Genomic DNA, 90466 nt, shown 5'->3' on the forward strand with positions numbered 1-90466 from the left:
CGGGGGCGGGGCTGTACCTGTAGGGCCTGCGCCCCGCCGGCTCAGCTGTCGTAGGCGGCGCGCAGCGCCTCGCTCAGCGCCGCCTCCGCCGCCTCGCGGCTGAGGCCGAGACGGCGGGCCTCCTCGGCGAACTGGGCGGCGGCCGTGGCGGCCCGGCGGGTCGCCGCGTCCCCGGCGGCCGCGACGAAGGTGCCGTGACGCCCGCGCGTCTCGATCACCCCGTCCGCCTCCAGTGCCTTGTACGCCTTGGCGACCGTGTTCGCTGCGAGGCCCAGCTGCTCCGCGAGCCCTCGTACCGTCGGCAGCTTGTATCCGACCGGCAGTCTGCCCGACCGGGCCCGCTCCGAGATCTGGGCACGCAGCTGTTCGTACGGAGCGGTGGTGGATTCGTGGTCCACGGCGATGGTGAGTGTCACCCCGCCGATTCTGCCCTCACCCCGCCGGAAAATGGGAGGCGGCGGCGCACCCCCGACCCGTAGCGTGCGACCACATGACTGTGATCGTCCGTGATGTGACGGCCGGGGACGCCGACGGCTTCGCCCGGGTCCGCCGTGCCGCCCTTCCGTTCATGCTCGCGACCGCCGAGCAGTTCGCGTTCGACTGGGCGCACGCCCATCCGGCGGGCCACGAGCGTCCGCTCGTCGCGGTGACCGAGGACGGCGGGGTCATCGGGACCGCCCAGGTGCGGATCGCCCACGACGCCCCGGAGCCCGGCATCGGCTCCGTCAACGTGTACACGGACCCCGCCCACCTGGGCCGGGGCGCCGGAGCGCTGCTGCTGCGCGCCGCCGAGGAGCACCTCGCCGAGCACGGCGCGCGGACCCTGTACAGCTGGGTCCTCGACACGCCCGAGAACCTCGCCTGGGCCGGGCGCCGGGGGTACTCCCCCCGCCGCTCCGCCTACTTCCTCCGGCTCGACCTCGCCACCGCCGAACTGCCGCCTCTCCAGGCGCCGCCGGCCGGGGTCGAGCTGCTCACGGCCGAGGACTTCGCGGCCGATCCGCGGCCGCTCTTCGCGCTGGACGCGCTGACGACGGCCGACGAGCCGGGCGACGTGGGCACGGAGCTCGACGACTACGCGCACTGGCGGACGACCACCTGGGAACACCCCCTCCTCGACCGGGCGCTGACGACGGTCGTGGTGGTGGACGGCGTTCCGGCCGCGTTCAGCGCGGCGCACACGGACGGTCTGGGCCGGTACAGCTCGGCGATGACGGGCACCTCGCCCGCCTTCCGGGGCCGCGGGCTCGCCACACTCGCCAAGAACGCCTCGCTGCACCTGGCCCGCGCCGCGGGCTGCACGGAGGCGTTCACCGGGAACGACGCCGGCAACGAGCCGATGCTGGCGATCAACAAGCGGTTCGGCTACGAGATCGCGGTACGGGAGGTACGGCATGTCCGGACGATCGGTTGAGGTCACCCTGACGAAGGCGGGCCGGACGAAGATCCGCTACCCGGCCGAGGTCCTCACGGAGGACGGCGCCCGGCTCTCGGTCCGCGCCCCGTGGGCCGCCGAGGGCGTACGGGACTTCGGCTTCGTGCGGTTCGAGCCCGGCGACGTCTTCGTGGAGCACTACTGGAGCGACCGCTGGTTCACGGTCAAGGAGGTGTGGTCCGCCGACGGCGCCCTCAAGGGCTGGTACTGCGACATCACCCGCCCGGCCCTGATCGACGGCTGCGCGGTGGTCGTCGAGGACCTGGACCTGGACCTGTGGGTGTCGGCGGACGGCAGCGAGGTGCTGCGGCTCGACGAGGACGAGTTCGCCGCGAGCGGCCTCACCGCCTCCGACCCGGAGGCGGCGGCCCGCGCGGTCGTGGCCCTCGACGAGCTCGAAGTCCTCGGCCGCGAGGGCCTGATGGACCTGCTGCGCTGACCCGGCGCCCGTACGGCGGGTCCCGTACGACAGCTCCCGTACGGCGGGTCCCGTACGACAGCTCCCGTACGGGACCCGCGCCGGTGCTCGTACGGATCAGCTCTCGTGCAGCTCGACGTCCGACGCCCGCGTGGCGAGGAAGCCGGGGGTGGGCAGTCCCATCTCGCCGGTGGTGAGCTGCATGAGGGTGGCCTCGACCCGGGCGGCGCCGGGCCGGTACGCGAGGTCCTTCACGACGGCGGTGTTGACCCACGGGTGGACGCGGCCGTCGCAGATCGCCTGCGTGCCGCCGATCCCCGCGGAGTGGTCGCCCTGAACGAGGGTGGAGCTGACGAAGACGGGGCCGGCGCTGTCGTCGACGCAGAGGTACGTGCCGGACAGGGACACCGCACTGTCGGCGCCGACCGTGCCCCGTGCGTCGACGGAGAGGCCGTCGGCCCCTTCCGCGTGGGCGAGCGGGGCGACGGCGGCGGTGAGCAGGGCGGCTGCGGCAAGGGCGATGCGGACGCGCATGAGGGGGGTCCCTTCGGGATGTGGGGGATGATGCTGCCCGCCAGGGATACCGGATCAAGCCGCCCGCTGTCCGAAACTCACCCCATCGGGGGCGAGTTGGACAGCGGGCACGCATACCGTCGTACGGTCAGTGCGGGGCCCGCCGGCCGACCGCCTTCCGCAGCAGGGGCCAGGCCAGCAGGATCACGACGACCGTGTACACGGTGATCGAGAACGGCGTGTTCACCAGACCCGTCAGCGATCCGTCGCTGATCTGGAGCGCGCGGCGCAGCTGCTGTTCCGCGGCCGGGCCGAGGATCACCCCGATGACCGCGGGCAGCACCGGCAGGCCGTAACGCCGCATTCCGAGGCCGAGCAGGCCGATGACGAGCAGGATCACCAGATCCAGGGCCTCGCCTCCCACCGCGTACGCTCCGACGGCGGCGAAGAAGAGGATGCCGGCGTAGAGGTACGGGCGCGGGATGCGCAGCAGCTTGGCCCAGACGGGCGCGAGCGGCAGGTTGAGCGCGAGCAGCAGCACCATGCCGACGAACAGCGAGGCGATCAGGCCCCACACCAGCTCCGGTTCCCGCTCGAAGAGCAGCGGGCCCGGCTGGATGCCGTACTGCTGGAACGCGGCCAGCATCACGGCGGCGACGGCCGTCGTGGGCAGGCCCAGGGTCAGCATGGAGACGAGCGTGCCGGCCGCGGACGCCGAAGCCGCCGACTCGGGTCCGGCGACGCCCTCGATGGCGCCCTTGCCGAACTGGTCCTTGTGCTTCGAGAGCCGCTTCTCCGTGACGTACGACAGGAAGGTCGGGATCTCCGCGCCGCCGGCCGGGATCGCGCCGAACGGGAAGCCGATCAGGGGCCCGCGCAGCCACGACTTCCACGTCCGTCGCACATCGTCCCCGCCCAGCCAGGGACGGCCGACGGGAATGGCCTCCCCCGACGAGCGGCGCAGGTGCGCGGCGACCCACAGGGCCTCGCCGATGGCGAAGAGGCCGACCGCGACGATCACGACGTCGACGCCGTCGGCGAGCTGGAGCGAACCGAAGGTGAGGCGCTGCTGCCCGGTCATCTGGTCGAGGCCGACCAGGCCGATCGTCAGACCGACGAGGAGGGACGCGAGGCCCCGGATGCGCGACGAGCCGAGGACCGAGGTCACCGCGATGAACGCGAGGACCATGAGCGCCAGATAGTCGGGGGCACCGATGTCGACGGCCAGCGCCGCGACGGTCGGGGCGAGGACGACGAGCAGGATCGTGCCGATCATGCCGCCGGCGAAGTGGCCGACGGCGGCCGCCGCGAGCGCCTGCGCGCCCCGCCCCGCCTTCGCCATCGGATTGCCCTCGATGGCCGCGACGACGGCGGCGCTCTCGCCCGGGGTGTTGAGCAGGATCGACGTGGTGGAGCCGCCGAACATGGCGCCGTAGTAGATGCCGGCGAACATGATGAACGCGCCGGTCGGATCCAGTCCGTACGTCACCGGCAGGAGCAGCGCGACGGCCATCGCGGGGCCGATGCCGGGCAGGACGCCGATGGCGGTGCCGAGGAGCACGCCGATCGCGGCCCACAGCAGGTTCATCGGGGTGAGGGCGGTCCCGAAGCCGTCGATGAGGGAGTTCAGGGAATCCACGGGTCAGATCACTCCCATCAGCGGGCCGCCGGGCAGCGGGACGCCGAGCAGCTTGTCGAAGACGGCGTAGGTCAGGAGCGAGAGGCCGGCCGCGATCAGCGGGTCGCGGTGGAGACGGCGGCTGCCGAGGGCGTACGCCGCACCCCAGAAGAGGAGGGCGCCGGCGACGGGGAAGCCGACGGGGCCGATGAGGACCGCGAAGGCCAGGAAGACGCCGGCGAGGAGGACGACCGTGCGCCAGTCCGCGGGCTCGGTCAGGTCGACGTCCTCGCCGGCCTCGGACTCGCCGCGGCCGCCGCGCAGGACGTCGACGGTGAGGAGGACGGCGACGACGAGCAGGCCGCAGCCGACCACGACCGGGACGGTGGCGGGGCCGACGGGGCCGCGGCCGGTGACGTCCGCGTCGAGGGTGAGGGCGTCGGTGAGGACCAGGACGCCGAGGAGGAAGAGCAGGGCGCCGACGCCGAGCTCGGAACGCCCGCGCAGCAGGCCCTTGAGCGTGGTGATCACAGGCCGAGCTCCTTCAGGACGGAGCCGACCCGCCGGTCCTGCTCGGTGAGGAAGGTGCCGAACTCCTCGCCGGGCAGGAAGGCGTCGTTCCAGCCGTGGGTCTTCAGCGACTCGCGCCACTGCGGGGAGTCGTGCAGCTTCGTCACCAGACCGACGAGCTTGTCGCGCTCGGCGTCGGACAGGCCGGGCGGTGCGACGATGCCCCGCCAGTTGGTGAACTCGGTGTCGAGGCCCGCCTCGCGGAGCGTAGGGGCGTCGAGGCCGGGGACCCGCTGCGGGCCGGTGACGGCGAGGAGGCGCAGCTCCCCCGCCTTGATCTGGTCCAGGTACTCGCCGACGCCGGAGACGCCGAAGCCGACCTTGTTGCCGAGGATGGAGGCGAGGAGCTCGCCGCCGCCGTCGAAGGGCACGTAGTTGACGTCCTTCGGCGCGATCCCGGCCGCCTGCGCCATCAGCATCGGGGCGAGGTGGTCCGGCCCGCCGGGCGAGGAACCGCCCCCGACGGGCAGCTTGCCGGGATCCTTCCTCCAGGCCGCGAGCAGCTCCTGGATCGTCCGGTACGGGGAGTCCTTGCCGACCACGACGATGTCCTGCTCCTCGGTGAGCCGGGCGATCGGGGTGGTGTCGGCGAGGGTCCTGGGCGTCTCGTTGGTGTGGACGGCGCCGACGACACCGAGGCCCATGGACATGGCGAGGCGGCCGTTGCCGCGCTCGCCGACGAGCCGGGTGAGACCGACGGTGCCGCCCGCGCCGGGCAGGTTGAAGACCTCGATGTCGCCGGTGAGGCCCGCCTCCTCGGCGTTCTTCGCCGCGGTGCGGGCGGTGATGTCGTATCCGCCGCCGGGCGTGTTGGGGACCATGAAACGCAGGCCGGGTATCTGCGTACCGGTGTCGGAGCCGCTGCCCTGGCCGAGCAGCGGGGGACCCACCAGCACGAGCAACGCCGCCCCGAGGAGGGCGAAGGGGGTGCGCAACCGCACGGGAGCCGCCTCTCAGGTAGAGGGATGAGGGGTGTGAGGTGGCCCACATGTTGCCGGTACGTGAAGAAGCTGTCTCTCTTCCGCAATCAACGGACGTTGTGGTCCTTGTGGTCGCGACCTAGCGTGTCCGCGTGACGAATGTGCTGGTCGTGGACGACGACTTCATGGTCGCCAAACTGCACTGCCGCTACGTCTCGGCCGTGCCCGGCTTCCGCGTGTCCGGCGTCGCCCACACCGGCGCCCAGGCCCTCCGCGCCGCCGACGACCTCCGCCCCGACCTCGTCCTCCTCGACGTCTTCCTCCCCGACATGGACGGCATCCAGGTCCTGCGCGAACTGCGCGCCGCCGGCCACGCCGTCGACGCCCTCTTCATCACCGCGGCCCGCGACGCCGGCACCATCCGCTCGGCCCTCCGCGCCGGAGCCCTCCACTACCTGATCAAGCCCTTCAGCCAGACCGCCCTCCACGAACAGCTCCGCCACGTCGCCTCCCTCCGCACCCGCCTCGACGACCTCGACGAAGCCCGCCAAGAAGACGTCGACCACATCTTCGGCACCCGCCCCCGCGCCTCCCGCGAACTCCCCAAAGGCCTCGCCGCCCACACCGCCGACCTCGTCGACTCCGTCCTCCGCGCCCACCCCCAAGGCCTCTCCGCCACCGAGTGCGCCGCAGCCGGCTCCCTCTCCCGCGTCAGCGCCCGCCGCTACCTCGAGTACTTCGCCCAAACCGGCCGCGCCGAAATCACCCTCCGCTACGGCGGCACCGGCCGCCCAGAACGCCGCTACCGCCGCCTGGGCTGACGCCCGGCCCGGTGCGCGTCCCGCCTCCCCGCCGGCGGTTCGGTCCCTGTTCCTCAGCCGCTTCTTACCCCGGCCTTAACGGGGTCCTAAGGATCGCCGTCTCCCGCTCCCCGAGGGCTTTTTCGCTGCTTCGGGCGGCTAGCTTCCATGGCAACCCCCCACACCACCCTCGTGAAGGAGTTGTCCCCATGACCTCTCGCCGTACGACCGCCGCTCTGACCACCTCCGCGGTGCTGGCCCTGTCCGGGCTGGGGTCGGGAGCCGCGTTCGCGCACGGGTCGATGACGGATCCGGTGAGTCGGGTGGCGGCGTGTTATGCGGAGGGGCCGGAGGCGCCGAGGTCGGGGGCTTGTGGGGCGGCGGTGGGGGTGGGGGGGACGCAGGCGTTCTATGACTGGAACGGGGTGAACATCGCGAACGCGGCGGGGAAGCACCGGGAGTTGGTTCCGGACGGGAAGTTGTGCAGTGCGGGGAACGAGAAGTACCGGGGGCTGGATCTGGCGCGGGCGGACTGGCCGGCGAGCAGGATGACGGGCGGGGCGCACACGTTCCGTTACAAGGGGACGGCGCCGCACAAGGGGTCGTTCGCGTTGTACGTGACGAAGGACGGGTACGACCCGTCGAAGCCGTTGAAGTGGTCGGACCTGGAGGAGGAGCCGTTCGTGACGGTGACCGATCCGGGGACGGAGAACGGCGACTACGTGTTCCGGGGGACGGTGCCGGAGAAGGTCGGACGGCACCTGATCTATTCGGTGTGGCAGCGGTCGGACTCGCCCGAGGCGTTCTACACGTGCTCGGACGTGGTGTTCGGGAAGGACGGCGGTGGTACGGCTCCGGCGCCGACGGCGTCCGCGCCGAGCGAGGAGCAGATCGAGGAGGGGCGGGACGAGTCGTCGGTCGAGCACGGCGGGCACGGGGACGGTGACGCGGCGACGGGAGCGGGAGAGACCGCCGCCGTGCCGGCTCCCTCGGGTGAGGCGACCACGGAGGCCGCCACCGCCGCCCCCAACGTGCCCGCGCCCGCGGCCGGTTCGGGCTCCGGGGTGGAGTTGGCCGAGACCGGTGGGGACGGCGCCACGCCGTATCTGGCGGTGGGTGGCGCCGTCGGGCTCGCGCTGGGGGCGGTGGTGCTGTTCGGGGCGGGGCGGCGGCGCCGGGCGGAGCGGTAGGGGTCAGCCGAGGACCGAGAGGCAGGTCGTCGGGGTGGCGTGGGCGGGGTCGAGGGCGTTGGCGACTTCGTGGAAGGTGACGCGGTCGACCGTGCCGATGGCGACGTGCTCGGAGAGGTCGAGGGCGCACTTGTCCTGGATGAGGACGTTGGTGACGTTCGGGCCGCTCAGGAACTGCGAGCGCCACGGGGTGACGACTTCGTCGTACTGGCTCGCGATGACGTGGTAGCGGACGCCGGGGACGGTGTCGCCGCCTTCGTTGAGCTTGGTGATGAAGGCGGAGCCGGCGATCTGGTCGGCGAGGCCGGGGGTCGTGGAGCTGATGAGGTCCTCGGCGCCGGGGAAGTACGGCAGGAGCTTGGTGAGGCCGAGGAGGGTGGTGCCGTGGTTGTCGGGGGCGATGCCGACGAGCGCGTTCACCTTCTCGGCCCCGCCGAGGAACTTGAGGTACCAGCGGGGCATCATGCCGCCCTGCGAGTGGCCGACGAGGTCGGCTTCGGGGGCGCCGGTGGCGGCGAGGACCTGGTCGACGTAGGTGTCGAGCTGGCCGGCGGAGGCGGCGATGGGGCCGAGGCCGTTGAAGAACGGCACGCCGGGCAGCTGGCCGTAGTCGAGTGAGAAGACGCAGTAGCCGCGGTTGACCAGGTAGGGCGCGAGGCCGAGCCAGTTGTCGACGGAGTTGCCGAAGGTGCCGTGGACGAGGACGACCGGGCGCGGGTGGGCGGCGGAGGGCTTGCAGGAGAAGTCGTTCCAGCCACGGCTGGGGGCGGTGGTCTCCGTCTGGGCCGAGGCGGACGCGGTGGGGGCGAGCATGGCGGCGGCGGTCAGCAGGAGGACGGACAGTGCTCTGACGGCGTACTTCCAGGACTTCCGGGGCGTTCGCGCTGTACGAACGGTTCGCGCCGTGTTCGCTGTTCGCGCCGTAGGTGCTGTTCGTGCCGTTCTGGACGTTCTGGACGTTCGGGGCAGCATCGGGCGATCTCCTTGCGGCTCAAGGGGATGGTGGGGGTGCTGTGCCCTGCGGTCCGGACCACAAGTGGGGATGCGCGGTGGGGATGCGCTTCAGCCAAGCTACGCACGGGTAGCCTCGACTGGGAAGTTACGCGTCGGTAAAAAGTGGGGGTGTCGCCGTCAGGCGGCCTGACGGCCCGCCAGCGAGCCCGGCAGCACCGCCCGTCGGCCGAACTTCGCCCGTGCCCGGTCCGCCGCCGCCTCGATGCGGCGGGCCTTCTCGTCCGCCGGGTCCAGGGACAGCTGGTGGGCGGCCCCTTCGGCGTCCGTCAGGCCTTCGGCGCGGAGCGCGATGCCCCGGACCCTGGCCCGCTGGAGGCCGAGGGAGTCGTGGACGGCGTACGCGAGGGCGGTGAGCGCGGCGGAGTGGGCGGTGGGTTCGGGCAGGGTGCGGGTCCGGGTGGTCGTGGTGCGGTCGGCGTACCGCACGGTGACCGCGAGCGAGCGGCACACCTGCCCCTCCGTGCGGAGCCGGGCGCCGAGCTCGGTGGCGAGCGAGAGGAGGGCCCGGCGCTGCGCCGGGCGGTCGGTCTCGTCGTGCGGGAAGGAGCGTTCGGCGGCCGTCGACCGGGAGACGGCGTTCGGGACGACGGGGGTGCGGTCGATGCCCTGGGCGCGTTCCCACAGTTCGCGGCCGGTCTTCGCGCCGACGAGTCGCTGGAGCACGGCGAGCGGGGCGTCCGCGACGCGGCCGGCGGAGTCGAGTCCGTAGCCGCAGAGGGTACGGGCGGTGGTGCGGCCGACGCCGTCGAGCGCGACGACCGGCCGGTCCCGCAGGAAGGCCGCCGGGTCGTCGACGACGAGGGTGACGCCGGGCCGGGCGTCGCGGGCCGCCATCCGGGCCAGCATCGGGTTGGGGCCGGCGCCGATGACGCAGTCGACGCCGTACAGCGCGAGCGCCCTGACGCGGATCACCGAGGCGAGTTCGGCCGGGCCGCGGCCGAAGTAGCGCAGCGCGCCGCTCACGTCGGCGAGCGCCTCGCAGGGCGGGGCCGCCTCGACGAGGGGGGTGAACTCGCCGAGCAGGTCGATCAGCCGGGGCAGTGCCGTCTCGGTCCCTCCGCCTTCGGAGGAGGCCGGTTCGAGGCGGAACCGTACGCAGAGGATCATCCGGCGCTCCCGGGGCTGCTGTGCCAGAGCTTTCGCGCCGGTGTGGCGGCGCCCTCCCCGGCGGGCCGGAGGTCGGCCCAGGGGTTCATCTCGTAGCCGGTGGGCATCGTGATGCGGCGGCCGTTGTCGGTGCTCTCCGCGGCGGGCGCCGTCTCGGCGAGCCGCTCCCCCACCGCGTGCAGGCCGCCGGCGGCGCGGAGTTCGGCGAGTTCGGCGAGGTTCCAGGCGGCGGAGCCGACGACGCTGAGGCTGCGCGGGCCGCGCCGCTGCACCACGCCCCGGACCAGGAGCAGCCAGGAGTGGAAGACGGTGTGGGCGCAGCGTTCGTGGGCGTCGTCGAAGAAGGCGAGGTCGACCAGGCCGGTGCCGTCGTCGAGGGTGCTGAAGATGACGCGTTTGCCGGAGCGGATGGGCGGGGTCTGGGTGGCGGCCTTGGCGCCGGCGACCAGGACGGTCCGGCCATGGGGGGTGTCGCGCAGCCGTTGGGCGGTGACGACGCCGAGTTCGCGGAGGAAGGCGTGGTGGTCGTCCATGAGGTGGCGGGAGGCGTCCATGCCGAGGATGCCGAGTTCGGCGCTGAGGCGTTCGGTGTCGTCGAGGTCGGGCAGGCCGATGGGGGCGGTCTTCCCGCCCTGGGCGAAGGGGAGTTGGCCGCCGTGGGAGGCGGCTCCGCGCTGGATGCGCCGGAGTTCGGTGAGGTGGAGCAGGAGGTCGCGGCGGTTGGCGCCGAAGGCGTCGAGGGCGCCGACCTGGGCGAGGCGTTCGGCGACGGGGGTGCGGGGGCGGGCCCGTTCCCAGAAGTCGAGCAGGGAGGCGTAGGGCTGTCCGGCCTCGATCCGGCCGCTCTCGGCCTCGCTGATGCCGTGGACGTCGGTCAGGCCGAGCCGGAGGCCCCACCGCGCCGGGCCATCGGACACCAGTTCGATACGGTGGGCGACCGCCGACCGGTTCACGTCGAGGGGCAGCACCGGCACCCCGCGCCGGCGCGCGTCCGCGAGCAGTAGCCGCTTGGGGTACATGCCGGGGTCGTGGGTGAGCAGCCCGGCGTAGAAGGCGGCCGGGTGGTGCGCCTTGAGCCAGGCCGACTGGTAGGTCGGCACGGCGAAGGCCACCGCGTGCGCCTTGCAGAAGCCGTACGAGCCGAAGGCCGCCACGATCTCCCAGGTGCGGGCGACGACGTCGGGGTCGTATCCGCGCTCCGCGGCCCGCCGGGCGAACCACGTCCGGATCCGGCCCTGCGATTCCGGGTCCGAGAGCCCGCGCCGCACCTGGTCGGCCTCGGCCCGGTCGCAGCCGGTCATGATCCGGACGATCTCGATGATCTGCTCGTGGAAGACGACCACGCCGTACGTCTCCTTCAGCGTCTCCTCCAGGTCGGGGTGCGGGTAGCGGACGGGGGCGCGGCCGTGCCGGGCCTCGATGAAGGGGCGGACCATGTCGGCGGCGACCGGTCCGGGCCGGAAGAGCGAGATGTCGACGACGAGGTCGTGGAAGGTCGCGGGCTGGAGCCGGCCGACCAGGTCGCGCTGGCCCGGCGACTCGATCTGGAAGCAGCCGAGGGTCTCGGTGGAGCGGATGAGCCGGTACGTCTCGGGGTCGCCGTCGGGGATCGCGGCGAGGTCCGGCCGTGTGCCGGTGGCGCGCTCGACCTCGGCGACGGCGTGGGCCATCGCGGACTGCATCCGGACGCCGAGGACGTCGAGTTTGAGCAGTCCGAGGTCCTCGACGTCCTCCTTGTCGAACTGGGACATGGGGAACCCCTCGCCGCTGGTGGGCACCACGGGGGTACGGGAGAGCAGCGAGGCGTCCGAGAGCAGCACCCCGCAGGGGTGCATGGCGGTGCCGCGGGGCAGCGCGTCGAGGGCCTCGACCAGCTCCCAGAGCTTCCCGTACTTGCCCTTCTCGCCCGCGAGTTCGCGCAGTTCGGGCAGTTCGTCGAGGGCGGCGAGGGCGTCCCGGGCGCGGATGTGCGGGAAGGCCTTGGCGATCCGGTCGATCTCGGCCGGGTCCATGGAGAGGGCGGCGCCGACGTCCCGTACCGCGTGGCGGACCCGGTAGGTCTCGGGCATGGAGACGGTGGCGACCCGTTCGGTGCCGAAGCGGTCGATGATCGCCCGGTAGACCTCCAGGCGGCGGGCGGACTCCACGTCGATGTCGATGTCGGGCAGGGCGGTGCGGCGCTTGGAGAGGAAGCGTTCCATCAGCAGGCCGTGCTCGACCGGGTCGGCGTGGGCGATGCCGAGGAGGTGGTTGACGAGGGAGCCGGCGCCGGAGCCGCGGGCGGCGACCCGGATCCCCATGTCCCGTACGTCGTCGACGACCTGGGCGACCGTCAGGAAGTAGGTGGCGAAGCCGTGGTGGGCGATGACGTCCAGCTCGCGGTGCATCCGGTCCCAGTAGGCGCGCCGCTTCTCGTACCCCTTCAGGACCATGCCGGCGGCGGCCCGGGAGGCGAGGACGCGCTGGGCGGTGCGGTGCTGCGCGCCGACGAGGTACGGCTCCGGGAAGTGCGCGGAGCCGATGCCGAGGTCGTCCTCGGGGTCGACCAGGCAGGCGGCGGCGACGGCCGCGGTCCGGTCGAGCAGCCGGTGGGCGGCGTCCCGGCGGAAGCCGGCGGCCTCGACGATCCGTTCGGCGGCCGCCAGCATGCCGTCGGCGCCCTCGGACCCCTTGGACCCCTTCGCCCCTTGGGTGCCTTCGAGTCCTTTGAGCCAGGCCTCGCCGCTGTCGAGCCCCTTGCGGGGGTCGACGGGGACGAGTCGGCGGGCGGAGTCGAGGACGTCGGCGACCGGGCCCTGGCCGGGGTCGGCGTAGCGGACGGCGTTGGTGAGGACGGGGCGGACGCCCTGCTCGGCGGCGAAGCCGACGGTGCGGGCGGCGAGCCGCAGGGAGCCGGGCCCGGTGCCGGGGCGCCCGTGGTCGACGGCCGCCAGGCGCAGTGCGTCGCCGTACCGCTCGCGCCAGGGGGCGAGCAGTCGGACGGCCCGGTCGGGGCGGCCGGCGGCGAGGGCGCGGCCGACGTCGGAGTCGGGGCCGAGCAGGACGGTCAGGCCCTCGTCGCCCAGGTCGGGCCAGGCGGCCAGGGGGCTGCCGCCGTCGGCGCGGGTGCCGGCGCGGTGGGCGGCAGTGATCATCGCGCAGAGCGAGGCCCAGCCGGCGCGGGAGCGGGCGAGGAAGAGGGCGCGGGGCGCGGACTCGTCGACGAAGGCCCCTCCGCGCACGGGTACCCGCCGGGTGGAGCCCTGGTCGGGGGCGGGCGTCGACCATCCGGCGGCCTCGCCGGTTCCGGGCCGCCCGCGGCCCTGGCCCGTAGTACCGCCGTGGCCGGCCGGGGGGCGGCCGGACCCGGCCGGGGCTCCGCCCGGCGCGGCCGCCTCGTACGCGAGGTCCACGCCGAAGAGGGGGCGGATGCCTTCCTTCGCGCACGCCTTCGCGAAGCGGACGGCGCCGGCGAGGGTGTCGCGGTCGGTCAGGGCGAGGGCGTCCATGCCCCGTTCGGCGGCGCGTGCGGCCAGTCGTTCGGGGTGCGAGGCGCCGAAGCGCGGGGAGAAGCCCGACGCGGTGTGCAGGTGCGTGAATCCCGGCATGACTGGCGCACCTCCCGCACTCCGCATCGAATTCGTACGTACGTTCCCACCCCCCGAACCCAGCGTAGCCTACTTTCGAACATCCGTACGATAACTCGTTCGGACCCTTCCCACCTGCGGAAACACCGCACTCCCCCGAGCCTGGGGGGCATGAGCTTCGTCGATGAACTGAAAAGCGCCGTCACCCCACGAGCCGCCCTGCTCGTCGTCGGCGTCTTCGCCCTCCAGCTCCTGTTCATCACCTCGTACGTCGGGGCCCTGCACAATCCGAAGCCCGTGGACGTCCCCTTCGGCGTGGTCGCCCCTCAGCAGCAGATCGCCGCCACCCTGAACGACCGGCTGGAGAAGCTGCCCGGCGACCCCCTCGACCCGCACGTGGTCGCGGACGAGGCAGAGGCGCGCGACCAGATCATGAACCGGGAGATCGACGGGGCCCTGATCGTCGACCCCCGGGGCCGCACCGACACCCTGCTCGTCGCCTCCGGCGGCGGCAAGGTGCTCTCCGCGACCCTGGAGGCGATGATCACGAAGCTGGAGGCGGCCAACCAGCGCCTCGTCCGGACCGTCGACGTGGCCCCGTCCTCCTCCCAGGACTTCAACGGACTCTCCGCCTTCTACCTGGTCATCGGCTGGTGCGTCGGCGGCTACATCTGCGCCGCGATCCTGGCGATCAGCGCGGGCTCGCGGCCCGCGAACCGGGAGCGGGCGATCATCCGGCTCGGGGTGCTCGCGCTCTACGCGGCGCTCGGCGGTCTCGGCGGCGCGATCATCGTCGGCCCGATCCTCGGCGCCCTGCCCGGCAGCGTCGCGGCCCTGTGGGGCCTGGGCACCCTGGTGGTCTTCGCCGTGGGCGCCGCCACCCTCGCCCTCCAGTCCGTCTTCGGGATCGTCGGCATCGGCCTGGCGATCCTGCTCATCGTGATCGCCGGCAACCCCAGCGCGGGCGGCGCCTTCCCGCTGCCGATGCTGCCGCCGTTCTGGCGGGCGATCGGCCCGTACCTGCCACCGGGCGCGGGTACCTGGTCGGCCCGCTCGATCGCGTACTTCAAGGGCAACGACATGACCGCCTCGATGGTGATCCTGTCGGTCTGGGCGATCGTGGGCGCGGCCGTCACCCTGGTGCTGTCCTCGGTGAAGCGGCATCCGAAGGCGGAGCCGATCGCCGACGAGGTGGGCGAGGTCCGCCCGTAGGGCGACACGGAAGGCCCACCCGGACACGGGCAGGAAGGCCCCCGCCGCGCGGCGGGGGCCTTCACCGTGCCGGGGCTCTACGCGCCGTAGTACGCCCGGGTCATCAGTTCCTTCATCTCGTCGATCATCGGCATCCGCGGGTTGGCGGGCGCGCACTGGTCGGCGTAGGCGTTCATCGCCTGCTGCGGCAGGGCCGCCAGGAAGGCCGCCTCGTCCACGCCCTCCTCCTGGAAGGAAGCCGGGATGCCGCACCGGGTACGGAGCTCCTCGACCGCCCTGGCGTAGGACTCCACGCCCTCCTCGGGGGTCGCGGCCGGCAGGCCGAGCATCCGCGCGATCTCCTGGAAGCGCTCAGGGGCCCGGTAGACCTCGGCCTTCGGCCACGGCACGGCCTTGTGGGTGACGGTGCCGTTGTGCCGGATGACGTGCGGGAGCAGCAGCGCGTTGGTGCGGCCGTGGGCGACGTGGAAGGTGTTGCCGAGGGTGTGGGCCATGGCGTGGACCAGGCCGGCCGGAGTCGGCGGTGACCGTGGCCGGGAGGTTCAGCGGCAGCACCGGGGCGACGATGGCGACGTCCGGGGTGAGCGTGTAGTCGGCGAGCGACCGCGAAGGGAGTGACCTCGCTGCCGGTGCCCGACGTGGTCGGGATCGCGACCAGCTTCGCCTTCTCCCCGAGCTTCGGGAAGCGGTAGGCGCGCTTGCGGATGTCGAAGAACTTCTCCTTGCTGTCCGCGAACTCGACCTCGGGCCGCTCGTACATCAGCCACATGATCTTCGCCGCGTCCATCGGGGAGCCGCCGCCCGTGCTCGCAGGCGAAGAGGTTCTTGACGGCCTTGTCCTCGAAGAGGCCGCGCCCGGTCTCCTCGACGGCGAGCTTCGCCAGGTCCCCGTGCGCGCTCAGCGCGGCGAGCGAGGCCTTCTCGACGATGTGGTCGACCTGCTCCTGGTCGAGGGTCTCGAACCGGGCGAGCGCCCCGAGGGCGTCCCGCACCAGTCCGTCCACCCTCTCCTTGGCCTCCATGGCAGGCACTCCTTCTTCGGGTCCCTATGTCTCTGATGTCTTGATTCGACACCCGGTGACCTGCGAGAAGGGGCGGAGAAAGGCCCGGAGAGAGGGGCCGGAAGTCCCATTGCGAACACATCCACCAAGGGACTTCCGGGCCCGGTGCCGCCTAGTACACGCTCACGCCGTAGGCGCTCAGCGCCTCCGTCACGGGCTGGAAGAACGTCGTGCCGCCCGAGGAGCAGTTGCCGCTGCCGCCCGAGGTCAGGCCGATCGCCCGGCTGCCCGAGTAGAGCGGGCCGCCGGAGTCGCCGGGCTCGGCGCAGACGTTGGTCTGGATCATGCCGTAGACGATGTCGCCGCCGCCGTAGTTCACGGTGGCGTTCAGACCGGTCACGGTGCCGCTGTGGATACCGGTCGTCGAACCGCGGCGGGTGACGGACATCCCGACGGTGGCGTTGGCGGCGCTGGTGATGTCGACGCTGCCGACCGTGCCGGACTTGGTCACCGAGGTGTTGGTGTAGCGCACGATGCCGTAGTCGTTGGTCGGGAAGCTCGATCCGGCCGTGGAGCCGAGCACGGTCGTACGGGACGAGTTGGAGTACCAGGTGCCCGCGCCGTCGGTGCAGTGGCCGGCGGTGAGGAAGTAGTAGTTCCCCGCGCTGTCCTTGACGTTGAAGCCCAGCGAGCAGCGCCAGCTGCTCGCGTAGATGGCGTCGCCGCCGGAGATCAGCTTGTTGAACCTGCCGGGGGTGCGCTCGACGCGCAGCGCGCCGGCGTTGGCCCCCGCCTGCCGCTTGATCTTCGCGATCTCGGCCGGGGAGACGGTGGAGTCGACGGTGACGACCACCGTGCCGCTCGCCGGGTCGACGCGCCAGGCGGTGCCGGCCACGTCGGCGGCGAGGACGGCGTCGCCCGCGGCGGTGAGCTGGGCGGCGCCGAAGGTTCCGGCGGAGTCGGCGCTGGCGGCGGGGACGGCGAACGCCGCGGCGGCGGCGAGCCCGGTCGCGACGGCGAGCATCCGGATGTTACGCGTGGGGGTGGTGCGCATGGTCCTCACTTCTCGTTCCTCCAGAGGGGAATGGGGGGCCCGCAGTGGGGTGTCGGACCCGTGAGGCGCGGCCAGGGGCCGGCGCTGTGGGGGGAGTCTCGGGCCGTACGACTTCACGCCGCAAGGGCGTCTTTCAGCCGTACGGCCTTCAACTGGCAAGCTACGTACAGGAGTTGCTCAACGAGTAGGGGTCGCTCAGTACAGGCTCACGTTGTACTTGGCGAGCGCCTCGGGCACCGGCTGGTAGAACGTGGTGCCGCCGGTCGAGCAGTTGCCGCTGCCGCCGGAGGTGATGCCGAGCGCCTTGGTGCCGTCGTAGAGCGCGCCGCCGGAGTCGCCGGGCTCGGCGCAGACGTTGGTCTGGATCATGCCGCGCACGGTGCCGCCGCCGGAGTAGCGGACGGTGGCGTTCAGCCCGGTGACGGTGCCGCTCCGGGTGCCGGTGGTGGAGCCGGAGCGCTTGACGGCCTCGCCCACGTAGGCGTCGGCCGCGGTGAAGCCGCCGGTGTGGGCGAGCGAGGTGTTGTCGTAGCGGACCAGGGCGTAGTCGTTGCCCGGGAAGCTGGACCCGCTGGTGGCGCCGATCAGCGTGGACTGGGCCGAGTTGGCGTACCAGGTGCTCACCACGTTGCCGCAGTGCCCGGCGGTGAGGAAGTAGTACGTGCTGCCGCTGCGGACGTTGAAGCCGAGCGAGCAGCGGTAGCCGTTGCCGTAGATGGCGTCCCCGGCCGCGAGCAGGGGCTTGAAGACGCCGGGGGCGCGCTGGACGCTCAGCGCCCCGGCGTCGGCGCCGACCGCCCCGCGGATCCTGGCGATGCCCTCGTCGGTGACGGTGGAGTCGACGGTGACGACGACCCGGCCGGCGGCTCTGTCCACGTACCAGGCGGTGCCGCCGACACCGGCGGCGTCGACGGCGGCGTCGGCGCGGGCGAGCAGGGCCGCGGCCGCGGGGCCGGGGGCGGGGGCGGCCTGGGCGGCGGGGAGGCCGAGGGCCGTGACGGCGGCGAGGCCGGCGGCGACGGCGAGCAGGCGGGTGCGGGTGTTCCTCACTGTGCTCCTCACTGTTCTCCTTCTGGAAGAAAACGGAGGGGCCCGTGGGTGGCGGGCCCGTGAGGCGCCATCAGGTGTCGTGTCCCTGACATGCACCACGAGTGATAGTGGCCCTCTCGGCGAGAACGCACAAGACCGCCGCGCGGGCGGGCGCCCCCGGCCGTCCTGGCCGGGGGCGCCCGTCATCCGTACACCCGCGGGAAAGCCCACGTCAGGCTCGGTTCGGCCGCCGCTCCCCGGCCGCCACGGCGGTGTCGAGCGTGTTCCCGGGCGGCGGGAAGGGGCAGAGGAAGTGGTCGGCGAAGGCACACGGCGGCAGCAGCGCCCGGTTGAAGTCCACCGTCACCGAGCCGTCCGCCGCCGGGGCCTCCGGCCGCAGGAAACGGAAGCGGTAGCTGTCCCGGCCGCTGGTCGCGTCCGCGAAGACCGCCCACAGCGTGCCGTCGTCCTCGACCGCCACCTGGAGGGTGTGCTCCCCGCCGTGCAGCTCGAAGGAGAGCTCACCGGCCAGCCCCAGACCCCGCTCCCGGCCGTCGGCGTTCTCCACCCGCACATGACGCCTCGCCTCGTACGGCCGGTAGGTGCCGGGCACCACCCAGCGCTCGTCGTACGGGGTGGCCTCGATGCCCCGGAAGGCGCGGCGCGCCTCCGCGCCGGGGTCGAAGTCCCGTACCGCCCACAGCCCTTCGCGCCGCAGCAGGACGAGCCGCCGGCCCGCCGCCTCGACCCGGGACTCGTGGATCGGGCCGTGGTCGGCGCCCAGCCGGACCGTGCCGGCGAAGGGCTTGCCGTCGACGGTCAACCCGTCCCCGGCGTCCGCCGTCAGGACCACCTCGTCCCCGTCCTCCCGCCACTCGCCGGGAACGGCCGGAATTCGCCCCTCCGGGACGTCCGAGAGCCAGTGGGTGCCCGCGAGGGAGAGCGGGCCGTACGAGGAGGAGACCGCGGCCTCCCGCTGCTCGTGCCAGTGCTGCCAGTCCTGCCGTGGATCCGTGCTCATGGTGTCCGACCCTTCCATACGGGTGCGGGAAGCCCGAGGTGCGACCGCAACGTGGTGCCGGAGTACTCCGTACGGAAGACCCCGCGTTCCTGGAGCAGCGGGACGACCCGGTCGACGAAGTCGTCGAGGCCGCCGGGGGTGAGATGGGGGACGAGGATGAAGCCGTCGGCCGCGTCCGCGGCGACGAACTCCTCCAGGGCCGCCGCCACCGTCGCCGGGGAGCCCACGAAGGACTGCCGGCCGGACGACTCGATGACCGTCTGCCGGATCGACCACCCCTTCGCCTCCGAGAGCGCCCGCCACTTCCGGGCCACCGCCACGGGATCGGCGACCCGCACCCGGCCCTGGACGAGCGCCGATTCGGGGTCGGGGTCGACGTCCGGGAGCGGCCCGTCGGGGTCGTAGCCGGACAGGTCGCGGCCCCAGACCTGCTCCAGGGCGATGATCGCGTTCTGCGGGGAGACCTGCTGCCGGCGGATCTCGGCGGCCCTCTCCTGTGCGTCGGCGTCGGTGTCGCCGAGGACGTAGGTCACCCCCGGCATGATCTTCAGGTCCCCGGGCGCCCGTCCGTACCGGGCGAGCCGCGCCTTCACGTCGGCGTAGAACTCCCGGCCCGCCTCCAGGGTGGAGTGCCGGGTGAAGATCACGTCGGCCGCCGAGGCCGCGAACTCCCGCCCCTCGGCGGAGTCCCCCGCCTGGATGACGACCGGATGCCCCTGCGGGGAGCGCGGGACGGTGAACCCTCCGCCGATCCGGAACTGCGGCCCGCTGTGGGCGAAGGGCCGCTGGGCGCCGTCCGGTGTCCAGGAGTCCCACAGCTCCCGGGCGGTCGAGACGAACTCGGCGGCCCGCGTGTACCGGTCGCCCCGGTCCAGGTAGCCGCCGCGCCGGAAGTTCTCGCCGGTGAAGGCGTCCGAGGAGGTGACGACGTTCCAGCCGGCCCGGCCCGCGCTGAGGTGGTCGAGCGAGGCGAGGCGCCGGGCCAGTTCGTACGGCTCGTTGAAGGTGGCGTTGACCGTGGCGGCCAGGCCGAGCCGGTCGGTGACGGCGGCCAGCGCGTTCAGGACGGTGATCGACTCCGGTCTGCCGACGACGTCCAGGTCGTGGATGCGCCCCGCGTGCTCGCGCAGCCGCAGCCCCTCGGCCAGGAAGAAGAAGTCGAACAGACCGCGCTCCGCCGTCCTTGCGAGGTGCTCGAACGAGGAGAAGTCGATCTGCGAGCCGGACCGCGGATCCGCCCAGACGGTGGTGGAGTTGACGCCGGGGAAGTGCGCGGCGAGATGGATCCGCCGCCCGCCCCGGCTCATGCGGACGCCGCCGTCGTCGCGTACTGGCTGACGGGACGGGCGAGGCCCAGGTGGTCGCGGAGGGTGGCGCCCTCGTAGGCCGTACGGAACAGGCCGCGGTCCCTGAGCCGGATCGCCGTCCCCGCGGCGAACAGCTCCAGGTCGCGCTCCGGCACGGTCGGCACGAGGTGGAAGCCGTCCACCGCCCCGCCCCCGTGCCAGCCGGCGATCAGTTCGGCGAGCGCCCCCGGCCCGCCCTCGTACGCGTCGAGGTCCACGGTCAGCGAGAGCAGCACCCGCAGCTGCCCGGGGTCCCGGCCGTGGGCGCGGGCCGTCCGGTGCAGCTCGGCGCGGAGGGCGGCGGCCTCCTCGGCCGAGGAGGCCCGGATCAGGACCACGTCGGCGTGGTGGGCGGCGGTGTCCCGGGCGGCCGGGCGGGTGGCGTCGACGACGGTCACCGGGTTGCCCTGCGGGGGCCGGGGGACGATCGAGGGTCCCTTGACCGAGAAGGTCGCGCCCTGGAAGTCCACGTGGTGCAGCTTGCGGCGGTCGACGAAACGGCCGGTCGCCACGTCCCGTATCTCGGCGTCGTCCTCCCAGCTGTCCCACAGCTTGCGCGAGACCTCGGCGACCTCGCCCGCCTCCTGCCAGAGCTCGGCGGTCGGCGGGGCCGGGCGGCGGCCGAAGAGCCGGGCCTCGGCGCCGGTCGGGGAGACCTCGATCCGCCAGCCCGCCCGGCCGCGGCTCACCCAGTCGAGGGTGGCGACGGCGGCCTGGACGTGGAAGGGCTCGGTGTGGGTGGTGGTCACCGTCGGGACGAGGCCGACGAAGCGGGTCTCGGGCGCGACCCGGGCGAGGACGGCGAGGGCGTCCAGGCCGGGCCGGGCGAAGGAGTCGTCGTGGGTGACGAAGTCGAGCGCGGCGGCCTCGGCGAGCCGGGCGAGCGCGACCGTACGGGCGGCGGTGTCCGGGCCCGGGCCGGGCCGGCCGGAGCCCGGGGCGAGCTCGGCGGCGAGGTGGAGGGGTCGTGTGCTGGTCATGCGGTCTCTCTCGGAGCGGGTTCGGAACGGGGTCGGAGTCGGCTCGGAACGGGGTCGGAGTCGGCTCGGAGCGGGTTCGGAGGCGGTTCGGAACGGGTTCGGGGCGGTTCGGAGAACAGGGCGGGGAGGGCTCAGTTCTCGGTGCGGGGCAGGCCGGGCGGGTTGATCTCCGACTTCTGCACGGCCTCGCTGCTCAGACCCCACCGCTTGAGGACCTCGGCGTAGGTGCCGTTCTCGACCAGGTGGTCGATGGCGGCCGCGTAGGCGGCGACGAGGCCGCTGTCCTTCTTCGTGGTGGCCGCGATCTTGCCCTGGAGTCCGGCGCCCGCCCCGGAGAACTTGCCGACGGCCTCGGTCTGTCCGGCGGAGGCCACGTGGTAGGCGACGGTGGGGTTGGGGCCGAGGTAGCCGTCGATGCGGCCGGACTGGAGGGCGAGGTAGTAGTCCGTGGTGTTGTCGTAGTACTTGATGTCGACGCCCTTGCGGCCGGCCTTCTCGTTCTGCCGGGACCAGTCGACGAGGATCTTCTCCTGGTTGGTGCCGGAGCCGACCGCGATCCGCTTGCCCGACACGTCCTCGGGGCCCTTCACCGTCCAGCCGGAGCCCTTCTTCGCCTCGAAGGCGAGGTCGTCGAGGCGGTAGGTGGCGAAGTCGTACTTGTCCTTGCGCTCCTCGGTGACGGTGACGTTGGAGAAGACGGCGTCGTACTTGCCGCTGTCCAGTCCGACGAAGAGGTTCTCCCAGGACACCGGGTCGAACTCGGGCTTCAGGCCGAGGGTGTCGGCGACGAGGGTGGCCAGATCGAGCTCGACGCCGATCAGCGTCTTGTCGTCGGTGGCACGGAAGGCGAGCGGCGGGTTGCTCTTCGCGGAGACGCCGAGGACCAGGGTGCCTCTCTTGCGGACGGCCTCGGGGAGCTTCCCGGCGATGGCGTCGACCTTGGCGGTGTGGACGCGCTTCTGGTCGGGGCCGATGTTGATGCCGGTGCCCTTACCGCCCTCCGGCTTGATCTCGTCGACGGCGCCGTCGCCCGAACCGCAGGCGGTGACGAGCCCGAGGGCGGTGAGCGAGGCGAGGGCGGCGAGGAGGGTGCGACGGGACGTCATGGCGGTGCTCCTTGAGTGCGAGGGAAACGCGGGTGCGTAGGAAACGCGGGTGCGTGGGAAACGGGGGTGCATGGGAAACGCGGGTGCGAGGGAAACGCGGGAGAGAAGTGGTCGAACGCGGGGAGGGGAGAAGCGGTCAGAGGACCTTGGAGAGGAAGGCGCGGGTGCGCTCGTGGCGCGGGCTGTCGAGCACCTCGGCCGGCGGCCCCTGTTCGACGATCCGGCCCTCGTCCATGAAGACCACGGTGTCGGCGACCTCGCGGGCGAAGCCGATCTCGTGAGTGACGACGATCATGGTGGTGCCGGAGGCGGCGAGGTCCTTGATGACGTCGAGCACCTCGCCGACCAGCTCGGGGTCGAGCGCGGAGGTCGGCTCGTCGAAGAGCAGCAGGCCCGGTTCGAGGGCGAGCGCACGGGCGATGGCGACCCGCTGCTGCTGTCCGCCGGAGAGCTGCTTGGGGTAGGCGTCCGCCTTGTCGGCGAGGCCGACACGGTCGAGCAGGCTCCGGGCCGCGGCCGCGGCCTCCTTGCGGGGGCGTTTGAGGGCCGAGACGGGGGCCTCGACGATGTTCTCCAGGACGGTGAGGTGCGGGAAGAGGTGGAAGTTCTGGAAGACGAAGCCGATCCGGGTGCGCTGCTTGAGGATCTCGCGCTCGCGCAGCTCGTACAGCTTGTTGCCGGAGCGGCGGTAGCCGACGAGGACGCCGTCGACGCTGACCGTGCCGCCGTCGACCTTCTCCAGGTGGTTGATGGTCCGCAGGAGGGTGGACTTGCCGGAGCCCGAGGGGCCGAGGACGACGGTGACCTCGCCCGCCCGGACGTCGAGGTCGATGCCGCGCAGGACGTGGAGCGGGCCGAAGTTCTTGTGGACGGCGCGGATCTCGACCTTGGCGGTGGTGGTGTCGGATCCGGCCGCGCTGTCGGCGGTGGTGACGGAGCTCATCGGACGCTCCCCTTCGCGTAGTGGCGTTCGACGTAGTGCTGGACGACGGAGAGCGCGGTGGTGAGCAGGACGTACCAGGCGGTGGCGACCATCAGGAGCGGGACGACCCGGCCGTTGCGGCCGTAGACGACCTGCACCTGGTAGAAGAGTTCGCCGATCGCCATGACGGAGACGATCGAGGTGCCCTTGAAGAGCGAGATGATCTCGTTGGCGGCGTTGGGCAGGATCGAGCGCATCGCCTGCGGCAGCACGATCCTCCGGACCTGGCGGAGCCGGGGGATGCCGAGGGAGGCCGCCGCCTCCAGCTGGCCCTCGTCCACCGCGAGTACGCCGCCCCGGACGATCTCCGCCGCGTACGCCGCCTGGTGCAGGGCGAGCCCGAGGACCGCGGCGCCCATCTCGCCGACCAGGCCCATCGTGTCGAAGGAGAGGAAGCTCGGCCCGAAGGGGATGCCGATGCTCAACTCCTTGTACAGGTAGGCCAGGTTGAACCAGAAGAGCAGCTGGACGATGAGCGGGATGGAGCGGAACGCCCAGATGTAGGCGAAGGCGACCGACCGCAGGAACGGACTGGCCGACAGGCGCATGAAGGCGAGGACGATGCCGATGGCGAAGCCGAGGGCGGTGCCGTGGAAGGTGAGCTGGAGGGTGACCCAGACGGCCTCGAGGATCGTCTCCGTGGTGAAGAAGGCGGCGAAGACGTCCCACTCCCAGCCGGGGTTGGTGACGAGCCCGTGGCCGAACTGCACGACCAGGACGGCGGTGGCGGCGACGGCGACCCAGCGCCAGGGGTGGCGCACCGGGACGACCACGAGCGCGGCGGGCTCCGGCGGGATGCCGGGCGGGTCCTTCGCGACGCTTGCGGTGGCGGGCGGATCACTGGTGAGAGACATGGCGGTTCCTCGGAAGGGCGGGACGGGAGGGAGCGGCGCGGGGTCGGGTGCCGGGGGCTCGTCGGCGCGGGCCGGGGGCTCGTCGGCGCGGGCACGTTCGGCGCGGTGCGGAACACGGCCGCCGGCACGGGATCAGCCGCTCGGCGGTGCGGGGTCAGCCGCTCGGCGGCACGGGGTCAGGCGCTCAGCGGCGCCGGGAGGCGACACTCCTGGTCGCGCAGGAAGGTCAGCGCGGCGCGCGCGGTGACGTCGTTCTGTCCGAAGGCGACGCCTCCGGTACGGGGCCGGGTGAACGCGCCGCCGGCACGGGCGGTGGTGTGCGGCCCGAGCGCGAAGCGGCGCGGGTGCGGGCGTCCGTCGCGCTCCAGGATCCGGCCGTCGACGGGGTCGACGACGAGGAGCCCGCTTTCGGTGGCCCGGGCCCCGTCCTCGTACAGCGCGCGCAGCAGCGGGCTGCCGGTGAGTTCCAGGGTGGGCTCGGGGAGCCGGGCCTCGACCAGGGCGCGGGCCTCGGTCCACTCCCCCGGCACCGCGGCGGACGAGGCCCGGAAGACCCCGCGCTCCTCGTCGGTCTCCACGGTGACCTGGGGGCCGAGGAAGCGCACGATCCCGGCGCGGGACAGGGCGAGGAGCTGCCGCAGCCGGGGCCCGGGCGGGCCGGAGGCGAGGTAGCTGAAGAAACCGTGCCACCAGGAGCCGGGGTCCATCCGCTTCCCGAGCCGCAGGAGCTGGCCGTAGACGGAGAGCAGTGCGGCGAAGACGGCCGCGTCGGGGCTGTGGGCGGGGTCGTGGCGGCGGTTCAGGTCGTCGGTGATGTAGTCGCGCAGTCCGTGCTGGAGCGCCTCGGCGGAGGCGAACCGGATGCCGTCCAGGGGGTGGTCGAGGGCGTCGAGGTCGAGCCGGTCGGCGGGGTCGGGGACGGCCGCGGCGACGACGGCGGCCAGCTCGGCGCCGCGCGGCGGAGCCGCCGCGTACGCCTTCTCGAAGTCGCTCCAGGCGAGCGAGGTCCGCTCGGGGTGGGTGGAGAAGAGCCGGTGGTAGTGGGCCCAGCCGAGCTCCTTGTCGACGAGCGGCCACACGTCGCCGTGGAAGTCGATCGGTCCGGGCCTCCGCAGCAGCGCGTCGGTCTGCTCGGCGCCGAAGAAGCGGGGCAGCGGCGGGCGTTCGCCGTCGAGGGCGTAGCCGATCTTCGAGTGGTACGGGACACCCCGGCGCGATCCGGCGTACAGCACCGGTTCCTCGCCGGAGGGTACGTAGAACAGCGTGTCGCCCTCGCCCTCGTACCGGCCGCCGCGGCCCTCGGTGAGCAGCACCATCAGGTCGACGAAGGCGAGTCCGAGGCCGCGGACGAGGACGGGTTCGCCGGCGGGCAGCGCGGCGAGGTCGGTGTCGGCGGTGAAGTCGGGCGGCAGGTGGGTGAGCCGGTGGCGGGCGGCGAAGGAGGCGAGTTCCCGCTGCTCACGGTCGGGTTCGGCGTCGAGGTGCCCGACGGTGAGGACGACGAGGTCGGCGAGGAGGGGGAGGGCGTCGCCCTCCAGCCAGACCCGCTGGCGTCCCTCGCGGGGGCCGCCGATCCGCAGGACGGTGGTGCGGTGCTCGTGGACGGTGACGCCGGCGGGCAGGGCGTCGCGGGCCCGCTCGTACACCCAGCGCAGATAGGCGCCCTGCTGGGGGCGGGTGGGGAAGGTGCGGCCGTCGATGCCGGCCCATTCGGCGAGGGTGGGGCCGGGCCGGACGGGACCTTCGAGTTCGACGGTCTCGTCGGTGAACATCGTGACGTCCTCGGCCTGGGAGTTCATCCAGAGCAGTGGGGACTGCTCGGTGCGCCAGATGCGGCCGGGGCCGGGTGGGTGCGGGTCGACGAGGTGGACGTCGAGCGGGCCGTCGCCGTACAGCTCGGGCAGGTTGGCGGCGAGCCGTTCGAGGAAGCCGGTCCCCCGCGGCCCGGCCCCCACGACGACGATCGACGGGCGGAGGCTCATCGGGCACCGGCCGTTCCGCGGGCGTAGTGCCGCTCGACGTAGTGCTGGCCGAGGCCGAGGACCGAGGTGACGGCGACGTACCAGAGCGTGGCGACGAGGAGCAGCGGGATGATCTCGTACGTGCGGTGGTAGACGAGCTGCGTCGAGTAGAGCAGGTCCTGGACGGCGATGACGGAGACGATCGAGGTGCCCTTGAGGGTCCCGATCAGCATGTTCCCGGCCGGTGGGACGATGGCGCGCATGGCCTGCGGCAGCACGATCCGGGAGAGCCTGCGCCACCGGCCGAGCCCGAGGGACTGGGCGGCCTCGATCTGGCCGCGGTCGACGGAGAGGATGCCGCCGCGCACGACCTCGGCGGCGTAGGCGGCCTCGTGCAGGGTGAGGCCGATGACGGCGACGGCGACCGGGCCGAGGAGGTTGACGGTGTTCACGCCGAGGATCTGCGGGTAGAGCACGCCGATGTTGAACCAGAAGAGCAGCTGGACCAGGATCGGGGTGGACCTGAAGAACCAGACGTACCCCCAACTCACCGCGCGGAGAACGGGGTTGGCGGACAGCCTGAGGACCGCGAGCAGGGTGCCGAGGACGAAGCCCAGGGCCATGACGAGGGCGGTCAGCCACAGGGTCAGGCCCAGTCCGCGCAGGACGGACGCCGAGGTGAAGTACTCGGCGACGACATCCCACTGGAAGGCCTTGTTGCGGACGACCGAGACGAGACCGAGCGCGAGCAGGACGAGGACGAGGCCGGCGGCGGCCCACTGCCCGGCACGGCGGGCGGGGACGATACGGAGGGGCGGTTCGGTCGGCGGGGCCGTGGAGGGCGTCTTGACGAGGGTCGCGGACATGCGAGGGCTCCGTGGATGCCAGAGAGTGGATCGAACACGGGGGTGCGCCTTCACACGCGGGGTGCGCGGTCCCGGGCCCCTCAGCCCGATCCCGCCCTTCGAGGCTATGCGGTCAACACGGCCCGCTGTCAAGGCTGTCCGCACTGTGAGCCGTACGTCTCATCGCGGTTGACGCGGAAGCGGATGCCTGTTCCACTGAGGCCATGCATCCGCAGCAGCTGGTCAAGCGCTCCCACATCGACTTCGGTCGCGTGTGGTCCTCTTCCTGTTGAGCCGACCCCTGCTGTACCCCGCCCGCGTGCTGTCCTCCGCGGCGCCTTCACACCCAGGCCCCTCGTGAGCGCCTGAGCTCTCCCCCTCCCCTCGCGCCATCCTGCGTTCCCCTGCTTTCCGTGCTTTCCCCCGCCCTGCCTCGCCGTTCCCCGGCGTCTCCTCTGTCCCGCCGGGCCCTTCCCGGCGACTCCCCCGATTCGCCTCGCCGTTCCCCGGCGCCCCTCCCTGTCCTCCTTCGCCCTGAAGGACCCTCATGACCTTCGCGTTGTCCGTGCACCGGACCACGACCACCGACCCCCTGGCGCGCCCGCTCTTCGAGGAGTTGGCGCACGAGTACACGACCCGGTACGGCTCCCCGCACGACCTCACCACCTATCCGGCGGCGGAGTTCACCCCGCCCCACGGCGCCTTCCTGCTCCTCCTGGAGCAGGGCCGGCCCGTGGCGGGCGGCGCCTACCGCCGCTACGACGAGCACACGGCCGAGCTGAAGCGGATCTGGACGCACTCGGCGCACCGCAGGCGCGGGCTCGCCCGCCGCGTCCTCACCGTGCTCGAACGGGAGGCCGCCGCGCGCGGCTACTCCCGTGTCTACCTGACGACCGGCCCGCGCCAGCCGGAGGCCAAGGGCCTCTACCTGGCGAGCGGCTACCGCCCGCTCTTCGACGTGACCGCCGATCCCGAGTCGATCGGCCCGCTGCCGTTCGAGAAATTCCTGGAGAACCCGAAGCCATGAGCACGCGCACGAGTTCCGGCACCGCACGCACCACCGTCGCCTTCGCCCTGATCACCGCCGCCGCGCTCGCTCTCACGGCCTGCACGGGAGGCGATCCGGCGACCTCCCCGGCGGGGGCGTCGGGAGAGCCCGGCGCCGCGAAGGGCGGACTCCCCACCGAGGACGTGGTGTCGGGGGTCCGGAAGAACGACGCCGCGGCGAAGCTGCTCCCCGCCGACGTGCGGCAGCGGGGCAGCCTCGTGCTCGCCGCCTCGGTCGCGACCCCGCCGAGCTCCGCCTACCTGCCCGACGGCACGACCGTGGTGGGCGTGGACGCCGACTTCTCGGCCGCCGTGGCGAAGGCCCTCGGCCTGGAGCTCAAGCGCGAGGTGGTGGGCTTCGAGGCGATCCTGCCGGCGCTCGGCAGCGGCAAGTACGACGTCGGCACCGGGAACTTCGGCGTGACCGAGGAGCGGCGCAAGACCATCGACTTCGTGACGTACGTCAACGACGGCCAGGGCTTCGCCGCCCGGGCCGACAGCGCCCTGAAGGCCGTCACCGACCTCACGCAGCTGTGCGGCCTGAAGGTGGCCGTGAACGCCGGCACCACCTTCGAACGGACCCTGGAGAAGAACAAGGGCCGGTGCGCGGAGGCCGGCAAGGAGCCGTACGAGGTGAACGTCTACAGCGAGACCGGCGCCATCTGGATGTCGCTCCGGCAGGGCCGCAGCGACGTCGTGATGAACACCATCAACGGCGTGCGGTACGCGGTGACCCAGCAGCGGGACGTGAAGTTCCTCAACGAGTACCGCCGGCTCGACGTCGGCTTCGCCTTCAAGAAGGGCACCCCGCTGGCCCCCGCCTTCCAGGCCGCGGTCAACGGCCTGAAGGCGGACGGGACGTACGACCGGATCCTGCGGAAGTGGGGCGTGACGGGGTCGGGCATCGCGCGGTCCGAGATCTCCCCGCCGGAGATCCCGGCGCCCGCGAAGTAGCGGTACGGGAGTTCCGGCGGGTGCGACGACGGCGGGTCAGCAGTCGCAGCCGCAGTCGCAGTCACAGCAGCAGCCGTCGCCCTCGCAGCAGGAGGAGCAGTTGCTGCAGCAGTCACAGCAGTCGCAGCAGCTTCCGGGGTCGCACTGCTGGCAGAGCCCGTCGCGCCGCTGGCGGCTCCAGGGGTCCTCGAAGGTGCCGCAGCACATCTGGCAGGTGCAGGCCAGACCGACCCAGAGGGCGCATCCGGCGATCAGCCCGCGCCGGTTGGGCGGCCCGGGCGGGAACGGTCCGCCGGGGCCACCGGGACCGCCGGGGCCACCGGGACCGCCGGGGCCGGGGGCGTACGGACCGCCGGGGCCGGCGGGGCCACCGGGGCCGGGTGCGTAGGGGTTGCCGGGCCCGGGTCCGCCGGGAGTGGCGTACGGGTTCCCCGGCACGGGGCCGTGGCCGTGCGGGGCGCCCTGTCCCGGCGCCCCGTGGGAGCAGCTCGTCGTGCCGAAGGCGCGGTCGACCGAGGTGCGGAGTTCGTGGGCGAGGAGGACGTGGGCGAGCTTGCCGTCGGCGAACTCGGCGTCCTTCAGGGCGAGGCGTATGCCGTGCAGGGCGTCGTCGGCGAGCCGGCGGGCCTCCTCGCGGGAGGTGCCGGTGGCGGTGAGCGGGTTCCAGGCGCCGTTCTGCGCGTCGGCGGCCTGGTCCTCGACGGCGTCGAGGAGGTGGGCGAGGCGGCCGAAGAGGCGGCCGGCCTCGGCGAGCGGCGCCGCGTTGCCCGGGCGGCCCGCGAGGACGGCGGTGTGCGCGAACGCGGCGGCGGTCGCCGTCTCGGTGGGCTCGGTGACGGCGAGCAGGGGGGTGCCGGGGCCCGCGAGGGTCTCGATCCCGGTCTGGCGGTCGACGGCGTCGACGAGGACGGCGGTGTCGAAGCCGAGCGCGCGGCCGGTCCTGGCCCCGGCCCTGTCCCAGGAGCGGGCGACCCGGCGGGCCGCGGCGGCGACGGGCCGGCGGGCCAACAGGCCGTCCCGGTCGGCGACGTGGTCGCGCACCTTCGCCGATGCGAGGACCAGCGAGACGGCGGCGGCGAGCCGGGCTCCCTCGCCCTGGGCGACGGGTGCGGTCCGCATGCCGCGCAGCGGGCAGGGGCCCGCGGTGCGGCGGCCGCTCGCGACGGCACCGGTCTGAGCCTCCGTCAGGACCGAGACGATGAGCCCGTCGTAGTTGGTGACGACCCGGGCGAACTGTCCGTGGTCCGCGCGGAGCGCCAGGCAGAGGCCGCAGAGGTGGGCCATCCACTCGACCTTCAGACCGTCGGTGAGGCGGTGCGTGCAGGGCCTGACGATTCCGAACAAGAGACTCCCCCGTGGAGTGTGCGACGTGCGGCCGAGCGGCCTCGCGGCATCGTAGCGAGCGGGGTCGTTCACCCGTACGCGCCCATCGTCACCCTTCCGGCCCGACTTTCATATTTTCAGCAACATGGCCCTCCCTCAGGGCCCGCATACCGCAAGTTTCCTGACGAATCGCCAGAAAACGGCCCTCACGTTCTGCACCAGTACCGTCACGAATCCCCTGCGCGGCGCCTATCCACTTGGCGCGCGATCCGCATCATGGACGACGATGGGTATTGCGGAACCACAAGTGACCGCGCTGAAAGGAGGCGTCCATGGGATCGGTGCGCAAGGCGAGTGCCTGGCTGGGACTCGTCGAGGACAACGACGAGCGTTACTACGACGACGAGTACGCCGACGGTGCCGAGAGCGGCGACGCCTGGGTGACGGACCCCCGGGTCCGGGTCGCCACGGACACCGCCGAGGAGCGGGGCCGCCGGATCGCCACCGTCTCCCCGGACGGGTTCCGGGACGCCCGGAGCATCGGCGAGCTCTTCCGGGACGGCGTTCCGGTGATCGTGAACCTGACCGCGATGGAGGGGAACGACGCGAAGCGCGTGGTCGACTTCGCCGCCGGTCTCGCCTTCGGCCTGCGCGGATCGATCGAGCGGGTGGCGACGCGGGTCTTCCTGCTGACCCCCGCCGACACCCAGATCGTCACCGAGTCGGGCCGGCGCCGGCAGGACGGTTTCTTCAACCAGAGCTGACCGGGTCCGCCGGCCCGGCACCGCGCCTCCCGAGCGATCGGGTCAGTGCGCCGGGCGCCCCGAGCCGGCGGGCTCGATCGCTTCCCGGGTCGCGGGCACCCGCGGCTCGGACGACTCCGGACACTCGGACCGCTCCGCCCCGACGGACACCGCGTCCGTCACCCCGGCGAGACCGGGCGTCCCGCGGAGCCCCGTCACGGCGGAGTCCGCGGCCCCGGCGAGCCCCGCGACGAGATCGCCGCGCTCCGCGACCAGGTCCCCGCGCTCCGGGGCCACCACCGCCCTCGCGGGCTCCCGCGCTCCGAGGACGTCGGCGGTGTCCGCGGCCGGTGCGTCCGAGTCCAGCGGGCAGTCCATCACCCGCGGAAGCCGCCGGGCCATGACGGCCCCCACGAGGAGCAGTCCCGCGCTCACGCAGAGCGTGATGTGCAGCCCGTTCACGAAGGAGTGGCGGGCCGCCTGGTGCAGGGCTTCCCCGGCCGTGCCGCCGAGCTGGTCGGCGACCTTGTAGGCCTCGCCGAGCGAGTTCGCCGCGGCCCGGCTCGCCTCCGCGGGGACCCCGGGGACCCCGGTGAGCCCGGGGGCGTAGGCCTTGTTCATCACACTGCCGAGCAGGGCGATGCCCATGCCGGCGCCGAGCTGGTACGAGGTCTCGCCGATCGCGGCCGCGCCGCCCGCGCTCTGCGGCGGGGCCTCGCTGAGCATCGACTCGTACGCCGAGAAGAGCGTGGTCTGCAGGCCGAAGCCGAGCAGCACGAAGCCCACCGTGAGGAGCAGCGGCCGGTCGTCCTGTCCCATGAGGGTCAGCAGCAGCACGGCGGCGGCGGTGAGGACGAAGCCCCAGCCGACCATCCGGCGCGGCCCGATCCTGCGCAGGGTGTACGAGCCGGTGGCGCCGGCGGCCATGGCGGCGAAGGTGAGCGGGAGGAGCCGGAGGCCGGTCTCCAGGGGGCTGAGTCCGAGGACCAGCTGGAGGTACTGGACGGCGATGAGCTCGAGGCCGACCAGGGCCAGCATGCCGATGACGATGCAGCCGACCGAGGTGGTGAAGGCGGCCCTGGAGAAGGGCCGCAGGTCGATCAGCGGGTGCGGGCGCCGCTTCTGCCGCCGTACGAAGAGGACGAGGAGCGCGGCGCCGACGAGCAGCGGTCCCGCGGTGGGGAGGGCGAGCAGCGGGTCGCCCGCCCCCGCGCGCTTGACGCCGAGGACGCAGCCGAGGACGCCGGCCGCGGCCATGAGCGCGCCGAGGACGTCCCAGGGGCCGTCGGACGCGCCCCGGGACTCGGGGAGGAGCCGGCGGCCGAGCGGCAGGATGAGTGCCATCAGCGGGATGTTGATGAGGAAGACGGAACCCCACCAGTAGTGCTCGACGAGGAAGCCGCCGAGGACCGGTCCTGTGGCGGCGCCGATCGCGGCGACCGCGGTCCAGATGCCGATGGCGGTGGCGCGCTCCCGCCGGTCGGGGAAGACCGCCCGGAGGATGGAGAGCGTCGCGGGCATGATCATCGCGCCGCCGACGCCGAGTAGCGCGCGGGCCGCGATGAGGACCGAGGGTTCGGTGGCGAGGGCCGCGACCGCCGAGGCGATGCCGAAGAGGGCGTAGCCGAGGAGGAGCACCCTCCGTCGTCCGACCCGGTCGCCGAGGGTGCCGAAGAGGATCAGCAGCGAGGCGCAGATCAGCGGATAGGCGTCGACGATCCACAGCAGCGCGGTGGAGCTGGGGCGCAGGTCCTCGGTGAGCGAGGGGACGGCGACGTGGAGGATGGTCGCGTCGAGGGCGACCAGCAGGAGGCTGACGCAGAGGACGACGAGGACGACCCAGCGGTTGGCGCCCCTGCCGGTTGTTGCGGCACGGAGTCCTTGGGCCGTTTTCGTCCACGACATGTACGTACCTCCCAGTGCAGCTCTCGCGCTCGGCGGGCCCCGGACCAGGGCGTATGCCCCTGGGGCGGCCCGGCATCGACGGGCGAGTGAGCCGTCAGCGTACGCGAGTTCAAGCCCCGAGCGCGTGGTGCAGCTCTCACCCCGGCGGGGCTCCGGGTGTGGCGTACGCCACTCCGGGCGGTCCGCGCGTCGCATGGAATTCCGCACGGACGCCTGTTTGAGGAAATTCCGTCGCGTTCAAACACTCTTCCGGAATCGACCCCCACGACAATAGGGAGGAAGGTCATCTGATTTACCGACGGACGTCTGGAATAGACCACTCGCTGAGACCTACTCCACATCACATGGTCATCACGAAGGCGCCGGAACGACCGGGTCTGCTTCTCACTCCCTGTAACGTCGATTGGGTGCGTACCGACATCTTTGCCCGGCTGGACCGGGAGCCGGAACCGCCGAAGATAGAGGTCCCGCGGATGACCCGCACGCGTCTCGCCCTCTTCGGCGGGACGTCGGCGTTCTATCTCGCCATGGTCGTGGCCGTGTTGCTGTCGACCTGGCTGGTGGCCCTCGACTGGAAGATCATGCTCTTCCGGCCGTACCAGCAGTGGCCCGAGATCCACGGATTCCTCGACTACTACGTCGTCCTCGGTCAGCGCGGCCCCACGGCCGTCATGGTGGCCGCATGGCTGGGCTGGCGCTCCTGGCGCCAGCACACCCTGCGGCCGCTGCTGTGTCTCGGCGCCGCCCTGCTGCTGCTGAACGTCTCGGTGGGTGCGGTCAAACTCGGACTCGGCCGTCTCGGCCCCCACTACGCGACCCAGGTCGGCTCCGCCGAGCTGTTCGCCGGCGGCGACATATTCCCCTCCGGTCACACCGCCAACGCGGTCGTGACCTGGGGCATCCTCGCCTACCTGGCGACCACCCCGCGGGCCCGGCGCTATCTGTCCGCGCTGTCCGCGGTGGTCGCGCTCGGCGTGGGCCTCACCACCGTCTACCTGGGCACGCACTGGCTGAGCGACGTGCTGCTCGGCTGGGCCGCAGGACTCCTCGTCCTGCTCGCGCTGCCGTGGTGCGAGCCGTTCCTCGCCGTGGTGGAGTCCTGGATCCTCGCCGCACGCGACCGTGCGCGGGAGCGGCTGCGGGACCGCCGCCGTCTCGTGCCGTCGCTGCCCGTGGCCTCCGGAGGCCCGCGCCCGGGGTTCTTCCCGCCGCGCCCGTCCGGGACCGACGAGCCGGCCCGCGAGCCGGTCCGCGAGCCCGTGGGGGTGGCCGGCGGCCGGCGCGCCCCGGCGACCCGCGGCTGACGCCCCACGCCGTACGAGAAGGGCCCCGGCCACAACGGCCGGGGCCCTTCCGTGTGCGGTGGGGCGCCGTCAGCCGAGCCAGCACCGGGTGACGGACCCGTCCTCGACCTCGAAGTTGATGCGCCCGGACAGGTATTCCATGGTGACGATCGAGCCGGGAGGCAGGGACCTGACGACGCTCCAGCCACGTGCCCTGGCGAGCTGCTCGGCGCCTTCCGCGTCGAGGCCCACATAGGACTCGGGAGCGTCGCGGGGCGGTTCGGGAGTGCGTGATGTGGGTGACATGGACCTCACGTTAGTACCTCGGCGGTCACGCTTGTGTCACAAGTTCTCGACATATGTTTGACACGCCGGGCGTCACTCGAAGGGGCCATTTCCGGCCGTTTCTCCAGCAATTCCGAAGACCGTCCGGCAGTTCCCACGAACCCGCCGGAAGCGGCCGATCGGGCATACGCAATTTCCCGTTCCCGCGTTCCCGCGCCGAATTGCGGCGGCGACGCGCACGCGAGCCGCCCACTGTTCCCTTACAGAATGCTTACGCTGACCGAACGCCCGGAGACGCGGAGCCGGGAGGACGGCGAGCCGGAGGCAGCGATGGGCAACGGGACAGTGACCGCGACCGCCGAATCGGCCCGGCAGCGACACGGCCGCATCCTGATCGACTGGGTCACCACGACCGACCACAAGAAAATCGGCCACCTCTATCTGGCCACCGCGTTCCTCTTCTTCCTGCTTGCCGGGCTCATGGCGATGCTGATGCGGGCCGAGCTCGCCCGGCCGGGACTCCAGTTCGTATCGAACCAGGAGTTCAACCAGGCGTTCACCCTGCACGGCACGATCATGCTGCTGCTCTTCGCCACGCCCACGTTCGCCGGCTTCGCCAACGAACTCGTGCCGCTCCAGATCGGGGCGCCCGACGTGGCCTTCCCGCGGCTGAACATGTTCTCGTACTGGCTGTTCCTCTTCGGCGGCCTCATGGTGGTCGGCTCACTGCTCACGCCGACCGGCCCGGCCGCCTTCGGCTGGACCGCGTACGCCCCGCTCAACAGCCTCGAACGCTCCCCCGGCACCGGCGTCGACCTGTGGATCACGGGCCTGGCGCTCTCCGGTTTCGGCACCATCCTGACCTCGGTCAACTTCCTCGCGACCATCGTCGGGATGCGGGCACCGGGCATGACCATGTTCCGGATGCCGATCTTCACCTGGAACGTCCTCTTCACCGCCGTCCTGGTGATCGTCGCGTTCCCCGTGCTCGCGGCGGCCCTGCTCGTCCTGGAGGCCGACCGGCGCCTCGGCTCCGTGGTCTTCCAGCCCGAGAACGGCGGGGCACTGCTGTGGCAGCACCTCTTCTGGTTCTTCGGCCATCCCGAGGTCTACATCATCGCGCTGCCGTTCTTCGGGATCATCAGCGAGATCATCCCCGTCTTCTCCCGCAAGCCGATCTTCGGCTACACGACCCTGGTCGCCGCCACCATGGCGATCACCGGCCTCTCGGTCGTGGTCTGGGCCCACCACATGTTCGCCACCGGCGCGGTGCTGCTGCCGTTCTTCTCCATGCTCTCGTTCCTCATCGCGGTGCCGACCGGCGTGAAGTTCTTCAACTGGACCGGAACGATGCTGCGGGGCTCGCTCTCCTTCGAGACCCCCATGCTGTGGTCCGTCGGCTTCCTGGTCTCGTTCCTCTTCGGCGGCCTGACCGGGGTGATCCTCGCCTCGCCGCCGATGGACTTCGCCGTCACCGACTCGTACTTCGTCGTCGCGCACTTCCACTACACGGTCTTCGGCACGGTGGTCTTCGCGACCTTCGCCGGCTTCTCCTTCTGGTGGCCGAAGTTCACCGGCCGGATGCTCGACGAGCGGCTCGGGAAGATCCACTTCTGGACCCTGTTCACCGGCTTCCACCTGACGTTCCTGGTGCAGCACTGGCTCGGCGCGGAGGGCATGCCCCGGCGGTACGCCGACTACCTCGCCGCGGACGGCTTCACCGCCCTCAACACCCTGTCGACGGTCGGCGCCTTCCTCCTCGGCGCCTCCACCCTGCCGTTCCTCTACAACGTCTGGCGGACCTGGCGGTACGGCGCGAAGGTCGACGTCGACGACCCCTGGGGCTACGGCCGCTCCCTGGAGTGGGCGACCTCGTGCCCGCCGCCGCGGCACAACTTCGACGCCGTGCCGCGGATCCGCTCCGAGGCGCCCGCCTTCGACCTGCACCACCCGGAGTTCGCCGAATACGAGCGGATGCGGCTCACCCCCCCGCCGACCCGCGCTCCGTCCGGTCCAGAGCACGGGCCAACCGGTCCCTGAGCGCGCGGACCCGGTCCGTGAGCTCCGGCGGCTCGACCACCTCGAAGTCGAGGCCCATCATCGACACGTGGACCACCATCACGTCCAGGTTGTGCGCCCCCGTCCGCAGCAGGCAGCTCCCTTCGCCCTCGGCCTCCAGGGTGCCGTCCATCGGGCCGACGACCGAGACGGCCTCGGTGAGCGGCACGAACAGCCGGACCGTGGCCTCCGCCGCGTACGCGGTGCTCGACACGCCCTTCGAGACGTAGGCGGCCAGGTCCTCGGCCGGCGGCTCGCGGGGCGGGAAGCGGGGGCCGTGCGGCGGTGTCGGCTCGATCCGGTCGACCCGGAACGTACGCCAGTCGTCCCGGTCCACGTCCCAGGCGACCAGGTACCAGCGCCGCTCCGTGCACACCAGGCGGTGCGGTTCGACGTTCCTCCGGGTGGCCGAGCCGCCGTGGTCGCGGTAGGCGAAGCGGAGCCGCTCGCTGTCCCGGCAGGCGTTGGCCAGCTCGGTGAGGACCGCCGGGTCGACCCGCTCCCTCGGGGTGCGCATCATCGGCACCGTGAAGGCGTTGAGCGCCGAGATCCGGCGCCGCAGCCGGCCCGGCAGGACCTGCTCCAGCTTGGCCAGGGCTCGTACGGAGCTCTCGCCGATGCCCTCGACGCCCTGCCCCGCGGCGGCGCGCAGACCGACCGCGACCGCCACCGCCTCCTCGTCGTCGAGGAGCAGCGGCGGCAGTTCGGCCCCGGCCCCGAGCTGGTAGCCGCCGCCGGTGCCGGGGCTGGCGTGCACCGGGTAGCCGAGCTCCCGCAGCCGGTCGACGTCCCGCCGGACGGTGCGCGAGGTCACCCCGAGCCGCTCGGCGAGATCGGGTCCCGACCACTCCCGGTGGGCCTGGAGCAACGAGAGCAGACGCAGCAGTCGTGCGGAGGTCTCCAACATGGTGCCGAGTCTGCCAGCCCTCGCGGACAGTTACGGTCCGCGATGCACGGCCCCCGGGGGCGGCCGTCCGCGTCAGCGGAAGCGGCGCACGATCCGCCCCGCCCTCGCCTTCTGCGCGTACACGCCGTCGACGATCCGGCCCACCGCACGATGGACCGCCACCCGCCCCGCGGAGTGGGCGCGCCGGCTCGCGCCCCGGGCGACGAGCTCCGTCCAGAGCGCCTCGTGCCGGGCCGCGATCCGGCCCGGGTCGAAGCGCTCGGAGGCGGCGAGCGCGGCCCGCGCGGTCTTGGCCCGCAGTTCGTCGTCCTCGACGAGACCGCGCAGCGCCCGCGCGAACGCGGCGACGTCGTCGACCGGCACCAGGCGCCCGTCGACCCCGTCCTCGATGATCTCTCGGGGCCCGTGCGGGCAGTCGGTGGAGACCACCGGGAGGCCGCAGCGCATCGCCTCCACGATCGTCATGCCGAAGGACTCCCGCTGCGAGGTCACCGCGGCGATCGAGCCCTTGGCCCACTCCGGTTCCATCGGGGTCACCGACCCCATGAGGAAGGCCTGTCCGCCGAGGCCCCGCTCCTCGATCCGGCGGGCCAGCGGGCCCTTGAGGTCCTGGACGGCGTCGCCGGTGCCGTAGATCCGCAGCTTCCAGTCGGGATGGTCGGCCGCCACCTCGGCGAAGGCGTCGATCAGCAGGTCGTACCGCTTGACGCGGGTCAGCCGGCCGGCCGCGACGACGGTCCTCGCCGCGGGGTCGGCGGGCGGAACCGTGGACACGGGCACGCTGTTGGGCACGGACTCGACGCGTACGCCGGGCAGGCCCAGCTTCCGGTAGGCGCGGGCGTCGGCCTCGGTGACGGTCGTGACGGCGTCGAGGAGCGCGTACTCGTGGGCGATGTCCCGGCGCAGCCGGTAGGTGTGGCCGTCCAGGATCAGGTGCTCCTGCCCGACGAGGACCGGCCCCCGCCGGGCCTGGCGGGCGAGGTGCACGTTGAGCCCCGGCCGGGTGGCGACGAGGACGTCCGCCTCGACCCCGCCCAGGTGCTCCCCGATCCGCGCGTCGGTCAACGCGCTGTACTGCTTCCAGCGCCCGTCGCCGCGCGGGAAGACCACGGCGGGGCGCTGGAAGTCGGGGTGGTCGCCGTCGTATCCGGGGCTGTCCTTGCGCAGGTCGACGAGGTGACGCAACGTCACCCCCGAGGGCAGGCCCAGGAGCGGACGGTCGCGGTGGCGGAACACCGAGACGATCTCCACGTCGTGGCGCGCCGCCAGTTGCTCGGCGAGCGTGAACGTGGTCCGGATCGTGCCGCCGTAGTGATAGCCGTTGTGAAGCAGAAAGGAAATACGCATCGCGCTGCCGGTTCCCCCCGGTCAGTCGTTTCGTTCGGTCGCCCGTGACTGTACTGCCGGTGCGGGAAGGCGGGTTCTCACGGGCGGTAGCCGAGCTGGGGCACGCTCGCGCAGTTCCGCGTCATCTCGCCCTGGCTCACCCAGCCCCGGCCGTCCACCCAACGGGCCACGGACAGGCAGGTGTCGCGGGTGGCCGGCGGCCGCTCCAGGTGCTCGAAGCGGACGGGGAGCAGCAGTCCCCGCGCCGTGTACGGCTCCGGGCGGTTGACGAACTCCTCGACGCACGCGCGCGTGAGGCCGCCTCCGGCGAGGCAGGAGCGGGCCGCGTCGGTGAACCACATGGCCGCCGCCCAGCCCTCCAACTGCCACTGGGAGAGCGGCCGTCGCCCCATGGCCGCACGGAACTCCCGGACGGCGGGGTGGCCGGTGTCCTCGTAGTTGCGGCTGGCGCCCGTCACCCACAGGGCGTTGCGGCAGCCGGGGGCGCGGGCGTAGTCGCGGGGGACGGTCGAGGACCAGTTCTGCACGTTGGTGACCTTGGCGGCGACCCGTACCCCGAGCGTCTCCATCGCCTCGCAGAGCCGCACGTTGCCGTGGGTGTCCATCGCGTCGAAGAGGACGTCGACGCGCCGGTCCCGCAGATCGGCGGCGACCGCGCGGAAGTTGGGCAGGGCGAAGTCCACCTGCTCGTCGACGACCCGGTAGCCCTCGGCGCGCAGCCCGTCCGCGATCAGCCGGGCGTACGCGGTGGACGCGGCCTGGTTGTACGAGACGACGGCGGCGGTCCTGGCGCCCTTCTCCTTCTCGAACCAGCGGTAGACCTCGGTGCCGCCGTACAGCGTCCCGTCCCAGCCCGGTTTCCCGCCGGTGCGCGGGGCGGAGCTGCCGTAGATCCCGTAGAGGTGCGGATACGTGTCGTACGCGGGTGTCAGGGGCTGGCCGCCGATGTCGGGGACGCCGGCCCGGGCGACGAGCGGCGCACCCGCGTAGTCCAGGGCGGTGGTGGCGACGAGGGCGAAGACCCGGCGCTCGTCGAGCAGCCGGTGCACGCACGCGTTGTCGCCGACGCCGCTGCCGCCGTCGTCGCAGGTCTCGACCTCGATCCGGCGCCCGTCGAGGCCGCCGCGCGCGTTCAGGGCGTCGAAGTAGGCGCGGGCTCCGTCGCGCGGGCCGGTGAACGCCTCGCCGCCGACGGGGCTGGTGGCGCTCGTGATGATCCCGACGCGGAGCGGCTCACCGCCGGAGGGGGTGGCGGTGGGCCGCGTCTCGAAGGCGCGCTCAGGGAGCCGGCTGCCGCACCCCGCCAGGAACGCGAGCAGCGCGGCCAGGAGCAGCGCCGCGACCGCCTCAGCAGCCCGGAACGGTGACACCGCTCAGCTCGACCAGGCCGCACAGGGTCTTCACGGAGACCTTCCAGGTGCCGTCCTGGAGGACCGAGGTGCCCTGGGAGCCGGACAGGGCGGGGTTCCCGCCGACCAGCAGGTCGTAGGTGACGTTCGCGTCGGCGGCGGAGGTGAACGCGACGCCGGTGACCTTCGCCGAGGTCATGGCCGCGTTCTTGTCGCCGGCGAAGGCGGCGAGCACCGGCCGCATCTGCTCCCCGTTCTCCAGGAGCCGCACCTTCTCGGCCACGGGGGTCTTCGGGTCGAAGAACGCCGTCCAGTTCCTGGTGACCTCCGCCTTGGCGGCGACCGGATCGTCGGGTCCGACGGCCGCCGAGGACGGCGCGGACGACGTCCCCCCGTCGTACCCGCCGTCCCCGCTGTCGGAGCAGCTCGCGACGGCGGGAGTGAGCACCAGTACGCCGACGGCCGCGAGGGCCGCGAGACGAGGGCGTCCACCGCGTCGCACGAGAACCATCTGGCTCACCACCGGGTGTCGCTCCGCACCGCAGGACTGATGCTTCCAGAGTGGGACGGATCGGGGCATAGTGCAAGGAAAAGGCGGACCACTCGGGGCATGGCGCGAGACGAGGGAGGCCCCCGTGCCGACATCCCGGATCCTGCTGTGGAGCGGCCTCACGGCGGCCGCCGCCGGCGCGGTCCTGTGCGTCCTCGGCTGGTACGGGATCTCCGGCGAACGGTTCGCCGAACGGCAGCTGCCCTACCTGGCCTCGTGCACGGTCCCGGGGGCGGCCCTGATCGTGGCGGGCGCGGTCCTCGCCGCGACGGCGGCGCTGCTCCCCGTACGCCCCGGGGAACCCGTCCCGCCCGACCCGGAGGAACCTCCCCCGCCCTCCTCGGACGGTCCGCCGCTCCGGGTGCCCGGCGGGACCCTCGCGCACCGCCCGGACTGCCCCCTGGTGGCGGGCCGGGCGGAGGCGACGGAGACGGGGGCCGCGGAACTCGCCCCCTGTCCGGTGTGTGAACCGTGGCCTCCCTGACGTACGAGCTGACGCTCGCCGGCCTCGCGGTCGGCAGCGCCGCCGCGCTCACCGGCATCGGCCTCGTCGTCACCCACCGGGCGACGGGGGTGCTCAACCTCGCGCACGGCGCCGTGGCCATGATCTGCGCGTACGTCCTGCGGCAGCTGGTGGTCGAATGGGGCTGGCCGCTGCCCCTCGGAGCGCTGGTCACCCTCCTCGTGATCGCCCCCGGGATCGGACTCGTCCTGGACCGCGGGGTGTTCCGTCCGCTCGCCCTCCTCGGCTCCAACCCGGCCCGGACCCTGGTCGCCGCCATCGGCGTCTTCGTCCTCCTCGTGGGCACGGCGGTGCTGCTGTGGGGCCCCGGCGCCCGCGACGACGCCCCGGTGCTGCTCGGCGACGACCCGTGGGCCCAGCTCGGGGCGGCGGTGGCGCTCGCCTGCCTGGTGGGAGCGGTGACCCGGTGGACCGCCTTCGGCCGTGAGCTGCGGGCGGTCGTCGACAACCGGCCCCTCGCGGTCCTCTCGGGGATCGACGCCGACCGGGTCGCGGCGGCCGGGTGGGCCTTCGGCTCGTTCACGGCCGGACTCACCGGCGTGCTCCTCGCCCCCTACGTACGGCTCGACCCGTACGGGATGCCGCTGCTCGTCATCGAGGTGATCGCGGTCGCGGTGATCGCCCGGATGCGGTCGCTGCCCGTCGCGGTGGCGGCGGCCCTCGCGATCGGCGTCGCCCAGGCCCAGCTGACCCGGCTGCACCCGGAGGGCTGGGCCGGACCGCTCGTGCAGGCCGTCGGCGCGAACCTGTTCGTGGTGGCGCTCCTGGTGGCGGCGCTCGTCCTGCCGGGCATCGGCGGCAAGGGCCGGGACGCGCTGCCGCCCCCGGTGCCCGGGGCGCGCGTGCCGGGCGGCCTGTGGCTCGTGGTGGGCGTCCTGTTCCTCCTCCCCCTCGGCTTCGCCGGCTCCGACCTGCAGACGGCCGTCCAGGTCCCCGCCCTCGCGGTGATCCTGCTGTCCCTCGTCGTGGTGGCCGGCCGGGGCGGCCAGATCGCCCTCGGCCAGGCGGCGTACGCGGGCCTCGGCGCCCTGTTCACGGCCCTGCTCGCGACCGGCGGGGTCCCGGCCCTGGCCGCCCTGGGTCTCGCGGTGCCGATGGTGGCCGTGGTGGGCCTGGTCACCGGCCGGCCGGCGATCCGGCGACACGGCCTCGCCCTGGCGCTCGCGACCCTCGCCGTCGGGGTGGCCGTCAGCCGCTTCGTCCTCACCCAGCCGTACGCGACGGCGGGCCTCTCCCTCGGCCGCCCCGCGGGCCTCTCCGACGACCGCGCCTTCTACGCCGTCGAGCTGGTCGTCCTCGCCTGCTGCCTGGTCCTGGTGGCCGCCCTGCGCCGGGGCCGCACGGGCCGCGCCCTCGCCGCCCTCCGGGACCACGAGCCGGGCGCGGAGGCGGCGGGCGTCCCCGTGCCCGGCCTCAAGCTCCTCGCCTTCGTCCTGGGCTCCGCGCTCGCCGCGCTCGGCGGCGGCCTCCTCGGCATGGGCCTGCGCGCCTTCGACCCGGAGGCGTACGACCCCGTCCGCGGCCTCCTGTGGTTCGCCGCCGTCCTCGCCCTCGGCGCCGACAGCCTCCTCACGCCCCTCGCCGCCGCCGCGCTCCTCGTCACCCTCGACGCCGGCCCCCACGCCGGCGTCGCCGCCGCCTTCATCGGCCTGCTCGCGACCCTGACGGGCCGCATCCCCCCGCTGACGACCCTGCTCCCGTCCGGCCCGGCACCGCGTCACCGACCACGGGCCCCCGCGGCCGGGACTCCGCCGGCCGTGACTGCCCTGGCCGGGACTCCCCGAGCCGGTACTCCCCCGGGCGTGACTCCCCAGGTCGGCACGCGACCAGCCGGCACTCGACCAGCCGGCTCCCCACAGGCCGGCACTCGGCCGCCCCGCACTCGGCCCGCCGCCGCAGGCCCCGCACCCGCGCCGCGACTCCGCGCGCACGGCCTCACCCTGACCTACCCCGGAGGGACCACCGCGCTCTCCCGGGTCAGCCTCGACCTCGCCCCCGGGCGCGTGACCGCGCTGGTCGGCCCCAACGGCGCCGGCAAGAGCACCCTCTTCGACTGCCTCGCCGGGACCCTCCGGCCCCGTGAGGGCCGGATCACCCTCGACGGCACGGACATCACGGCCCGCTCCGCCCACACGAGGACGCGTCTCGGCGTCGCCCGGACGTTCCAGCGGCTGGCCGTCTTCCCGTCGCTGACCGTGGAGGAGAACGTCCGTCTCGGCGAGGAGCGGGGGCATGTGCGCGGGGGCCCGGCGGCGGTGGAGCGGAGCCTGCGGCTGGCCGGGCTCGCCGGGCCCGTACGGCACCGGGCGGCGGCGGACCTGCCCACCGGGACCCTGCGCCGGGTGGAACTGGCCCGCGCGCTCGCGGGGCAGCCGCACACGCTGCTCCTCGACGAACCGGCCGCCGGACTCGACGCCGCCGAGACGGCCGCCCTCGCCCGGATCCTGGCCGCACTCGCCGCGGACGGGCTGACGGTCCTGGTCGTCGAACACGACCCGGACCTCGTCCGGGGCATCGCCCACACGGTGCACACCATGGAAGGGGGCCGGATCCTGTCGTGAGCGTCGAGATCGCGCTGCGCGCCGCCCGCGTCCGCTACGGGCCCCTCGAAGCCCTCCACGGACTGGACCTGCCCGTGCCGGCCGGGACGGTGACCGTGCTCCTGGGGCGCAACGGCGCCGGCCGCACGACCGCGCTGCGCGCCCTCGCCGGCACGGTGCGGCTCTCCGCCGGCCGGGTGCTCTGGCAGGGCGTCGACGTGACACGGCTCTCGGCGCACGAGCGGGCCCGCCGCGGGCTGTGCCTCGTACCGGACCTGCGAGCGGTGTACGAGGGGCTCACGGTCGCCGACAACCTCGCGCTGACCGCACCCGGCCGCTCCGGCTCCCCGGGCCCCGCCCCGTACCCCGAACTCCTTCCCCTGCTGTCCCGCACCGCCGGCACCCTCTCGGGAGGGGAACGCCGGATGCTGGCGCTCTCCCGCGCCCTGCTCGCACCCGCGCGCGTGGTGCTGGTCGACGAGCCGTCCCTCGGCCTGGCCCGGCCGATCGCGGCCCGTACGTACCGGCTGCTCGCGGCGCGCGCCGTACGGGACGGCGCGGCCGTGGTCCTGGCCGAGCAGCGGGTACCGGACGGCCTCCCGCCGGGCACGGTGGTCCACGAGCTGCGGCGCGGCTCCCTGGTGTGGAGCGGGGAGCCGGCCGAGTCGGCCTGACGGCGCCCGGGAGGGTCAGAGCGGTGCGATCCGCAGCATGGTGCCGACGACGATCCGGTTCGGATCCGGCCCGATCAGGCTCCGGTTCGCCGCGTACAGCGCCTGCCAGCCGCCCTTGATCGCGAACCGGCGGGCGATCGTGCCGAGCGTGTCGCCGACCTGCACGGTGTGGACGCGCCCGCTCAGCCCGTACCGCTTGGAGCAGACGGGCCAGGCACCCCACCCCTGGGTGCGGAGCACCTCCTCCGCGACGGCGATCTGATGCGGCCGGGTCGCCAGGTCGGCGCGGCGGGCGTACCGCATCCCGCCGTGTTCCACCCAGGTCGGCTGCCAGAACTGGAGGCCGCCGTAGAAGCCGTTGCCGGTGTTGACGTTCCAGCGCCCGCTGGACTCGCACTCGGCGACGCACCCCCACGGCCACTGGTCCCTGGCGCAGGCGTACGAGGGCAACGACGCGGCACCCCGGAGCGCCTCCGACGCCTTGAGGAGCGCGGCGGACGCCTCCCGGGCCGCCTCGTGCACGTCCCTGGCCGCGTCGGGCACGTCCCGGAGCCCCTCGGGTACGTTCCCGGCGGCGTCGGGCACGTCCCGGAGCACGCCCGGCCCGGCCGCGACCGCGCCGGACCGGCCCCCGACCGCGTCGGCCGCGTCCCGGGCCCGGGCGGGTGCCGGGGCCAGCGTCAGGAGCGCGGCCGCGGACGCCGCCACGAGGGAACCGGCCGTCCAAAATCGGATCTTCGACATCGGGGCAGGCTAGGCAGCCGCCCGGCACCCCCGGCCCGTGCCGCGCGGAACACTGTTCACACCCCACCCGGTCGGAGTCACCGGACCCGCGACGGCCGTCGCGCACGCGCCGGTGGCAAGTTGCCCCGCTTCCGCGCGTGACCCCGGCCGAGCCTGACCCGTTGAACTCGTCATGAGACGCCCGGGAACGGCCCGGCGTCCCCCAGTACCGAGTCCAGGGAGCCCCCCGTGCCGCGCATGCTCGACGTCAGCGAGGACGTACGCGCCGAGATCGGCGACGAAGAAGCGGACCGGCTGCTCGCCGGCGACAACGCCCCGGGCAGCTACGACTGCACCTCCTGCCGCACGCCGGGCGACTCCGAGCAGGAGCGCACCAGCACGGTGCTGTTCGTCGGCGACGAGACCGCGGTCCTCGCGTTCGCCCACGCCAGCTGCATTCCGTCGCAGGTCGTCCGGGTCGCCGAGGAGCAGCTCCAGGGTGCCGTCGCCTCCATCACGGCCTCGGACACCGCCGACGCGCTGACCGCCGCCCACCCCGAGCAGGCCGTGCTCGGCGTCACCAGCGGTCTCGTCCTGATCGACGGAGAGCTGCACCCGGCGCTGGTCGTGGAGCCGACCGCGCCGGTGGCCCGTCCCGGGTCGGACGGCCTCACCGACGAGTTCCTGCCGCTCCTGGCCGACCAGGGCTTCCAGCAGGTCATGGACCTCCACGAGAAGCCCGCGGTGCTGCCGGGCTGGTCGGTCCTGGTCGCCATGGGCCAGCTGCACTCCGTGCTCCAGCCGGGACCCGGCGGCGCCGGGCAGGCGGCCTGGTGGCAGGCCCACCAGCCGCTCCAGGTCACCGACGGCTGGCGGGCGGCCGCCAACAAGTCGCACACGGTCCTGGTCTTCGCCGCCCCCGTCGGCTCGATCGGCCAGCAGCCCCGCGAGGACCTGCTGCGCGACGCCCTGGAGAAGGCGGCCGCGAACGGCCGCCTAGTGGCCGCCGCGATGCCGCTGGCCGGCACCTGATGGAGGACGGCCGGCCGGCCATAGAGCGGGCGCGGGTCCCCGGCACACCGAACGGTCCGGCGGGCGCCGGACCGGCGGGACGCGGGGGCCCGACCGTGCCGCGCCCCCGGCGGGCGCCTCTTTCGGAGAGCCGCCCGCATCCGACGGGCGGCGGGGTCGTTGGCACGTACGTGCACGCATACGACCCCTTCCTCCAGCCGTATCCGAGTCAGATCCCGGCGATGCGCCCCGCGCAGGACGTCACGGCGGGCGGTTCGTCGCCCACGCCGATCTACGACGCCCTGTACTCGGAATTCCGCAGGTCGTTCCGCACGCTGCCGGGCGACCGCAGCGGCGAGGAGGAGCTGGTCTTCCGGGCCTTCGGCACGGGCGGCTACGGGCAGGGTCACCGGCACACGTCGGCGTACCCGGCGGCATGGTCGGCGCAGCATCCGCAGCCGTACTCCCCCGGACCCACGCCGGCGGCCCTGCCGCCCGGACCCCGCAGGGGTCTGTAGGTCTGCGGGTCTGCATCGGGGGCGCGGGACCGGGGGAACGGCGGAGGGCCGGGGCTTGTCGAAGCCCCGGCCCTCCGCCGTATCCCCCCGCGTGGGTGCTACTTCTTGCGTCCGCGCTTCTCGCGCACCCGGACCGAGATGTGGATCGGGGTGCCCTCGAAGCCGAACTCCTCGCGCAGACGGCGCTCGATGAAGCGGCGGTAGCCGGCCTCCAGGAAGCCCGAGGCGAAGAGCACGAAGCGCGGCGGCTTGGTGCCGGCCTGCGTGCCGAAGAGGATGCGGGGCTGCTTGCCGCCGCGGACCGGGTGCGGGTGGGCCGCGACGATCTCGCCGAGGAACGAGTTGAGCCGGCCGGTGGGGACGCGGGTCTCCCAGCCGGCGAGGGCGGTCTCGATGGCCGGGACCAGCTTCTCCATGTGGCGGCCGGTCTTGGCGGAGACGTTGACCCGGGGCGCCCAGGCGACCTGCTGCATCTCGGTCTCGATCTCGCGCTCGAGGTAGTAGCGGCGCTCCTCGTCGAGCTCGTCCCACTTGTTGTAGGCGATGACGATGGCGCGGCCCGACTCGACCGCCGTCGTGATGATGCGCTGGTCCTGGACCGAGATGTTGTCGGTGGTGTCGATGAGGATGACGGCCACCTCCGCCTTCTCGATGGCGGCGGCGGTCCGCAGCGAGGCGTAGTAGTCCGCGCCGGCCTGCAGGTGGACCTTCTTGCGGATGCCCGCCGTGTCGACGAACTTCCACGTCACGCCGCCGAGCTCAATGAGCTCGTCGACCGGGTCGCGGGTGGTGCCGGCCAGCTCGTTGACGACCACGCGGTCCTCGCCGGCCACCTTGTTGAGCAGGGAGGACTTGCCGACGTTCGGGCGGCCGATGAGGGCGATGCGGCGGGGGCCGCCCACCGCGTTGCCGAAGCGCTGCTCGGGGGCCTCGGGCAGCTTCCGCAGGACCTCGTCGAGGAGGTCGCCGGTGCCGCGGCCGTGCAGCGAGGAGACGGGGAACGGCTCGCCGAGACCCAGCGACCACAGCGTCGCGGCGTCGGCCTCGCCGGACTGGCCGTCGACCTTGTTCGCGGCGAGGACGACCGGCTTGCCCGCGCGGCGGAGCAGCTTGACGACGGCCTCGTCGGTGTCGGTGGCGCCGACGGTGGCGTCCACGACGAAGAGGCAGGCGTCGGCCGCCTCGATGGCGTACTCGGCCTGGGCGGCGACGGAGGCGTCGATGCCGAGGACGTCCTGCTCCCAGCCGCCGGTGTCGACGACCTTGAAGCGGCGGCCTGCCCACTCGGCCTCGTAGGTGACGCGGTCGCGGGTGACGCCCGGCTTGTCCTCGACGACGGCCTCGCGGCGGCCGATGATGCGGTTCACCAGGGTCGACTTGCCGACGTTCGGGCGGCCGACGACGGCGAGGACGGGGAGCGGGCCGTGCCCGGCCTCCTCGATCGCGCCCTCGACCTCGTCGACGTCGAAGCCTTCTTCCGCGGCGAGCTCCATGAACTCCGCGTACTCGGCGTCGCCAAGTGCCCCGTGGTCGTGCTGGTCGTTCATGAAGTCCGTTCCTTGATCATTCGTGGTCGGTGGGTCCCCGGGCCGCGGGGCCCACTACTGAAAGTCTCGCTCAGCGCCCGGTGAGGCGCCTGGCGTTCTCCAGGTGGGCGGTGAGCCTGTCCTGGATGCGTACGGTGGCCTCGTCGAGCGCCTTGCGGGTGCGGCGGCCTGAACCGTCGCCCGCCTCGAAGGCGTCGCCGAAGACGACGTCGACGCGGCCGCGCAGCGGAGGCAGTGCCTTGACCAACCGTCCCCGGCGCTCGGTGCTTCCCAGGACGGCGACCGGGACGATCGGCGCACCGCTGCGGACGGCGAAGTAGGCGAGGCCGGCGCGCAGCGAGGCGAAGTCGCCGTCACCGCGGGTGCCCTCGGGGAAGATCCCGAGGACTCCGCCCTGCTCCAGGACGCCCAGCGCGTTGCCTATCGCCTTGCGGTCGGTGCCGTCCCGGTCGACCTTGAGCTGCCCGATGCCCTCCAGGAAGCCGCCTAGCGGGCCGACGAACGCCTCCTTCTTGATCAGGAAGTGCACGGGCCGCGGGGCGGTGCCCATGAGCATGGGGCCGTCGATGTTGTGCGCGTGGTTGACGGCGAGGATGGCGGGGCCGGAGGCCGGCACCCGCCAGGCGCCGAGGACGCGCGGCTTCCAGAAGCCGTACATCAGCCCGATGCCGATGCGACGGCCGACGGCGGCGCCCTTCTCGGAGGGCAGGGTCACTTGGCGGCCGCCCGCTTCTCGTCCACGAGCGTCACGACGCACTCGATGACCTGGTCCAGCGTGAGGTCGGTGGTGTCGACCTCCACGGCGTCGTCCGCCTTCGCCAGCGGGGACGTCTTACGGCTGGAGTCCGCCGCGTCCCGCTTGATCAGCGCTTCCTTCGTCGCGTGCACGTCGACGCCCTTGAGCTCGCCGGACCGGCGCGCGGCACGGGCCTCCGGCGACGCCGTGAGGAAGATCTTCAGGTCGGCGTCGGGCAGCACCGTGGTGCCGATGTCCCGGCCCTCCACGACGATGCCCGGCTCCGCGCCCTTGGCGATGCTCCGCTGGAGCTCCGTGATCAGCGCCCGCACCTCGGGGACGGCGCTCACCGCGCTCACCTTCGACGTGACCTCTTCGGTACGGATCGGGCCGGCCGCGTCCACGCCGTCCACGGTGATCGTCGGCCGCGCCGGGTCCGTGCCGGACACGATGACCGGCTTCCCCGCCGCGTTCGCCACGGCCTCCGCGTCGTGGACGTCCACCCCGTTGCTGATCATCCACCACGTGATCGCCCGGTACTGCGCACCGGTGTCCAGGTAGCTCAGCCCCAGCTTGGCGGCGACCGCCTTCGAAGTGCTCGACTTGCCCGTGCCGGAGGGCCCGTCGATGGCGACGATCACGGATTCCACGGTGGGAACACCTTCCTGGGGTGTGCGGTCGGGTCCCGGCGGTCTTGCCATGGCCCCCCACCAGGTTACCGACTCCGCAACCCCCCTCCAGCCCCGCCCACCCACCCCACTGCCCCACCCACCCACCTCGATGGCCCGCCCCCGCCCCCGCGTGAGCCCGCGGCACCTCCCCACGCGGGCCCCGCCCGCGTGCCAGCCGCCCGTCTACGGGCCCGCACCCACACCCCACGCAGCCCGCGCCCACCCGCCGACCACCCGCGTTTGGCCCGCGCCCGCGCCCCGTGTGGGCTGCGCCCGCGCCCCGTGTGGCTCGCGCCCCCACCGCCGTGCGGCCTGCGTCCGCGCCCCGTGAGGGCCGCACCATCCGCCGCCCGCCCCACCCCCGTGTGGGCAATCGTCCCGCTGGGGCGGGACGGGTGGGCACACGGGACGGCGCCCTCGGCGGCGCCTCGCCCCCTTGTGCCTACCCGCACCCATACGGCGCCGTACCAGTGGTGCGGGATCAGGCGCGGAAGCCTAGGCCCGGCAAGGGGCGCCGTTCCGTTGTGCCCACCCGTTCCGCCCCAGCGGAACGATTGCCCACAACGGGGGTGGGCCGAGGAGGGTGGGCCCCCGGCGGACGCGTGCCCACAACGGGGGTGGGCCGGGGAGGGTGGGCACCGCCCCGGCGGACGCGCGCCCCTACGGGGGTGGGCCGGGGAGAGTGGGCACCGCCCCCGGCGGACGAGTGCCCACCACGAGGGTGGGCCGGGGAGGGTGGGCACCGCCCCCGGCGGACGGGGGCCCACACCGCGATGGGCCGGGCTGAGCCGTTCGCTGGCCTGGAACGGGGGTGGGCGGAGTGGGGGCCGTCCGTTGCGCCCACAACGGCGTGGGCGAGGCGCGGCGGGGCCGGCCCCGGGGGTCAGGTGGTGCGGAGGGACCAGCCGCGTTCGAGGAGGGCGGCACCGAGGACCGCGGCGGCGGACGGCTCGACCATGAGTTGGACGAGCCCCGCCTGCTGCCCGGTCGCGTGCTCGATGCGGACGTCCTCGATGTTGACCCCCGCACGCCCGGCGTCGGCGAAGATGCGGGCGAGCTCGCCGGGCTGGTCGCTGATGAGGACGGCGACGGTCTCGTAGACGGCGGGGGCGGCGCCGTGCTTGCCGGGGACGCGGGCGCGCCCGGCGTTGCCGCGCCGGAGGACGTCCTCGACGCCCGCGGCACCGTCGCGGCGCTTGTCCTCGTCGGCGGACTGGAGGGAGCGGAGGGCGCGGACGGTCTCGTCGAGGTCGGAGGCGACGCCGGAGAGGACGTCGGCGACGGGGCCGGGGTTGGCGGAGAGGATGTCGATCCACATGCGCGGGTCGGAGGCGGCGATCCGGGTGACGTCGCGGATGCCCTGGCCGCAGAGGCGTACGGCGGACTCGTCGGCCTCTTCGAGGCGCGCGGCGACCATGGAGGACACCAGCTGCGGGGTGTGGGAGACGAGGGCGACGGCGCGGTCGTGGGCGTCGGCGTCCATGACGACGGGGACGGCCCGGCAGAGGGCGACGAGTTCGAGGGCGAGGTTGAGGACCTCGGTGTCGGTGTCGCGGGTGGGGGTGAGGACCCAGGGCCGTCCCTCGAAGAGGTCGGGGGTGGCGGCGAGCGGGCCGGACCGCTCCTTGCCGGACATGGGGTGCGTACCGATGTACGAGGTGAGGTCGAGGCCCAGCGCCTCCAGCTCGCGCTTCGGTCCGCCCTTGACGCTGGCCACGTCGAGGTATCCGCGGGCGAGCCCGGCGGTCATGGCCTCGGCGAGGGTGGCGGCGACGTGGGCCGGGGGTACGGCGACGATGGCGAGGTCGACGGGGCCTTCGGGCGCCTCGTCGGTGCCGGCGCCGAGCGCGGCGGCGGTGCTGGCGCGCGCGGGGTCGTGGTCGCGGAGGTGGACGGTGACGCCGCGGCCCGCGAGGGCGATGGCGGCGGAGGTGCCGATCAGTCCGGTGCCGATGACGAGGGCTGTTCTCACTGTGCGATGTCCTTGCGCAGGGCGGCCGCAGCGCCGAGGTAGACGTGCGCGATCGCGGACTTGGGCAGGTCGGTCTCGACGTGGGCGAGGAGCCGGACGACCCTCGGCATCGCCCCGTCGATGTCGAGCTCCTGTGCGCAGATCAGGGGGACGTCGACGATCCCGACGCGGCGGGCCGCGGCGGCGGGGAAGTCGCTGTGGAGATCGGGCGTGGCCGTGAACCAGATGCTGATGAGGTCGTCGTGGGTGAGCCCGTTGCGGGTGAGGACGGCGGTGAGCAGCTCTTCGACCTGCTCGCGCATGTGTCCGGCCTCGTCCTGTTCGAGCTGGACGGCTCCTCGGACCGCTCGTACCGCCACGTCGTGCTCCTTCGCCTGCGTCAAGTGCTCCGTTCAGCCTAGTCAGCGGTGGGGTCGGCGCGTCGCGGCGCCCGCCCTCCGAGACGTGCCGAGTGGAGGGCGGGGCCGGGGCGGGGCGGGTGCCGCCCGCCGGCCGGGTCAGAGCTGCTGCCGGCGGATGATGTCCTCCAGGGAGCCGCCCTGGGGCAGCGAACCGTTCGGGGTCAGTTTGTCGACGGCCTGCGGCAGGGTCCTGGCGATCTCGTCGGCGGCCTCCTCCGGGCTGACGCCGGCTTCCGCCGCCGCCTTGCGGAGGGTGTCGTCGGGGAGGGCTTCGGCGATCTGGGCGCCGCTGACGGGCTGGTTGTCGCCGGTGCCGACCCAGGACTGGGCCTGGTCGGCGAGGCCGGACTTGGTCAGCATGTCGAGGAGGCCGCCGAGCGGGTTCGAGCCGTTCGCGCCTCCGGCGCCGCTCCCGCCGCCGGCGAGGGCCCCGAGCAGGGAGCCGAGGAGGCCGCCGGCGCCACCGGCACCGCCCTGTCCGCCGCCTCCGAGGAGGCCGCCGAGGAGACCGCCGAGGTCGTTTCCCGCCATGGTTCTTGCCTTTCGTCCGGTACGGAACACGCCCAATGTCACCTGTACCGGCACGTTCCGCCACTCGGTGCACACGCCGGGCGCCGCACCGGCCGGGGAGGGCGGCGGGGTAGAACTGTCGGATGCTGCTGCACGTCGTACCGCTGGCCGACTGGTCCGCCGCCCCCGAGGCGCCCGATGCCCCCTACGCCCCGCCGTCGCTCGCCGCCGAGGGCTTCGTCCACTGCTCCGCGGACGAGGGTTCGGCGCTGGCGGTCGCGGACGCGCACTACCGGGCCGTGCCCGGCCCGCTCCTGGTGCTCGTGATCGACGAGGGGCGGCTCGGCGGGGAGGTCCGCTGGGAGGGCTCGGGGGGCGTGCTCTTCCCGCATGTCTACGGACCGGTCGAGCGGACGGCGGTGACGGCGGTCCTCGAGGTGCGGCGGGACGCGGACGGCCGTGCGAGGGAGCTGTTCCCCCGCGCGTAGGCGTGTTGCGGGCCCGGGAAGCGGGCCGGCGCCAAGCTGGCCCGTATGACTTCACGCGCCACGAAACGCCGTACCGTCCTCTTCGCCGCCGCGGCCCTGACGACGGCCTGCGGCTCGGACGGCGACGGCGGTACGGACGCGGGCACCAGCGCCCCGGCGACGCCGTCCGGTCCGGCCGCCACCACCTCCGCGGAGTCCGCGCCGGCCGCGACGAGCACGACGGGCAAGCCCGCCCCCGCGCTGGCGAAGACGTCGGACATCCCGGTCGGCGGGGGCACGGTCTTCACCGAGGAGAAGGTCGTCGTCACCCAGCCCGAAGCCGGTGAGTTCAAGGCGTTCTCGGCGGTCTGCACGCATCAGGGCTGCCTGGTGAACAAGGTCGCGGACGGCACCATCGACTGTCCCTGCCACGGCTCCAAGTACCGCATCGCCGATGGTTCGGTGGCGGCGGGACCGGCTCCCCGCCCCCTGCCCGCCGAGCAGATCACCGTCTCGGGGGACACGATCACCCTCGCGTAACCTGCCCGGCATGACTCCGGACGAGCTGGTGCGCGAGCACACGATCTACTCCTGCGTGATGGGCTCGCGCGCCTTCGGTCTCGCGACCGAGGGCAGCGACACCGACGTCCGGGGCGTCTATCTCGCCCCGACGCCGTTGTTCTGGCACTTCGAGAAGCCGCCCGCCCATGTGGAGGGGCCGGCCGAGGAGCAGTTCAGCTGGGAGCTGGAGCGCTTCTGCGAGCTCGCCCTGCGCAACAACCCGAACGTCCTGGAGTGCCTCCACTCCCCCGTCGTCGAGTACGTCGACGACCTCGGCCGCGAACTCCTTTCCCTGCGCACGGCCTTCCTCTCCCGCCGGGCCCACCAGACGTTCGTCCGCTACGCCGGAGGCCAGCGCCGCAAGCTCGACGCGGACGTCCGCCAGTACGGCCGGCCCCGCTGGAAGCACGCCATGCACCTGCTCCGGCTCCTGACCAGCTGCCGCGACCTCCTGCGCACCGGCGAACTCCGCATCGGCGTCGGCGAGGAACGCGACCGCCTCCTCGCCGTCAAGCGCGGCGAGGTGCCGTGGTCCGAGGTCGAGTCCTGGATGAACCGCCTCCAGGACGAGGCCGACCGCGCCCACGACTCGACCCCGCTCCCGGACGCCCCCGACCACGCGCGCGTGCAGGACTTCCTGATCCGCGCCCGCCGGACCTCGGCCCTCGCCGAGCTCTAGGCCCTAGGGGGCGCCCTGTCCGGAAGGTCTTACCCGGCCCCGTCTCCCGGTCAGGACGCCCCCACCCCCTGGCGGGCCCCCAGCCGCGCCCGTACGACGAGGTCGTGCAGCGCGTCCTGGACGTGCGCGGACTCCGGAAGCACCGAGGCCGCCTGGGCTTCGTCCAGGAACCCGTGCAGGGCCTCCGTCTCGGCCCGTACGTGCGCGACGGCCACCTCCGCGCTCCCGTGCTCGGCCTCGGTCTTCGCCGCGACGAGGTCGGGCAGCCGGGCGGGCGCCTCCGCCACCTCGCCGGCCAGGGTCGGCAGATGGGCCTGCACCTCGCCCGAACGCATCAGGTGGATGCCGGTGAGCAGCGCCCGGTAGGTGTAGAGCAGCGGCTTGAGTTCCCCGCTGCTCTCGAAGAGCCGCCACTGCGTCCCGGCGAAGCCCCGGTAGTGGTGCGCGTGGTGACGGGTGAGCACCCGGGGCACGAGGGAGACCAGCTCCGCGTGGGTGTCCGTGGTGTGGGCCACGAGCGGCGAGGTCAGCTGCTCCAGGACGTAGCCGTTGCGGCGCAGCATCAGCCGGGCGAACTTCCGCAGGTCGTGGGTGACGAGGTCCATCTCGACGCCGTCCCGGTCCCACATCCGGCTGCGGGTCTCCTCCGGCTCGCGGAGGCCTATGAGGGCGTCCACGGGCAGCAGGTGCGCGCCGCGCAGGTCCACGTCCGAGTCCCGGGACGGGAAGCCGTACAGGTGCGCGCCGGAGACGGTCGCGAAGAGCAGTGGGTCGGGCTGTTCGGCGACGACGGCCGAGAGGTCCAGGTCCAGGGTGAGCGTCATGGGTCAAGCGTCCCAGAGCGCGCCGAAGGTCAGCAGGTCGCTGCGGTACTCGACGTTCTCCGCCCATTCCTGCGGCCAGGCGTCCGCGCCGAGGTGGGCGCCGGCGAAGGCGCCCGCGAGGGCGGCGATCGAGTCGGAGTCGCCGCGGGTGCAGGCGGCGCGGCGCAGAGCGGTGAGGGGTTCCTCGGGGAAGAGCAGGAAGCAGAGCAGCCCGGTCGCGAGGGCCTCCTCGGCGATCCAGCCGTCACCGGTGTACTCGCAGGGGTCGAGCTCCGGGTCGGCCGTGCGCTGGACGGCGTCGAGGCGCTCCAGGACGGCCAGGCACTCGTCCCAGCCGCGCTGGACGAAGTGGAGGGCGGACGGGTCCTGGGAGCGGGTCCACAGGTCGCCGAGCCAGTTCTCGTGGTAGCGGGAGCGGTTCTCGTAGGCGTACGAGCGGAGCTGGCCGACGAGCCCCGCCGGGTCGACACCCTGCGCGAGCAGGTACACGGCGCGGGCGGTGAGGTCGGAGGCGGCGAGCGCCGTGGGGTGACCGTGGGTCAGGGCCGCCTGGAGCTGCGCGGCGCCCGCCCGCTGCTCCTCGCTCAGACCGGGGACGAGCCCGATGGGGGTGACCCGCATGTTGGCGCCGCAGCCCTTGGAACCGATCTGGCTCGCGTCCTGCCAGAGCCGGTCGCCGTCGAGGAGTTCGCAGGCGGTCAGGCAGGTGTTGCCGGGGGCCCGGTTGTTCTCCGGGGAGTGGTACCAGTCGACGAACTCGGCGCGGACGGGCCCGGCGAGCGCCTGCGGGGAGAGCACCTCCAGGTCCATGGCCGTACGGATGCCGCGGGCGAAGGCGAGGGCCATCTGGGTGTCGTCGGTGACGTACGCCTTGCCGTTCGCGAGGGGCAGGGCCATCGCCCTCCAGGGTCCGACCTTGGCGAGGATCGACGGCACGTCGTTGAACTCGGTCGGGAATCCCAGCGCGTCGCCGAGCGCCAGCCCGATCAGGGATCCCGTCGCGGCCTGCTTGGTGGCGTGTCGTTCGAGGTTCATGCGGGGCGTCCTTCCGGTCGTAGGAGGGGCGGGTGGAGGGTGGTGGCGTCGCCCGCCCGGTAGAGGGCGGCCGGTTTCCCCCGTCCGCCGGTGAGGCGCGGAGGTCCTTCCACAGCCTGGACGAAGCCGGGCGTGGCGAGGACCTTTCGCCGGAAGTTGGGGCGGTCGAGTTCGACGCCCCAGACCGTCTCGTAGACCTGCCGCAGCTCCCCGAGGGTGAACTCGGGCGGGCAGAAGGCGGTGGCGAGGCAGGTGTACTCCAGCTTGGCGCCGACGCGTTCGTGGGCGTCGGCGAGGATCCGGTCGTGGTCGAAGGCGAGGGGGCCGTGGGTGCCCCACGGCACCCACCGCGCCTGTGCCGCGTCGCCGCCGCCGCGCGGTTCCGGGGGGTCCGGTACGAGGGCGGTGAAGGCGACCGAGACGACCCGCATCCTCGGGTCGCGGTCCGGGTCGCTGTAGGTGCGGAGCTGTTCGAGGTGGAGGCCGGCGGCGGTGGCGCCGGAGAGTCCGGTCTCCTCGGCGAGTTCGCGGCGGGCGGCGAGTTCGGCGGACTCGCGGGGCAGTACGAAGCCGCCGGGCAGGGCCCAGGATCCGGCGTACGGCGACGTGCCGCGCTCGACGAGGAGGACGTGGAGGCGCTCCTCGCGGACGGTGAGGACGGCGAGGTCGACGGTGACGGCGAACGGCTCGAAGGCGTGGGGGTCGTACCCCTCGGGTGCCCGGGGCCCGGTCATCGGCGCTCCGGCAGCGGGTCCGCGAGTCGCGGGCCCTCGGCGAGGAGGGCGTCGACGGCGGCGACGGCGGCCGCGAGCCGCTCCTCGTGGGGGCCGGTGAGGACGGCCGTGCGGCGGCCGGTGTGGGAGAGCTGGGTGAGGAACCGGGCGGTCATCCAGGGCCGCAGGTGCTCCCCGTCGCGCAGTCCGTCGTCCTCGAAGTCGACGCCCCGGTGGTCGGTGAGCAGCCAGAGGTGCTGCCGGCCGCGGGCGGCGATCTCGCCGGTGTCGGGGCTGGTGGTGCCCATGTACCGCTCGTGCCAGATGGTGGTGGCGAAGGCGTCGGTGTCGCAGAAGAGGACGGGCGAGCCGTCGCGGGCGGCCTCCTCCTCCAGTTCGGCCTGGCGCTGGGCGATGACGGGGAAGTCGGAGGAGCGGAAGGTGACGTCGGACCAGGTGGCGCCGGGCCGTTCGGCGCGGAGTTCGGCGAGTTTGAGTTCGCTGTACTCGCGCCCGTACTCCGGCACGTACCGGGTGCGGGCCCAGACGCCGCCGCGCCGCCGGTAGTGGTCGGTGAGCGCGAGGGCCAGGGTGGTGGTGCCGGTGGACTCGGCGCCGAGGACGACGATCCGCCGGGTGAGGGCGGCCCGAACGGGCGGCTCGAGGAAGTCCCAGCAGCCGGCGGGGTCCGCGCGGACGGCGGTGCCGGAGACCGGGAAGCGGGTGCGCTCCGGGTCGACGAGGACGGACTCGGCGCCGAAGCGGCGGCCGAGCTCCTCCCCGTACGTCTCGGAGGTGAAGACGGCGTCGACGCGTTCGGGCACGGCGGCCCGGAAGACGGCCATGTGGGCGGCCCACACGTCGGGGTCGTGGAGGTCGACGGGGACGTCGTCGACGGCGCCGACGACGAGGACGTCGGGGTGGATCTCGCGCATCCAGGCGACCCGGTCCTCCAGCGGAAGGCTCTCCACGGAGGAGGCGCAGACGAGAACGGTGAGGCGCTCGCAGCGGTCGTGCGCGGTGCGGACGAGGTGGTGGTGGCCGGCGTGCGGCGGATAGAACTTGCCGAGGACGAGGCCATGGCCGTAGCGCTTCACGCCGTCGCTCCCACGGGTCGTCCGGCACCGGCGAGGTCCCGGGTCCAGCCGCGCAGGCCGATGACGCAGAGCGTCATGAAGCCGACGTACAGCAGGGAGGTCAGGTAGAGCTCCTTGTAGGCGTAGAGCGGTACGTAGACGATGTCGGCCGCGATCCACAGCCACCAGGACTCCACCAGCTTGCGGCACTGGCCGTAGGTCGCCGCCAGGGAGAGCACGGTCGTGACGGCGTCCCAGAAGGGGACGGTCGAGTCGGTGACGCGGTCGAGCAGGAGGGTGAGGGCGAGGGTCCCCACCACCCCCGCCGCGAGCAGCCACGTCCACTCGGCGCGCGTGGTGCGGCGCACCGGGAGGGCGTCGGAGCCTGGTCCACCCCCGTGGGTCCAGGTCCACCAGCCGTACACGGCGAGGGTGATGAAGACGATCTGGAGGCCGGCGTCGGCGTAGAGGCCGGCCTGGGCGAAGAGCAGGACGAAGAAGAGGTTGTTGGCGATGCCGATGGGCCAGTTGGCCACGTGCTGGCGGGCGACGAGCCAGACGCACAGCGCGCCGCTGCCGAATCCCAGGACCTCGGTCCAGTTGACCGGGGTGTCGAGGACGGTGAAGAGCGGCTGCTGCAGGGGTTCGAGGATGTTCGCGAGGCTCACGCCCGCCTCCTTAAGAGTCATATTGACTATAAAGGCGGACGGGCCGCGGCCACAAGGCCCCGCGCACGACGAAGCCCGCGACCGCCAGGCGGCCACGGGCTTCGTCGGGTACGGCGGGGAGCCTTACATGCCGACTTCCTTCATCAGCATGCCGACCTCGGTGTTGGTGAGGCGGCGCAGCCAGCCCGACTTCTGGTCGCCCAGGGAGATCGGGCCGAAGGCGGTGCGGACCAGCTTCTCGACCGGGAAGCCGGCCTCGGCCAGCATGCGGCGCACGATGTGCTTGCGGCCCTCGTGCAGGGTGACCTCGACCAGGTAGTTCTTGCCGGTCTGCTCGACCACGCGGAAGTGGTCGGCCTTGGCGTAGCCGTCCTCCAGCTGGATGCCGTCCTTGAGCCGCTTGCCGACCTCGCGGGGCAGCGGGCCGGTGATGGCGGCCAGGTAGGTCTTCTTCACGCCGTACTTCGGGTGCGTGAGGCGGTGGGCCAGCTCACCGTGGTTGGTGAGCAGGATGATGCCCTCGGTCTCCGTGTCGAGCCGGCCGACGTGGAACAGCCGGGTCTCACGGTTGTTGACGTAGTCGCCGAGGCACTGGCGGCCGTCCGGGTCCTCCATGGTGGAGACGACGCCGGCCGGCTTGTTCAGCGCGAAGAACAGGTGGGACTGGGTGGCGACGGTCAGGCCGTCCACCTTGATCTCGTCCTTCTCCGGGTCGACGCGCTTGCCCTGCTCCAGGACGATCTCGCCGTTGACCTCGACGCGGGCCTGCTCGATGAGCTCCTCGCAGGCGCGGCGCGAGCCCATGCCGGCGCGGGCGAGGACCTTCTGCAGACGCTCGCCCTCCTGCTCGGCGCCCGGGAAGGTCTTGGGGGTCTTGATCTGGGGGCGGTTCTCGTACCGCTCCCGGTTGCGCTGCTCGATCTTGGCGTCGAGCTCGCGCGAGCGGGCCGGGGCCTGCCGCTGCCCGTGCGGGCCACGACGGGGCGGGGTGCCGCCCTGCGGGGCCTTGGGGCCGCCCTTGGCGCCACCGCGGGCCGCGGCGCCGCGGCCCTTCTTCGGGGCCTCGGAGGGGGCGCCTACGTCGTAGGAGCGCTCCTCGGGGCGCGGCCGACGCGGGTTGCTCGGGCGCCGGTCGTCGCGGCCACCGCCGCCACCGCCCTGGTAGCCGCCACCGGAGCCACCCTGGTAACCGCCGCCGGAGCCGCTGCCACCGGAGCCGGAGCCGCCGCGGTAGCCACCGCCACCACCGGAGCCGCTGCCACCGGAGCCACCGCGGTAGCCACCGCCACCGCCGGAGCCGCTGCCACCGGAGCCACCGCGGTAGCCACCGCCACCGCCGGAGCCGCTGCCACCGCGGCCGCCACCGCCGCTGCTGCCGCCGCGGCCGCCGCTGTTGCCACCACGGCTCCCGCCGTTGTTTCCGCTGCTGTTCCTGCCGCTGCTGCTTCGCATCAAACTTCCGTCTTGTCGTCGTCCTCACGATCCGGTGCATCCGGATCGAACGAAGGAACCCCTTCCAGCGAGTCCGGCTCGACCGCCTCCGCCTCGGGGAGGAAGGGCGCGAGTTCGGGGAGTTCGTCCAGGCCTCGCAGGCCCATCCGCTCCAGGAAGTAGTTCGTCGTCCTGTACAGGATCGCACCTGTTTCGGGTTCCGTGCCCGCCTCCTCCACCAGACCGCGCTGGAGGAGGGTCCGCATCACGCCGTCGCAGTTGACTCCGCGGACCGCGGAGACCCGGGAACGGCTGACCGGCTGGCGGTACGCGACGACCGCGAGGGTCTCCAGGGCCGCCTGGGTGAGCCGGGCCTGCTGCCCGTCCAGCACGAAGGCCTCGACCGCCGCGGCGTGGGCGGGGCGGGAGTAGTACCGCCAGCCGCCGGCCACCCTGCGCAGCTCGAAGCCGCGGCCCTGGACGGTGTACTCGTCGGCCAGCTCGTGCAGGGCGTCGGCCACCTCGCGCGGGGTGCGCTCCAGGACCTTGGCCAGGTGGGCCTCGGTGGCGGGCTCGTCGACGACCATGAGGACGGCTTCGAGGGCGGGCTTGAGGTCGCTCACGCGGTGGCCTCCTGGTCGAATTCGTCGGTCACGGCTCCGGACGGGTCCGTCTCCCCGCCGGTCCAGGAGACCGTGAGGTCCCCCAGGGCGGTCTCCTGGTCCAGGGCGACCGCCTTCTCCCGGTAGAGCTCCAGGAGGGCGAGGAAGCGGGCGACGACCGTGAGGGTGTCGCCGGCGTCCTCGATCAGCTCGCGGAAGGCCGCCGTACCCCGCTCCCGCAGCAGCGCCACGACCACGGCGGCCTGCTCCCGGACGCTGACCAGCGGGGCGTGGATGTGGTCGACGTACACCTGCGGCTCGGGCTTGGGCCGCATGGCCTTCACCGCCAGCTTCGCGAAGCCCTCGGCGCCGATCGAGATGACCACCTCGGGCAGCAGCTCGGCGTGGTGCGGTTCCAGTCCGACGGTACGGGGATGGCGGCGGCCCTCGGTCTCCCACCGCTCCTCGAAGATCGCCGCGATGCGCTTGTACGCGCGGTACTGGAGGAGCCGGGCGAACAGCAGGTCGCGGGCTTCGAGGAGCGCGAGGTCCGCCTCGTCCTCCACCTCGGCGGCGGGCAGCAGCCGGGCCGCCTTCAGGTCGAGCAGCGTGGCGGCGACCACGAGGAACTCCGTCGTCTGGTCGAGGTCGCCCTCGGGCCCCAGGGCGCGCAGGTGCGCCATGAACTCGTCGGTCACCTGCGAGAGCGCCACCTCGGTGACGTCGAGCTTGTGCTTCGTGATCAGCTGGAGGAGCAGGTCGAACGGCCCCTCGAAGTTCGCCAGCCGCACGGTGAACCGCCCACCCCCGGCCTCGGTGGGCTCGGTGGGCTCGTGGGTCTCGGTGGGCTCGTGGGCCTCGGTGGCCTCGTGGGGTTCGGCGGCCCCCTCCTCGACCGCCGCCGACCGCACGACGGGATCGGGCTCGGGAGCCACGACGGGATCGAGAACCGCGCTCGGCTCGGGCTCGGGCTCGTGCTCCACGACCGGGTCCGGCGCCACGACGGGCTCGGGCTCGGCGATCGGCTCGGGCTCGGGCTCCACGGCCGGTACGGGGTCCGGCGCGCCCGGGCCGCGGCCCAGGAGGCGGCGGCGCGGCGGGCGGGACGTTTCGTCAGGGGCGTGGTGCATGGGATCCAGGGAGAACGGGGAGGCGCGGCAGCCCGCAGGCTACCGTCAGCGGCCGCGCAGGCGGCGCACGAGGATGCTCGCGTCGCCGCGGGACTCCAGGTCCGCCAGGACGACCGCGACGGCCTCTCGGACGATCCTGCCCCGGTCGACGGCGAGACCGTGCTCGCCGCGGAGCACCAGCCGGGCGTGCTCCAGGTCCATCAGCTCCTCAGCGGAGACGTAGACCGTGATCTTCTCGTCGTGGCGCTCGCGGCCGCTGGGCCGCCGGTTCGGGGTACGGCCGCCGCGCCGCCTGGCGGCTGCCGGGGCGGGGACCGCCGCGGCGGACGCGGTCTTCGGAGCGGAGCTCTCGGGCTCCGCTGTCCGGGCGCGCGGTTCGGCCGCCTCCGCGTCGGCCGCCGCGTGCTCCGCGGAGCCCTCGGCCGCCGCCGTGTCGCTCTCGCCCGCCGGGGCCGGGACGGCCCGGCGGGGTGAGGACGACTGGAGCGCCGTCCCCCCGGTCGTACGGAAGAGTTCGTCGGCGCCGGGCAGACTCACTCGGCGTGACACCGGGCGAGCACCTCCCTGGCGAGCTGGCGGTAGGCGGCGGCGCCCACGGAGTTGGACGCGTAGGTGGTGATGGGCTCGCCGGCGACCGTGGTCTCCGGGAAGCGCACGGTCCGTCCGATGACCGTGTGGTACACGTGGTCGTCGAAGGCCTCGACGACGCGCGCGAGGACCTCGCGGCTGTGCACGGTCCGGGAGTCGTACATCGTGGCGAGGATGCCGTCGAGCTCCAGGTCGGGGTTGAGCCGCTCCTGGACCTTCTCGATGGTCTCGGTGAGCAGCGCCACTCCGCGCAGGGCGAAGAACTCGCATTCCAGCGGCACGATGACCTTGTGAGCCGCCGTCAGGGCGTTCACGGTCAGCAGGCCGAGCGAGGGCTGACAGTCGATCACGATGTAGTCGTAGTCGTTCATCAGCGGCTTCAGGGCGCGCTGGAGCGTGGACTCGCGCGCGACCTCGCTCACCAGCTGGACTTCGGCGGCCGAGAGGTCGATGTTGCTCGGCAGCAGGTCCATGTTGGGTACGGCGGTCTTGAGGAGGACCTCGTCCGCCGACATGCCCCGCTCCATGAGCAGGTTGTAGACGGTGAGGTCGAGCTCCATCGGGTTCACGCCGAGGCCGACCGACAGGGCTCCCTGCGGGTCGAAGTCGACGAGCAGCACCCGTCGTCCGTACTCCGCGAGCGCGGCACCCAGGTTGATGGTCGACGTGGTCTTGCCGACGCCGCCCTTCTGGTTGCACATCGCGATGATCTTCGCGGGTCCGTGGTCGGTCAGGGGACCCGGGATCGGGAAGTACGGCAGGGGCCGTCCGGTGGGGCCGATCCGCTCGCGGCGCTGGCGGGCAGCGTCGGGTGCGAGGGTGGCCGCGTACTCCGGGTCGGGCTCGTACTCGGCGTCGGGGTCGTAGAAGTGCCCCTCGGGCACCTCGTCATAGGCGGCGAAGTGGGTGGACTCTCGGCCCATCTCGTTGCCGGCCGTGGCGTTCACGTGTAGGCCGTCCATCGTCTTCATCGTGTGGGCTGTCGTCATGGGCTGGTGCGTCGCGAAGGTCCGCACCGCGACGGAGCCGATCGGAGCACCTGGCGCACCGCTCCCGGGAGTAATTGTCGACTCATTCACAAGTCGTCTTACCTCCTTGGATGTCACCAGGAACATTTATCGATAGGTCAGCGTGGCACCATGCCGACGGTTGGCGACTCTATGGCGTGTCACCGCTCCGCAGCAACACAATCCGCCGGACCCGGCCCGATGTGTCGGCAACCGAACACGTCTCTGTCAAGGGTGCGCAGGCACGCATCCACACGTTTCAGGGGTGTGCGAAACGGTTAAAGGGTTACGTTCGAGGCGAGTTGCCCGAACGTTTCGGCGTGGCCGGAGACACAGCCGGCCGGACCTTGTCGAACAAGGTCCGGCCGGGGGTGCGGCATTGACGGCACGCGTTGACGGCGGTGCCGCGAGGGTCAGCCCAGGAGGGTGCTCAGCTCGACGTGCTCGAGGCCGTGCGCCTCCGCGACCTCCTTGTAAACCACCTTGCCATCATGGGTGTTGAGGCCCAGACCGAGGGCGGCGTCGCGGCGCAGCGCCTCGGCCCAGCCGTTGTTCGCCAGCGACACGATGTAGGGCAGCGTGGCGTTGGTGAGGGCGTAGGTGGAGGTGTTCGGGACCGCGCCCGGCATGTTGGCGACGCAGTAGAAGACCGAGTTGTGGACCTGGAAGGTCGGCTCGGCGTGGGTGGTCGGGTGCGAGTCCTCGAAGCAGCCGCCCTGGTCGATCGCAATGTCGACAAGGACACTTCCGGGCTTCATCTTGGCGACGAGCTCGTTGGTGACCAGCTTCGGGGCCTTGGCGCCCGGGATGAGGACGGCGCCGATGACGAGGTCGGCCTCGACGACGGCCTTCTCCAGCTCGAAGGCGTTGGAGACGATCGTCTTCACCTTGGTGCCGAAGATCTTGTCGGCCTCGCGGAGCTTGTTGATGTCACGGTCGAGCAGGGTCACGTGGAAGCCCATGCCGACGGCGATCTGGGTGGCGTTCCAGCCGGAGACGCCGCCGCCGATGACGACGCACTCGCCGGCGTGGGTGCCGGGGACGCCGCCGGGGAGGACGCCGCGGCCGCCGACGGAGCGCATCAGGTGGTACGCGCCGACCTGCGGGGCCAGGCGGCCCGCGACCTCGGACATCGGGGCGAGCAGCGGGAGCGCGCGGTTGGCGGTCTCCACGGTCTCGTACGCGATGGCGGTGGTGCCGGACTCGAGCAGCGCGTCCGTGCACTCGCGGGAGGCGGCGAGGTGCAGGTAGGTGAAGAGCGTCTGGTCCTTGCGGAGGCGGTGGTACTCCTCCGCGATCGGCTCCTTGACCTTGAGCAGCAGGTCGGCGGTGGCCCACACCTCGTCGGCGGTGGGGAGGATCTCGGCGCCGGCGGCGACGTACTCCTCGTCCGTGATCGAGGAGCCGACACCGGCGTTCTGCTCGACGAAGACCTGGTGGCCGTGGCGGACGAGCTCGTGGACACCGGCGGGGGTGATGGCCACGCGGAACTCGTTGTTCTTGACCTCGCGGGGGATGCCGACCTTCATCGTCGATCACGGTCCTTGAATCAGGGTGGATACATGGGGCACTGCGATACATACCCGGATGCACTGCGGCGCACCGGGGCAGACCACGTTCGAACGCGGCGCACCCAGTCTAATGAAGGAGTTCCCGGTGTCTAGCCTTTCAAAGTACTAATCTTTCTCGGAGCCACTGCGGATTTCGTAGGCCACGGGTTCCGATTCCAGCAATCTCTCCGCCGTGGCCCGGTGCAGCCCGGCGGCAGCCGGGTCGCCGAGGCGGTCGAGAGTGTCGGCCAGCCGCAACTGCAGCGCCGCCTGGAGCCGGGTGTCCTTCGCGCGGCGGGCCCACTCCACCGCCTCCTCGCAGGTCCGCAGCGACTCCTCGGGCCGTCCGGCGTACTCCTGCACCCGCGCCGCCTCGCTCAACGCCCGTGCGTGGCCCGGGAGATCCGCGAGCCGCCGATAGCCCGCGGCGGCGGCCCGCCAGTTCCGCAGCGCCTCGCCGTACCGCCCCGCATAGGTCTGCACGGCTCCCAGGCGGGCGTACAGCCGGGCCTGGTCGGCGCGCTCGTCCCGGGCGAGACGCTGCGCCAGCGCCCGGCCGTACCAGTCGCCGGCCCGCTGCCAGTCCCCCAGCTCCTGATAGGCCCCACCTACGGATTCCATTGCGCGACCGGTCGCGTACGGGTCATTTGCTTTGCGTCCGGCATCCAAAGCCGACCGATATCGCAGCAGAGCGTCCTTCGTCCTGCCCGTCCGGGCGTCGAGATCGGCCAGGTTCAGCAGGGCCGCGGCCCGCTCCCGGTGCAGCCCGCGCCGCTCGGCCACGTCCAGGACCAGCCGGTGCAGGCCGTACAGCTCGGGCGCCGCGGCCTCGGCGCCCCGGTGCGCGGCCAGCGCCCTGACCAGCGAGGCCACCAGCCGGCGGGCCAGCGTGTCCAGCTCGCCGTCGGCGACGGCCATCCGCGCCGAGGCCAGCAGGACCGGCCGGCGCGAGTTCAGCCAGGCCGCCCCGGCGGCCGCGCTCGGGAAGCGCAGGGCACGCGGAAGCCCCGCCAGCTTCCGGCGGGCCGGCGAATCCTCGGGTTCGGTGACCGCACGGCACGACTGGAGAAGCCGTACGGTCCGCTCCAGCATCCGGGCCCGCGCGAGCTGCACCTCGGCGGGCCGGTCGCGCTCCTCCAGCTGAGCACGGAGCAGGGGTACGAGGTGCCCCCGCACCTCGTACTGTCCGTCCTCACCGACGGAGACGAGCCCCAGGGCGGCGAAGTCGGCGAGGGTGGTGTCCGCCGCGGAGACCGAGCAGCCGGCCAGCGCGGAAGCCGTGTGCGCGTCGGCCCGCCCGAGCGGGGCGAGCGACAGGTATCGCAGTATCCGCGCGGCGGGCTTGTCCAGCCCCTCGTGGGCCAGCTGGAAGGCACGGGTCAGCGGGTCCCCGCTCAGCGCGCGCAACCGCTTGGCCAGGTCGGCCACGGACGCCTTCGGCCGGGCCGACAGCCATCCCCCCGCCAGCACCACCGCGCCGGGCAGCCCTCCGCACTCCTCCACCAGCGACTCCGCCGCCTGCGGGTCGACGGTCACCCGCACCGACCCCGTGTAAGCGGTCAGCAACTCGATCGCCGACTTCGGATCGAGCCCGCCGAGCGTGCACGGCCGCACGTCCGGAATCCCGGTGAGCGGCCCCCGGGACACCCCCACCACCAGCGTGTCCGGGTTGTCGGGGATCAGCGGATCGGCCTGCTCCGCGTCGACGGCGTCATCCAGCACCAGCACCGCCCGGCGCTTGCCCAGCGCCCCCCGCACCAACTCGGTCAGCTCGTCCTCGCCGGCCCCCGGCGGTTCCGCGACCCCCAGCACCGCCAGGAGTTCCTGCGCCACCCGCCCGGCGGGGACGGGATCCCCTCCGGGCTCCGTCAACCGCGCCCTGAACACCCCGTCGGGATAACGGTCCGCGAGCCCCGCCGCCAACTCCTCCGCCAGCGCCGTACGCCCCGACCCCGGCTTCCCCGCGATCAGCAGCACCCTCGCCCTCGGCGCCTTACGCCCCGTCAGCGTGTCCAACCCGGTCCGTTCGATGTCAGCGCGCAGAGCCTTCAACTCCCGCTGCCGGCCGAAGAACTGCCGGCTGCCCGCCGCCGCCACCGCCTGATCCGTCACGGGCCACGCTCCCGTCCACCTGCACACGAGCCGATCCCGCGGGGGTCTCCTCACGGGCATCCCGAGCGTAGTTCAGCCCCCGCCACCACCCCCCGCGAGCACGACCAACACGTCCCCCAATCGGATCAACCGATCGTCACACCACCCACCCTCGTCGTCGTCACAACGCACGCCACCCACCTCCGTTGCGGGCACAACGGACGGCGCACCCACGGCCTACCCCCGTTGTGGGCACAACGGACGACGCCCACCCCGGCCCCCTTCGTTGTGGGCACAACGGACGGTGCCCACCCCGGCCACCCCCGTTGTGGGCAATCGTTCCGCTGGGGCGGAACGGGTGGGCACAACGGAACGGCGCCCCCTGCCGGGCCTAGGCTTCCGCGCCCGGACCCGCACCGGTTGCGCGGCGAACTATGGGTGCGGGCAGGTGCAGGGGGCGAGGCGCCGCCGAGGGCGCCGTCCCGTGTGCCCACCCGTCCCGCCCCAGCGGGACGATTGCCCACACGGCGGTGGGCGGGGGCGACCGGCAGGCGCCGGGGCGGCGCGGGCCCGCCCCGCAGACCCGCATCCCAGCCCGCCCCGCAGACCCGCACCGCCAACCCGCACCCGGCCGCCGGCGCCGCAAGCGGCCGTTAGGCGGCGAAGGGCCTAGCGGGCCAAGGCGCGTCGGGGGCGCGCAGCGCGGAGAGCCCGGACCCCGCCCGCGCGGCGGCGAGCGCGAGTACACCGGTGACGAGGCAGGTGTTGTGGAGGCGGCCCGCGAGGACGCCGGAGACGAGGTCGGCGAGCGGCACCCGCGCGTGCTCCATGTCGGCCTCCTCGTCGGAGACCTCGTAGCGCGCGCCCTCCGCCTCCGCGAGGTCGCGGGCGAGGAAGATGCGGACGGCCTCGTCGGTGCCGCCGGGCGAGGTGTAGACGTCGGCGAGGACGCGCCAGTCGCCGGCCTTGACGTGGGCCTCTTCGTACAGCTCGCGCTGGGCGGCGTGGAGCGGGTTCTCGCCGGGGACGTCGAGGAGGCCCGCGGGGATCTCCCACAGCTTCTGCCGGACGGGGTGGCGGTACTGCTTGATCAGCAGGACGCGGTCCTGCTCGTCGAGGGCGAGGACGGCCACCGAGCCGGGGTGGACCTGGTAGTCGCGGCGGGCGACCGTGCCGTCCGGCATGACCACGTCGTCCGTGCGGACACTGGTCTTCTTTCCCTGGAAGGGGGTCGTGGTCTCCGTGACCCGCCATTCCTCCGGGGTGTCCTGCAACTGCATCTGGGTCCTCCCACATAAGAACCGCATACGGACCGCGTACGAGACGCGTACGAGCCGCATGCGAACCGCGTGACCGCATACGAAAGCCGGGGTACGGGTCCGTGAGGACCCGTACCCCGGCAACGTTAACGCCGACGGCCGACAGCGCCGGCTACTTCGCGGGCTTGCCCGTCTTGCGCTCGACGGCCGCCTTCACCAGGCCCGCGAAGAGCGGGTGCGGGCGGGTCGGGCGGGAGCGGAGCTCCGGGTGCGCCTGGGTGGCGACCAGGTAGGGGTGGACCTCGCGCGGGTACTCGACGTACTCGACGAGCTTGTTGTCCGGGGAGGTGCCGGAGAAGACCAGGCCGGCCTTCTTCTCCAGCTCGGCGCGGTAGGAGTTGTTCACCTCGTAGCGGTGACGGTGGCGCTCGTCGACGTACGGCTGGTCGTCGTAGACCTCGCGCACGATCGAGCCCTCGGCGAGCTTCGCCGGGTACAGGCCCAGGCGCATCGTTCCGCCCAGGTCGCCGGCGCCCTCGACGTACGCGAGCTGCTCCTCCATCGTGGAGACGACGGGGTGGGCGGTGGCCGGGTCGAACTCGGTGGAGTTGGCGTCCGGGATGTCCGCGAGGTTCCGCGCGGCCTCGATGACGATGCACTGCAGGCCGAGGCAGATGCCGAGCAGCGGCACCTTGTTCTCGCGGGCGTACTGGATGGCGCCGATCTTGCCGTTCACGCCGCGGTCGCCGAAGCCGCCGGGGATCAGGATCGCGTCGACGTCGCCGAGCTGCTTCTGCGCACCCGCCGAGGTCTTGCAGTCGTCGGAGGTCACCCACTTGACCTTGACGCGGGCCTTGTTGGCGAAGCCGCCGGCACGCATGGCCTCGGTGATGGAGAGGTACGCGTCGGGCAGGTCGATGTACTTGCCGACGAGCGCGACGGTGACCTCGTGCTCGGGGTTGTGGACGCGGTCGAGCAGGTCGTCCCAGGTGGACCAGTCCACGTCGCGGAACGGCAGGTCGAGCTTGCGGACGACGTAGGCGTCCAGGCCCTCGGTGTGCAGCACCTTCGGGATGTCGTAGATCGACTTGGCGTCGATGGCGGCGACCACCGCGGCCTCGTCGACGTCGCACATCAGCGAGATCTTGCGCTTGATGGCGGTCGGGACCTCGCGGTCGGCGCGCAGCACGATCGCGTCGGGCTGGATGCCGATGTTGCGCAGGGCGGCGACCGAGTGCTGGGTCGGCTTGGTCTTCAGCTCGCCGGAGGGGCCGATGTAGGGCAGCAGCGAGATGTGCACGACGAAGACGTTGTCGCGGCCGACCTCGTGGCGGACCTGGCGGACGGTCTCCAGGAACGGCAGCGACTCGATGTCGCCGACCGTGCCGCCGACCTCGGTGATGACGACGTCCACGTCGTCGGTCGCCATGCGGCGGATCCGGGACTTGATCTCGTTGGTGATGTGCGGGATGACCTGCACGGTGTCGCCCAGGTACTCGCCGCGCCGCTCCTTGGCGATGACCTGCGAGTAGACCTGGCCGGTGGTGACGTTGGCCGAGCCGTCGAGGTCGACATCGAGGAAGCGCTCGTAGTGGCCGATGTCCAGGTCGGTCTCGGCGCCGTCGTTGGTGACGAACACCTCGCCGTGCTGGAAGGGGTTCATCGTGCCGGGGTCGACGTTCAGGTAGGGGTCGAGCTTCTGCATCGTGACCCGCAGGCCGCGGGCCTTGAGGAGCGCACCCAGGCTGGAGGCGGTCAGGCCCTTGCCGAGGGAGGAGGCGACACCCCCGGTGACGAAGATGTGCTTGGTCGTCGTGGTGTTGGGCGGCATCGCCAAGAGGGGGCTCCCGTGGTCGCGTTCTGGAGGTGCGTACCGGCGTCCCCTCCGGAAGAATCGGGGGGTGCCGTCGCTGCGGTTGCGGGGTCTTCGGCTTTCGCCGTTTCCCACCGGTCCACGGGGTACCAGGGTATCAGCGACATCGGGAGACCGCTTCCGGCCACACGCGGCAGTCGGGTGTTCACGCACGGCGACGCGGAGGGCCGGGCGGCGGGCGGTACGGCCGTGCGGCGACCCGCCCACCAGGGAAAAGAGGTGCCGGAATATACGGCCCAGGAGGAAACGGGGGTCGTTCACCTGATCGGAGCAACGTCGTTACCGACGTGATCACCGGGTCACTAGGGTGCGACGTATCCTGCTCGGACATTGCCCGCCGAGCCGGCCGGCCAGTGGCGCCACCCCGCCCTACATCCGGCCCGAGAGCTCGTCGACGACCCCTTGACCGCTGACACAAACGGATCGGGCCGAGAACCGGCCCGATCCGAGCAAGCGCCCCGCGGGGCGGACATGGCCGTTCGACTGGAGTGAAGCACGTGGCCGGGCGCATCGAGGATTACGCACTCATCGGAGACATGCAGACCGCAGCCCTGGTCTGCCGGGACGGCAGCGTCGACTGGCTGTGTCTCCCACGCTTCGACTCGCACGCGGTCTTCGCCGGACTGCTCGGCACCGAGGAACACGGGTTCTGGCGGGTGGGTCCGGCGGGTCCGGCGGACGCCGAGCCCGCACCCGCGGACCGGCGCCGCTACGTGGGCGACTCGCTGATCCTGGAGTCCGAGTGGGACACGCCGCGCGGCACGGTCCGGGTGACCGACTTCATGCCGCCGCGCGACGGCGCACCGCAGCTGATCCGGATCGTCGAGGGCGTCTCCGGGCGGGTGCGAATGCGCTCGGCGCTGCGGATGCGGTTCAGCTACGGCCGGATCGTGCCCTGGGTCCACAAGGTCGGGGAGCGGACGGTCGCCGTCGCCGGGCCGGACTCGGTGTGGCTGGACTCGGACGCCGAGACCCACGGCGAGAACCTGACCACGTACTCGGACTTCACCGTCACCCCCGGCGACCGGATCACCTTCACGCTGTCCTGGCAGCCCTCCCACCGGGAGCCGCCCGCGCTGCCGGACCCCGACGGCTCCCTGGAGGCCACCGCCGACTTCTGGCGCGAGTGGGTCGAGCACTGCACGTACCACGGCCCGTACCGGGAGGCCGTGGTCCGCTCGCTGATCACCCTGAAGGCGCTGACGTACGCGCCGACCGGCGGGATCGTGGCCGCGCCGACCACCTCGCTGCCCGAGGAGATCGGCGGCGTCCGGAACTGGGACTACCGCTACACCTGGCTCCGTGACGCGGCGATCACCCTCTCCTCGATGCTGCGCACCGGCTACCGCGAGGAGGCCCGCGCGTGGCGTGACTGGCTGCTCAGGGCGGTCGCGGGCGACCCGGAGAACCTGCAGATCATGTACGGCATCGCCGGCGAGCGCGAGCTCGGCGAGGCGGAGCTCGACTGGCTGCCGGGGTACGAGAACTCGGGCCCGGTCCGGGTCGGCAACGGCGCGGCCAACCAGCTCCAGCTCGACGTGTACGGCGAGGTCACCGAGGCCCTCCACCTGGCGCACATGACGGGCCTGTCCCGCAACGACTACGCCTCCCTCCTCCAGATCAAACTGATCAACTACCTGGAGAAGCACTGGGACCAGCCCGACGAGGGCATCTGGGAGGTCCGCGGTCCGCGCCGGCACTTCGTCCACTCCAAGGTGATGGCCTGGGTGGCGGTCGACCGCACGATCAAGCTCATCGAGTCCGGGGACGCCGACGGCCCGCTGGAGCGCTGGCAGGAACTGCGCGACGAGATCCACCGGGACGTCTGCGAGAAGGGCTACGACAAGGAGCGGAACACGTTCACGCAGTCGTACGGCTCCAAGGAGCTGGACGCCTCGCTGCTGCTGATCCCGCAGATGGGCTTCCTGCCGCCGGACGACAAGCGGGTGATCGGCACGATCGAGGCGATCCAGCGCGAGCTGTCCACGGAGGACGGCTTCGTCCTGCGCTACCCCACGGCCGGCGAGGAGGCCGGCGTCGACGGCCTGGAGGGCGACGAGGGCGCGTTCCTCGCCTGCTCGTTCTGGCTGGCCGACGACCTGGCGATGATCGGCCGCGTCGACGAGGCCCGCACGCTCTTCGAGAAGCTCCTGGGCCTCCGCAACGACCTCGGGCTGCTCGCCGAGGAGTGGGACCCGCGGCTCCAGCGCCAGGTGGGCAACTTCCCGCAGGCCTTCAGCCACGTGCCGCTGATCGACACCGCGCTGCGGCTGACGGCGAGCGGGGCGTACGGCGGCTAGCAAGTCCCGCGCGGGGGACGGCGCCCGGACCTACGATGAGAGGGTCCCGTCCCCCCGTATGAAAGGGGGGCTCCCATGGCTCCCCATGTCTCCGAAAGCGCCCTGGCCGGACTGGTCGAGGACCTGGCCGGCGAGGTGATCACCCCCGGCGATCCGGGCTACGACGAGGCGCGTGCCCTGCACAACGGCATGCTCGACCGGCGCCCGTCGGTGATCGCCCAGTGCGCCACCCAGGCCGACGTCTCGAACGCGGTCCTGTTCGGGCGCGCCACCGGGCTGCCGATCGCGGTCCGCGGCGGAGGGCACAGCGTCGCCGGGACCTCCGTGATCGACGGTGCGCTGGTCGTCGACCTGCGCCGGATGCACCACGTCGTCGTGGACCCGGAGGGCATGACGGTACGGGTCGAGGGCGGGGCGACGATGGCCCACCTGGACCACGCGTGCCAGCCGTTCCACGTGGCGACCACCGGCGGACGGGTGTCCACCACCGGCGTCGGCGGCTTCGTCCTGGGCGGCGGCTCGGGCTGGCTGGAGCGGAAGTTCGGTCTCGCCAGCGACAACCTGCTGGGCGCCGACCTGATCACCGCGGAGGGCAAGCACGTCCACGCGGACGCGGAGGAGAACCCCGAGCTGTTCTGGGCACTGCACGGGGGCGGCGGCAACTTCGGGGTGGCGACCTCGCTGACGATGCGGCTGCACCCGCTGCCGCGGATGAGCGTCGCCATGCTGTTCTTCCTGCCGGACAACGCGCCCGAGGTGGTGCGCACGTTCCGCGATCTGGGCGTGCGCGCGCCCGACGAGTTCGGCGGCGGCGCCATCTACCTGCCCGCGCCCCCGGAGCCGTTCATCCCGGAGGACCTGGTCGGCAAGCTGGTCTGCGGGGCGCTGTTCACGTACACCGGCCCGGTCGCCGAACTCCGTGACTTCGCGGCGCCGTTGTTCGCGCTGAACCCCGTGGTCGAGATCGTCACGGACATCCCGTACGTGGATCTGCAGACGATGCTCGACGACCCGCCGGGGCTGCGGAACTACTGGTCGGCCGAGTACCTGCGGGAGTTCCCCGACGAGGCCGTGGACGTGTTCTGCGACCGCGGCGCGCGGATCCCGGCGCGGACGGCCACCCAGCACGTGCTGTTCCTGATGGGCGGGGCGGTGGCCGCCGGGGCCTCCCGGTATCCGCAGCCGTGGCGCACCGCGCCGTGGGCGGTGCACCCGTTCGCGACCTGGGAGGACCCGGCGTACGACGAGCAGGCGAGGCAGTGGGTGCACGACGTGCGGGCCGACGCGCGGCCGTGGGCGCTCGAGTCGACGTATCTGAACTTCGTCGGCGCCGAGGGCGAGCAGCGGATCGTCTCCTCCTTCGGGGAGGAGAACTACCGCCGGCTCGCCGCCGTGAAGGCCGCGTTCGACCCCGACAACGTGTTCCGGTACAACCAGAACATCGCGCCGGCCGGCTGATCACCTCAGGGCGGTGATCACCTCCTTGGCGGCCCGCTCGCCTTCGGTGGCGCCGCCCTCCATGAAGCCCTGGAAGTCGTACGAGCAGTGCTCGCCGCCGATGTGGACGTTGCCCTGCGCGGTCCCCTCGTACTTGGCGTACCGGTGGAGGTAGCCGACGGGCCAGCAGGAGTACGCGCCGAGCGAGTACGGGTTCTTGTGCCAGGCGGAGAGCTGGGCGCGGCCCGTGTACGCCCGGGAGGTGCCGGGGAAGAAGGCGTCGATGCCGGCCAGGTAGCGGGTGACCAGGTTCCGGACGTACGGGTCGGATTCGGTGGAGAACGGGGCGGCCGGGTTCAGGTTCCGGGCGAGGCTCCCGCCGCCGTACTGGAGGAGGATGCCGCCGGTCCCGCCCTGGATCTTGGTGGTGTCCCAGGTCTGCTGGACCTCGGAGTCGGTGAAGCAGTCCCCCGCGGAGACGCCGGGCCAGGGGCCGGTGCCGCGCCAGGGGCGGGTGCCGAACTGCATGTTGAGCTTGGTGCAGTAGCCCATCCTGGCGTCCCGCAGCAGGTTGCGCATGAGCGGGTCGAAGCCGGCCTGGGAGACGTCCAGTTGCTGGAGGATCGGCAGCGGGACGCACAGGATGGTGTGGTCCGCGGTGACGGTCCGGGTGGCGCCGGCCTCGGTGAAGGTCAGCGTCTGGGTGCCGTCGGCGTTGGCGCGTACGGCGGTCAGGGACCAGCCCATGCGCAGGGTGCCGGGGGCGAGTGCTCCCGCGACGGCGTTCGGGAGCCGGTCGTTGCCGCCGACGATGTGGTAGCGCTCGTTGGACAGGCCCCAGACGTTGAAGTTGCCCGGATTGGTCTGGTAGCCCATGAGCAGGACGAGGGCGAGCGAGGACTGCTGGGTGGTGTCGGCGCCGTACTCGACGTTGTAGGCGACGTCGATGAACCGGCCGAGCGGCGAGGAGTGCCCGCCGGGGACCCGGCTCTCGATCCACTCGTACACCGACATGTTGTCGAGGGCGGTGCCGGTGGGGGTCGTCTGGTTCCAGGTGACCTCCCCCGACTCGGAGAGGTCGCGGCGCAGCGCCTGGTAGACGGCGTTGAAGTCCTCGTCGGCCTGGGCGCGCGGGTAGTAGGCGCCGCCGAACCAGAGGACCTCCTCGGCTCCGTTGGGTCCGCCGCCGAGGAAGTCCTCGGCGGCGAGGTCGAAGCGGCGGCAGAGTTCGAGGATCTTCTTGTGGCTGGTGTCGATCAGCTCGCCGCCGATCTCGGAGGTCTGCCCGTACGCCCAGTGGGCCCGCTGGGTCCACATGCGGCCGCCGACCCTGGACGGGTTCGCCTCGTAGAGCACCGGGCTGAGGCCGGCGTCCTGGAGGGTGAGGGCAGCGGTGAGGCCGGAGATCCCGGCGCCGACGACGGCGATGCGGGCGGTGCTCGGGACGGGCGGGGTCGTGGTGGCGGCCGCGGCGGGCACGACGGTGGCCGCCGTGCCCGCGCCGACCGCGATGCCGGCGGCGGCCGCGTACTTGAGCAGGGACCGGCGCCCGACGGCGTCGGCTCTCATGCCGCGGAGCTCGTCGACGGGCAGGCCGAGGCGTCGGGCGTCGGCGTGCTCGGCGGCGAGGTGCTTCAGGAGGTGCATCGGGTTGGTGCGTGCCATGGGGCGCTCCTGGAGGAAGGGGGGACGTTGCTACCCGGGAAGGGAAGGGTCAGCTCTGGGGCACGGGGGCGGGCGCGGGCGCCTCGTCGGAGGGGCGCTCGGCGGCGTCCTCCAGGACGATCCGGCCGATGATCTCGTAGCGCTCGGGCCGCTTGGCCTTGAGGTAGAAGCCGAGGCCGAGGCCGCCGAAGAAGACCGCGCCGACGATCCACGGGATCGCCTTGAAAAAGAGGGAGTCGGCGGCGAGCCCGGCCGCCGTCTCCATGTTCATGATCAGCAGCACGACGACGGCGATCATGCCGACGCCGCCGAGCAGCGGGGCCGTGAGGGTCTTGAACCAGTGCCGGTCCTCGGGGTGGTTCTTGCGGAAGTAGCCGATGACGGCGAAGGAGCAGAGGGTCTGGACGATGAGGATCGCCATGGTCCCGAGGATGGCGAGCAGGGTGTACAGGTGGATGTACGGGTCCTGGCCGGTCAGCCAGAAGGCGACGACGAGGGCCACGGCGATCGCGCTCTGCACGTACGACGCGATGTACGGCGAGCCGTGCCGCGCGTGGGTGCGGCCGAGCGCCGGGTGGAGGAAGCCCTCACGGCCGATGGCGTAGAGGTAGCGCGAGGCGCACTGGTGGAAGGCCATGCCGCAGGCGAAGGAGCCGGTGAGCAGCAGCCACTGGAAGGCGTCGACGGCCCAGGCGCCGATGAAGCTCTGGGTGGGCGCGAAGAACAGGTCGAGCGGCGAGGAGGAGGCGGACAGCTTCACGGACTCCGCCAGTCCGTTCCCGGCGATCGTCATCCACGACACGTAGATGTAGAAGAGGCCGACGCCGATCACGGAGATCAGGGTGGCGCGCGGGATGACCTTCTTGGGGTTGCGGGACTCCTCCCCGTACATCGCGGTCGACTCGAAGCCGACCCAGGACCAGAAGGCGAAGAAGAGGCCGAGGCCGGCGGAGGTGCCGGTGAAGGCGTTCTTCGGGTTGATCGGCTCGACCGGGATGCCGTCGGGGCCGCCGCCGGCGATCAGGACGGCGGTGGCGACCGCGAAGAGGACCGCGATCTCGGCCACGAGCATCACGCCGAGTGCCTTGGCGGTCAGGTTGATGTCGAAGTACGAGAGGACGGCGGTGACGGCCAGCATGACCGCCGCGTACAGGATCCAGGGAAGGTCGACGCCGAGCTGGTCGGCGACGGTCGTCTTGGTGAAGTACGCGAAGACGCCGACGATCGAGGCCTCGAAGACGATGTACGCGAGGACCGCGAGCATGCCGGACGCCATGCCGGCGATCCGGCCGAGGCCGTGCGAGATGTAGCCGTAGAAGGCGCCGGCGGCCGTGATCCGCTTGGCCATGGCGACGTAGCCGACCGAGAAGACGGTCAGGACGAGCGTCGCGAAGAGATATCCGGCGGGTGCGCCGACGCCGTTGCCGAAGCCGACGGCGATGGGGAGGTTTCCGGTCATCGCGGTGATCGGGGCCGCGGTGGCCACGGCCATGAAGACGACGCCGACGAGACCGACGGAATTCGCCTTCAGCCGGTGGACCTCTGGGGTGGAGTTCTTTGCCATGGCGCGAGAGCATCCTCGCGTGTGACACAGGCCACAATCGACATGCGGTCATACAATTCCCGCCACGACACGACGAGTTGTCGCCCCGGTGTACGAACTGTCCGGTCCCGTGACCGTGGGGTGATGTCGTCGAAACGCGGACGCGGGTAGCGTCCGGGCCCATGGACAATCAGGGCGGGATCACCGTGCAGCGGGCACTCGAACTTCCGGGCCTCCGCGGCGGGCTCCCGGAGGTCGTCGCCGGCGCCGACCGGCTGCACCGCACCGTGCGCTGGGTGCACGCGGGCGAGGTGCCGAACATCGCCTCGCTGCTCAAGGGCGGCGAACTGCTGCTCACGACGGGACTCGGCCTCGGCACCCGCCCGGCCGAACAGCGGGCCTTCGTCCGCCGGCTCGCCGACCGGGGCATCGCGGCGCTCGTGGTGGAGCTGGGCCCGCGCTTCGCCCGGCTCCCCGCGACGATAGTGGAGACCGCCCGGGCGGCCGGCCTGCCCCTCGTCCAACTCCACCGCGAGGTCCCCTTCGTCGCCGTCACGGAGGAGATCCACACCGAGATCGTCAACGGCCACTACGCGCTCCTGCGCCAGGCCGAAGAGGTCCACCGGCAGTGCACCGAGGCCCTGCTCGGCGGCGGCGGGGTCCCCCAGGTCCTCCGCATCCTCTCCGAGTTCGCCGCCAACCCGGTCTTCCTGGAGACCGCCGACGGCCAGCTGCTGTACGCGGCGGGCGCCGACTCCACACCCGCCGACCCGCTCCAGGTCTGGGACGGGCTGCGCGGCCAGCGGGCCGCCCGCGAATCCGGCCCGCCCACCGGCACGGTCCTCGTCGACGTGCCCGGCGGCGGCCCCGGTACGTCGTCGGTGCGGGCCCGCCTCGTCCTCCTGGCGGTCTCCGGCGCCCTCTCCCCCGTCCACCGGATGGCCGCCGAGCGGGCCGCCGGTCTCCTCGCCGTCGTCCTCATGCAGGCCCGCCAGGAGGAGGAGCTGGCCGCCCGCGGCCGCGGCGACTTCCTCACGGACCTCGCGGAGGGCCGGATCACGGCCGAGGCCGCCCCCGCCCAGGCCCGCGTCCTCGGCTTCAAACCGGGAGACGGCCCGCTCCTTCCGGTCGTCATGCGCCTGGCCTCGGAACTCTCCCCCTCCGGCAACTGGGCCCTGCTGGCCCGAGCGGTCCTGGAGGAACTGTCCTCCGTCGGCGTCCCCGTCCTCCTCGGCGTCCGCCCCGTGGAGGGCCGGGTGCCCCTGCTGCTCGGCCTGCGCTCCGAATCCGAGCGCACGGCGGTCGCCGACCGGGTCGCGGTGGCACTGCGCGCGGGCGTGGAACGGGCCGGCCTCGAACGCGCCGGCGTACACCCCCCGATCGTCGTCGTCGGCGTCGCCGGCAGCTGGGCGGCGGCCTCGGCGGGCCTACGCCACGCGGCCGAGACCGCGACGGCCGCCCAGGGCCTCTCGGACCTCCCCTGGTACGACGCCCGGCGCCTCGACATCGACCTGCTCCTCTGGCGCCTCCACTACCACGGGGACACCGTCCTCCCCGCCTTCGTCGACCGCGCCATCGGGCCCCTCCGCGACCACGACCGCACCTCCCGCCCTCCTCTCCTCCCCACCCTCGAGACCTACCTCGCCCACGCCGGCCGCAAAGCCGAGACCGCCCGCGAGCTCCACCTCAACCGCCAGACCCTCTACAACCGCCTCGCCCGCATCTCCGAACTCCTCGGCACCGACCTCGACGACCCCCAAACCGTCCTCGCCCTCTCCCTGGCCCTCCGAGCCCGCCGCCACACCCCCTAGCCCCCGTCACCCCACCCCGCTGGCGCGCGCCCACCCCCGTTGTGGGCAATCGTCCGCCAGGGGCGGAACGGGTGGGCACAACGGCCGGCGCCCCCTGCCGGGCCCAGGCTTCCGTCCGTTGTGGGCAATCGTCCGCCAGAGGCGGAACGGGTGGGCACAACGGCCGGCGCCCTATGCCGGGCCCAGGCTTCCGCGCCCTCACCCGCACCGGTCGCGCGGCGAACTACGGGTGCGGGCCGGCACAAGGGGCGGACGCGCCACCAAGGGCGCCGCCCCGTGGACAGGCCCAAGCCACCACACGCCACGCCCCCTCAAGGCGCCAGGCCCCGCAAGGGCCCAACCCCCACCCCCCAGCCCCTACCGCCCCACCAACTCGTCGTACACGCTCAGCACATGCGCCACCGTCTCGTCCTCCGTAGGCCACGTCCCCGCCTGCACCCGCCCCGCCGCCCCCAGATCCATCCGCCGCTCGACGTCCTCCAGCAGCCCCCGCACGGCCCCGGCGAGCGCGCCGGCGTCGCCGTAGGGAACGAGCTCCGCCGCGTCGCCGACGAGTTCGGGCACGCCGCCGACGGCGGTGGCGACGAGGGGCACGCCGAGGCGGAGGGCTTCCTGTGCGAGGAGGGAGCGGGCTTCCCAGCGGGAGGGGAGGACGGCGACGTCCGCCGCGGCGAGGAGTTCGGCGACGTCCTCGCGGCGTCCGATGAGCCGCACCGCGAGGCGCTCCTCGGTGATCCGCCGTTGGAGGAGGGCCCGTTCGCGTCCCTCTCCGGCGATCACGAGGAGCGGCTGCGGGTCGAGGTCCCGCCATTCCCGGGCCGCGTCGAGGAGCGTCCGGTACCCGCGGCCCCGTTCGAGCGCGCCGACCGCCATGATCAACGGCCGGTCGACGGCGCCGAGTTCGGCGCGGGCCTTGCCGTCGTGGAGGCAGACGGGTCCGCGCGCTGCGGGGACGGTGACGGGCGCGAGCCGGGCGTCCCTGGCTCCGCGCCGCCGGGCCCGGTCGACGAGTTCGGACGAGGTGGCGAGGACGACGGTGGCGGCGCGCACGGTCCGGCGTTCCAGGAGCCGCTGGAGCCCGCCTTGGGCGCCGTCGAGGTGGCTCCGGCTGTGCCAGGTGGTCACGAGGGGCGCCCGGACGTCGCCGGTGAGGGCGAGGGCGGCCCGCACGGACGCCTGCAGCCCGTGTGCGTGGACGACGTCCGCGCCGATGGCGGCGTTGCGGAGCGCGCTGACGCCGGCGGGGTCGCCGAGCCGGGGCAGCGGCACGAAGTGCGCGCCGGCGCCGAGGTAGTCGTAGGCCTGGTCGAGTCCGGCCGGGGCGCACACGGTCACGCGCACGCCCCTCGCCACCAGCCCCGAGGCAAGTGATCGGACGTGAGCGCTGCTGCCCGCGCTGCCGCCGCCCAGCACTTGAACCGTACGGAGCTGTGTCACGCGCCCAAGGATGCCAGTAGCCGCCCCTGACCGTACGCACGTTCCGACACCGAAGTGGCGTCGTTCCCTTGTGCGGAACGCGTCCGGCGTACGCACTCACCCGGCGGGTTCACCCACACGGGTGAGCGCGCGCCGGATCAGCCCGCGCGCCTCACGCGTCCGCCCTGGCCGCCGCCAGGAGCTCCTCGGCGTGTGCCCTGGCGGTCTCGGAGTCCTCCTGGCCGGCGAGCATCCGGGACAGCTCGCGTACCCGGTCCTCGCCCTCGAGGACGGTGACGCCGGACCGGGTGACGGAGCCGTCGTTGGTCTTCTCGACGAGCAACTGCCGGTCGGCGAAGGCCGCGACCTGCGGGAGGTGGGTGACGACCACGACCTGTGCGGTCCTGGCCAGCTTGGCGAGCCGGCGGCCGATCTCGACGGCCGCCTTGCCGCCGACGCCCGCGTCGACCTCGTCGAAGAGGTACGTGGGCACCGGGTCGACCCCGGCGAAGACGACCTCGACGGCGAGCATCACCCGGGACAGCTCACCACCGGACGCGCCCTTGGCGATCGGGCGCGGCGGGGCACCGGGGTGCGGGGCGAGCAGCAGCTCGACCTCGTCGGCACCGGACGGGCCGTAGGCGACGCGGCGGCCGCCGACCTCGACGCCCTCCGGGTCCTCGGTCTGGCTGAGGGCGAACGACACGCGCGCGTGCGGCATGGCGAGCGAGGCGAGTTCGGTGGTGACGGCGTCGGCGAACCGGTCGGCGGCCTCCGTACGGGCGTCGGTGAGCCGCTGGGCGAGGACGGACAGGTCGTCCCGCAGCCGGTCCCGCTCGGCGGTCAGCTCCTCGATGCGGTCGTCGTCGCCGTCGAGCTCTCCGAGCCTGCCGGCGCTCTCCTCCGCCCAGGCCAGCACGGCGGCCGTGCCTTCGCCGTCCCGGCCGTACTTCCGGATGAGCTGTGTGAGGGCCGCGCGGCGTTCCTCGACGGCGGCGAGCCGCAGCGGGTCGGCGTCCAGGTCGTCGGCGTATCCGGCGAGCTCGGTGGCCACGTCGCCGAGGAGGATGGAGATCTCCCCCATCCGGTCGGCGAGCGCCGCGAGCGCCGGATCGTGCGACCGTACGGCTTCCAGGGCCCGGCCGGCACCCGCGACCAGGGTGGTCGCGTCGACGGACTCGGGGTCCTCGGGGTTGCCGGTCAGCGCGCCGTGCGCGAGCGCCGCGGCGGAGGCGAGGGCCTCGGCGTGCCCGAGTCGCTCGGCCTCGGCGGCGAGCTCGGCGTCCTCGCCGGGAAGCGGGGCGACGGCCTCGACCTCGCCGAGCCCGAACCGCAGCAGATCGGCCTCCTGGGCGCGTTCCCGGGCCCGGGTGGTGATCTCCTCCAGCTCGCCGGTGACGGCCCTCAGCCGCTTGTACGCGTCCGCGTAGGCGCCGAGCGGCACGGAGACGGCCTCGCCCGCGTACCGGTCGAGCGCACCGCGCTGCCGGGCCGGCTTGAGCAGGCCCTGCTGGTCGGTCTGGCCGTGGACGGCGACGAGCTCGTCGGCGAGTTCGGCGAGCAGCCCGACGGGCACGGAGCGCCCGCCGAGGTGGGCGCGTGAGCGTCCCTCGGCGGAGACGGTACGGCTGACGAGCAGCACGCCCTCGTCGAGCTCGGCCCCGGCCTCCTCGGCGCGTACGGCGGCGGGCGCGCCCGCGGGCACGCTGATCCGCCCTTCGACGACGGCCGACGCCGCGCCGATCCGCACCAGGGCCGGGTCCGCCCGGCCGCCGAGCAGCAGCCCCAGGCTGGTCACGACCATGGTCTTGCCCGCACCGGTCTCACCGGTCACCGCGGTGAAGCCGGGCGACAGCTCGACCACCGCGTCGTCGATGACCCCGAGCGACCGTATCCGCATCTCCTCCAGCACGCCCCAGACCATACGAGGTTTCCCGGGTCCGATGCGACATCGCCCCCGCGCGTAACCCTCCGGCGCGCCGATCGTTCGTGCCCCCGGGGGCCGGGACGTCAGTGCGGGGCGCCCCGCCACCCCGACACCGGCAGGGCGAACTTGGCGACCAGGCGGTCCGTGAAGGAGGCGTGGTGCAGCCGGGCCAGCCGGACGGGCACGGCGCCCCGCCGCACCTCGACGCGCGCGCCCGCGGGAAGTTCCACGGTCCGCCGCCCGTCGCACCACAGCACCCCGTGGGGGGTGTGCGGCTCGACCTCGACCGCGAGCACCGACTCCGGGGTGGTGATCAGCGGCTTGGCGAAGAGCGCGTGGGCCCCGATCGGGACCATGAGCAGCGCCTCGACCTCGGGCCAGACGACGGGCCCGCCCGCCGAGAAGGCGTACGCGGTGGATCCCGTCGGTGTCGCGCAGATCACCCCGTCACAGCCGAAGCCGGTCACCGGGCGCCCGTCGATCGCGAGGACGACCTCCAGCATCCGCTCCGGGGACACCTTCTGCACGGCCGCCTCGTTGAGCGCCCAGTCGCGGTGCAGGACGTCGCCGTTCTCGTACACGACGACGTCGAGGGTCATCCGTTCCTCGACCTCGTACGCCTTCGTCACGACCCGGTCGACGACCTTGTCGAGGTCGTCGCGCTCGGCCTCCGCGAGGAAGCCGACGCGCCCCAGGTTGACGCCGAGCATGGGCACGCCCGAGGCGCGGGAGAACTCGGCGCCGCGCAGCAGGGTGCCGTCCCCGCCGAGGACGACGAGGAGTTCACAGCCGTCGAGGGCGTCGGAGCAGGCCTCCGGCACCCTCTCCACGGACGGCGGTAGCGGCAGGTCCGAGGCCTCGGCCTCCAGGACCCGGACGCCGATGCCGCAGCGCAGCAGGCCCAGGACGACCAGTTCGGCGCTGCGCACGGCGGCCGGGCGGCCGGTGTGCGCGAGCAGGAAGACGGTACGGGTTGTTGCCTCTGGTGGTGCTGCCGTTGAGCTCAACGAGGTCCTTCCGCCACGGCGCGGTCGACATCCGCCGGATCCAGCGCGGGCGCGCCCGCCCGCAGCCACAGAAAGTACTCGACGTTGCCGGAGGGGCCGGGCAGCGGGCTGGCCGTGACGCCGAGGACGCCGAGCCCGAGTTCGGCGGCCCGCCGGGCCACGTTCTTCACCGCGTCGGCGCGGAGTTCGGTGCTCCGGACCACTCCGCCCGTGCCGAGCCGCTCCTTGCCCACCTCGAACTGCGGCTTCACCATGAGGACCAGGTCGGCGTCGGGCGCCGTGCACGCCGCCAGGGCGGGCAGGACGAGGCCGAGCGGGATGAACGACAGGTCGCCGACGACGAGGTCGACCGGGACGCCGTCGATCGCGTCGAGTGTCAACTCGCGTACGTTCGTGCGGTCCTTCACGGTGACGCGCTCGTCGCTCTGGAGCGACCAGGCGAGCTGTCCGTAGCCGACGTCGACGGCGACGACGTGGGCGGCGCCCGCGCGCAGCAGGACGTCCGTGAAGCCGCCGGTGGAGGCTCCCGCGTCCAGCGCCCGCCGGCCCTCGATCCGCAGCCCCTGCGGCACGAAGGCCGCGAAGGCGCCGGCGAGCTTGTGGCCACCGCGCGAGACGTAGTCGGGATCGGAGTCGTCCTGGACGACGACGATGGCCGCGGCGGTCTCCACCTGGGTGGCGGGCTTGGTGGCGACGGTCTTGCCGACGGTCACCCGGCCCGCGGCGATCAGCTGGCTGGCGTGCTCGCGCGAGCGCGCGAGCTTGCGCCGGACCAGCTCGGCGTCGAGACGGCGGCGTGCCACTCCTGCCACGTTCGGTTCAGCTCCTGTTGTCGTGCGGACGGGGGGCGGGGTGCGCGTCGAGCGAGGTCAGCTCGTCGCGCAGTCCACGGTGTACATCCTCGTACACCTCCAGGTGTCCGTCCGCCGGGAGGTGGTCCACGTCGGCGAGACGCGCCAGGTGCGCGTCGACGGGGGCGTGCCCGGTGAGCTCCCGGTCGACGCCGAGCGGCGCGGGCGCGGCGGGCGCGTACGGCTCCTCGGCGGCCCGGTCGGCGGGGTCCGGCATCTCGTCGTTCATGCCCCGACGCTACCGCGAAGGCCTGGGGTACCGTCGACGGCGATGGCGACGATCACTGAGTGCCGCGACGCACTGGACAGACTTTCGGACAACCTCGCGCGGGCGGACGACGGCGTGCGGGGTGCGGCCGCGCTCGACCGCACCCTGAGCTGCCACATCACGGACCTCGACACGACCTTCACGGGCCGTCTCGCGAACGGCCGGATCGAGGTCCAGGACACGGTTCCGGGCCCGCCGCCGGCCAAGGCGCAGATCCGGCTCGCGATGTCCGGCGACGACCTGGTGGCGATGGTGGGCGGCGAACTGAACTTCGCGAAGGCCTGGGCCGCCGGCCGGGTCAGGCTCGAAGCGGGCTTCCGCGATCTGATCCGGCTCCGCTCACTTCTGTAGCGCGGGCTCCTGCGCGTCCGGCTCCTGGGCCTGCGGCACCACGGTCCGCCGGGCACGCGCCTTCCGCCCGGCCGGCACGACCAGCGGCGTCCCCGTCTCCGGGTCGTCGATGACCTGGCAGCGCAGCCCGAAGACCCGCTCGACCAGCTCGGCGGTGACGATCTCGGACGGCGGGCCCTCGGCGACGATCTCGCCGCCGCGGACGGCGATGAGGTGGGTCGCGTACCGGGCCGCGTGGTTGAGGTCGTGCAGGACGGCGACGAGCGTCCGGCCCTGCGTCTCGTGCAGCTCGGCGCAGAGGTCGAGGACGTCGATCTGGTGCTGGATGTCGAGGTACGTCGTCGGCTCGTCGAGCAGCAGCAGCGGGGTCTGCTGGGCGAGCGCCATGGCGATCCAGACGCGCTGGCGCTGCCCGCCGGACAGCTCGTCGACGTACCGCTCGGCCAGCTCGGCGACCCCGGTCGCCTCCATCGACTCCCGGGTGATCCGCTCGTCCTCCGGGGACCACTGGCGCAGCAGCCCCTGGTGCGGATAGCGGCCGCGGGCCACCAGGTCGGCGACGGTGATGCCGTCGGGGGCCACGGACGACTGCGGCAGCAGGCCGAGGGTCTTGGCCACCTTCTTGGCGGGCATCGTCTGGATGGACTGCCCGTCGAGCAGGACCCGCCCCGCGCTGGGCTTCAGCATCCGGGAGAGGGCGCGCAGCAGGGTGGACTTGCCGCAGGCGTTCGGCCCGACGATGACGGTGAAGGAGTTGTCGGGGATCTCGACGGACAGATCGCGGGCGATGACCCGCTGCTCGTACGCGAGGGTCACCGATTCCGCGCTCAGCCGCTGCCCCTGCCGACCGTCCATGCCCGTGCTCCCGATGTCCGCCAACCCAGAAAGAGTTAGGTTAGCCTACCCAACTTTCCAGGCCACCGGCCGCCTCTGCCACAGCCCGGCAGCCTCACACCCCCAGCCGCGCCAGCACCTTCCCCGCGTCCGGCACACCCGCTCCCGGCACGTCCGCCGCCGACCACGCGGCCCCGCACAGCGCCCGCACCGCGTCCATCACGTCCGCCGCCCCCTCGGCGGCCCCGGCCTGCGCACCCTCAAGGACCAGCTCACCGCCGCTCACCGCCGCACGCCACCCCCCGCACAGGAACCCGCCGTCCGCGTCCTCGACCACCTCCGGCTGCCCTACCAGCAGCCCGCGGAGGTCAGCGGCCACATACGTCGGCCGGTGCTCCGGCGCCGCCGCCAGCAGCTGCGCCACGTCCGTCACCCCGGTCAGCACGAGGAGCGAGTCCACACCGCCGTTGAACGCCCCCTCGATGTCCGTGTCCAGCCGGTCCCCGACCACCAGCGGCCGCTTCGCCCCCGTCCGCAGCACCGTCTCCCGGTGCATCGGCGGCAGCGGCTTCCCCGCGACCTTCGGCTCCGCGCGGCCGCCCGTCGCGATCCGCACGACCTCCACCGCGGCCCCGTTCCCGGGACCGATGCCCCGCGCCCCGGGAATCGTCAGGTCCGTGTTCGACGCGTACCACGGCACCCCGCGCCCCACCGCGTACGCCGCCTCGGCGAACCGCGCCCACGGCATCCCCGGCCCGCCGTACCCCTGCACGACCGCCACCGGCTCGTCGTCGGCCGACTCCACCGGCAGCAGACCCCGCTCCCGCAGCGCCACCCGCAGCCCCTCACCGCCGACGACGAGCACCCTGGATCCCGGCGGCACGTCGTCCGCGATCAGCCGGGCCACCGCCTGCGCGGAGGTCACCACGTCCCCGGCCTCCGCCGGCACCCCCAGCTCGGTCAGGTGCGCCGCGACCTCCTCCGGCGTCCGCAGCGCGTTGTTCGTGACGTACGCCAGGTGCATGCCACCGTCTCGCGCCGCGCCCAGCGACTCCACGGCGTGCGGTACGGCCTCACCGCCCGCGTACACGACACCGTCCAGGTCCAGGAGCGCCGTGTCGTACGCCTCGTTCAACGGCACGACACTGCCGCCCGGACGATTCCCGCCGGCGTCCCGCTGTCCCTGGCCGATCCGCACCGTCACCGCTCACTCCTCGCATCACCGGGTGAAATTCCCCCACTCCCCCGATCATCGCTCATGGCCGCCGCCCACATACGATGACGAGATGAACACCTCAGGTCACGCGGCCGCCGACGTCCGCGACGACGCCGCAGGGCTGCGCCTGGCCCCGTTCCGCGGGCTCCGTTACGTCCCCGAACGGGTCGGCAGCCTCGCCGCCGTGACGTCCCCTCCCTACGACGTCGTCGTACGACCTGACGGTCTACTCCATCTGGAGTCGGCGGACCCGCACAACATCGTCCGGCTGATCCTCCCGCAGGCCATCACCGCCGGCACCCGTCACCGCAAGGCCGCCGTCACCCTCGACCGCTGGCTCGCCGACGGCATCCTCGCCCCGGACCCGGAACCCGCGCTCTACGTGTACGAGCAGCACGGCGACGGCATCCTCCAGCGCGGCATCATCGGCGCCCTCGAACTCTCCACCCCGGACGCGGGCGTCGTCCTCCCCCACGAGGACGTCATGCCGCACGTCGTCGAGGACCGCGCCGCCCTCATGCGGACCACCGCCGCCAACCTGGAGCCGCTGCTCCTCACCTACGTCGGCGAGGAGGGCGGCGGCGCCGACGAGGTCATCGCCCGCACGGTCCTGCGCGAGCCCCTGCTCTCCACGACCACCGAGGACGGCTTCCACCACCGCCTGTGGTCCGTCACCGACCCCGCCGAGCTCGCCCGGGTCGCCGGCGACCTGGCGCGCCACCAGGCCCTCATCGCCGACGGCCACCACCGCTGGGCGACCTACCTGCGCCTGCGCGAGGAGCACACCGCCCCGGGCCCCTGGAACTACGGCCTGGTGCTCCTCATCGACACCGCCCGCTACCCGCTCCGGGTCCGCGCGATCCACCGCCTCCTCAACCGCCTCCCGGTCGCCGACGCCCTCACGGCCCTCGGCGACTCCTTCCGGGTCCGCCGCATCGAGCACTCCCTGCCGGTCGCCCTGGAGGCCCTGGAGGCCGCCACAGCCGACGGGAACGCCTTCCTCCTCGCCGGCGACGGCGCCTTCCACCTCGTCGACCGTCCCGACCCCGCCCTCCTCGAACGCACCGTCCGCACCGACCGCCCCCCGGCCTGGCGCACCCTCGACGCGACCGTCCTCCACTCCACCCTCCTGGAGAACGTCTGGCGCATCCCGGACGCCCCCGAGGACATCGCCTACATCCACGACACCGAGGCCGCCGTCGCCCAGGCGGAGCGCCGCGGCGGCACTGCCGTCCTCATGCACCCGGTACGCGAGGACGTCGTCCGCGACCTCGCCCGCCAGGGCGTCACCATGCCCCGCAAATCGACCTCCTTCGGCCCCAAGCCCGCCACCGGCCTTGTCCTGCGAAGCCTCGCCCTGGACTGACCCCGGCCCCGGAAACGCAGAAGGGCGGCACCCCCTCGGGGTGCCGCCCTTCTCACTGTCCGACCACGTCAGCGGTTGTCGCCGCCGCGCTCGTCCTCGTCCTCGTCATCCTCGTCGTCGTCGAGCTCGTCATCGATGACGACGACCTCATCCGACTCCTCGACGTCGACGTCGACGTCGACGTCATCCACGTCGTTCACGTCGTCCACGTCGTCGGACTCGTCCACCATGTCGTCCGACTCGTCGAACGCGTCGACGAACTCGACCCCGTCCATCTCCGCAAGCCGGTCCGACGCGTCCGTGGCGCCGTCCTTGTCGGCCTCCAGGGCCTTCGCGAACCACTCCCGCGCCTCGTTCTCACGGCCGGCGGCGAGCAGCGCGTCGGCGTACGCGTACCGCAGGCGCGCGGTCCACGGGTGAACAGCGCTGGAGGCGAGCTCGGGGCTCTGCAGCGTCACGATGGCCGCGTCGAGCTGCCCCATGTCCCGGCGCGCGCCGGCGGCCACGAGCCGCATCTCGACCTGACCGGCCTTGTCCAGCTTCAGCACCTCGGGCTCGCCGGCCATGGCCAGCGCCCGCTCGGGCCGGCCGAGACCGCGCTCGCAGTCGGCCATGACGGGCCACAGCTCGACGCCACCGCTCATCCGCCGCGCGGCCCGGAACTCGGCCAGCGCCTCGGAGTACTTCTGCGTCGCGTACGCCGCGAAGCCGGCCGCCTCACGCACGGCCGCCACACGGGACGCGAGCCGCAGCGCGACGCGCGAGTACCCGTACGCCTGCTCCGGGTCCTCGTCGATCAGCTGCGCGACCATGACGAGGTTGCGCGAGACCTCCTCCGCCAGACCCTTCGGCAGGCTCATCAGCTCCTGCCGCACGTCCGGGTCGATCTCCTCCCCGGTGACCTCCGGCGGAATCGGCAGCCGCTTGATCGGCGCCCGGTCACTCCGCTCCCGGTCAAAGTCCCGACCCCCACGGTCGTCCCTCCGCCCGTACCCACCACGGTCGTCCCGCCCACGGAACCCACCGCGGCTGTCGCCCCCACGGTCATCCCGCCGGAAGCCACCACCCCGGCTGTCCCCACCACGGTCGTCCCGACGGAACCCACCACCACGGGTGTCGTCCCGACGGTCATCCCGCTGGTACGAGGGCCGCTCGTCCCGACGGAACGACGGACGCTCATCACGCCGCTCGTCCCGACGGAACCCACCGCCACGGTTGTCGTCCCGACGGTCATCCCGCTGGTACGAAGGCCGCTCATCCCGCTGGTACGAGGGCCGCTCATCGCGCCGGAACGACGGACGCTCATCACGCCGCTCGTCCCGGCGGAACCCACCGCCACGGTTGTCCCCACCGCGGCTGTCGCCGCCACGGTCGTCACGGCGGAACCCACCGCCACGGTTGTCGCCGCCACGGTCATCGCGACGGAAACCGCCGCCGCGGTTGTCGCCGCCACGGCTGTCGCCACCGCGGTCGTCACGGCGGAAGCCACCGCCACGGTTGTCCCCACCACGGTCGTCACGACGGAACCCACCGCGGTTGTCGCCGCCACGGCTGTCGCCACCACGGTCATCGCGACGGAAACCGCCACCGCGGTTGTCCCCACCACGGTTGTCGCCGCCACGGTCGTCACGGCGGAAGCCACCGCCACGGTTGTCGCCACCACGGTCATCGCGACGGAAACCGCCACCACCACGGTTGTCGTCCCGCGAGAAGGCCGGCCGGTCTCCACCGCGGTCGTCACGGCGGAAACCGCCACCACGGTTGTCCCCACCACGGTCGTCCCGACGGAAACCGCCGCCGCGGTTGTCGTCCCGACGGTCATCCCGCTGGTACGAGGGCCGCTCGTCCCGACGGAACGACGGACGCTCATCACGCCGGTCGTCGCGACGGAAACCGCCACCACCGCGGTTGTCCCCACCACGGCTGTCGCCACCGCGGTCGTCACGGCGGAAACCGCCACCACGGTTGTCCCCACCACGGTCGTCACGGCGGAAACCGCCGCCACCGCGATTGTCGCCACCGCGGTCATCGCGACGGAAACCGCCACCACCACGGTTGTCGCCACCACGACTGTCGCCACCGCGGTCGTCACGGCGGAAGCCACCGCCACGGTTGTCCCCACCACGGTCGTCACGACGGAAACCGCCCCCACCGCGGTTGTCCCCACCACGGCTGTCGCCACCGCGGCTGTCGCCACCGCGGTCGTCGCGACGGAAGCCGCCACCACGGTTGTCCCCACCACGGCTGTCATCCCGGCGCGGACCGCGGAAGCCGCCCCGGTCGCCACCGTCACCGTCCCTGCGACGCGGCTCGCGCTCCGGACGGTCGTCGGGAGAGTTGGTGGGCATGGTCGTGACTCCTGTCTTCGGGTACTGCAGTCATTCTCGCGCAGCCGGCACTCAGCCGCGCATCGGAAAAAGTCAAGCAAAAAACAAAAGGACCCCTGGTCCCAGCGTGAACGCTGGGACCAGGGGTCCTGAAGAATTGTTCGGCGGTGTCCTACTCTCCCACAGGGTCCCCCCTGCAGTACCATCGGCGCTGAAAGGCTTAGCTTCCGGGTTCGGAATGTAACCGGGCGTTTCCCTAACGCTATGACCACCGAAACCCTATCGGTTTCGAGCGAACAAGCACACTCTGTAGTTGTGTTCTAGCTCTAGAAACCAGCAACTGTTCGTTGCTTCAGAACTAACACAGTGGACGCGAGCAACTGAGGACAAGCCCTCGGCCTATTAGTACCGGTCAGCTCCACCCATTACTGGGCTTCCACATCCGGCCTATCAACCCAGTCGTCTACTGGGAGC

At 72.9% G+C, this 90466-nt stretch carries 83 protein-coding genes, 2 rRNA genes and 1 pseudogene (1 of these 86 running past the window's edge); 25 read left to right on the forward strand and 61 right to left on the reverse strand.

The genetic code is table 11. From position 1 onward, the window contains the following. Positions 1 to 23, forward strand: partial view of a DUF5925 domain-containing protein gene (locus MRBLMG1_RS09675; RefSeq protein WP_367822737.1) — the end only. The gene continues 1096 nt to the left of window position 1, outside the view; 23 of the gene's 1119 nt are visible here — the last part of the coding sequence; its start codon lies off the left edge, out of view; the stop codon is at positions 21 to 23. A gap of 18 nt (positions 24 to 41) precedes the next feature. Here MRBLMG1_RS09675 and MRBLMG1_RS09680 read toward each other — a convergent pair whose 3' ends face one another. After that, entirely contained in the window at positions 42 to 416 is a 375-nt protein-coding gene (locus tag MRBLMG1_RS09680; RefSeq protein WP_367822738.1) for a GntR family transcriptional regulator, read from the reverse strand. A 74-nt stretch (positions 417 to 490) separates the two neighbouring features. Here MRBLMG1_RS09680 and MRBLMG1_RS09685 point away from each other — a divergent pair, with 74 nt between their 5' ends. Beyond that, positions 491 to 1414, forward strand: a complete 924-nt coding sequence (locus MRBLMG1_RS09685; RefSeq protein ID WP_367822740.1) for a GNAT family N-acetyltransferase — start codon at positions 491 to 493, stop codon at positions 1412 to 1414. Next, complete coding sequence (locus MRBLMG1_RS09690) at positions 1395 to 1874, forward strand: DUF402 domain-containing protein (RefSeq protein WP_367822742.1); 480 nt, start codon at positions 1395 to 1397, stop codon at positions 1872 to 1874. The genes MRBLMG1_RS09685 and MRBLMG1_RS09690 overlap by 20 nt, the downstream gene beginning before the upstream one ends. 96 nt (positions 1875 to 1970) lie before the next feature. Here the strand turns inward: MRBLMG1_RS09690 and MRBLMG1_RS09695 are convergent, their stop codons facing one another. The 4 genes from MRBLMG1_RS09695 to MRBLMG1_RS09710 form a co-directional block, all read right to left on the reverse strand. Further along, entirely contained in the window at positions 1971 to 2387 is a 417-nt protein-coding gene (locus MRBLMG1_RS09695; protein ID WP_367822744.1) for a DUF6299 family protein, read from the reverse strand. A 127-nt stretch (positions 2388 to 2514) separates the two neighbouring features. After that, the gene (locus MRBLMG1_RS09700) at positions 2515 to 4005 is read right to left on the reverse strand and encodes a tripartite tricarboxylate transporter permease (protein WP_367822746.1); all 1491 of its coding nucleotides are present in this window, start codon (positions 4003 to 4005) and stop codon (positions 2515 to 2517) included. A 3-nt stretch (positions 4006 to 4008) separates the two neighbouring features. After that, positions 4009 to 4515: a tripartite tricarboxylate transporter TctB family protein gene (locus tag MRBLMG1_RS09705; RefSeq protein ID WP_367822748.1), complete on the reverse strand. Its 507-nt coding sequence runs from the start codon at positions 4513 to 4515 to the stop codon at positions 4009 to 4011. After that, the gene (locus tag MRBLMG1_RS09710) at positions 4512 to 5495 is read right to left on the reverse strand and encodes a Bug family tripartite tricarboxylate transporter substrate binding protein (RefSeq protein WP_367822750.1); all 984 of its coding nucleotides are present in this window, start codon (positions 5493 to 5495) and stop codon (positions 4512 to 4514) included. The genes MRBLMG1_RS09705 and MRBLMG1_RS09710 overlap by 4 nt, the downstream gene beginning before the upstream one ends. A gap of 131 nt (positions 5496 to 5626) precedes the next feature. Between MRBLMG1_RS09710 and MRBLMG1_RS09715 the strand changes: the two genes are divergently transcribed. Next, a complete protein-coding gene (locus MRBLMG1_RS09715) occupies positions 5627 to 6295 on the forward strand; it encodes a response regulator (RefSeq protein ID WP_367822752.1) in 669 nt (222 codons plus the stop codon). Positions 6296 to 6483: 188 nt separating this feature from the next. Further along, on the forward strand, positions 6484 to 7464 hold the full coding sequence (locus tag MRBLMG1_RS09720; protein ID WP_367822753.1) for a lytic polysaccharide monooxygenase: 981 nt from the start codon (positions 6484 to 6486) through the stop codon (positions 7462 to 7464). Between the two features lie 3 nt (positions 7465 to 7467). Here the strand turns inward: MRBLMG1_RS09720 and MRBLMG1_RS09725 are convergent, their stop codons facing one another. The 3 genes from MRBLMG1_RS09725 to MRBLMG1_RS09735 all read right to left on the reverse strand — a co-directional run bounded on the left by MRBLMG1_RS09725 (position 7468) and on the right by MRBLMG1_RS09735 (position 13172). Next, positions 7468 to 8277, reverse strand: coding sequence for an esterase/lipase family protein (locus MRBLMG1_RS09725; RefSeq protein WP_367822755.1), 810 nt, complete (start codon positions 8275 to 8277; stop codon positions 7468 to 7470). A 318-nt stretch (positions 8278 to 8595) separates the two neighbouring features. Continuing rightward, positions 8596 to 9585, reverse strand: a complete 990-nt coding sequence (locus MRBLMG1_RS09730; protein ID WP_367822756.1) for a DNA polymerase Y family protein — start codon at positions 9583 to 9585, stop codon at positions 8596 to 8598. Further along, positions 9582 to 13172: a DNA polymerase III subunit alpha gene (locus MRBLMG1_RS09735; protein WP_367822757.1), complete on the reverse strand. Its 3591-nt coding sequence runs from the start codon at positions 13170 to 13172 to the stop codon at positions 9582 to 9584. Before MRBLMG1_RS09735 ends, MRBLMG1_RS09730 begins: the two co-directional genes overlap by 4 nt. A gap of 150 nt (positions 13173 to 13322) precedes the next feature. Between MRBLMG1_RS09735 and MRBLMG1_RS09740 the strand changes: the two genes are divergently transcribed. Further along, the gene (locus tag MRBLMG1_RS09740; RefSeq protein ID WP_367822759.1) at positions 13323 to 14363 is read left to right on the forward strand and encodes a DUF3533 domain-containing protein; all 1041 of its coding nucleotides are present in this window, start codon (positions 13323 to 13325) and stop codon (positions 14361 to 14363) included. Between the two features lie 77 nt (positions 14364 to 14440). On the opposite strand, the gene MRBLMG1_RS37440 is transcribed toward MRBLMG1_RS09740, so the two are convergent. Together MRBLMG1_RS37440 and MRBLMG1_RS37445 are read right to left on the reverse strand one after the other, a co-directional pair. Beyond that, complete coding sequence (locus MRBLMG1_RS37440; protein ID WP_422664610.1) at positions 14441 to 14857, reverse strand: hypothetical protein; 417 nt, start codon at positions 14855 to 14857, stop codon at positions 14441 to 14443. A gap of 16 nt (positions 14858 to 14873) precedes the next feature. Next, positions 14874 to 15165 (reverse strand): annotated as a pseudogene (locus MRBLMG1_RS37445) (iron-containing alcohol dehydrogenase); the annotation flags it as partial. Here MRBLMG1_RS37445 and MRBLMG1_RS09750 point away from each other — a divergent pair. Beyond that, entirely contained in the window at positions 15068 to 15421 is a 354-nt protein-coding gene (locus MRBLMG1_RS09750; protein WP_367822877.1) for a hypothetical protein, read from the forward strand. The pseudogene MRBLMG1_RS37445 and the gene MRBLMG1_RS09750 overlap by 98 nt on opposite strands. 115 nt (positions 15422 to 15536) lie before the next feature. Here MRBLMG1_RS09750 and MRBLMG1_RS09755 read toward each other — a convergent pair whose 3' ends face one another. The 10 genes from MRBLMG1_RS09755 to MRBLMG1_RS09800 all read right to left on the reverse strand — a co-directional run bounded on the left by MRBLMG1_RS09755 (position 15537) and on the right by MRBLMG1_RS09800 (position 26563). Then, positions 15537 to 16418, reverse strand: a complete 882-nt coding sequence (locus tag MRBLMG1_RS09755) for a S1 family peptidase (RefSeq protein ID WP_367822760.1) — start codon at positions 16416 to 16418, stop codon at positions 15537 to 15539. Between the two features lie 195 nt (positions 16419 to 16613). Next, positions 16614 to 17480: a S1 family peptidase gene (locus MRBLMG1_RS09760; RefSeq protein WP_367822762.1), complete on the reverse strand. Its 867-nt coding sequence runs from the start codon at positions 17478 to 17480 to the stop codon at positions 16614 to 16616. 199 nt (positions 17481 to 17679) lie between these two features. Continuing rightward, positions 17680 to 18468, reverse strand: a complete 789-nt coding sequence (locus MRBLMG1_RS09765) for a DUF1684 domain-containing protein (protein ID WP_367822764.1) — start codon at positions 18466 to 18468, stop codon at positions 17680 to 17682. Continuing rightward, positions 18465 to 19775: an NtaA/DmoA family FMN-dependent monooxygenase gene (locus tag MRBLMG1_RS09770; protein WP_367822766.1), complete on the reverse strand. Its 1311-nt coding sequence runs from the start codon at positions 19773 to 19775 to the stop codon at positions 18465 to 18467. Before MRBLMG1_RS09770 ends, MRBLMG1_RS09765 begins: the two co-directional genes overlap by 4 nt. Continuing rightward, positions 19772 to 20794 carry an LLM class flavin-dependent oxidoreductase gene (locus MRBLMG1_RS09775; RefSeq protein ID WP_367822767.1) on the reverse strand — a complete coding sequence of 341 codons (1023 nt, stop codon included), beginning with the start codon at positions 20792 to 20794 and terminating at the stop codon, positions 19772 to 19774. The genes MRBLMG1_RS09770 and MRBLMG1_RS09775 overlap by 4 nt, the downstream gene beginning before the upstream one ends. 131 nt (positions 20795 to 20925) lie before the next feature. Beyond that, the gene (locus tag MRBLMG1_RS09780) at positions 20926 to 21900 is read right to left on the reverse strand and encodes an ABC transporter substrate-binding protein (RefSeq protein WP_367822768.1); all 975 of its coding nucleotides are present in this window, start codon (positions 21898 to 21900) and stop codon (positions 20926 to 20928) included. A gap of 136 nt (positions 21901 to 22036) precedes the next feature. Continuing rightward, on the reverse strand, positions 22037 to 22843 hold the full coding sequence (locus MRBLMG1_RS09785) for an amino acid ABC transporter ATP-binding protein (RefSeq protein ID WP_367822769.1): 807 nt from the start codon (positions 22841 to 22843) through the stop codon (positions 22037 to 22039). After that, on the reverse strand, positions 22840 to 23736 hold the full coding sequence (locus MRBLMG1_RS09790) for an amino acid ABC transporter permease (protein ID WP_367822771.1): 897 nt from the start codon (positions 23734 to 23736) through the stop codon (positions 22840 to 22842). Before MRBLMG1_RS09790 ends, MRBLMG1_RS09785 begins: the two co-directional genes overlap by 4 nt. 176 nt (positions 23737 to 23912) lie before the next feature. After that, complete coding sequence (locus MRBLMG1_RS09795) at positions 23913 to 25718, reverse strand: FAD/NAD(P)-binding protein (RefSeq protein WP_367822772.1); 1806 nt, start codon at positions 25716 to 25718, stop codon at positions 23913 to 23915. Continuing rightward, complete coding sequence (locus tag MRBLMG1_RS09800; RefSeq protein WP_367822774.1) at positions 25715 to 26563, reverse strand: amino acid ABC transporter permease; 849 nt, start codon at positions 26561 to 26563, stop codon at positions 25715 to 25717. The genes MRBLMG1_RS09795 and MRBLMG1_RS09800 overlap by 4 nt, the downstream gene beginning before the upstream one ends. Positions 26564 to 27089: 526 nt before the next feature. On the opposite strand from MRBLMG1_RS09800, the gene MRBLMG1_RS09805 reads away from it, so the two are divergent. Both MRBLMG1_RS09805 and MRBLMG1_RS09810 read left to right on the forward strand, forming a co-directional pair. Next, the gene (locus MRBLMG1_RS09805) at positions 27090 to 27569 is read left to right on the forward strand and encodes a GNAT family N-acetyltransferase (RefSeq protein ID WP_367822776.1); all 480 of its coding nucleotides are present in this window, start codon (positions 27090 to 27092) and stop codon (positions 27567 to 27569) included. Beyond that, a complete protein-coding gene (locus MRBLMG1_RS09810; RefSeq protein WP_367822778.1) occupies positions 27566 to 28543 on the forward strand; it encodes an ABC transporter substrate-binding protein in 978 nt (325 codons plus the stop codon). The genes MRBLMG1_RS09805 and MRBLMG1_RS09810 overlap by 4 nt, the downstream gene beginning before the upstream one ends. A 36-nt stretch (positions 28544 to 28579) precedes the next feature. Here the strand turns inward: MRBLMG1_RS09810 and MRBLMG1_RS09815 are convergent, their stop codons facing one another. Continuing rightward, positions 28580 to 29887, reverse strand: coding sequence for a DUF5685 family protein (locus tag MRBLMG1_RS09815; RefSeq protein ID WP_367822780.1), 1308 nt, complete (start codon positions 29885 to 29887; stop codon positions 28580 to 28582). A gap of 311 nt (positions 29888 to 30198) precedes the next feature. Here MRBLMG1_RS09815 and MRBLMG1_RS09820 point away from each other — a divergent pair, with 311 nt between their 5' ends. Further along, entirely contained in the window at positions 30199 to 30630 is a 432-nt protein-coding gene (locus MRBLMG1_RS09820) for a cell division protein SepF (RefSeq protein WP_367822782.1), read from the forward strand. Positions 30631 to 30672: 42 nt separating this feature from the next. Here the strand turns inward: MRBLMG1_RS09820 and MRBLMG1_RS09825 are convergent, their stop codons facing one another. Next, entirely contained in the window at positions 30673 to 32514 is a 1842-nt protein-coding gene (locus MRBLMG1_RS09825) for an MFS transporter (protein WP_367822783.1), read from the reverse strand. A gap of 473 nt (positions 32515 to 32987) precedes the next feature. Here MRBLMG1_RS09825 and MRBLMG1_RS09830 point away from each other — a divergent pair, with 473 nt between their 5' ends. After that, positions 32988 to 33818, forward strand: coding sequence for a phosphatase PAP2 family protein (locus MRBLMG1_RS09830; protein WP_414721517.1), 831 nt, complete (start codon positions 32988 to 32990; stop codon positions 33816 to 33818). A gap of 69 nt (positions 33819 to 33887) precedes the next feature. On the opposite strand, the gene MRBLMG1_RS09835 is transcribed toward MRBLMG1_RS09830, so the two are convergent. After that, on the reverse strand, positions 33888 to 34103 hold the full coding sequence (locus MRBLMG1_RS09835) for an I78 family peptidase inhibitor (protein WP_367822786.1): 216 nt from the start codon (positions 34101 to 34103) through the stop codon (positions 33888 to 33890). Between the two features lie 309 nt (positions 34104 to 34412). On the opposite strand from MRBLMG1_RS09835, the gene ctaD reads away from it, so the two are divergent. Then, entirely contained in the window at positions 34413 to 36122 is a 1710-nt protein-coding gene (gene ctaD / locus MRBLMG1_RS09840; protein ID WP_367822869.1) for a cytochrome c oxidase subunit I, read from the forward strand. Here ctaD and MRBLMG1_RS09845 read toward each other — a convergent pair. The 4 genes from MRBLMG1_RS09845 to MRBLMG1_RS09860 all read right to left on the reverse strand — a co-directional run bounded on the left by MRBLMG1_RS09845 (position 36064) and on the right by MRBLMG1_RS09860 (position 40254). After that, on the reverse strand, positions 36064 to 37047 hold the full coding sequence (locus MRBLMG1_RS09845; protein ID WP_367822787.1) for a helix-turn-helix transcriptional regulator: 984 nt from the start codon (positions 37045 to 37047) through the stop codon (positions 36064 to 36066). The genes ctaD and MRBLMG1_RS09845 overlap by 59 nt on opposite strands. 72 nt (positions 37048 to 37119) lie before the next feature. Continuing rightward, on the reverse strand, positions 37120 to 38394 hold the full coding sequence (locus MRBLMG1_RS09850) for a glycosyltransferase (protein ID WP_367822789.1): 1275 nt from the start codon (positions 38392 to 38394) through the stop codon (positions 37120 to 37122). A gap of 77 nt (positions 38395 to 38471) precedes the next feature. Beyond that, positions 38472 to 39764, reverse strand: coding sequence for an ABC transporter substrate-binding protein (locus MRBLMG1_RS09855; RefSeq protein WP_367822791.1), 1293 nt, complete (start codon positions 39762 to 39764; stop codon positions 38472 to 38474). Continuing rightward, positions 39742 to 40254: a hypothetical protein gene (locus MRBLMG1_RS09860; RefSeq protein WP_367822793.1), complete on the reverse strand. Its 513-nt coding sequence runs from the start codon at positions 40252 to 40254 to the stop codon at positions 39742 to 39744. The genes MRBLMG1_RS09855 and MRBLMG1_RS09860 overlap by 23 nt, the downstream gene beginning before the upstream one ends. A 124-nt stretch (positions 40255 to 40378) precedes the next feature. On the opposite strand from MRBLMG1_RS09860, the gene MRBLMG1_RS09865 reads away from it, so the two are divergent. Genes MRBLMG1_RS09865 through MRBLMG1_RS09875 form a run of 3 tightly spaced genes read left to right on the forward strand, consistent with a single transcriptional unit; the run spans position 40379 to position 44030 of the window. Next, a complete protein-coding gene (locus MRBLMG1_RS09865) occupies positions 40379 to 40777 on the forward strand; it encodes a hypothetical protein (RefSeq protein WP_367822795.1) in 399 nt (132 codons plus the stop codon). Then, entirely contained in the window at positions 40765 to 43377 is a 2613-nt protein-coding gene (locus MRBLMG1_RS09870) for an ABC transporter permease subunit (protein WP_367822797.1), read from the forward strand. Before MRBLMG1_RS09865 ends, MRBLMG1_RS09870 begins: the two co-directional genes overlap by 13 nt. Continuing rightward, positions 43374 to 44030 (forward strand): ATP-binding cassette domain-containing protein, encoded by a 657-nt coding sequence (locus MRBLMG1_RS09875; protein ID WP_367822799.1) that lies wholly within the window; start codon positions 43374 to 43376, stop codon positions 44028 to 44030. The genes MRBLMG1_RS09870 and MRBLMG1_RS09875 overlap by 4 nt, the downstream gene beginning before the upstream one ends. A gap of 15 nt (positions 44031 to 44045) precedes the next feature. On the opposite strand, the gene MRBLMG1_RS09880 is transcribed toward MRBLMG1_RS09875, so the two are convergent. Further along, positions 44046 to 44774, reverse strand: coding sequence for a transglycosylase family protein (locus MRBLMG1_RS09880; RefSeq protein ID WP_367822801.1), 729 nt, complete (start codon positions 44772 to 44774; stop codon positions 44046 to 44048). A 228-nt stretch (positions 44775 to 45002) separates the two neighbouring features. Between MRBLMG1_RS09880 and MRBLMG1_RS09885 the strand changes: the two genes are divergently transcribed. After that, the gene (locus MRBLMG1_RS09885) at positions 45003 to 45785 is read left to right on the forward strand and encodes a hypothetical protein (protein ID WP_367822802.1); all 783 of its coding nucleotides are present in this window, start codon (positions 45003 to 45005) and stop codon (positions 45783 to 45785) included. A 170-nt stretch (positions 45786 to 45955) separates the two neighbouring features. Continuing rightward, on the forward strand, positions 45956 to 46282 hold the full coding sequence (locus MRBLMG1_RS09890) for a hypothetical protein (protein ID WP_367822804.1): 327 nt from the start codon (positions 45956 to 45958) through the stop codon (positions 46280 to 46282). Positions 46283 to 46380: 98 nt separating this feature from the next. On the opposite strand, the gene der is transcribed toward MRBLMG1_RS09890, so the two are convergent. The 6 genes from der to MRBLMG1_RS09920 form a co-directional block, all read right to left on the reverse strand. Next, positions 46381 to 47829, reverse strand: a complete 1449-nt coding sequence (gene der / locus MRBLMG1_RS09895; RefSeq protein ID WP_367822806.1) for a ribosome biogenesis GTPase Der — start codon at positions 47827 to 47829, stop codon at positions 46381 to 46383. A gap of 70 nt (positions 47830 to 47899) precedes the next feature. Continuing rightward, positions 47900 to 48544, reverse strand: a complete 645-nt coding sequence (locus MRBLMG1_RS09900; protein ID WP_367822808.1) for a lysophospholipid acyltransferase family protein — start codon at positions 48542 to 48544, stop codon at positions 47900 to 47902. Further along, positions 48541 to 49266 carry a (d)CMP kinase gene (gene cmk / locus MRBLMG1_RS09905; protein ID WP_367822809.1) on the reverse strand — a complete coding sequence of 242 codons (726 nt, stop codon included), beginning with the start codon at positions 49264 to 49266 and terminating at the stop codon, positions 48541 to 48543. The genes MRBLMG1_RS09900 and cmk overlap by 4 nt, the downstream gene beginning before the upstream one ends. A gap of 853 nt (positions 49267 to 50119) precedes the next feature. Next, entirely contained in the window at positions 50120 to 51208 is a 1089-nt protein-coding gene (locus tag MRBLMG1_RS09910; protein WP_367822811.1) for a prephenate dehydrogenase, read from the reverse strand. Continuing rightward, positions 51205 to 51567 (reverse strand): chorismate mutase, encoded by a 363-nt coding sequence (gene aroH, locus MRBLMG1_RS09915; protein WP_367822813.1) that lies wholly within the window; start codon positions 51565 to 51567, stop codon positions 51205 to 51207. Before aroH ends, MRBLMG1_RS09910 begins: the two co-directional genes overlap by 4 nt. Before the next feature lie 138 nt (positions 51568 to 51705). Beyond that, positions 51706 to 52140: a YidB family protein gene (locus MRBLMG1_RS09920; protein WP_367822815.1), complete on the reverse strand. Its 435-nt coding sequence runs from the start codon at positions 52138 to 52140 to the stop codon at positions 51706 to 51708. Between the two features lie 122 nt (positions 52141 to 52262). On the opposite strand from MRBLMG1_RS09920, the gene MRBLMG1_RS09925 reads away from it, so the two are divergent. From MRBLMG1_RS09925 to MRBLMG1_RS09935, 3 genes are read left to right on the forward strand one after another with little or no spacing between them, the layout of a single operon-like run. Further along, positions 52263 to 52607, forward strand: coding sequence for a DUF952 domain-containing protein (locus MRBLMG1_RS09925; RefSeq protein WP_367822817.1), 345 nt, complete (start codon positions 52263 to 52265; stop codon positions 52605 to 52607). A 45-nt stretch (positions 52608 to 52652) separates the two neighbouring features. Further along, entirely contained in the window at positions 52653 to 53126 is a 474-nt protein-coding gene (locus MRBLMG1_RS09930; protein ID WP_367822819.1) for a Rieske (2Fe-2S) protein, read from the forward strand. Between the two features lie 10 nt (positions 53127 to 53136). Then, entirely contained in the window at positions 53137 to 53826 is a 690-nt protein-coding gene (locus MRBLMG1_RS09935) for a nucleotidyltransferase domain-containing protein (protein ID WP_367822821.1), read from the forward strand. A 50-nt stretch (positions 53827 to 53876) separates the two neighbouring features. Here the strand turns inward: MRBLMG1_RS09935 and MRBLMG1_RS09940 are convergent, their stop codons facing one another. From MRBLMG1_RS09940 to MRBLMG1_RS10005, 14 genes are all read right to left on the reverse strand, one after another. Then, positions 53877 to 54650, reverse strand: a complete 774-nt coding sequence (locus tag MRBLMG1_RS09940) for a nucleotidyltransferase domain-containing protein (protein ID WP_367822823.1) — start codon at positions 54648 to 54650, stop codon at positions 53877 to 53879. A gap of 3 nt (positions 54651 to 54653) precedes the next feature. Further along, positions 54654 to 55685 (reverse strand): ADP-ribosylglycohydrolase family protein, encoded by a 1032-nt coding sequence (locus MRBLMG1_RS09945; protein WP_367822825.1) that lies wholly within the window; start codon positions 55683 to 55685, stop codon positions 54654 to 54656. Further along, a complete protein-coding gene (locus tag MRBLMG1_RS09950) occupies positions 55682 to 56419 on the reverse strand; it encodes an NUDIX hydrolase (protein ID WP_367822827.1) in 738 nt (245 codons plus the stop codon). The genes MRBLMG1_RS09945 and MRBLMG1_RS09950 overlap by 4 nt, the downstream gene beginning before the upstream one ends. Further along, complete coding sequence (locus MRBLMG1_RS09955; protein ID WP_367822828.1) at positions 56416 to 57495, reverse strand: AAA family ATPase; 1080 nt, start codon at positions 57493 to 57495, stop codon at positions 56416 to 56418. The genes MRBLMG1_RS09950 and MRBLMG1_RS09955 overlap by 4 nt, the downstream gene beginning before the upstream one ends. Beyond that, positions 57492 to 58142 carry a nicotinamide riboside transporter PnuC gene (gene pnuC, locus MRBLMG1_RS09960; protein WP_367822830.1) on the reverse strand — a complete coding sequence of 217 codons (651 nt, stop codon included), beginning with the start codon at positions 58140 to 58142 and terminating at the stop codon, positions 57492 to 57494. The genes MRBLMG1_RS09955 and pnuC overlap by 4 nt, the downstream gene beginning before the upstream one ends. Before the next feature lie 123 nt (positions 58143 to 58265). Then, positions 58266 to 59594 (reverse strand): pseudouridine synthase, encoded by a 1329-nt coding sequence (locus tag MRBLMG1_RS09965; protein WP_367822832.1) that lies wholly within the window; start codon positions 59592 to 59594, stop codon positions 58266 to 58268. Continuing rightward, the gene (gene scpB / locus MRBLMG1_RS09970; RefSeq protein WP_367822834.1) at positions 59594 to 60196 is read right to left on the reverse strand and encodes an SMC-Scp complex subunit ScpB; all 603 of its coding nucleotides are present in this window, start codon (positions 60194 to 60196) and stop codon (positions 59594 to 59596) included. The genes MRBLMG1_RS09965 and scpB overlap by 1 nt, the downstream gene beginning before the upstream one ends. Beyond that, positions 60193 to 61305 carry a segregation and condensation protein A gene (locus MRBLMG1_RS09975; RefSeq protein WP_367822836.1) on the reverse strand — a complete coding sequence of 371 codons (1113 nt, stop codon included), beginning with the start codon at positions 61303 to 61305 and terminating at the stop codon, positions 60193 to 60195. Before MRBLMG1_RS09975 ends, scpB begins: the two co-directional genes overlap by 4 nt. 45 nt (positions 61306 to 61350) lie before the next feature. Continuing rightward, positions 61351 to 61854, reverse strand: coding sequence for a hypothetical protein (locus MRBLMG1_RS09980; RefSeq protein WP_367822837.1), 504 nt, complete (start codon positions 61852 to 61854; stop codon positions 61351 to 61353). Then, positions 61839 to 62864, reverse strand: coding sequence for a ParA family protein (locus MRBLMG1_RS09985; protein ID WP_367822871.1), 1026 nt, complete (start codon positions 62862 to 62864; stop codon positions 61839 to 61841). Before MRBLMG1_RS09985 ends, MRBLMG1_RS09980 begins: the two co-directional genes overlap by 16 nt. A 449-nt stretch (positions 62865 to 63313) precedes the next feature. Beyond that, positions 63314 to 64429: an alanine dehydrogenase gene (gene ald / locus MRBLMG1_RS09990; RefSeq protein WP_367822839.1), complete on the reverse strand. Its 1116-nt coding sequence runs from the start codon at positions 64427 to 64429 to the stop codon at positions 63314 to 63316. Between the two features lie 147 nt (positions 64430 to 64576). Next, entirely contained in the window at positions 64577 to 66562 is a 1986-nt protein-coding gene (locus MRBLMG1_RS09995; protein WP_414721518.1) for an NB-ARC domain-containing protein, read from the reverse strand. 632 nt (positions 66563 to 67194) lie between these two features. Next, the gene (locus tag MRBLMG1_RS10000; RefSeq protein WP_367822842.1) at positions 67195 to 67821 is read right to left on the reverse strand and encodes an NUDIX domain-containing protein; all 627 of its coding nucleotides are present in this window, start codon (positions 67819 to 67821) and stop codon (positions 67195 to 67197) included. Between the two features lie 151 nt (positions 67822 to 67972). Then, a complete protein-coding gene (locus MRBLMG1_RS10005; RefSeq protein ID WP_367822872.1) occupies positions 67973 to 69631 on the reverse strand; it encodes a CTP synthase in 1659 nt (552 codons plus the stop codon). A gap of 539 nt (positions 69632 to 70170) precedes the next feature. Here MRBLMG1_RS10005 and MRBLMG1_RS10010 point away from each other — a divergent pair. After that, positions 70171 to 71973, forward strand: a complete 1803-nt coding sequence (locus tag MRBLMG1_RS10010) for a glycoside hydrolase family 15 protein (RefSeq protein WP_367822843.1) — start codon at positions 70171 to 70173, stop codon at positions 71971 to 71973. A gap of 75 nt (positions 71974 to 72048) precedes the next feature. Then, entirely contained in the window at positions 72049 to 73431 is a 1383-nt protein-coding gene (locus MRBLMG1_RS10015; protein ID WP_367822845.1) for an FAD-binding oxidoreductase, read from the forward strand. Here the strand turns inward: MRBLMG1_RS10015 and MRBLMG1_RS10020 are convergent, their stop codons facing one another. After that, positions 73432 to 75075: a flavin monoamine oxidase family protein gene (locus MRBLMG1_RS10020; RefSeq protein ID WP_367822847.1), complete on the reverse strand. Its 1644-nt coding sequence runs from the start codon at positions 75073 to 75075 to the stop codon at positions 73432 to 73434. Between the two features lie 49 nt (positions 75076 to 75124). Then, positions 75125 to 76639, reverse strand: a complete 1515-nt coding sequence (locus MRBLMG1_RS10025; RefSeq protein ID WP_367822849.1) for an APC family permease — start codon at positions 76637 to 76639, stop codon at positions 75125 to 75127. 161 nt (positions 76640 to 76800) lie between these two features. On the opposite strand from MRBLMG1_RS10025, the gene MRBLMG1_RS10030 reads away from it, so the two are divergent. After that, positions 76801 to 78429, forward strand: coding sequence for a PucR family transcriptional regulator (locus MRBLMG1_RS10030; protein ID WP_367822851.1), 1629 nt, complete (start codon positions 76801 to 76803; stop codon positions 78427 to 78429). Positions 78430 to 78786: 357 nt separating this feature from the next. Here MRBLMG1_RS10030 and MRBLMG1_RS10035 read toward each other — a convergent pair whose 3' ends face one another. The 5 genes from MRBLMG1_RS10035 to MRBLMG1_RS10055 all read right to left on the reverse strand — a co-directional run bounded on the left by MRBLMG1_RS10035 (position 78787) and on the right by MRBLMG1_RS10055 (position 83859). Then, positions 78787 to 79866: a glycosyltransferase family 4 protein gene (locus tag MRBLMG1_RS10035; protein ID WP_367822853.1), complete on the reverse strand. Its 1080-nt coding sequence runs from the start codon at positions 79864 to 79866 to the stop codon at positions 78787 to 78789. Positions 79867 to 80017: 151 nt separating this feature from the next. Beyond that, positions 80018 to 81769, reverse strand: a complete 1752-nt coding sequence (gene recN / locus MRBLMG1_RS10040; RefSeq protein ID WP_367822855.1) for a DNA repair protein RecN — start codon at positions 81767 to 81769, stop codon at positions 80018 to 80020. Positions 81770 to 81855: 86 nt separating this feature from the next. Then, the gene (locus MRBLMG1_RS10045; protein WP_367822856.1) at positions 81856 to 82779 is read right to left on the reverse strand and encodes an NAD kinase; all 924 of its coding nucleotides are present in this window, start codon (positions 82777 to 82779) and stop codon (positions 81856 to 81858) included. After that, the gene (locus tag MRBLMG1_RS10050) at positions 82776 to 83591 is read right to left on the reverse strand and encodes a TlyA family RNA methyltransferase (protein WP_017241530.1); all 816 of its coding nucleotides are present in this window, start codon (positions 83589 to 83591) and stop codon (positions 82776 to 82778) included. The genes MRBLMG1_RS10045 and MRBLMG1_RS10050 overlap by 4 nt, the downstream gene beginning before the upstream one ends. A 7-nt stretch (positions 83592 to 83598) precedes the next feature. Further along, entirely contained in the window at positions 83599 to 83859 is a 261-nt protein-coding gene (locus tag MRBLMG1_RS10055; RefSeq protein WP_367822858.1) for a hypothetical protein, read from the reverse strand. A gap of 42 nt (positions 83860 to 83901) precedes the next feature. On the opposite strand from MRBLMG1_RS10055, the gene MRBLMG1_RS10060 reads away from it, so the two are divergent. Then, positions 83902 to 84249, forward strand: coding sequence for an SCP2 sterol-binding domain-containing protein (locus tag MRBLMG1_RS10060; protein WP_367822860.1), 348 nt, complete (start codon positions 83902 to 83904; stop codon positions 84247 to 84249). Here MRBLMG1_RS10060 and MRBLMG1_RS10065 read toward each other — a convergent pair. Together MRBLMG1_RS10065 and MRBLMG1_RS10070 are read right to left on the reverse strand one after the other, a co-directional pair. Then, positions 84238 to 85104: an ABC transporter ATP-binding protein gene (locus tag MRBLMG1_RS10065; RefSeq protein ID WP_367822862.1), complete on the reverse strand. Its 867-nt coding sequence runs from the start codon at positions 85102 to 85104 to the stop codon at positions 84238 to 84240. The two genes, MRBLMG1_RS10060 and MRBLMG1_RS10065, sit on opposite strands and share 12 nt — an antisense overlap. A gap of 94 nt (positions 85105 to 85198) precedes the next feature. Next, a complete protein-coding gene (locus MRBLMG1_RS10070; protein ID WP_414721520.1) occupies positions 85199 to 86281 on the reverse strand; it encodes an HAD hydrolase-like protein in 1083 nt (360 codons plus the stop codon). 88 nt (positions 86282 to 86369) lie between these two features. Here MRBLMG1_RS10070 and MRBLMG1_RS10075 point away from each other — a divergent pair, with 88 nt between their 5' ends. After that, positions 86370 to 87665 (forward strand): DUF1015 domain-containing protein, encoded by a 1296-nt coding sequence (locus tag MRBLMG1_RS10075; protein ID WP_367822864.1) that lies wholly within the window; start codon positions 86370 to 86372, stop codon positions 87663 to 87665. Positions 87666 to 87733: 68 nt separating this feature from the next. On the opposite strand, the gene MRBLMG1_RS10080 is transcribed toward MRBLMG1_RS10075, so the two are convergent. The 4 genes from MRBLMG1_RS10080 to MRBLMG1_RS10095 all read right to left on the reverse strand — a co-directional run. After that, positions 87734 to 88525, reverse strand: a complete 792-nt coding sequence (locus MRBLMG1_RS10080) for a tetratricopeptide repeat protein (protein WP_367822876.1) — start codon at positions 88523 to 88525, stop codon at positions 87734 to 87736. After that, positions 88525 to 89916, reverse strand: coding sequence for a hypothetical protein (locus MRBLMG1_RS37295; protein WP_414721519.1), 1392 nt, complete (start codon positions 89914 to 89916; stop codon positions 88525 to 88527). Before MRBLMG1_RS37295 ends, MRBLMG1_RS10080 begins: the two co-directional genes overlap by 1 nt. Before the next feature lie 235 nt (positions 89917 to 90151). Further along, a 5S ribosomal RNA gene (rrf, locus tag MRBLMG1_RS10090) occupies positions 90152 to 90268 on the reverse strand. Positions 90269 to 90374: 106 nt separating this feature from the next. Next, positions 90375 to 90466 (reverse strand): 23S ribosomal RNA (locus MRBLMG1_RS10095); the annotation flags it as partial.

It is taken from the genome of Streptomyces sp. LMG1-1-1.1, from assembly GCF_040815545.1.
Classification (GTDB): Bacteria; Actinomycetota; Actinomycetes; order Streptomycetales; family Streptomycetaceae; genus Streptomyces.

What these genes read in the sequence shown, in the direction of transcription:
- MRBLMG1_RS09685 (WP_367822740.1), top strand. Translation starts at nt 491, where the DNA reads ATGACTGTGATCGTCCGTGATGTGACGGCCGGGGACGCCGACGGCTTC.
- MRBLMG1_RS09690 (WP_367822742.1), top strand. Translation starts at nt 1,395, where the DNA reads ATGTCCGGACGATCGGTTGAGGTCACCCTGACGAAGGCGGGCCGGACG.
- MRBLMG1_RS09695 (WP_367822744.1), bottom strand. Translation starts at nt 2,387, where the DNA reads ATGCGCGTCCGCATCGCCCTTGCCGCAGCCGCCCTGCTCACCGCCGCC.
- MRBLMG1_RS09720 (WP_367822753.1), top strand. Translation starts at nt 6,484, where the DNA reads ATGACCTCTCGCCGTACGACCGCCGCTCTGACCACCTCCGCGGTGCTG.
- MRBLMG1_RS09725 (WP_367822755.1), bottom strand. Translation starts at nt 8,277, where the DNA reads ATGCTCGCCCCCACCGCGTCCGCCTCGGCCCAGACGGAGACCACCGCC.
- MRBLMG1_RS09730 (WP_367822756.1), bottom strand. Translation starts at nt 9,585, where the DNA reads ATGATCCTCTGCGTACGGTTCCGCCTCGAACCGGCCTCCTCCGAAGGC.
- MRBLMG1_RS09735 (WP_367822757.1), bottom strand. Translation starts at nt 13,172, where the DNA reads ATGCCGGGATTCACGCACCTGCACACCGCGTCGGGCTTCTCCCCGCGC.
- MRBLMG1_RS09740 (WP_367822759.1), top strand. Translation starts at nt 13,323, where the DNA reads ATGAGCTTCGTCGATGAACTGAAAAGCGCCGTCACCCCACGAGCCGCC.
- MRBLMG1_RS37440 (WP_422664610.1), bottom strand. Translation starts at nt 14,857, where the DNA reads ATGGCCCACACCCTCGGCAACACCTTCCACGTCGCCCACGGCCGCACC.
- MRBLMG1_RS09750 (WP_367822877.1), top strand. Translation starts at nt 15,068, where the DNA reads ATGTCGAAGAACTTCTCCTTGCTGTCCGCGAACTCGACCTCGGGCCGC.
- MRBLMG1_RS09755 (WP_367822760.1), bottom strand. Translation starts at nt 16,418, where the DNA reads ATGCGCACCACCCCCACGCGTAACATCCGGATGCTCGCCGTCGCGACC.
- MRBLMG1_RS09765 (WP_367822764.1), bottom strand. Translation starts at nt 18,468, where the DNA reads ATGAGCACGGATCCACGGCAGGACTGGCAGCACTGGCACGAGCAGCGG.
- MRBLMG1_RS09770 (WP_367822766.1), bottom strand. Translation starts at nt 19,775, where the DNA reads ATGAGCCGGGGCGGGCGGCGGATCCATCTCGCCGCGCACTTCCCCGGC.
- MRBLMG1_RS09775 (WP_367822767.1), bottom strand. Translation starts at nt 20,794, where the DNA reads ATGACCAGCACACGACCCCTCCACCTCGCCGCCGAGCTCGCCCCGGGC.
- MRBLMG1_RS09780 (WP_367822768.1), bottom strand. Translation starts at nt 21,900, where the DNA reads ATGACGTCCCGTCGCACCCTCCTCGCCGCCCTCGCCTCGCTCACCGCC.
- MRBLMG1_RS09785 (WP_367822769.1), bottom strand. Translation starts at nt 22,843, where the DNA reads ATGAGCTCCGTCACCACCGCCGACAGCGCGGCCGGATCCGACACCACC.
- MRBLMG1_RS09790 (WP_367822771.1), bottom strand. Translation starts at nt 23,736, where the DNA reads ATGTCTCTCACCAGTGATCCGCCCGCCACCGCAAGCGTCGCGAAGGAC.
- MRBLMG1_RS09795 (WP_367822772.1), bottom strand. Translation starts at nt 25,718, where the DNA reads ATGAGCCTCCGCCCGTCGATCGTCGTCGTGGGGGCCGGGCCGCGGGGG.
- MRBLMG1_RS09800 (WP_367822774.1), bottom strand. Translation starts at nt 26,563, where the DNA reads ATGTCCGCGACCCTCGTCAAGACGCCCTCCACGGCCCCGCCGACCGAA.
- MRBLMG1_RS09805 (WP_367822776.1), top strand. Translation starts at nt 27,090, where the DNA reads ATGACCTTCGCGTTGTCCGTGCACCGGACCACGACCACCGACCCCCTG.
- MRBLMG1_RS09810 (WP_367822778.1), top strand. Translation starts at nt 27,566, where the DNA reads ATGAGCACGCGCACGAGTTCCGGCACCGCACGCACCACCGTCGCCTTC.
- MRBLMG1_RS09820 (WP_367822782.1), top strand. Translation starts at nt 30,199, where the DNA reads ATGGGATCGGTGCGCAAGGCGAGTGCCTGGCTGGGACTCGTCGAGGAC.
- MRBLMG1_RS09825 (WP_367822783.1), bottom strand. Translation starts at nt 32,514, where the DNA reads ATGTCGTGGACGAAAACGGCCCAAGGACTCCGTGCCGCAACAACCGGC.
- MRBLMG1_RS09830 (WP_414721517.1), top strand. Translation starts at nt 32,988, where the DNA reads ATGACCCGCACGCGTCTCGCCCTCTTCGGCGGGACGTCGGCGTTCTAT.
- MRBLMG1_RS09835 (WP_367822786.1), bottom strand. Translation starts at nt 34,103, where the DNA reads ATGTCACCCACATCACGCACTCCCGAACCGCCCCGCGACGCTCCCGAG.
- ctaD (WP_367822869.1), top strand. Translation starts at nt 34,413, where the DNA reads ATGGGCAACGGGACAGTGACCGCGACCGCCGAATCGGCCCGGCAGCGA.
- MRBLMG1_RS09845 (WP_367822787.1), bottom strand. Translation starts at nt 37,047, where the DNA reads ATGTTGGAGACCTCCGCACGACTGCTGCGTCTGCTCTCGTTGCTCCAG.
- MRBLMG1_RS09850 (WP_367822789.1), bottom strand. Translation starts at nt 38,394, where the DNA reads ATGCGTATTTCCTTTCTGCTTCACAACGGCTATCACTACGGCGGCACG.
- MRBLMG1_RS09860 (WP_367822793.1), bottom strand. Translation starts at nt 40,254, where the DNA reads ATGGTTCTCGTGCGACGCGGTGGACGCCCTCGTCTCGCGGCCCTCGCG.
- MRBLMG1_RS09880 (WP_367822801.1), bottom strand. Translation starts at nt 44,774, where the DNA reads ATGTCGAAGATCCGATTTTGGACGGCCGGTTCCCTCGTGGCGGCGTCC.
- der (WP_367822806.1), bottom strand. Translation starts at nt 47,829, where the DNA reads ATGAACGACCAGCACGACCACGGGGCACTTGGCGACGCCGAGTACGCG.
- cmk (WP_367822809.1), bottom strand. Translation starts at nt 49,266, where the DNA reads ATGGCAAGACCGCCGGGACCCGACCGCACACCCCAGGAAGGTGTTCCC.
- MRBLMG1_RS09920 (WP_367822815.1), bottom strand. Translation starts at nt 52,140, where the DNA reads ATGGCGGGAAACGACCTCGGCGGTCTCCTCGGCGGCCTCCTCGGAGGC.
- MRBLMG1_RS09925 (WP_367822817.1), top strand. Translation starts at nt 52,263, where the DNA reads ATGCTGCTGCACGTCGTACCGCTGGCCGACTGGTCCGCCGCCCCCGAG.
- MRBLMG1_RS09930 (WP_367822819.1), top strand. Translation starts at nt 52,653, where the DNA reads ATGACTTCACGCGCCACGAAACGCCGTACCGTCCTCTTCGCCGCCGCG.
- MRBLMG1_RS09935 (WP_367822821.1), top strand. Translation starts at nt 53,137, where the DNA reads ATGACTCCGGACGAGCTGGTGCGCGAGCACACGATCTACTCCTGCGTG.
- MRBLMG1_RS09940 (WP_367822823.1), bottom strand. Translation starts at nt 54,650, where the DNA reads ATGACGCTCACCCTGGACCTGGACCTCTCGGCCGTCGTCGCCGAACAG.
- MRBLMG1_RS09945 (WP_367822825.1), bottom strand. Translation starts at nt 55,685, where the DNA reads ATGAACCTCGAACGACACGCCACCAAGCAGGCCGCGACGGGATCCCTG.
- MRBLMG1_RS09950 (WP_367822827.1), bottom strand. Translation starts at nt 56,419, where the DNA reads ATGACCGGGCCCCGGGCACCCGAGGGGTACGACCCCCACGCCTTCGAG.
- MRBLMG1_RS09965 (WP_367822832.1), bottom strand. Translation starts at nt 59,594, where the DNA reads ATGCGAAGCAGCAGCGGCAGGAACAGCAGCGGAAACAACGGCGGGAGC.
- MRBLMG1_RS09975 (WP_367822836.1), bottom strand. Translation starts at nt 61,305, where the DNA reads ATGCACCACGCCCCTGACGAAACGTCCCGCCCGCCGCGCCGCCGCCTC.
- MRBLMG1_RS09985 (WP_367822871.1), bottom strand. Translation starts at nt 62,864, where the DNA reads ATGAAGACGATGGACGGCCTACACGTGAACGCCACGGCCGGCAACGAG.
- ald (WP_367822839.1), bottom strand. Translation starts at nt 64,429, where the DNA reads ATGAAGGTCGGCATCCCCCGCGAGGTCAAGAACAACGAGTTCCGCGTG.
- MRBLMG1_RS10000 (WP_367822842.1), bottom strand. Translation starts at nt 67,821, where the DNA reads ATGCAGTTGCAGGACACCCCGGAGGAATGGCGGGTCACGGAGACCACG.
- MRBLMG1_RS10005 (WP_367822872.1), bottom strand. Translation starts at nt 69,631, where the DNA reads ATGCCGCCCAACACCACGACGACCAAGCACATCTTCGTCACCGGGGGT.
- MRBLMG1_RS10015 (WP_367822845.1), top strand. Translation starts at nt 72,049, where the DNA reads ATGGCTCCCCATGTCTCCGAAAGCGCCCTGGCCGGACTGGTCGAGGAC.
- MRBLMG1_RS10020 (WP_367822847.1), bottom strand. Translation starts at nt 75,075, where the DNA reads ATGGCACGCACCAACCCGATGCACCTCCTGAAGCACCTCGCCGCCGAG.
- MRBLMG1_RS10025 (WP_367822849.1), bottom strand. Translation starts at nt 76,639, where the DNA reads ATGGCAAAGAACTCCACCCCAGAGGTCCACCGGCTGAAGGCGAATTCC.
- MRBLMG1_RS10030 (WP_367822851.1), top strand. Translation starts at nt 76,801, where the DNA reads ATGGACAATCAGGGCGGGATCACCGTGCAGCGGGCACTCGAACTTCCG.
- recN (WP_367822855.1), bottom strand. Translation starts at nt 81,769, where the DNA reads ATGGTCTGGGGCGTGCTGGAGGAGATGCGGATACGGTCGCTCGGGGTC.
- MRBLMG1_RS10055 (WP_367822858.1), bottom strand. Translation starts at nt 83,859, where the DNA reads ATGAACGACGAGATGCCGGACCCCGCCGACCGGGCCGCCGAGGAGCCG.
- MRBLMG1_RS10060 (WP_367822860.1), top strand. Translation starts at nt 83,902, where the DNA reads ATGGCGACGATCACTGAGTGCCGCGACGCACTGGACAGACTTTCGGAC.
- MRBLMG1_RS10065 (WP_367822862.1), bottom strand. Translation starts at nt 85,104, where the DNA reads ATGGACGGTCGGCAGGGGCAGCGGCTGAGCGCGGAATCGGTGACCCTC.
- MRBLMG1_RS10075 (WP_367822864.1), top strand. Translation starts at nt 86,370, where the DNA reads ATGAACACCTCAGGTCACGCGGCCGCCGACGTCCGCGACGACGCCGCA.
- MRBLMG1_RS10080 (WP_367822876.1), bottom strand. Translation starts at nt 88,525, where the DNA reads ATGAGCCTGCCGAAGGGTCTGGCGGAGGAGGTCTCGCGCAACCTCGTC.
- MRBLMG1_RS37295 (WP_414721519.1), bottom strand. Translation starts at nt 89,916, where the DNA reads ATGACAGCCGTGGTGGGGACAACCGTGGTGGCGGCTTCCGTCGCGACG.